The sequence below is a fragment of the Streptomyces sp. NPDC046727 genome, from assembly GCF_040645635.1.
Lineage (GTDB): Bacteria > Actinomycetota > Actinomycetes > Streptomycetales > Streptomycetaceae > Streptomyces.
Map to the genome: position 1 here is coordinate 222,309 of NZ_JBEYYR010000007.1, position 82,403 is coordinate 304,711.

Annotated in this window: 88 protein-coding genes, 1 rRNA gene and 2 pseudogenes (1 of these 91 only partly in view); 46 read left to right on the forward strand and 45 right to left on the reverse strand. The window is 71.6% G+C overall.

Annotated elements, in window-relative coordinates:
* Positions 1–40: the 5' end (the start) of a DUF2000 domain-containing protein gene (locus ABZ937_RS11540; RefSeq protein WP_361689187.1), read on the reverse strand. 437 nt of this gene lie to the left of the window's left edge; 40 of the gene's 477 nt are visible here — the first part of the coding sequence; the start codon lies at positions 38–40; its stop codon lies off the left edge, out of view.
* Between ABZ937_RS11540 and ABZ937_RS11545 the strand changes: the two genes are divergently transcribed.
* Positions 39–836, forward strand: a complete 798-nt coding sequence (locus ABZ937_RS11545) for an AraC family transcriptional regulator (RefSeq protein WP_361689190.1) — start codon at positions 39–41, stop codon at positions 834–836. The two genes, ABZ937_RS11540 and ABZ937_RS11545, sit on opposite strands and share 2 nt — an antisense overlap.
* A gap of 160 nt (positions 837–996) precedes the next feature.
* The gene (locus ABZ937_RS11550; protein ID WP_361689193.1) at positions 997–1,581 is read left to right on the forward strand and encodes a hypothetical protein; all 585 of its coding nucleotides are present in this window, start codon (positions 997–999) and stop codon (positions 1,579–1,581) included.
* 18 nt (positions 1,582–1,599) lie between these two features.
* On the opposite strand, the gene ABZ937_RS11555 is transcribed toward ABZ937_RS11550, so the two are convergent.
* Positions 1,600–2,100: a YbjN domain-containing protein gene (locus tag ABZ937_RS11555; RefSeq protein ID WP_361689196.1), complete on the reverse strand. Its 501-nt coding sequence runs from the start codon at positions 2,098–2,100 to the stop codon at positions 1,600–1,602.
* Positions 2,093–3,430, reverse strand: a complete 1,338-nt coding sequence (gene mshA / locus ABZ937_RS11560; RefSeq protein ID WP_361689199.1) for a D-inositol-3-phosphate glycosyltransferase — start codon at positions 3,428–3,430, stop codon at positions 2,093–2,095. The genes ABZ937_RS11555 and mshA overlap by 8 nt, the downstream gene beginning before the upstream one ends.
* 216 nt (positions 3,431–3,646) lie before the next feature.
* On the opposite strand from mshA, the gene ABZ937_RS11565 reads away from it, so the two are divergent.
* From ABZ937_RS11565 to ABZ937_RS11575, 3 genes are all read left to right on the forward strand, one after another.
* Complete coding sequence (locus ABZ937_RS11565; RefSeq protein ID WP_361689202.1) at positions 3,647–4,462, forward strand: class I SAM-dependent methyltransferase; 816 nt, start codon at positions 3,647–3,649, stop codon at positions 4,460–4,462.
* 187 nt (positions 4,463–4,649) lie between these two features.
* On the forward strand, positions 4,650–5,729 hold the full coding sequence (locus ABZ937_RS11570; RefSeq protein ID WP_361689206.1) for an NlpC/P60 family protein: 1,080 nt from the start codon (positions 4,650–4,652) through the stop codon (positions 5,727–5,729).
* A gap of 383 nt (positions 5,730–6,112) precedes the next feature.
* Entirely contained in the window at positions 6,113–7,411 is a 1,299-nt protein-coding gene (locus ABZ937_RS11575) for a fused response regulator/phosphatase (protein WP_361689209.1), read from the forward strand.
* Positions 7,412–7,517: 106 nt separating this feature from the next.
* Here ABZ937_RS11575 and ABZ937_RS11580 read toward each other — a convergent pair whose 3' ends face one another.
* The 3 genes from ABZ937_RS11580 to ABZ937_RS11590 all read right to left on the reverse strand — a co-directional run bounded on the left by ABZ937_RS11580 (position 7,518) and on the right by ABZ937_RS11590 (position 9,140).
* A complete protein-coding gene (locus ABZ937_RS11580; RefSeq protein ID WP_361689463.1) occupies positions 7,518–7,862 on the reverse strand; it encodes a DUF2516 family protein in 345 nt (114 codons plus the stop codon).
* Positions 7,863–7,971: 109 nt separating this feature from the next.
* The gene (locus tag ABZ937_RS11585; protein ID WP_361689212.1) at positions 7,972–8,571 is read right to left on the reverse strand and encodes a hypothetical protein; all 600 of its coding nucleotides are present in this window, start codon (positions 8,569–8,571) and stop codon (positions 7,972–7,974) included.
* Positions 8,572–8,651: 80 nt separating this feature from the next.
* Positions 8,652–9,140, reverse strand: coding sequence for a helix-turn-helix transcriptional regulator (locus tag ABZ937_RS11590; protein ID WP_361689215.1), 489 nt, complete (start codon positions 9,138–9,140; stop codon positions 8,652–8,654).
* A gap of 175 nt (positions 9,141–9,315) precedes the next feature.
* Between ABZ937_RS11590 and ABZ937_RS11595 the strand changes: the two genes are divergently transcribed.
* Positions 9,316–11,703, forward strand: coding sequence for an excinuclease ABC subunit UvrA (locus ABZ937_RS11595; RefSeq protein WP_361689218.1), 2,388 nt, complete (start codon positions 9,316–9,318; stop codon positions 11,701–11,703).
* Positions 11,704–11,778: 75 nt separating this feature from the next.
* Here the strand turns inward: ABZ937_RS11595 and ABZ937_RS11600 are convergent, their stop codons facing one another.
* From ABZ937_RS11600 to ABZ937_RS11620, 5 genes are all read right to left on the reverse strand, one after another.
* The gene (locus ABZ937_RS11600) at positions 11,779–13,809 is read right to left on the reverse strand and encodes an AAA family ATPase (RefSeq protein ID WP_361689221.1); all 2,031 of its coding nucleotides are present in this window, start codon (positions 13,807–13,809) and stop codon (positions 11,779–11,781) included.
* A 51-nt stretch (positions 13,810–13,860) separates the two neighbouring features.
* Complete coding sequence (locus ABZ937_RS11605; protein ID WP_361689224.1) at positions 13,861–14,475, reverse strand: TetR family transcriptional regulator; 615 nt, start codon at positions 14,473–14,475, stop codon at positions 13,861–13,863.
* Positions 14,476–14,484: 9 nt separating this feature from the next.
* Positions 14,485–16,710, reverse strand: a complete 2,226-nt coding sequence (locus tag ABZ937_RS11610; protein WP_361689228.1) for an aminoglycoside phosphotransferase family protein — start codon at positions 16,708–16,710, stop codon at positions 14,485–14,487.
* 173 nt (positions 16,711–16,883) lie between these two features.
* Complete coding sequence (locus ABZ937_RS11615) at positions 16,884–17,609, reverse strand: HAD-IA family hydrolase (protein WP_361689231.1); 726 nt, start codon at positions 17,607–17,609, stop codon at positions 16,884–16,886.
* Positions 17,609–18,490, reverse strand: a complete 882-nt coding sequence (locus tag ABZ937_RS11620; protein WP_361689234.1) for a GntR family transcriptional regulator — start codon at positions 18,488–18,490, stop codon at positions 17,609–17,611. Before ABZ937_RS11620 ends, ABZ937_RS11615 begins: the two co-directional genes overlap by 1 nt.
* Positions 18,491–18,619: 129 nt before the next feature.
* Here ABZ937_RS11620 and ABZ937_RS11625 point away from each other — a divergent pair, with 129 nt between their 5' ends.
* Positions 18,620–18,808 (forward strand): hypothetical protein, encoded by a 189-nt coding sequence (locus ABZ937_RS11625; RefSeq protein ID WP_361689237.1) that lies wholly within the window; start codon positions 18,620–18,622, stop codon positions 18,806–18,808.
* Here the strand turns inward: ABZ937_RS11625 and ABZ937_RS11630 are convergent.
* Positions 18,803–19,711 (reverse strand): GntR family transcriptional regulator, encoded by a 909-nt coding sequence (locus ABZ937_RS11630; RefSeq protein WP_361689240.1) that lies wholly within the window; start codon positions 19,709–19,711, stop codon positions 18,803–18,805. The genes ABZ937_RS11625 and ABZ937_RS11630 overlap by 6 nt on opposite strands.
* Positions 19,712–20,073: 362 nt before the next feature.
* A complete protein-coding gene (locus tag ABZ937_RS11635) occupies positions 20,074–20,676 on the reverse strand; it encodes an aerial mycelium formation protein (protein WP_361689243.1) in 603 nt (200 codons plus the stop codon).
* A 159-nt stretch (positions 20,677–20,835) separates the two neighbouring features.
* On the opposite strand from ABZ937_RS11635, the gene dtd reads away from it, so the two are divergent.
* Entirely contained in the window at positions 20,836–21,261 is a 426-nt protein-coding gene (gene dtd / locus ABZ937_RS11640) for a D-aminoacyl-tRNA deacylase (protein ID WP_361689246.1), read from the forward strand.
* Positions 21,262–21,275: 14 nt separating this feature from the next.
* Here dtd and ABZ937_RS11645 read toward each other — a convergent pair whose 3' ends face one another.
* The 7 genes from ABZ937_RS11645 to ABZ937_RS11675 all read right to left on the reverse strand — a co-directional run bounded on the left by ABZ937_RS11645 (position 21,276) and on the right by ABZ937_RS11675 (position 25,955).
* Positions 21,276–22,241 (reverse strand): folate-binding protein, encoded by a 966-nt coding sequence (locus ABZ937_RS11645; RefSeq protein ID WP_361689249.1) that lies wholly within the window; start codon positions 22,239–22,241, stop codon positions 21,276–21,278.
* A 9-nt stretch (positions 22,242–22,250) separates the two neighbouring features.
* A complete protein-coding gene (locus tag ABZ937_RS11650) occupies positions 22,251–22,688 on the reverse strand; it encodes a transcriptional repressor (RefSeq protein WP_361689252.1) in 438 nt (145 codons plus the stop codon).
* Between the two features lie 16 nt (positions 22,689–22,704).
* Entirely contained in the window at positions 22,705–23,280 is a 576-nt protein-coding gene (locus ABZ937_RS11655) for an FABP family protein (RefSeq protein WP_361689254.1), read from the reverse strand.
* 356 nt (positions 23,281–23,636) lie between these two features.
* Positions 23,637–23,924, reverse strand: a complete 288-nt coding sequence (locus tag ABZ937_RS11660; protein WP_010351646.1) for a DUF1416 domain-containing protein — start codon at positions 23,922–23,924, stop codon at positions 23,637–23,639.
* 36 nt (positions 23,925–23,960) lie between these two features.
* Positions 23,961–24,806: a sulfurtransferase gene (locus ABZ937_RS11665; RefSeq protein ID WP_361689257.1), complete on the reverse strand. Its 846-nt coding sequence runs from the start codon at positions 24,804–24,806 to the stop codon at positions 23,961–23,963.
* A gap of 125 nt (positions 24,807–24,931) precedes the next feature.
* Entirely contained in the window at positions 24,932–25,012 is an 81-nt protein-coding gene (locus ABZ937_RS11670; protein ID WP_350751515.1) for an Ms5788A family Cys-rich leader peptide, read from the reverse strand.
* 205 nt (positions 25,013–25,217) lie between these two features.
* Positions 25,218–25,955: a DUF2993 domain-containing protein gene (locus tag ABZ937_RS11675; RefSeq protein WP_361689260.1), complete on the reverse strand. Its 738-nt coding sequence runs from the start codon at positions 25,953–25,955 to the stop codon at positions 25,218–25,220.
* Positions 25,956–26,086: 131 nt separating this feature from the next.
* Here ABZ937_RS11675 and ABZ937_RS11680 point away from each other — a divergent pair, with 131 nt between their 5' ends.
* Entirely contained in the window at positions 26,087–26,350 is a 264-nt protein-coding gene (locus ABZ937_RS11680) for a DUF3099 domain-containing protein (RefSeq protein WP_361689263.1), read from the forward strand.
* 46 nt (positions 26,351–26,396) lie between these two features.
* On the opposite strand, the gene ABZ937_RS11685 is transcribed toward ABZ937_RS11680, so the two are convergent.
* Complete coding sequence (locus ABZ937_RS11685) at positions 26,397–26,759, reverse strand: DsrE family protein (RefSeq protein ID WP_361689266.1); 363 nt, start codon at positions 26,757–26,759, stop codon at positions 26,397–26,399.
* The gene (locus tag ABZ937_RS11690) at positions 26,756–26,989 is read right to left on the reverse strand and encodes a hypothetical protein (protein ID WP_361689269.1); all 234 of its coding nucleotides are present in this window, start codon (positions 26,987–26,989) and stop codon (positions 26,756–26,758) included. Before ABZ937_RS11690 ends, ABZ937_RS11685 begins: the two co-directional genes overlap by 4 nt.
* A gap of 591 nt (positions 26,990–27,580) precedes the next feature.
* Between ABZ937_RS11690 and ABZ937_RS11695 the strand changes: the two are divergent.
* Together ABZ937_RS11695 and ABZ937_RS11700 are read left to right on the forward strand one after the other, a co-directional pair.
* Positions 27,581–28,172, forward strand: a pseudogene (locus ABZ937_RS11695) (DUF5753 domain-containing protein); the annotation flags it as partial.
* Positions 28,169–28,330 (forward strand): annotated as a pseudogene (locus tag ABZ937_RS11700) (DUF397 domain-containing protein); the annotation flags it as partial. The pseudogenes ABZ937_RS11695 and ABZ937_RS11700, both read left to right, overlap by 4 nt.
* On the opposite strand, the gene ABZ937_RS11705 reads toward ABZ937_RS11700, so the two are convergent.
* The 4 genes from ABZ937_RS11705 to ABZ937_RS11720 all read right to left on the reverse strand — a co-directional run bounded on the left by ABZ937_RS11705 (position 28,302) and on the right by ABZ937_RS11720 (position 31,204).
* Positions 28,302–28,730 carry an SRPBCC family protein gene (locus ABZ937_RS11705; protein ID WP_361689272.1) on the reverse strand — a complete coding sequence of 143 codons (429 nt, stop codon included), beginning with the start codon at positions 28,728–28,730 and terminating at the stop codon, positions 28,302–28,304. The pseudogene ABZ937_RS11700 and the gene ABZ937_RS11705 sit on opposite strands and share 29 nt — an antisense overlap.
* 89 nt (positions 28,731–28,819) lie before the next feature.
* A complete protein-coding gene (locus ABZ937_RS11710) occupies positions 28,820–30,040 on the reverse strand; it encodes a hypothetical protein (RefSeq protein ID WP_361689275.1) in 1,221 nt (406 codons plus the stop codon).
* A gap of 3 nt (positions 30,041–30,043) precedes the next feature.
* Positions 30,044–30,298 carry a MoaD/ThiS family protein gene (locus ABZ937_RS11715; RefSeq protein WP_361689278.1) on the reverse strand — a complete coding sequence of 85 codons (255 nt, stop codon included), beginning with the start codon at positions 30,296–30,298 and terminating at the stop codon, positions 30,044–30,046.
* Between the two features lie 57 nt (positions 30,299–30,355).
* Positions 30,356–31,204, reverse strand: coding sequence for an alpha/beta fold hydrolase (locus tag ABZ937_RS11720; protein ID WP_361689281.1), 849 nt, complete (start codon positions 31,202–31,204; stop codon positions 30,356–30,358).
* A 183-nt stretch (positions 31,205–31,387) separates the two neighbouring features.
* Here ABZ937_RS11720 and ABZ937_RS11725 point away from each other — a divergent pair, with 183 nt between their 5' ends.
* The 6 genes from ABZ937_RS11725 to ABZ937_RS11750 all read left to right on the forward strand — a co-directional run bounded on the left by ABZ937_RS11725 (position 31,388) and on the right by ABZ937_RS11750 (position 36,942).
* The gene (locus tag ABZ937_RS11725) at positions 31,388–32,167 is read left to right on the forward strand and encodes a response regulator transcription factor (protein WP_361689284.1); all 780 of its coding nucleotides are present in this window, start codon (positions 31,388–31,390) and stop codon (positions 32,165–32,167) included.
* A gap of 97 nt (positions 32,168–32,264) precedes the next feature.
* Positions 32,265–33,290 (forward strand): LacI family DNA-binding transcriptional regulator, encoded by a 1,026-nt coding sequence (locus ABZ937_RS11730; RefSeq protein ID WP_361689287.1) that lies wholly within the window; start codon positions 32,265–32,267, stop codon positions 33,288–33,290.
* A gap of 96 nt (positions 33,291–33,386) precedes the next feature.
* A complete protein-coding gene (locus ABZ937_RS11735; RefSeq protein ID WP_361689290.1) occupies positions 33,387–34,397 on the forward strand; it encodes a trypsin-like peptidase domain-containing protein in 1,011 nt (336 codons plus the stop codon).
* Positions 34,398–34,443: 46 nt separating this feature from the next.
* Positions 34,444–34,662 (forward strand): hypothetical protein, encoded by a 219-nt coding sequence (locus tag ABZ937_RS11740; RefSeq protein WP_361689293.1) that lies wholly within the window; start codon positions 34,444–34,446, stop codon positions 34,660–34,662.
* A gap of 94 nt (positions 34,663–34,756) precedes the next feature.
* Positions 34,757–35,491, forward strand: a complete 735-nt coding sequence (locus tag ABZ937_RS11745; protein ID WP_361689296.1) for a response regulator transcription factor — start codon at positions 34,757–34,759, stop codon at positions 35,489–35,491.
* Complete coding sequence (locus ABZ937_RS11750; protein WP_361689299.1) at positions 35,488–36,942, forward strand: HAMP domain-containing sensor histidine kinase; 1,455 nt, start codon at positions 35,488–35,490, stop codon at positions 36,940–36,942. Before ABZ937_RS11745 ends, ABZ937_RS11750 begins: the two co-directional genes overlap by 4 nt.
* Positions 36,943–36,952: 10 nt before the next feature.
* Here ABZ937_RS11750 and ABZ937_RS11755 read toward each other — a convergent pair whose 3' ends face one another.
* Positions 36,953–37,432, reverse strand: coding sequence for a MarR family transcriptional regulator (locus tag ABZ937_RS11755; RefSeq protein WP_361689302.1), 480 nt, complete (start codon positions 37,430–37,432; stop codon positions 36,953–36,955).
* Between the two features lie 110 nt (positions 37,433–37,542).
* Here ABZ937_RS11755 and ABZ937_RS11760 point away from each other — a divergent pair, with 110 nt between their 5' ends.
* Together ABZ937_RS11760 and ABZ937_RS11765 are read left to right on the forward strand one after the other, a co-directional pair.
* Positions 37,543–38,415 (forward strand): NmrA/HSCARG family protein, encoded by an 873-nt coding sequence (locus tag ABZ937_RS11760; protein ID WP_361689305.1) that lies wholly within the window; start codon positions 37,543–37,545, stop codon positions 38,413–38,415.
* Positions 38,416–38,507: 92 nt separating this feature from the next.
* Positions 38,508–39,020, forward strand: a complete 513-nt coding sequence (locus tag ABZ937_RS11765) for a hypothetical protein (protein WP_361689308.1) — start codon at positions 38,508–38,510, stop codon at positions 39,018–39,020.
* A gap of 70 nt (positions 39,021–39,090) precedes the next feature.
* Here the strand turns inward: ABZ937_RS11765 and ABZ937_RS11770 are convergent, their stop codons facing one another.
* Positions 39,091–41,643, reverse strand: a complete 2,553-nt coding sequence (locus ABZ937_RS11770) for a tetratricopeptide repeat protein (RefSeq protein ID WP_361689311.1) — start codon at positions 41,641–41,643, stop codon at positions 39,091–39,093.
* A 125-nt stretch (positions 41,644–41,768) separates the two neighbouring features.
* Here ABZ937_RS11770 and ABZ937_RS11775 point away from each other — a divergent pair, with 125 nt between their 5' ends.
* Positions 41,769–41,972 (forward strand): hypothetical protein, encoded by a 204-nt coding sequence (locus ABZ937_RS11775; RefSeq protein WP_361689314.1) that lies wholly within the window; start codon positions 41,769–41,771, stop codon positions 41,970–41,972.
* Between the two features lie 6 nt (positions 41,973–41,978).
* Here the strand turns inward: ABZ937_RS11775 and ABZ937_RS11780 are convergent, their stop codons facing one another.
* Positions 41,979–42,188 (reverse strand): DUF397 domain-containing protein, encoded by a 210-nt coding sequence (locus ABZ937_RS11780; protein ID WP_361689318.1) that lies wholly within the window; start codon positions 42,186–42,188, stop codon positions 41,979–41,981.
* The gene (locus ABZ937_RS11785) at positions 42,185–43,009 is read right to left on the reverse strand and encodes a helix-turn-helix transcriptional regulator (RefSeq protein ID WP_361689322.1); all 825 of its coding nucleotides are present in this window, start codon (positions 43,007–43,009) and stop codon (positions 42,185–42,187) included. Before ABZ937_RS11785 ends, ABZ937_RS11780 begins: the two co-directional genes overlap by 4 nt.
* A gap of 132 nt (positions 43,010–43,141) precedes the next feature.
* Here ABZ937_RS11785 and ABZ937_RS11790 point away from each other — a divergent pair, with 132 nt between their 5' ends.
* From ABZ937_RS11790 to ABZ937_RS11800, 3 genes are all read left to right on the forward strand, one after another.
* The gene (locus ABZ937_RS11790; RefSeq protein ID WP_361689325.1) at positions 43,142–43,369 is read left to right on the forward strand and encodes a hypothetical protein; all 228 of its coding nucleotides are present in this window, start codon (positions 43,142–43,144) and stop codon (positions 43,367–43,369) included.
* Positions 43,366–43,656, forward strand: a complete 291-nt coding sequence (locus ABZ937_RS11795) for a hypothetical protein (protein WP_361689328.1) — start codon at positions 43,366–43,368, stop codon at positions 43,654–43,656. Before ABZ937_RS11790 ends, ABZ937_RS11795 begins: the two co-directional genes overlap by 4 nt.
* An 86-nt stretch (positions 43,657–43,742) precedes the next feature.
* Entirely contained in the window at positions 43,743–44,069 is a 327-nt protein-coding gene (locus ABZ937_RS11800) for a DUF6247 family protein (protein ID WP_361689331.1), read from the forward strand.
* A gap of 268 nt (positions 44,070–44,337) precedes the next feature.
* Here ABZ937_RS11800 and ABZ937_RS11805 read toward each other — a convergent pair whose 3' ends face one another.
* Entirely contained in the window at positions 44,338–46,122 is a 1,785-nt protein-coding gene (locus ABZ937_RS11805) for a bifunctional metallophosphatase/5'-nucleotidase (protein ID WP_361689334.1), read from the reverse strand.
* Between the two features lie 159 nt (positions 46,123–46,281).
* On the opposite strand from ABZ937_RS11805, the gene mshD reads away from it, so the two are divergent.
* The 9 genes from mshD (at position 46,282) to ABZ937_RS11850 (ending at position 55,119) form a co-directional block, all read left to right on the forward strand.
* Positions 46,282–47,208 carry a mycothiol synthase gene (mshD, locus tag ABZ937_RS11810; protein ID WP_361689337.1) on the forward strand — a complete coding sequence of 309 codons (927 nt, stop codon included), beginning with the start codon at positions 46,282–46,284 and terminating at the stop codon, positions 47,206–47,208.
* Positions 47,209–47,302: 94 nt separating this feature from the next.
* Positions 47,303–47,689 carry a GntR family transcriptional regulator gene (locus ABZ937_RS11815; RefSeq protein WP_361689340.1) on the forward strand — a complete coding sequence of 129 codons (387 nt, stop codon included), beginning with the start codon at positions 47,303–47,305 and terminating at the stop codon, positions 47,687–47,689.
* Positions 47,686–48,567, forward strand: coding sequence for an ABC transporter ATP-binding protein (locus ABZ937_RS11820; RefSeq protein WP_361689343.1), 882 nt, complete (start codon positions 47,686–47,688; stop codon positions 48,565–48,567). Before ABZ937_RS11815 ends, ABZ937_RS11820 begins: the two co-directional genes overlap by 4 nt.
* A complete protein-coding gene (locus ABZ937_RS11825; RefSeq protein ID WP_361689346.1) occupies positions 48,564–49,589 on the forward strand; it encodes an ABC transporter permease in 1,026 nt (341 codons plus the stop codon). Before ABZ937_RS11820 ends, ABZ937_RS11825 begins: the two co-directional genes overlap by 4 nt.
* Complete coding sequence (locus tag ABZ937_RS11830; RefSeq protein WP_361689349.1) at positions 49,586–50,338, forward strand: hypothetical protein; 753 nt, start codon at positions 49,586–49,588, stop codon at positions 50,336–50,338. The genes ABZ937_RS11825 and ABZ937_RS11830 overlap by 4 nt, the downstream gene beginning before the upstream one ends.
* 158 nt (positions 50,339–50,496) lie before the next feature.
* Positions 50,497–52,914 (forward strand): RNA degradosome polyphosphate kinase, encoded by a 2,418-nt coding sequence (locus ABZ937_RS11835; protein ID WP_361689352.1) that lies wholly within the window; start codon positions 50,497–50,499, stop codon positions 52,912–52,914.
* Positions 52,895–54,046: a CHAD domain-containing protein gene (locus ABZ937_RS11840; RefSeq protein ID WP_361689355.1), complete on the forward strand. Its 1,152-nt coding sequence runs from the start codon at positions 52,895–52,897 to the stop codon at positions 54,044–54,046. The genes ABZ937_RS11835 and ABZ937_RS11840 overlap by 20 nt, the downstream gene beginning before the upstream one ends.
* Positions 54,047–54,065: 19 nt before the next feature.
* Positions 54,066–54,488, forward strand: a complete 423-nt coding sequence (locus ABZ937_RS11845) for an NUDIX hydrolase (protein ID WP_361689358.1) — start codon at positions 54,066–54,068, stop codon at positions 54,486–54,488.
* A 97-nt stretch (positions 54,489–54,585) separates the two neighbouring features.
* The gene (locus ABZ937_RS11850) at positions 54,586–55,119 is read left to right on the forward strand and encodes a hypothetical protein (protein ID WP_361689361.1); all 534 of its coding nucleotides are present in this window, start codon (positions 54,586–54,588) and stop codon (positions 55,117–55,119) included.
* A 3-nt stretch (positions 55,120–55,122) separates the two neighbouring features.
* Here ABZ937_RS11850 and ABZ937_RS11855 read toward each other — a convergent pair whose 3' ends face one another.
* Entirely contained in the window at positions 55,123–55,305 is a 183-nt protein-coding gene (locus tag ABZ937_RS11855; protein ID WP_361689364.1) for a hypothetical protein, read from the reverse strand.
* Positions 55,306–55,444: 139 nt separating this feature from the next.
* Here ABZ937_RS11855 and ABZ937_RS11860 point away from each other — a divergent pair, with 139 nt between their 5' ends.
* Together ABZ937_RS11860 and ABZ937_RS11865 are read left to right on the forward strand one after the other, a co-directional pair.
* Positions 55,445–56,305 carry a hypothetical protein gene (locus tag ABZ937_RS11860; RefSeq protein WP_361689367.1) on the forward strand — a complete coding sequence of 287 codons (861 nt, stop codon included), beginning with the start codon at positions 55,445–55,447 and terminating at the stop codon, positions 56,303–56,305.
* 118 nt (positions 56,306–56,423) lie between these two features.
* On the forward strand, positions 56,424–56,585 hold the full coding sequence (locus ABZ937_RS11865) for a hypothetical protein (protein ID WP_189752189.1): 162 nt from the start codon (positions 56,424–56,426) through the stop codon (positions 56,583–56,585).
* Positions 56,586–56,589: 4 nt separating this feature from the next.
* Here the strand turns inward: ABZ937_RS11865 and ABZ937_RS11870 are convergent, their stop codons facing one another.
* Positions 56,590–56,898, reverse strand: a complete 309-nt coding sequence (locus ABZ937_RS11870; protein WP_181795224.1) for a metal-sensitive transcriptional regulator — start codon at positions 56,896–56,898, stop codon at positions 56,590–56,592.
* Between the two features lie 218 nt (positions 56,899–57,116).
* Between ABZ937_RS11870 and ABZ937_RS11875 the strand changes: the two genes are divergently transcribed.
* The 3 genes from ABZ937_RS11875 (at position 57,117) to ABZ937_RS11885 (ending at position 59,951) form a co-directional block, all read left to right on the forward strand.
* A complete protein-coding gene (locus ABZ937_RS11875; RefSeq protein ID WP_336114163.1) occupies positions 57,117–57,737 on the forward strand; it encodes a DUF47 family protein in 621 nt (206 codons plus the stop codon).
* A gap of 7 nt (positions 57,738–57,744) precedes the next feature.
* On the forward strand, positions 57,745–58,743 hold the full coding sequence (locus tag ABZ937_RS11880) for an inorganic phosphate transporter (RefSeq protein WP_361689371.1): 999 nt from the start codon (positions 57,745–57,747) through the stop codon (positions 58,741–58,743).
* A 185-nt stretch (positions 58,744–58,928) separates the two neighbouring features.
* Entirely contained in the window at positions 58,929–59,951 is a 1,023-nt protein-coding gene (locus ABZ937_RS11885) for a hypothetical protein (RefSeq protein ID WP_361689374.1), read from the forward strand.
* Positions 59,952–60,072: 121 nt separating this feature from the next.
* Here the strand turns inward: ABZ937_RS11885 and pstB are convergent, their stop codons facing one another.
* From pstB to pstS, 4 genes are all read right to left on the reverse strand, one after another.
* Positions 60,073–60,849, reverse strand: coding sequence for a phosphate ABC transporter ATP-binding protein PstB (pstB, locus tag ABZ937_RS11890; protein WP_361689377.1), 777 nt, complete (start codon positions 60,847–60,849; stop codon positions 60,073–60,075).
* 49 nt (positions 60,850–60,898) lie between these two features.
* On the reverse strand, positions 60,899–61,960 hold the full coding sequence (gene pstA / locus ABZ937_RS11895) for a phosphate ABC transporter permease PstA (RefSeq protein WP_361689380.1): 1,062 nt from the start codon (positions 61,958–61,960) through the stop codon (positions 60,899–60,901).
* Positions 61,957–62,961 carry a phosphate ABC transporter permease subunit PstC gene (gene pstC, locus ABZ937_RS11900; protein WP_361689383.1) on the reverse strand — a complete coding sequence of 335 codons (1,005 nt, stop codon included), beginning with the start codon at positions 62,959–62,961 and terminating at the stop codon, positions 61,957–61,959. Before pstC ends, pstA begins: the two co-directional genes overlap by 4 nt.
* Positions 62,962–63,075: 114 nt before the next feature.
* Positions 63,076–64,206 (reverse strand): phosphate ABC transporter substrate-binding protein PstS, encoded by a 1,131-nt coding sequence (pstS, locus tag ABZ937_RS11905; RefSeq protein WP_361689386.1) that lies wholly within the window; start codon positions 64,204–64,206, stop codon positions 63,076–63,078.
* Positions 64,207–64,531: 325 nt separating this feature from the next.
* Here pstS and ABZ937_RS11910 point away from each other — a divergent pair, with 325 nt between their 5' ends.
* Positions 64,532–66,103 carry an FAD-binding oxidoreductase gene (locus tag ABZ937_RS11910; protein ID WP_361689389.1) on the forward strand — a complete coding sequence of 524 codons (1,572 nt, stop codon included), beginning with the start codon at positions 64,532–64,534 and terminating at the stop codon, positions 66,101–66,103.
* Positions 66,104–66,106: 3 nt separating this feature from the next.
* Here the strand turns inward: ABZ937_RS11910 and ABZ937_RS11915 are convergent, their stop codons facing one another.
* The 6 genes from ABZ937_RS11915 to ABZ937_RS11940 form a co-directional block, all read right to left on the reverse strand.
* Complete coding sequence (locus ABZ937_RS11915) at positions 66,107–66,835, reverse strand: hypothetical protein (protein ID WP_361689392.1); 729 nt, start codon at positions 66,833–66,835, stop codon at positions 66,107–66,109.
* Positions 66,836–66,851: 16 nt separating this feature from the next.
* Entirely contained in the window at positions 66,852–67,556 is a 705-nt protein-coding gene (locus tag ABZ937_RS11920) for a phosphatase PAP2 family protein (RefSeq protein ID WP_361689395.1), read from the reverse strand.
* A gap of 230 nt (positions 67,557–67,786) precedes the next feature.
* On the reverse strand, positions 67,787–68,788 hold the full coding sequence (locus tag ABZ937_RS11925) for a bifunctional lytic transglycosylase/C40 family peptidase (protein WP_361689398.1): 1,002 nt from the start codon (positions 68,786–68,788) through the stop codon (positions 67,787–67,789).
* A 91-nt stretch (positions 68,789–68,879) separates the two neighbouring features.
* Entirely contained in the window at positions 68,880–69,647 is a 768-nt protein-coding gene (locus ABZ937_RS11930) for a trypsin-like peptidase domain-containing protein (RefSeq protein ID WP_361689401.1), read from the reverse strand.
* Between the two features lie 126 nt (positions 69,648–69,773).
* A complete protein-coding gene (locus ABZ937_RS11935) occupies positions 69,774–70,538 on the reverse strand; it encodes an SDR family oxidoreductase (protein WP_361689404.1) in 765 nt (254 codons plus the stop codon).
* 47 nt (positions 70,539–70,585) lie between these two features.
* Entirely contained in the window at positions 70,586–71,512 is a 927-nt protein-coding gene (locus tag ABZ937_RS11940; RefSeq protein WP_361689407.1) for an oxidoreductase, read from the reverse strand.
* An 89-nt stretch (positions 71,513–71,601) separates the two neighbouring features.
* Here ABZ937_RS11940 and ABZ937_RS11945 point away from each other — a divergent pair, with 89 nt between their 5' ends.
* The 8 genes from ABZ937_RS11945 to ABZ937_RS11980 all read left to right on the forward strand — a co-directional run bounded on the left by ABZ937_RS11945 (position 71,602) and on the right by ABZ937_RS11980 (position 81,552).
* The gene (locus ABZ937_RS11945) at positions 71,602–72,207 is read left to right on the forward strand and encodes a TetR/AcrR family transcriptional regulator (protein ID WP_361689410.1); all 606 of its coding nucleotides are present in this window, start codon (positions 71,602–71,604) and stop codon (positions 72,205–72,207) included.
* Between the two features lie 254 nt (positions 72,208–72,461).
* Positions 72,462–73,793: a S53 family peptidase gene (locus ABZ937_RS11950; RefSeq protein ID WP_361689412.1), complete on the forward strand. Its 1,332-nt coding sequence runs from the start codon at positions 72,462–72,464 to the stop codon at positions 73,791–73,793.
* A 419-nt stretch (positions 73,794–74,212) separates the two neighbouring features.
* The gene (locus ABZ937_RS11955) at positions 74,213–74,521 is read left to right on the forward strand and encodes a hypothetical protein (RefSeq protein ID WP_014673544.1); all 309 of its coding nucleotides are present in this window, start codon (positions 74,213–74,215) and stop codon (positions 74,519–74,521) included.
* A gap of 144 nt (positions 74,522–74,665) precedes the next feature.
* Positions 74,666–75,496 carry a hypothetical protein gene (locus tag ABZ937_RS11960; RefSeq protein ID WP_361689415.1) on the forward strand — a complete coding sequence of 277 codons (831 nt, stop codon included), beginning with the start codon at positions 74,666–74,668 and terminating at the stop codon, positions 75,494–75,496.
* Positions 75,486–76,814 (forward strand): hypothetical protein, encoded by a 1,329-nt coding sequence (locus tag ABZ937_RS11965; RefSeq protein WP_361689418.1) that lies wholly within the window; start codon positions 75,486–75,488, stop codon positions 76,812–76,814. Before ABZ937_RS11960 ends, ABZ937_RS11965 begins: the two co-directional genes overlap by 11 nt.
* Positions 76,811–78,367, forward strand: a complete 1,557-nt coding sequence (locus ABZ937_RS11970; RefSeq protein ID WP_361689421.1) for an SCO6880 family protein — start codon at positions 76,811–76,813, stop codon at positions 78,365–78,367. Before ABZ937_RS11965 ends, ABZ937_RS11970 begins: the two co-directional genes overlap by 4 nt.
* Before the next feature lie 14 nt (positions 78,368–78,381).
* On the forward strand, positions 78,382–79,794 hold the full coding sequence (locus ABZ937_RS11975; RefSeq protein ID WP_361689424.1) for an ATP-binding protein: 1,413 nt from the start codon (positions 78,382–78,384) through the stop codon (positions 79,792–79,794).
* Positions 79,795–79,824: 30 nt separating this feature from the next.
* Positions 79,825–81,552, forward strand: a complete 1,728-nt coding sequence (locus ABZ937_RS11980) for a type IV secretory system conjugative DNA transfer family protein (RefSeq protein WP_361689427.1) — start codon at positions 79,825–79,827, stop codon at positions 81,550–81,552.
* Here the strand turns inward: ABZ937_RS11980 and ABZ937_RS11985 are convergent.
* Both ABZ937_RS11985 and rrf read right to left on the reverse strand, forming a co-directional pair.
* On the reverse strand, positions 81,549–82,115 hold the full coding sequence (locus ABZ937_RS11985) for a GNAT family N-acetyltransferase (protein ID WP_361689430.1): 567 nt from the start codon (positions 82,113–82,115) through the stop codon (positions 81,549–81,551). The two genes, ABZ937_RS11980 and ABZ937_RS11985, sit on opposite strands and share 4 nt — an antisense overlap.
* A 183-nt stretch (positions 82,116–82,298) precedes the next feature.
* Positions 82,299–82,403, reverse strand: a 5S ribosomal RNA gene (rrf, locus tag ABZ937_RS11990); the annotation flags it as partial.

Genomic DNA, 82,403 nt, shown 5'->3' on the forward strand with positions numbered 1-82,403 from the left:
GCCGGTCCGCCCGACGCCTGGTCTTGTACGTTTTTTGCATGGCCGGCGAGAGGGAAGTCACCGCGTGGCGTCCCCGCGTTCCGGGCGTCGCCGAGGTGTTCCACGCCCGTTTCACCGAGTACGCCTATCCGATGCACGTCCACGAGGCCTGGACGCTGCTCATCGTGGACGCCGGGGCCGTACGGTACGACCTGGACCGGCATGAGCACGGCACCCCGCACGACACCGTGTCGCTGCTGCCGCCGCACGTGCCGCACAACGGCTCCCCCGCGACCCCGGACGGCTTCCGCAAACGGGTGCTCTACCTGGACGGCAGCCGGCTCGGGGACGAGTTGATCGGCCCCGCCGTGGACACGCCCGACCTGCGGGACCCGGTGCTCCGGCTGCGCGTCGGGCAGCTGCACTCCGCCCTCGCCCGGCCCGGTGACGAGCTGGAGGCGGAGAGCAGGCTGACCCTGGTCGCCGGGATGTTGCGCCACCATCTGGGGCACCGGGCGGCCGAGCCGTACGAGCGCCGCGACCCGGTACTCGCCCGTGAGCTGCGGGAGTTGCTGGACGCCCGCGTGCTCGACGGCATCTCGCTGGAGGAGGCCGGCCGGCTGCTGCACGCCCATCCGGCGCATCTGGTACGGGCGTTCAGCGGCGCGTACGGCATCGCCCCGCACCAGTACCTCATGTCACGGCGGGTCGGACGCGCCCGGGGGCTGCTGCTGGACGGGCTGGCGCCGGGCGCGGTGGCGTCGGCGACCGGGTTCTACGACCAGGCCCATCTCACCCGGCACTTCAAGAAGCTCGTCGGGGTCACCCCGGGGCGCTACCGGAGCAGGGCGCGCTGAGCGTCGGACTCTCGGACCTCGTTCAGGCCCCCGTCGCGGAGTACGGGGCCAGCCCGTCGATCCGCATCAGCCCCGCCCGGCCGTTGGCGGGCGACCCGGATGTTCCAGGAGATCGACGGAAGCCACCCGTCCGCCGATCACCGACGGTTAGCCTCCGCCCATGGATGACACACAAGAAGCACAGGAACCACAGACTCCTCGCGATGCATCCACGCACACCCGTCCGCTGCCGCTCAGACGGCTCTCGGTCGCCGTCGCGGGGGCCGCGGCCCTGGTGGCCCTCGGCGTCGGCGTGGCGCTCGCGGCACCGTCGGACGACCACGCCCGCCCCGGGCACGGCGTCGCGGCGGACACGGACACGGGGGGCTCCGGGGGCACCAGGGACGGTGACGGGACCGCCGGGGGCTCGTCCACCGGAGGCACCGGCGACGGTGACGGCACCGCCGGGGGCACGGTCGGCGGCGGCACGGACGGCGGCTCCGTCGCGGGCTCCGGCAGCACCGGCGGCCTCGTCGACGGAGGCACCTCCGCGGGTGGCGACGGCGGCACCGATCCGAGCCCCGACCCCACGGCCGAGCCCACCGGATCCGTCGACCTCGGCGAGCTGAACCGGCGCATCACGGAGCTGGACAGGAAGGTCGACCAGCTGCCGACCAAGAAGGAACTGGCCGACGCCCTGCGCGCCTTCGCCGACGAACTCGACCACAGCGGCGGGCACGGAACCCCGGCGCCGGACCCTTCCTGAGTCCCCGGCCGGCTCCGGTCAGTCGGCCGGACGCTCGATCAGATGCCTGAACGCGTCCAGGTTGCGCGTGGACTCGCCGCGCGCAACCCGCCAGGCGTACTCCTTGCGGATCGAGGAGGCGAAGCCCAGCTCCAGCAGGGTGTTGAAGGCGCCGTCGGCCGCTTCCAGGACCTGGCCGAGAAGGCGGTCGATCTCGTCCGGGGTGACGGAGGCGAGGGGCAGGCGGGCGGTGACGTAGATGTCGCCGAGGCGGTCGACGGCGTAACTCACGCCGTACAGCTTGAGGTTGCGTTCCAGCAGCCAGCGGTGGACGGCCGGCTCGTTCTCGTCGGGATGGCGGATGACGAAGGCGTTCAACGACAGGGAGTGGCGGCCGACGAGGAAGGAGACCGTCGTGGACAGCTTGCGCGTACCCGGCAGCTTGACCACGTAGGTCCCGGGCTCGGGGCTCTCCCACTCCAGTTCGGCGTCCTTGAGGGCACCCTCCAGGACCTGCCCGGTCTTCTCCGTGTCACCCATGGTGGGAGCGTACGCGACGGCGGTGGGACTGGGTCGCGGCCGTGTAGACGTCGGCGGTGGCGGCGGCGGCCGTGTCCCAGCCGAAGGACTGGGCGTGCCGGGCCGCGGCCTCCCCCATGCGGGCATGCAGGTCGGGCTCGTCGGCGAAGCGGCGCAGCACGCGCGCGTACTCGGCGGGGTCGTGGCCGTGCACCAGGAAGCCGGTCTCGCCGTCGCGCACGGCCACCGGCAGACCGCCGACCGAGGCCGCGAGGACCGGGGTCCCGGCCGCCTGCGCCTCCACGGCGACCAGGCCGAAGGACTCGCTGTACGACGGCATGACGAGGACGGACGCGGCCCGGAACCAGTCCGCCAGCTGCTCCTGCCCGACCGGCGGCCGGAACCGCACCACGTCCGATATGCCCAGCCGGGCCGCGAGCTTCTGCAGCCCCTCCGGCTTGGCGAGCCCGCTGCCGCTGGGGCCGCCGACCACCGGCACGACGATCCGGGAGCGCAGCTCGGGATGCTCGTCCAGCAGGACGGCCACGGCGCGCAGGAGGACGTCCGGCGCCTTCAGGGGCTGGATGCGGCCCGCGAAGAGCGGGACCAGGGCGTCCTGCGGGAGCCCGAGGCGGGCGCGGGCGGCGGCCCGGCCGTCGGCGACGCGGAACCGCTCCAGGTTCACCCCGGGGTGGACGACGGCGACCTTGGCGGGGTCGGCCGCGTAGTGCCGGACCAGCTCGCCGGCCTCCTCGGTGGTGTTGGCGATGAGCCGGTCGGCGGCGGCCACGATCTGGGTCTCGCCGATGACCCGGGCGGCGGGCTCGGGGGTGTCGCCGTCGGCCAGACTGGCGTTCTTGACCTTGGCCATGGTGTGCATGGCGTGCACCAGGGGGACGCCCCAGCGCTGGGCGGCGAGCCAGCCGACATGGCCGGAGAGCCAGTAGTGGGAGTGGACGAGGTCGTAGTGGCCGGGGCGGTGGCCGGCCCAGGCCTGCATGACGCCATGCGTGAAGGCGCACAGCTGGGCCGGGAGGTCCTCCTTGGCGAGGCCTTCGTAGGGGCCCGCGTCGACGTGCCGGACGAGGACGCCGGGGGCCAGCTCGACGGAGGGGGGCAGGCCGCCGGCCGTGGCCCGGGTGAAGATCTCGACCTCGATGTTGATCGCGGCCAGCCGCTGGGCCAGCTCCACGATGTAGACGTTCATGCCGCCCGCGTCGCCGGTGCCGGGCTGGTGGAGCGGGGAGGTGTGCACGGAGAGCATCGCGACCCGGCGGGGCCTGCGGGACAGCCTGAGCCGCGGGGTGACCGACGCAGAGCGGCGCCCGAGCCTGCTGACGTACTGGCTCACCTGGCGTTCCTCCTTGATGCGGGCATGCCTCCAGGAGGACCGACCTCGCCCTCCAAGGGAGTGCAACAGCGAGGGGTATGCGGCCATTTCCCGAACAAGCGGCTTTACCGAATCATTACCCGATATCGATCAACCGTTCGATACCGGTGCGCGTCGGCGGAGGCGCCGTCCCCGGTCGTCGGAAGCATCCCTCCCCGCCCGCTTACCCTCGTATCCATGAATGCCCGCGCAGCGACCTCCCGCCCTGTGGGAACGGTCACGCGCGGGACGACGAACCCCAACCGCCTCCGCCGCATGGACCGCTGGATCGCGGCCGTGCACGGCGCCGAGCTGCGGCGCGCCGCCGACCCGGTGGCCATCGACCTCGGCTACGGCGCCGCGCCCTGGACCGCCGTCGAGCTGCTCGGCCGGCTGCGCACCGCCGCGCCCCGCGCGCGCGTGGTCGGCATCGAGATCGAGCCGGAGCGGGTGGCGGCGGCCCGGCCGTACGAACGCGACGGGCTCGCCTTCCGGCACGGCGGCTTCGAGCTCCCGGTGCCCGGGCGCCCGGTGCTCGTCCGGGCCGCCAACGTGCTGCGCCAGTACGACGAGGCCCAGGTCGCCGCGGTGTGGGAGCGGCTGTGCGCGCGGCTCGCCCCGGCGGGCGGCGGCTCGCGCGGCGGGCTGCTGGTGGAGGGCACCTGTGACGAGATCGGCCGCCGGCACGTGTGGGTGGCGCTCGGCCCCGAAGGCCCCCGCACGGTCACCTTCGCCACCCGGCTGGGCTCCCTGGACCGCCCCTCCGACCTCGCCGAGCGCCTCCCCAAGGCGCTGATCCACCGCAATGTCCCGGGTGAGCCGGTGCACGCCTTCCTCCGGGACTTCGACCGCGCCTGGGCCGCTGCCGCCCCCTACGCCTCCTACGGCGCCCGGCAGCGCTGGATCCGCGCGGTACGGGACCTGACGGCCGACTGGCCGGTGACGGACTCCCCGGCCCGCTGGCGGCAGGGCGAAGTGACCGTGGCCTGGGGAGCCTTGGCGCCGGTGCGCTGAGCGCCCGCCGGCGGTCGGGGGAACGCTCCGCGAGCATTGTTCGTCACATCGGCGAGGAGATCGTCGTACCCGGCGGTCGGCGGGGGCATCCGGTTTCCGACGACCTCTGTCACTTTGCGCTCGACCGTGGCACGATCCCTCAGGCGACCGTAAGTTACTGACGGTAAATCAGTTTGGGGGAAGAGGTATGGGTTCGGGCAAGCGCGGCCTGCTCACGGCCGCCCTGACCGTGGTCTGCGCGGTGACCGCTCTCGCGGTGCCGGGCACGGCGTTCGCGGCCCCCGCGCCCACGCCCTCACCGACGACGACTCCCGCGCCGACTCCCCGGCCAGGCAAGGACCTTGAAGAGGTCCGCGAGAAGCTCGACAGGCTCTACCACGACGCGGCCGTGGCCACCGACGCCTACAACGCGGCCGAGGAGAAGACGAAGAAGCAGTCCGCCGAGATCGTGGCGCTGGCGAAGAAGATCGACCAGGGGCAGCAGAAGCTGGACCGGCTCAAGGACCGGGCGGGCGCCGCGGCCCGGGACCAGTACCGCACCGGCGGCCTGTCCGCCACCGCCCAGTTCCTGCTCAGCGACGACCCGGGCCAGTTCCTGGACGGCGCCGGCCGGGTGCTCCAGGGCCAGCAGGCGGCGACGAAGCTGATGTCCGAAATGAGCCGCACCCAGAAGGAGTTGCGTCAGTACGCCGACGACGCCTCCGACCAGTGGAAGAAGCTGGACGCCCACCGCAAGGACAAGGCCGCCGCCAAGAAGAAGATCGAGAAGCAGATCGACGCGGCGGAGAAGCTCCAGTCCCGGCTGGAGAAGAAGGAGAAGGAGCGGCTCGCCCAGCTGGAGCAGGAGGCCGCGAACAAGGCGCAGACCGCCTGGCTGGACACCGGCGTCCTCAAGGACGTCGACACCAAGGCCACCGCACAGGGCAAGAAGGCCGTGAAGTACGCCTCCGAGCAGCTCGGCAAGCCCTATGTGTGGGGCGCCGAGGGCCCCGACTCCTTCGACTGCTCGGGCCTGACCTCCCAGGCCTGGGCGACGGCCGGGCACGCCGTCCCGCGCACCTCGCAGGAGCAGTGGAAGCAGCTGAAGCACGTCGACATCAAGGACATGCGCCCCGGCGACCTCATCATCTACTTCGACGACGCCAGCCATGTCGCGATGTACATCGGCGACGGCGCGATCATCCACGCCCCGCGCCCCGGGCGCACGGTGACGGTCGCGGGCGCCGGTTCGATGCCCATACTGGGCGTCGTACGACCGGACGCGTAGGCCTCACGGCCGGGCGCGCGGGGTGGCGGTGCGGCGCCATGGAGCCGCGGTCGTCCCGCGCCCCTCGGGGAAATCCTGGTGACGCACGCCATATGCGCCCTCCCGGTGCACGCCGCCGACACCCCCGTGGCCCACGCCATGTGACCCACCGCACCGCCAACCCCCGCCCAAACCCGCCCAAGACGTGAGCTTCGTCATCCCGGCCGGGCCGTCATCGTGTCCAACTGCGGTACGGAACGCGGCATATGACAGCGGCGGGCGCCGGAGCGACGCGGCTCACACCATTCCATCGGGGCGGCCCGAGCCGCTATGGTCCCGGTCGGTGGGTCGAGACCCCTCGACGCCGCCCCGTGCCCTCGGGGGGAGGGAAGGAACCCAAGACGATGCCCGTACCCGTACCGCGGCAGAGAGCGATCCCGGCCGTGGAGAGTGGTCAGGCGCAGGCCGCCCGCACCGGCGGCCCCCTCAAGGAAGAGGCCCACCGCGACGCCACGGCCGTGAACGGCACCGGCGCCACTCTCACCCTGCTGCTGATCGAGGACGATCCGGCCGGTTCGCCGATCGTGCCCGACCTGCTGGACCCGGCCGGCAAGCCGATCCGCGTCCGCACCGCCCGCAACCTCACCGAGGCCGAGCGGCTGCTCACCGACGACGTCCACTGCATCCTGCTGGACCTGGCGCTCCCGGCGCCGGGCGGCAGCGACGCGGAGGACGAGCTGGCCGTGCTCAAGCACGTCCTCCAGCTCGCACCCCGGCACGCCGTGCTCGCGCTGACCGCCTCCGGCGACGCCGAGCGCGGCGCCGAGGCCGTGCGCGTGGGCGCCCAGGACTATCTCTTCCGGGACGAGCTGGACGGCCGGCTGCTCAGCCGCGCCATCCGCTACGCGGTGGAGCGGAAGCGTTCCGACACGGCCGAGCGGCGGCTCGCCGAGGGCAAGCTGCGCGCACAGGAGAACCGCCGGCTGGAGCGCGGGCTGCTGCCCACGCCGCTGCTCGACGGCTCCGCGCTGCGCTTCGCCGCCCGCTACCGCCCGGGCCGCTCCCGGGCCCTGCTCGGCGGCGACTTCTACGACGCCGTCCGCACCCCCGACGGCACCGTGCACGCCATGATCGGCGACGTCTGCGGGCACGGCCCGGACGAGGCCGCGCTCGGCGTGGAGCTGCGCATCGCCTGGCGGGCGCTGACCCTGGCCGGGCTGTGCGGGGACGAGCTGCTGAACACCATGCAGCAGGTGCTGGAGCACGAGCGCGCCGACGAGGAGATCTTCGCGACGCTGTGCACGGTGGACATCGCGCCTGACGGCCGGCGCGCGGGTCTGTGCCTGGCCGGCCATCCGGCCCCGCTGATCGCCCGGCCCGGCCGGCCGGCGCGGCTGCTGCCCTACGACAACAACGGCCCCGCCCTCGGCCTGCTGCCGGGCGCCCGCTGGCCGCGGATGCAGGTGGAGCTGGGCGCCGAGTGGAGCCTGATGCTCTACACCGACGGGCTGATCGAGGGCCGGGTCGGGGCGGACGGGGAGCGGCTGGGGCAGGACGGCATGGTGGCGATGATCCGCCGGCAGCTCTCCGAGGGGCTGCGCGGGGAGGAGCTGCTGCGGGCGGCCGTGCACGAGGTGCGCGAGCTGAACGGTGGCGAGCTGACCGACGACGTCGCGGTCGTCCTGCTGGACCGGGCGGCGTAGGGGTCTCGCCGTAGCGGGACGCGCCGTCGCCGGGTGCGGGTCCCTTGTGGCTGATCGCGCGGTTCCCCGCGCCCCTTGAGGGGCGCGGGGAACCGCGTGGGTCCGGCTAGCGACCGCCGTTCCACGGCCCGTAGGGGCCATCGCTGCTGCTGCCCCTGCGGCGGCCGAAGCCCCGGCCGCCGCCCGCCTGCTGGAGAGCGGGGCGCACGTCCACGATGTACACGATGCTCGCCACCGCGCCGGCGATCGGCAGGATGGACAGGAGCGAGAACAGGTAGCTGACCACGAGCGCGATGCCGAGGATGATCAGCCAGAAGACCTTGTTCTGCTTGTCGGCCGCGCGGAAGGCGTCCTCGCGCCGGAAGGCGGCGTCGAACAGCCCGAACGCGGCCAGGGCCATCAGGATGATCTTCAAGATCCCCATGAACCCCGCGAAGCCCAACATCAGCATGCTGCCCACCGCCCGTTGAATCCCGATCCTGCTACGCCGCCACCGTACCCAGTAGAACGGGCCGGACACCCCAAAGGTGCCCGGCCCGCGTCCGGCTCGCCGGTCACCTTCAGTTGGCCGGCGGGGTGGTCTTCTTCGCGCTGGTGCTCTTGCGGGGCGCCGGAGTCTTCTTCGCCGCGGGCTTCTTCTCCGCGGCCGGCTCCGCCTTCGCCTCGGCCGGCTTCGGCTCGTCGTCCTTGACCCCGACCGGCTCGGGCCGCCCCTCGACGGCGATGGCCAGCTCCTCGATGTCCTCGGCGGCCTCGCCGCGCCAGGTCTTCACGGCCTGCTCGCCGTGCTCGGCGACCTTCTCGTAGGTCTCGCGGGCCTTGACGGCGTACTCGGCGGCGACGCCGACCCCGCGCAGGGCGAGGTCCTGGGCGGTCTCGCCGAGCTTCTTCAGGTCGCCGTCCAGGGTGCCGATCAGTTCGTTGACCTTGGCCTGAAGGGTCTCCTGCGCCTCCTTGGCGCGGGCGGCGGCCTTCTCCTGCACGGCCTTCGGGTCGGTGTTGCGCACGGCCTCGATGCGGGCCGGGGCCTCGGCGCGCAGCTGCTCGACCAGGGCCGGCACCTTCTTGGCCTGCTGGAACGCCAGGTCGGCGGTGCCGGCGGCGAAGTAGAGCGGGGTCGGGTCGCTGAGGGTCTTGCGCAGGTCGTCGGTGATGGCCATGGTGAGGGTCCTCCCGGATCGGATTCGCGTTCGGCTGGGTTGGTGTGGTCCGCGGCGGGCGTCCGGAGCCCTGGTCCGGCTTATCCGGCCGTCCGCCGCGGACCGGCGTCCGTGTCACTTCCGGCGGCATCGCGCGCGCCGGCCGTACGGTCGGCGCCGCCGGTCCCCTGGTCCACGGTGCCGTACCCGTCCGCCTCTGCCCCGGCGGGCTCGCCGATCCCGAATCCGTTCTCTTTCCGGAAGGACTCGTAGATCTGGAGCAGCACCTGCTTCTGCCGCTCGTTGAGCGAGGGATCGGCGAGGATGACGGCGCGCGTCTCCACCTCGTCGCGACCCCGTTCGGCGTCGAGGATGCCGGCGCGGACGTACAGCGTCTCGGCGGAGATGCGCAGGGCCTTGGCGACCTGCTGGAGCACCTCCGCGCTGGGCTTGCGCAGCCCGCGCTCGATCTGGCTCAGGTACGGATTGGACACCCCGGCGGCGTCGGCGAGCTGCCGCAGCGACAGCTGGGCGTTCCGCCGCTGCTCGCGCAGGTACTCACCGAGATTGCCGACGTTCAGCGATGCCATGCCTCCACCTTGCCCCAACCGCGCTAACAATTGCAAGCACCCGCTTGCAATAGTGTGTCGGCGAGGCGCCCGCGGAGCGGCTCGGAACCGGTCAGGAATCGAGAAGCGGTGTGCGGACGGTCCCGGCTAGCGTGGCGGAGGCGGCCCCACGGACGGAGAGACGACGACGATGAGCATGACCACGAGGACCGACGCAGCGGCGAGCGCGCACCCATCCCGGCCCGCCGACAGCCATGAACTGATCCGCGTGCACGGCGCGCGCGAGAACAACCTCCGGAACGTCAGCGTCGAGATCCCCAAGCGCCGACTGACGGTGTTCACCGGCGTCTCCGGCTCGGGCAAGAGTTCGCTGGTCTTCGACACCGTCGCCGCGGAGTCGCAGCGGCTGATCAACGAGACGTACAGCGCGTTCGTCCAGGGCTTCATGCCCACGCTGGCCCGGCCCGACGTCGACGTGCTCGACGGGCTGACCACCGCGATCATCGTCGACCAGCAGCGGATGGGCGCCGACCCGCGCTCCACGGTCGGCACCGCCACCGACGCCCACGCCATGCTGCGCATCCTCTTCAGCCGGCTCGGCACCCCGCACATCGGCTCGCCCAAGGCGTTCTCCTTCAACGTCGCCTCGATCAGCGGCGCCGGCGCGGTCACCGTGGAGCGCGGCGGGAAGACGGTGAAGGAGCGCCGCGAGTTCAGCATCACCGGCGGCATGTGCCCGCGCTGCGAGGGCCGCGGCACGGTCACCGACATCGACCTCACCCAGCTCTACGACGCGGACAAGTCGCTGAGCGAGGGCGCGCTCACCATCCCCGGCTACAAGCCCGGCGGCTGGAACTACCGCCTCTACACCGAGTCCGGCTTCTTCGACCCGGACCGGCCGATCCGCACGTTCACCAAGCGCCAGCTGGACGACTTCCTGTACCGCGAGGCGACCCGGATGAAGATCGCGGGCATCAACATGACCTACGAGGGTCTGGTCCCGCGGATCCAGAAGTCGATGCTCGCCAAGGACCGGGAGGCGATGCAGCCGCACATCCGGGAGTTCGTGGACCGCGCCGTCACCTTCACCACCTGCCCCGACTGCGACGGCACCCGGCTCAGCGCGGCGGCCCGGTCCTCGAAGATCAAGGGGATCAGCATCGCGGACGCCTGCGCCCTGCAGATCAGCGACCTGGCCGAGTGGGTGCGCGAGCTGGACGAGCCGTCGGTGGCGCCGCTGCTCGCCTCGCTGGGCGGGACCCTCGACTCGTTCGTGGAGATCGGCCTCGGCTATCTCTCCCTCGACCGGCCCGCGGGCACGCTGTCGGGCGGCGAGGCCCAGCGCACGAAGATGATCCGCCATCTCGGCTCCTCGCTGACCGATGTCACGTACGTCTTCGACGAGCCGACCACCGGCCTGCACCCGCACGACATCCGGCGGATGAACGACCTGCTGCTGCGGCTGCGGGACAAGGGCAACACGGTGCTCGTCGTGGAGCACAAGCCGGAGGTCATCGCGATCGCCGACCATGTGGTGGACCTCGGCCCGGGCGCCGGTACGGCGGGCGGCACCGTCTGCTTCGAGGGCAGCGTCGCCGGACTGCGGGCGAGCGGCACGCTCACCGGGCGGCACCTGGACGACCGGGCCAAGCTGAAGGAGACCGTACGCAAGCCCACCGGGGCCCTGGAGATCCGCGGCGCCACGACCCACAACCTGCGGGGCGTGGACGTCGACATCCCGCTCGGCGTGCTGGTGGTCGTCACCGGTGTCGCCGGCTCCGGCAAGAGTTCGCTGGTGCACGGGTCGATCCCGGCCCGCGCGGGCGTGGTGTCGGTCGACCAGGCGCCGATCCGCGGCTCACGGCGGAGCAACCCGGCGACGTACACCGGTCTGCTGGAGCCGATCCGCAAGGCGTTCGCCAAGGCCAACGGCGTGAAGCCGGCGCTGTTCAGCGCGAACTCCGAGGGCGCCTGCCCCGCCTGCAACGGCGCCGGGGTCGTCTACACCGACCTGGCGATGATGGCCGGGGTCGCCACGACCTGCGAGGAGTGCGAGGGCAAGCGGTTCGACGCCTCGGTGCTGGAGTACCACCTCGGCGGGCGGGACATCAGCGAGGTGCTGGCGATGCCGGTGGCCGAGGCCGAGGAGTTCTTCGGCGACGGGGAGGCCCGCACCCCGGCCGCCCACCGCATCCTGCGGAACATGGCCGACGTCGGCCTCGGCTACCTCACCCTCGGCCAGCCGCTCACCACGCTGTCCGGCGGCGAGCGGCAGCGGCTGAAGCTGGCCACGCACATGGCCGACAAGGGCGGCGTCTACGTCCTGGACGAGCCGACCACCGGCCTCCACCTCGCCGATGTGGAGCAGCTGCTCGGCCTGCTCGACCGGCTGGTCGACGCCGGCAAGTCGGTGATCGTCATCGAGCACCACCAGGCGGTCATGGCGCACGCGGACTGGATCATCGACCTCGGCCCGGGCGCGGGCCACGACGGCGGCCGCGTCGTCTTCGAGGGCACGCCGGCCGACCTGGTCGCAGGTCGCTCCACCCTGACCGGCGAACACCTGGCGGAGTACATCGGCTGAGGTCCGCCCGTGGGGTGCCGCCTGCGCCCACCCAGCGCGGGCAAGCGACCCCACCCCGGCCCCGCCCCTCCAACCTCAGAACGGCAACGGCCTCGCGTGTACGACGTCCAGCCGGGACACCGCCCGCGTCAGCACCACGTACAGCCGGTGCGCGCCACGGGGCTCCGCCTCCGCCACCGCGGCCGGTTCGACCGCGATGACGTGGTCGTACTCCAGGCCCTTGACCACGCTCGCGGGGACGACGGTCAGTCGGGCGCCGAGCGTGTCGGGACCGGCCGTGTCGATGCCGGCCCGGGTGAGCGCCTCCCGCACCCGGGCCGTGTCCGCGTCCGCCGTGACCACCCCGACCGAGCCCTCCCTCGCCAGGGCGTCCCGTACGGCGGTCACGGTCGTCCCCAGCAGATCCTCGGTCGGCCGGAGCGTCAGCTCCCCGTCCGTGCGCAGCGAGGTGGCGGCGGGTACGGCGACGTCGAGGCGGGCGAGCAGCCGGTTGGCCAGGTCGACGACCGCCGCCGGCACCCGGAACCCGGTGGTCAGCGGCACCACGGCCGCGTCGGCCCGGCCGAGGTGGCGCAGTTGGACGGACCAGTCCCGGGCCGCCCACGGGGTGGTGCCCTGGGCGAGGTCGCCGAGGACGGTCAGTGAGCCGAAGACGGCCCGGCGGGCGATGGCCCGGCACTCCATCGGCGAGAGGTCCTGCGCCTCGTCCACGACGATGTGGCCGTACCCCTCGGGGTGTTCGATCAGCCCGGACAGTTCGTCCAGCAGCACCAGGTCGGCGGGCGACCAGCGGGCCGACTTGTACGAGCGCGGCGGGCGGGGCCAGCCCAGGGCCGTCTGCTCGTCGGGATCCAGGAGGCCGTCGGCGGCGCGGGCCAGCACCGAGCCGTCGGTGAGGAGTTCGGCCAGGATCTCCTCGGGGCGGGCCTTCGGCCAGACCGCGTCGAGGTGTGCGGTGAGCGGCCGGCACCGCTCGACGCGGCGCACCCAGGAGGCGGGCAGGACCCCGGAGCGCCGTTCGGCCTGCTCGCGCAGCCGCCGTACCACGCGGGTGTGCACCCGCTCCCGGCCGACGGCGTACGGCGGTTCCTCGGTGCGGACCTCCGCCACGATCGCCGCGAGTTCGGCGGCGGGGACGCGCCACCGGTAGGAGCCGTCGGGTACGGCGAGGTCGGCCACGCCCTCGGTGGTCACGCGCGCGTACAGCGCCCGGCGCAGTACCTCGGCCATCCGGGCGTCGTGCTTGACCTGCGCCGTGTCCGCCGGGTCCGTGCCGGTGGCCGGGTGGCGGGCGAGCTCGTCCAGCAGGGTGGACTGGCGGATGCCGGTCTCGCCGAGGGCGGGCAGCACCTCGGAGATGTACGACAGGAACGTGCGGTTGGGGCCGAGGATCAGCAGGCCGGAGCGCTGGAGCCGCTTGGGGTGGGTGTACAGGAGGTACGCGGCGCGGTGCAGGCCGACGGCGGTCTTGCCGGTGCCGGGGGCGCCCTGCACGCACACGGACTCGGTGAGCGCGGCGCGGACGAGGTCGTCCTGCTCGGGCTGGATGGTGGCGGCGATGTCCCGCATGGGCCCGACGCGGGGCCGTTCGATCTCGCGGGCCACGATGTCGCTGGTCCGGGACTCGCCCCGGCCCAGGTGCTCGTCCTCCAGGCCGGTGAGGTCGGTGGAGTCGCCCCGGCTGCCGGGCGCCCAGCCGAACCGGCGCCGTACCGCCACGCCCTGCGGGTCGCGGGCGCTCGCCTGGTAGAAGGCGCGGGAGACGGGGGCCCGCCAGTCGACCACGAGGGGCGGGGCGGCGGGGTCCTCGGTGATCCGCAGCCGGCCGACGTGGTAGTGCTGCCCGCCGTGCTCGGGGTCGCTGCCGGCGAAGTCGAGGCGGCCGAAGAACAGCGGGCCCGGCGGGAGTTCACGCATGGCCTTGGCCTGGCTGCGCAGCCGGTAGCCGAGGACCTCGGCGTCGGCGCCGGAGGCGGAGACGTCCTCGCCGATGACGACCTGTTCGGCGGCGCCTTCCACCATCGCGGCGAGGGCGGCGCGGCAGGTGTCGTGGTGGGCGCGCTCGGTGTGGAGGGTGTCCGTGAGGGCGGGGTCGAGTGGCGTCATGGCGTCCAGCGTAGCGCCATAACGTTACCAAGTTACATTTTTAACCCAGTTTCATTCGCTGGGCTTCAGCTGCGGCAGCCCCTCCCGCAGCCGCCGGAACGCCCGCTCGGCCGCCCGGACCGCGTCCGGCGCCACCTCCTCGACCGGCTCCCCCGCCGCGATCCGCCGCCAGTTGTCCAGGGCGAGGATGCGCTGCACGGCGATGATCTGCCCCGCGGCCAGCCGAGCCTCCAGTCCGCCCCCGAGCGCCTCGGCGAGCGCCGCCTCCGACCGCTCCAGATGGCCGTACGCCCGCGCCACCAGGGCCGGAGTGCCGTAGAGCAGACGGTGGAAGGCGAGCACGCCGGGGTGGTCGTTCAGGCCGGTGACCGGGTCGCGCCGGTCCAGGCCGGCGAGGAAGTTCCGGCGCAGCGCGTCGACCGGGTCGGCCGCCCCGGCGACCACCCGCGCGGCCTCCGTCTCGTGGTCCGCGATCCGGTGCAGGACCAGGTCCTCCTTGGCCGGGAAGTACCGGAAGAGGGTCGGCTTGGAGATGCCGGCCGCGGCGGCGACCTCCGCCACGGACACCGCGTCGAAGCCCCGCTCCAGGAACAGCCGTACGGCGATGTCCGACACGTCCTGGTACATCCGCTGCTTCTTGCGCTCGCGCAGGCCCATCTCACCCATGGGGTGAGCCTACGCAGGGCCGCCCGGCACCGGCGGCCAGGCCAGGAGCGGGCTGCCGTGCCGCCGGGCCGACAGGCCCAGGGAGGCGGTGGCCGCGGCCAGGGTCATGGCGTACGAGTCCACGGCGCGGCGCACGTTGGGCGCGTCCAGGCCGGCCCCGGTGACCAGGCGGTCGAGGTCGACGTAGGCCGAGCGGACGATCTCGATCCAGCGGTACACCCGCCAGTCCTCCTGCCAGCCCTTGGTGAAACGTGCGGCCAGCCGGGCCTCCCAGCGGCGGAACATGCGGTCGCGGATCTCCGGGCGGGTCGGGGTGAGGTGCATGTGGCGGACCAGGTCGTACAGCGGGTCGCCGATCAGCGCCATCTCCCAGTCGATCAGGGTGAGCGGCGGACCGTCGTCGCGGCGCACCAGGTTCCAGGGGTTGAGGTCGCCGTGCAGCAGGGCGGGGTCGCGGTCGGTGACGCGGTGCCGGGCGAGGATCTCGCGCAGCCGGGGCGCGTCGGGCAGGCCGAGGAAGCGGGCCAGTTGCCGGCACTCCTTCGGCAGTCCGGCGACCAGCGCCACCAGCTGGTCGCTGAGCCACGCGTAGAAGCCGGGCGGCCCGCCGAGCGGGTCGAGCGGGGCGTGGTCGACCTGGGTCAGCGCGGCCAGCTGGTCGACCAGGCAGTCGGCCTCGGGCGGGCGGAGTCCGTGCACCGGGTGCTCGGGGCGGCGGCCGAGGCCGCGGGCGCCCTCGTAGGTGTGGACGGTGAAGCGGTCCCCGCGGTACCGCAGGCCGGGGTCCGTCGCATGGCTCTTGCCGAGCGCCAGCACCCGGGGCGCGGCCACCGGCACCCCGGACCGCTCGATCGCCCGGAGTACGGCGTGCTCGCTGAGGAAGCCGGTCTCGCGCCGCAGGACGACGGCCGCCTCGCGGCGGACGACGACCGGGAACGGCGTTCCGGGCACCCGGAGCACCGTGTTCAGGTGCGTGGCCCCCTTGAAGACCCGGCCGGCCGGGGCGGCGCCCTCCAGGAACAGCGCGTCGGCGACCGCGGAGCGGGGGAAGTCGGGGTGCTCGGGGACCCGCCGGTCCGGTGTCCAGCCGATGAGCCGGGCGGTCGGGTCCCGTCGCGGCACGGCGCCGGACGCCCCCCGCCGGAACAGGATCCGTTCGATCTCCGCCGTCTCGGGCACCCGGCCCAGCCGCAGCGGCCCGGCGGCGGCGCGCAGGGCGCTGCGGACGGTGGCCGTCGCCTCGTCCAGGCGCTCCTGGCCGAAGGACTCCTCCAGCGAGCGCGCGGCCCCGATGACGTCGGCGTAGAGGGACCGGGCGTACTCGAAGGCGAGGTAGTGCCGCAGGTCCCGGGACAGGCCGGCGGTGGCGGCGGGGCGCACCCGGTGCACGGCCTCGGCCCAGGCGCCCGCGGCCTCGCGCCGCTGGTGCTCGGGGTAGCGCATCCGCACCAGATGGACGGCGAGATCGTGCAACGGGTCGCCGTACCCGGCCAGTTCCCAGTCCAGGCAGTGCGGCGGCACGCCACCGGCGCGCGGCAGGACCAGGTTGCCGCGGTGCAGGTCGCCGTGGAGCAGGCCGTACGGCCGCCGGGCCAGCGCCGGGACCCGGTCGGCGAACCGCGCCAGGGCGTCCTCGGGCACGCCGAGGGCCGTGAACAGGCCCCCGTAACGGCGCAGGTCGGGCCGCTGGAGCTGCTGGTCGGCGAGGTGGGCCAGGGTGCGCAGGAAGCCCTGGGAGTCGGTGTGGTTGCGCGGCCAGTGGGCCGGCCGGGGCGGCAGGGCGCCGGCGCGCACCTGGACGACGGCGGCGAACAGCTCCCCCAGGTCCGTCAGCAGCGGCCCGTCGACCGGCTTGCCGGGGCCGCAGACCTCGGCGAGCACGACTCCGTCCACATGGCTGTGGACGGCGTACCCCTCCCCCGCCGCCAGGCACTCCGGCACGGGCAGCAGTCCGCGCAGCGCGCGCAGGATCTCCGGCTCGCTCCGCCAGGTCCGGATCACCATCGGCACGGTGTCGGGACGCGGCACGCGCACGGTCACCAGGGTGCCCGGCGCCCGGCCCAGCAGCCCGGCCAGCGGCTCGGTGAGCGGGACGACGCGGTGGCGCGGAGTGAGGCCGCCGCCCGCCCGGCCCGCCGCCACGGCGCGGGCCACGAAGTCCCGGACGACGGCATCCGTCCGGACTCTGCCGACGTGCCCCCCGGCCGCGGCACGGGGGACAGGCGGTGCGCCCACTGGCCGCTCCGGGGTCGATCGCACGAAAGGGAAGGGTCGAAAGGCCAGTCGAGCAGCCGGGCGGGTGGTCCGCCACTCGTCTGTGCCGGGCGGCGGCCGAGGACCGGCGCGTCGCCGCTCCTTGCGCACGAGTACGCAGGTGTGTCCGCGCGGTGGCCCGGACCAGTCGCATGCTAGCCGAACGGGCGCCCCCTCCGGAGCAACCGCAGCAACGGCTCCAGCGTGCGGACGACGTGGCGGGCGCCGGCCGCGCGCAGATGCTTCTCCTTGGCCTCCGCACGCGCGTAGCCCAGGAACGGAACGCCGGCCTCGCGGGCCGCGGTCAGGTCCGAGAGGGAGTCGCCGATCATCAGGGCGGCGACGGGGGCGGCGCCCATCGCGCTCAGGGCGCGGTTGAGGCAGTGCGGATGCGGCTTGAGATGGTGCAGCTGGTCGGTGCGGCCGTACAGGTGAGGGGCGAAGCAGCCGGTCAGGCCCCGGGATTCGAGGTAGGTGCGGGCGGCCCGGGGCGAGTTGTTGGTGGTGACCGCCAGCCGGGCGCCGACGGCCGTCCAGGTGCGGATCACCGGGTCGGCGTAGGCGGTCGGCAGCGCTGAGGCGGCGGCCCGCAGCTCCTCCTGGGTGAGCCGTTCCTCCAGCCCGGCGACGAGGTCGCTGCCCGGCCGGCGGCGGCCCACGGCGCGCAGGACGACCTGCGGGTCCAGGGTCTCCCGTTCGGTCTCGGTGAGCAGCCCGTGCAGGCCCTGCCGCTCCAGCCAGTCCACCAGGTCGGCGGCCACCCGCTCGGCCCGGTGCCGGGCGAACAGCCGGCAGATCGGACCGTCGAAGTCCCACAGCACGAACCGGGCGGGTGTGATCAGTTCCCGAAGCTTCTCGATCTCGGTCGCATCAGAAGTCACTAGGAGAGTGTCAGGTCCGTGGTGATGGTTTCCCAGAGGGCGTCGAACCACTTCTGTGACTGCTCCACGAACGCCGCGTCCCGCTGCCCGGCCCGCTTCTCGAAGGAGAAGAGGAGGGACTCGGAGCCGAGGGTGTCGTACATCTCCAGCGTCCGGCCGCTCTCGGTGGGCTCCTCGCGGCGCGTGACCATGTAGTACGCGTGCAGCGCCTCCGCGCCGTTGAGCAGGTACAGCTTCGCCGGCGGGGTGAACGGCAGCGCCCGGAAGGTGACGTGGACGTCGATGTCGTGGGTGCCGCGCAGGGCCTGGAGGTTGTACTGCAGCACCTGCCCCTGGGCGTTGCGCATCGCCAGCCAGCGCTGGTGCACGGCGTCGTCGTCGCTGCCGGCGTCGACCGAGACCGGGAAGGCGAGGTTGATGTCCCGGGACGGCAGCAGGATGCGCGCGTCGATCCGCTCGGGCCGCAGCCGGCCGTCGTGGATCAGGCGCAGCGGCTCGCCGAGGGCGGGGATCAGGCTCTGCGCGGTCAGGCAGACGGCGTCGATGCGCACGTGCGGCGCGGAGAACGCCTCGGTCAGCCGGGGGGCGAGGGCCACCATGGTCGGCTGCGGCTCCTCGTGCGCGGGGGCCGGCACGGCGACCCGGGGCGGGCTTCCCTTGCTGACGTCGCTGAGCAGACCGTCCTCGTGCAGCGCCCGCAGGGCCTGGCGCACGGCGCCGCGCTCCACGCCGAACTCCTCGGCCAGCTCGGCCTGGGTGGGCAGCCGCTCGCCGGGGCGGAGGGCACCGGTCCGGATGCGTACGCGCAGGGCGCCGGCGATCTCCTGGGGGGTGAGCCTTCTGCTGCCGTTCACTGCCACGTTCTCCTCGGTCACGACCAAACGCTACAACCCCCGCCCATCTACCGGGAGTTGTCCTGGAGTTGTTTGTAATGCTCGGCCAAGTGGGGACAACTTAAACATAGTTGGTTGCCAACTTGGTCGAGTTGGCAGACGAAAGGGGGAACGTCCATGCCTGTCCTCGCGCTCCTCTCCGCCCTCTTCGTGGTCGGCTTCGAGCAGCTCGTCCAGTGGCGGTTCGGCGCCGCCGGCATCGTCGGCGTGCTGCTGCTCACCATCGGCGTCAAGGCCAAGAGCCCGGCCGTCAGCTCCGCCGGCGCGGTCCTGCTGGCGGTGCTCCTGGCCGGTCCCGCGCTATGACGTCAGCACCAGCTCCGAGCTGATCGTCTCCCACAGCGCGTCGAACCACAGGCGCGACTGCTCCACGAACGCCGCGTCCCGCTGCCCGGCCCGCCGCTCGAAGGCGAACAGCATGGACCGGGTGCCGTCGGCGTCGTACAGCTCCACGTGCTCGTGCTCGATCTCCCGCTCCCGGCGCCCCAGCGTGTAGTACGCGAACAGCGCCTCGGAGCTGTTGAGCAGGTACAGCTTCACCGGCGGGGTGAACGGCAGCGCCCGGAAGGAGATCCGGACGTCGACGCCGTGCGTGGTGCACAGTGCCAGCAGGTTCTGCCGCAGCACCAGGCCCTGGGCGTTGCGCTGGGCCAGCCAGCGCCGGTGCAGCAGCCCCCCGTCGTCGGCCTCCACCGGGGTCGGGAAGGCGAGGTCGATGTTCCGGCTGGGCAGCAGCAGCCGGACGTCGATCTTGGCCGGTTTCAGGCGTCCCGCGTGGATCTGCCGCAGCGGCTCGCCGATCGCCAGCGTGAGCGAGACCGAGGTCAGGCAGAGCGCGTCGATCCGCACGTGCGGGGCGGCGAAGGCGGCGGCGACGCGCGGGGTGAGGCCCACCATGGTGGGCTGCGGCGGCGCGGCCGGACCGGCCGGGGGGCGCGCGGGCGCCGGGACCAGCGCCACGGTGGCGGGGCTGCCTTTGGAAACGTTGGTGAGCAGGTGCTCCGACTGCAGGATGCGCAACGCCTGCCGTACGGCGCCGCGTTCGACGCCGAACTCGTCGGCCAGCTTGGCCTGCGTGGGCATGCGCTGACCCGGCCGCAGCTCACCGGACCGGATCCGGCTGCGCAGTTCGTCGGCGATCTCGCGGTGGGACGAGCGGGGCCGCTGTGGCCTCGTCCGTCCACTGGCGGAGGCGTGCTCCGGGTCCACGAAGAAACCCTACAACTTCCCGCCAACTTCCGGCAGTTCGGCAACAGGTGGTTATGAGACGCGTCCTGGCGGAGATAAGTACAGTGAAGTTGGCTACCAACTTGAATGACATGGTCGAGCTTCCCAGTGGTTGGCCGAACGGGCTCCCTTCCGGAGGGGAGCCGGGAGCCCGGGCAGGGGGGCGGCCACCGGAACGCACAGTCACAACTGAACACCGACAGCTGAATACGGACAGGGCACAGCCACAACTGAACAGCTCGCTACGGATGCACAGCCGACGTGTCACCAGCCAGGAGGGAACCACCGGAAGACAGGGCGTCGCCCCCACCGGGGACGGCGCCCTCTCGTTCGCCTCCCGCTTCTCACATCAGCAGATCGTCCACCTGCGCCTCGCCCACCCGGTACCGGCGCGCGATCTCCCCGCTGCAGTCGTCGGCCGTACGCTGCAGCCGCTGCCGCCGCCGCGAGACCTCCTGCTCGTACCGCACCAACCGCCCCATGGCGGCGGTCAGTTCCAGATCGGTCCGCGCCGTCAGGTCGGACAGCTCGACCTCGCCGAGCATCTCCGTGGCCAGCCGCCGGTACTCCTCGTTGTGCGGGGTGCCGAGCGTGACATGGCGGGCCGAGGAGCGGTGCCGGGCCGGGGCGTCCTTGAGGATCTCCGGGAGCCGGTCGACGACGGAGCCGTCCGCCGGCGCGGGCACGGACACCCGGCCGCGCCGGGCCAACTCCGCGCGCAGGATGTCGATCCGGCCCTGCAGCAGCCGCCGCACATAGCTGAGGTCCGCCTCGTCGCGCTGCGCGTCACGGCGCACGGTGCGCAGCTCGGGCAGGCTCAGCCGGGCCAGATCGTGCTCGGGAGGCTCGGCGGGCAGCGCCGGGCCCGGGGTGCCGTCGGCGCGCTGCGCGGGCGGCCGGCACGTCCCCTGCGTCTCCAACCGCCCGCTGGTGCTCGGTGTGCTCATGTGCTTGTGACCGTCCCCTCGACCGGCGTGTGAAAGCATCGTGCCACCCCAACTGGCCACAATGTGACCCAGTGCCCCCGAACGGCCCCAGATGGGCGGTAAGAGATCCATATTGGGCCCCCTGCGGCCCCGCGCACGGCACCCGGCATGATGGTCCGCATGCGTGCGGTGGTGCAGAGGGTGGACGGCGCGAGCGTCGTCGTGGACGGCGAGACGGTGGGCGCGATCGAGGGCGAGGGCCTGTGCGTCCTGGTCGGGGTGACCCATGAGGACACCAAGGAGAAGGCGGCCCAGCTCGCCCGCAAGCTGTGGACGATCCGCATGCTGCACGACGAGAGGTCGTGCAGCGACATCGCCGCCCCGCTCCTCGTGATCAGCCAGTTCACCCTCTACGGCGACGCCCGCAAGGGCCGCCGCCCCACCTGGAACGCGGCGGCCCCGGGCGAGGTCGCCGAGCCCCTGGTCGACGAGGTCGTGGCCCAGCTGCGCGCCCTGGGCGCGACGGTGGCGACGGGCCGCTTCGGCGCGCAGATGAGGGTCTCCCTGACGAACGACGGCCCGTTCACGGTGCTGCTGGAGATCTAGGCCCTCGTCAGGAGCTAGGGCTCGACCACGACCTCCTGCGCGGCCGCCGTCTCCCCGGCCAGGAGCCGCGCGTCGACCGGCACGTTCCGCTTCACCAGCGCCAGTGCCACCGGTCCCAGCTCGTGGTGCCGTACGGACGTCGTCACGAAACCGATCCTGCGGCCCTCGGGGCCCTCGTCCGCGACGCGGATCTCCGTGCCCGGCACCGGCAGGTGGACGTCGCTGCCGTCCAGGTGGAGGAAGACCAGCCGGCGCGGCGGCTTGCCCAGGTTCTGGACGCGGGCGACCGTCTCCTGGCCGCGGTAGCAGCCCTTCTGCAGATGCACGGCCGTGCCGATCCAGCCCAGCTCGTGCGGGATGGTCCGGTGGTCGGTCTCGAAGCCGAGGCGGGGCCGGTGGTGCTCGACGCGCAGCGCCTCGTGGGCGAGGAGGCCGGCGGCCGGACCGTGCCCGGCGGCGAAGGACTCCAGGTCGGCGCGCGGCAGGAAGAGATCACGGCCGTACGCCGTCTCGCGTACGACGACGCCCTCCGGCACCTCGGCGATGGAGCCGGCGGGCAGGTGGACGACCGCGATGTCGGCGGTCCGGTCGGCGACCTCCACCCGGTAGAAGAACTTCATGGACTCCAGGTAGGCGATCAACGGCTCCTGGGTCCCGGGCTCCACGTGCGCCCAGACGGTCGTCCCGTCGTCCACCAGGTACAGCGCGTGCTCGATGTGCCCGTGCGCGGAGAGGATCAGGGCCTCGGTGGCCTGGCCCGGCGGGAGGTCACTGACGTGCTGGGTGAGCAGAAGGTGCAGCCAGCTCAGCCGGTCCTCGCCGCTGACGGTGATGACACCGCGGTGCGAGAGGTCGACGAAACCGGCGCCGTCGGCGAGGGCGCGCTGCTCGCGGAACAGGTCGCCGTAGTGGGCGGCGACGCCTTCGTCCACACCCTCGGCGGGGACGGCGCCGGGAAGGGACAGCAGGGGGCTCTTCATACGGCAAGCCTACGACGTGGTACTTGAACCCTTCAGGGAACAGTCCTGGCAGCGGCCGAAGATCGCGAAGTGCTTCATGTCGGTGTCGAACCCGAACTGCTGCCGCAGCTTGGCCGTGAACTCGGCGGCCACGTCCACGTCCGCCTCGATGACGTTCTCGCAGTCCCGGCACACGAGGTGCAGATGGTGGTGCCGGTCGGCGAGGTGGTAGGTGGGCGCCCCGTGCCCGAGGTGGGCGTGGCTGACCAGGCCCAGCTCCTCCAGGAGCTCCAGCGTCCGGTAGACGGTGGAAATGTTGACCCCCGACGCCGTCTTCCTCACTTCCACGAGGATGTCGTCGGGGGTCGCGTGCTCAAGGGTGTCCACGGCTTCGAGGACAAGCTGCCGCTGCGGCGTCAGCCGGTAGCCGCGCTGCCTGAGGTCGCTCTTCCAGTCGGTGCTCACCACACCGACGAGTCTAGAGCTATCTGAAGAAGGCGATCCCGTCGTCCGGCATGTCGTCCGGCAGGGCCTTGGCCCAGCGCTCGACGTCCTCCGGGGTGACGACCTTCTTCAGCTGGGCCGACATGTAGGGGCGCAGCGGGACCTCGGGGGTCTGCTTCTCGCCGACCCACATGAGGTCGCTCTTCACGTAGCCGTACAGCCGCTTGCCGCCGCTGTAGGGCTGGGAGGCGGCCGTGCGGGCGACGGCGTCGGTGGCCAGGTCGATCTGCGGCTTCTTGTCGGCCATCTCGCCGTACCAGATCTCGATGACACCGTCGTCGCGGGTCATCGTGACCTCGACCTTGCGGTCGGCGCCGATCCGCCAGTAGCCGGACTCGGACTCCAGCGGGCGGACCTTGTTGCCGTCCTTGTCCAGCACCCAGGTGTGCGAGTGGTACTCCAGGAAGTCCCGGCCGTCGTGGCTGAAGCTGACCTCCTGCCCGAAGTTGCACTTCTCCGAGCCGGGGAAGTCGTGCACGCCCGCGCCGGCCCAGTTGCCGAGCAGGAAGGCGAGCGGGACGAGGTCCTTGTGCAGGTCGGACGGGATCTCGATCATGAGCGGATTGCTTCCTAGATGTGGGTCAGCGCTGGCCCTGGTACAGCTTCTTCACGGTCAGACCGGCGAAGGCGAGCACGCCGACGCAGACCAGGACCAGCAGGGTTTCGAAGAAGATCTCCACGGGTGCTCCTTGAGCGAGGGTGGGCATACGACAGAGCCGCTGCCCAGCTTACGCGGCCTGGACGCGGCCTTCCCCGCGAGGTATACCGACCGCCGCCGCTGGGCTGGGCGGGGCCGGGCCGGGCCGGCGAAGCCGAAGGGCCGCACCCCCACTGGCGTCCAACCCAGGGGATGCGGCCCTCAGCCGTCACTGAGCCCGTCACTGAGCCCGTTCGAACCCGTCAGGGCCCCGCTCAGACCGCGATGGCGACCTCGGCCAGGCCGCCCTGCTGGGCGACGACCGTGCGGTCCGCGGTGGCGCCCGGAACCAGCGCGCGCACCGTCCATGTGCCCTCGGCCGCGTAGAAGCGGAACTGACCGGTCGCGGAGGTGGGCACCTCCGCGGTGAACTCGCCGGTCGAGTCGAGGAGACGGACGTAGCCCGTCACCGGCTCGCCGTCGCGGGTCACCTGGCCCTGGATCGTGGTCTCACCGGGCTTGATCGTCGAGGCGTCCGGGCCGCCGGCCTTCGCTCCGCACATGTTGAAACTCCTTGAGGGGTAAAGGTCGGGGAGGTCTTACTTGTTGGCGCCGAGCTCGATCGGCACGCCGACGAGGGAGCCGTACTCGGTCCAGGAGCCGTCGTAGTTCTTGACGTTCTCCACACCGAGCAGCTCGTGCAGCACGAACCAGGTCAGGGCCGAGCGCTCACCGATGCGGCAGTAGGCGATCGTGTCCTTGGCGAGGTCGACGCTCTCCTCGGCGTAGAGGGCCTTGAGGTCCTCGTCCGACTTGAAGGTGCCGTCGTCGTTGGCGTTCTTCGACCACGGGATGTTGCGCGCGGTCGGGACGTGGCCCGGACGCTGCGACTGCTCCTGCGGCAGGTGGGCCGGGGCGAGCAGCTTGCCGGAGAACTCGTCGGGCGAGCGGACGTCGACCAGGTTCTGGGAGCCGATCGCGGCGACCACGTCGTCACGGAAGGCGCGGATCGAGGTGTCCTGGGCCTTGGCCTTGTAGTCGGTCGCGGCGCGCTCGGGCACGTCGGAGCCGTCGACCAGCTCGCGGGCGTCCAGCTCCCACTTCTTGCGGCCGCCGTCGAGGAGCTTGACGCTCTCGTGGCCGTACAGCTTGAAGTACCAGTAGGCGTACGACGCGAACCAGTTGTTGTTGCCGCCGTAGAGGATCACCAGCGTGTCGTTGGCGATGCCCTTCTTCGACAGGAGCTTCTCGAAGCCCTCCTGGTCGATGAAGTCACGGCGGACCGGGTCCTGGAGGTCCTTGGTCCAGTCGATGCGGATCGCGTTCTTGATGTGGTTCTTCTCGTAGGCGGACGTGTCCTCGTCCACCTCGACGATCGCGATGGTCGGGTCGTCCAGGTGCTCCTGGAGCCAGTCGGCGTCGACCAGGACGTCGCTGCGGCTCATGCTCTTTCTCCTCCGGGGCAGTTGCGGCGGGGTGTGCGAGTAGAGGGGGGCGCGCTCGACGGGCGAGCGGCGCACGGGTGCCCTGGGAGCAGGGCGGGGTGAGATGCGGGAGTCGGAGCTTCCGCTCAGAAGGGGCGACAGAGCATGGCGGCAACGCGGCACAGGTCCACTGCCCGCCGCTTCGTGAGATCCGCCTGTCGCTTCATGGGTGCGATCGTAGGGACGTACGGGCGGGCATGTCACCGGTGTGTCATATGTCGAGACACGATCGTCCGAATGGCGGGATGAAAAGAGCGCCCGGACGGGCCTCGCGGGGCCTCCGGGCGCTCGGACAGGTCAGGGGATCTACGCTGCGGACGGGACCGTCTCGCCAGTCGGACACTCGGTGTCCATGCCGGCGTCTCCCGGTCCCTACCCCGCCAGCTTGACGTCCGAACCCTTCACGCTGATCTGCACGCCGTCCGGCGCAGCCTCCACCTTGTCCAGCTTGATCCCGCCGGGCAGCTGGTCGATGGCCTGCTGGAAGTCGGTGATCGTACGGATGCGGTCCTCGGCGATCGCGGCGGCGCCCAGCTTGGGCAGGGAGTCCGCGTGGACCTCGACCTTGTCGTTCACCACGCTCACCGAGCTGAGCACGGACACCGTCTGCTTGATCCCGAGGGACGAGACGGTGCCCTCCACCGCGACCTTGATCTTCCCGTTGCCGCCGTCGGACAGGCCCACGACCCGGGCGGTGACGCCGGGGGCGACCTCGGTCGGCTCGGACTTCGCGGTCTTCAGCAGCTCGGCGTAGGAGACCGTCGCGGTGCCGGTCGCGGTGGCCGCGGTCGCGGAGCTGTAGTCACCGGAGAACTCGACGCCCTTCATGTCGGCCTTCAGGTCGTCGACGCGGATGGTCTGGCCGGGCTTGCCGGTGGCCGCCTCGTAGTCCTTGATGCCGACCTCGACGTCGTCCAGGGAGCCGCCCGCGACCTGGGTGAGGAAGGGGAAGCCCTTGATGTTCACGTCCGGGGTCGAGGCCAGGTTCTCGGTCGACTTCAGCTTGTCCGCGGCCTCGCCCTCGGCGAAGTGCACGGCGACCCGGTCCACGATCACGAACAGTGCGCCCAGGATCACGACGATGATCAGGAGTATTCGCAGGGCTCGCATGTGGTGGTTCCCCCGGGTCGGTGACGGCGTTCGGAATGCGGTGTGTCTACGCCACGGTAACCCTGCCGGGCCGGGCCGGACGGGAATTGTGGATCAGTTGTGACAGGGCTCGCCGGACCTACCCTGTACGTATGTACGCCCGGCGACGGCACCTCTACTTCGCCATGATGGGGACGTGTATCGGCCTCTTCGTCCTGGCCTGGTCGGTCGTGCGCATCTGGTCCGTCCCGGCCGCCGTCGGCCTGTGCATCGTGGCCATGGTCATCCCGCCGGTCGCCGCGATGGTCGCCAACCGCCGGGGCCCGGACGACCGCTGGTGGGACGACCCCTCCGGCGACCCGCAGTCGGACGAGTGGTGGGACGAACTGGACGGGAAGAAGCGCCCCCGGCCGTAGGTGCCCGGCGGGCGGATCCGCCCGGGTTGCACCGGCGTGCCGCCGGCTAGTAGACGAGCGCCTGGGTGTCGTCCCCCAGGGTCTCCTGCACGAAGACCTGCGCGCCCGCGATCCGTACGCCCTCGATGACGTCCTTCTCCGTGATCTCCCGGCGGGCGGCGCACTGCGTGCACAGCGTGATGCGCCCGGCCGCCAGGACCGACTCGATCAGATCCGGAAGCGGCGCGGCATGCGGCAGCTCGAACTCGGCGGCCCGCCCCGGCAGCGCGAACCAGGACGACTCCCCGGTCAGCCACAGCGAGACCTCGACCCCACTGGCCACGGCCACCGCCGCCACCGTGAACGCCTGCGAACAGCGCTCGGGGGCATCCGACCCGGCCGTCACCTTGATCACGAGCTTCTTGTTCATGCCGGAAGCGTAGCCGCGAGGACGGCGGTCGCGATCAGCGTGACGACACAGAGGGCGGTGAGGGCACCGCTCACGAAGGCGCCGTCGCCCCGGCGCCGCCTGCGCCGGGTACCCGGGTGGAACGGCGGGATCGCGTAAGCGGGGTAGAGGGGCGTCCGGTCGTGCGGCACCAGCCCCTGCTCCTGCCGCCGCTTGCACTCCTCGTACGGAAGTCCCTGGTCGGCCATCATGCGCGGTGCTCCTTCCTCTGGTGCTGGCGCAGCAAGACGTTCACGTCGGTCTCGGCGCTCCGGTCGTACACCGCCCGCGCGGCCTCCCGTCGCTCCGCCAGCTCCAGGCAGACGGCACAACCCGGGACGGGACGCGGCGGCCGGCCTCGTCCAGCGGCGGGGGCAGTGACGGCTGTGTTCTCGTCCGGTGATTGACGGCCCGGACACTCGCGCCGAGCCGCTCCCGGTCCGTGGCCGGCCGCAGCGTCTCCGGCACGGCCTGCCACTCCAGCCCCCCGCCGACGGGACGGAGCATCACGTAGGGGCCGGCGCGGTCGCGTACTCGCCGACCTTGTCGATGGCGGGGTCGTAGAGAAGGCGTCCGGGCTCGTGGGGCTCCGACGTCGTGGTCACCATGGCCAACTCCTTTCCATGAACGCCTGAACGCAGCGCAAGGATGCAGCTACGCTGCGTGTTCGGCGGTGCTTAAGAGCATGGCGCACGGGGAGGGTGTTTGGGCTGTTGAGCGGCCCAAATTCAACGCGGGGCCTGCCAGATTCAACAAATTCAACAGGAGCGCGATGCCGCAGCGACTGACGATCATGGAAGCGGTCGCAGTTCAGCAAGATGGAGAGCGGGCAAACACTGGGCGGGCCGGAGGTCGTGCAGGCTCTGGACCAGTACTACGGGACGTCTCCGCTGCTGCTGACGCTGTGGGAGCTGGCGATGGCGGATCCGACGCAGTTCAAGGAGCAGTACCGGCGGTACATGCTGCTGGAGGCCGAGGCGGTCAGCCTGTGGCACTACGGAGGTGGCGCCTTACACGGATTGCTTCAGACCCCGGAGTACGCCCGTGAGTTGCTCGCCGCGGGCGGCATCAAGGGCAAGCTGCTGGAGCACCATCCTCTCCGAGGCAGCCCTCCGCACGTCACTGCGCGACGCACGGGCGTGGCGGGAGCAGCTGGAGTATCTGGCGGAGGTGGCGGAGCGCCCCAACGTCACCTTCCACGTCGTGCCCTTCGGCACGGGACTCCACGGCCTGATGAGCACCGAGGTGACCTACCTGCGGCTGCTGGACGGCCGAACCGTGGCCTACACCGAGAACGACGTACATGGTGAACTGGTCGAGGAAACCAGCAAGGTTGAGCGTTTGCAGCGTACGTATGATGCGGTGCGCGACCTGGCGCTGCCCCCGGCCGAGACGGCGGCGCCTGCCTCGAAGTCGCCGACAACATCCCCTCCCTCGTCCCCGTCCGCGACAGCAAGGCCCCCGCCCGCGGAGCGCTCTGCTTCCAGGCCGGGGCCTGGGCGGCCTTCGTGGACGGAGTCAAGTTCAGCGGCCTTGTTCCGCGTACTCCTTGAAGTGGTCCAGGTCGCTGCGGACGACGCGTTCGATCGCGGTCACCTGGGCGAATCCCTTGGGGCCGCCGAACTCCGCCCTGACCGTGTCGGGGTCGTACTCGAGGCGTGCCTGGATCCGGGTGTGGTTCTTGTCGAGGGAACGTAGGGAGAAGGAGCCCTTCAGCGAAGGGGTGCCCGTGGTCCGCCACTCCATCACGCGTTCGTCCTCGCGGTCCGAGACCACGGCCTCGAGCTCCCGGGAACGGCCGCCGGCCTCGACGTCCAGACGGGCGCGGCCTCCGGTCTCCCGGGCGCCGCGTATGCCGTCCACGAAGCGCGGATAGTTCTCCAGCCGGTGCAGGCTGTCCCATGCCTTGTCGATCGAGATGTCGACGTCGACGTGTTCTTCGAGGGTGCTCATGGCTACCTCCGGGATCGGCCAGGATCGCTCCCTTCCAGTGTGCGCCCGGCATCCGCCGGGCGCCGGAGGGGCCGGAGGAGCCGGAGGGCCTAGCCGAGCGCGCGGCCCAGCAGCCAGACGACCGGCGCCGCCGCCGACAACGGCAGCGCCACCCCGGCCGTGAAGTGGACGAAACGGGACGGGTAGTCGTAGCTCGCGACCCGGTGGCCGATCAGCGCGCACACCGCGGCGGCGCCGCCCAGCAGCGCGCCCTTCGCGTCGAAGCCGGTCATGCCGCCCACCGCGATCCCCGCGCCCGCCGCCGCCAGCAGCGAGACGACGACCGATGCCGGGGTGGGCAGGGGCAGGGCGCGGGCCAGGGCGGCCACCGCGACCGCCGCCGCGCCGACGGACACCGCGTGCGGGTCGGCGGCCAGGTAGCCCGTCGCCAGGACCGCGAGTGCCGCCGAGGCGACCGTCGCCATCAGGCCGTACATCCGCTCGTCCGGCGAGGCGTGCGAGCGGAGCTGGAGGACGAGGGAGAGCAGGACCCAGAGGCCGAGCGTGCCGAGGATGGCCACCAGGGCGTGGTCGCGGCCGGCCGCCAGGACCGCCACGTCGGCCGTCAGCGCGCCCAGGAACGCGAGCGCGATGCCCTGCCGCGCCGGCCACATGCCGTTCAGCCGGAACCAGCCCGCGGCCGTGACCGCCTGGAGCAGCACCAGGGGGACGGCGAGGGCGTACGAGGCGACCGGGGCCGCCGCGGCCAGGAGCAGGCCCAGCGCGGCGGTGAGCAGCGCCGGCTGCATGCCGGGCTCGATGATCGGGGAGCGGCCCTCCAGGCGGGCCCGCTGGGCGTCGGTGATCCGCGCGTTTCCGGCGAGGGTGGCGGGGCCGTAGCCCGGGGAAGCCTCGGGATCGGTCACCGGATCGGCCGGCTCAGCCGGGGCGGGCGTCGGTTCGGGGGCCGCGTGTCTGGGTTCCGGCGGCGGAGCGGGGGCGTACGTCTCCGCGTACTGCTGGGGCTGCTGGTACTGCTGCGGCTGCTGGTACTGGTACTGCTGCTCCTGATGGGGGAGCTGCTGGTACGCCTGCTGCTGGTACGCCTGCTGCTGGTACTGCGGCTGCTGCTCCTGCCGGGGCAGGTACGCCGTCTCCGCCGCCTGCACGGGCGCGTGCGTCTGCGTCTCCCAGGTCTGGCCCTGCCACTGCTGGGTCAGCTCGGAGTCCTGGCCGGGCTGCTGCCCGTACTGCTGTTCGTGACCGGCCCACTGCTGCTGGTAGGGGTCGTAGCCCTCGTAGGGGCCGCCCTGGTACGGCTGATCGGTCATCGCTCACCCTCCTGCGAACGGCGGGAGCACCTCGACCGTGCCGCCCTCGGCCAGCCGTACCGTCTCATGCGCGCGGGTCCCGACGGGGTCGCCGTCGATGAGGAAGGAGCATCGCTGCAGCACGCGCGTGAGTTCACCGGGGTGTCGCGCACGGACGGCGGCCAGCGCGTCGGCCAGCGTGTCCGCCTCGTACGGCTCCTCGGCGACCTGGGCCGCGGCCTTCGCGGCGGCCCAGTAGCGCACCGTGACCTTGGGCATCTGATTCCTCAATCGACGGCAAGAAACAAGAAAAGACTAAAGACAGTGTGAGTCAGGCTAGCCCGCCGCCGACACCGCCCAGTCCCCGATGCGGGCCACCAGGGCGTCGTCCGCCGCGTGCTCCGCGTGGCCCATGCCCGCTTCGACCCAGAGTTCGCCGTGCTCGCCGGCCGCCTCGGCGAGCATCCGGGGGTGGTCGAGCGGGAAGTAGCCGTCCCGGTCGCCGTGCACGACGAGCAGCGGGGCCGGGGCGATCCGCGGGACCGCCTGGACCGGGGAGAGCGGGACCGGGTCCCAGTCGCGGTGGTGGATGCGCGTGCGCAGGCCGTAGCGGCCGACCAGGCGGCCCTCGGGGCGGGTGACCAGCCAGTGCAGGCGGCGCATGGGGGCCGTGCCCCGGTAGTACCAGCGGGCCGGGGCGCTGACGGAGACGACGGCGTCCGTGCCGCCGTACAGCGCCGCGTGCCGCAGCACCACCGAGCCGCCCATGGAGAAGCCGACGGTCACCACGCGCGCGTGCCCGAGGCCGCGGGCCCACTCCACGGCGGCGGCGAGGTCCAGCACCTCCTTGTCGCCGACCGTGGACCGGCCGCCGGAGCGTCCGTGGCCGCGGAAGGAGAAGGTGACGACCGCGCCGTAGTCGCGCAGCACGCCCGCCACCCTTCGTACATGTGGCCGGTCCACATCCCCGGTGAAGCCGTGCGCGATGACGAACACCAGGTCGCCGCGGGGTGTCCCAGAGGCATCCGGAATTGCTTCGTATACGACCGCGCCCGGATCGTATACGGAATCGATCGGAATTCCGTCGGGCGTGCGCAGAAACGTCCGGATAGGGGCCCGTCTGCCTGTCTCGGGATTCGGACGAACGGTGGAATGCGCCACTTGACCTGCCCGGCGGTTGCTCATGTGGGCTATTCTGCTGGGCAGAGGACTCGGGCAGCGTAGCCCCCGGGTCCTTTTGTGCTTTCGGAAGCGTTGTATACGAAGCGGGAAACCACAGGTGACCGCGGGTGTACGGGGCCTTCGGGATCGCAGAGCAGTGCCGTACCGCACAGACGTCCTCGCAGGGACCGAGGAGGAACCAGACGTATGAGTTCTCTGCTGCTCCTGACCAACGCCCTCCAGCCGTCGACGGAGGTGCTTCCGGCCCTCGGCCTGCTCCTGCACAACGTGCGGGTCGCCCCGGCGGAGGGGCCCGCCCTGGTCGACACGCCGGGCGCCGACGTCATCCTCGTCGACGGCCGCCGCGACCTGCCCCAGGTGCGCAGCCTGTGCCAGCTGCTGCGCTCCACCGGGCCCGGCTGTCCGCTGCTCCTCGTCGTCACCGAGGGCGGCCTCGCCGCCGTCACCGCCGACTGGGGCATCGACGACGTGCTCCTCGACACCGCCGGTCCCGCGGAGGTGGAGGCCCGGCTGCGGCTCGCCATGGGCCGCCAGCAGATCGTCAACGACGACTCCCCCATGGAGATCCGCAACGGCGATCTCTCCGTGGACGAGGCGACGTACAGCGCGAAACTCAAGGGGCGGGTCCTCGACCTCACCTTCAAGGAGTTCGAGCTGCTCAAATACCTCGCCCAGCACCCGGGCCGGGTCTTCACCCGCGCCCAGCTGCTGCAGGAGGTGTGGGGCTACGACTACTTCGGCGGCACCCGGACCGTCGACGTGCACGTACGGCGGCTGCGCGCCAAGCTCGGCCCGGAGCACGAGTCGCTGATCGGCACCGTCCGGAACGTCGGTTATCGATTCGTTACGCCCGAGAAGGGCGACCGGTCCGCCGACGAGGCCAAGGCCAAGGCCGGCCGGGCAAAGCAGGAAGATGCGGACGCAACCGCCGTCCGGGACGACGCCGAGGTCCACGCCGAGGCGTAGCCGCCGCAGGAGAGGCACCCAGCCGGGGCACGGCCCTCCCACAGCCGGCCTGTGATACGCCCTGCCCAGGGTGGGTCAATCCGCGTAGACTCCGCGCGTGGCCAAGGTGACTCGGGATGACGTGGCACGGCTGGCTGGAACCTCCACCGCCGTCGTCAGTTATGTCATCAACAACGGACCCCGGCCGGTCGCCCCGGCCACGCGCGAGCGTGTCCTCGCCGCGATCAAGGAACTGGGGTACCGCCCCGACCGGGTCGCCCAGGCGATGGCCTCCCGGCGCACCGACCTCATAGGCCTGATCATCCCGGACGCCCGTCAGCCCTTCTTCGGCGAGATGGCGCACGCGGTCGAGCAGGCCGCCTCCGAGCGCGGAAAGATGGTCCTGGTCGGCAACACCGACTACATCGGCGAGCGCGAGGTCCACTATCTGCGCGCCTTCCTCGGCATGCGCGTCTCGGGCCTGATCCTCGTCTCCCACGCCCTGAACGACCTCGCCGCCGCGGAGATCGACGCCTGGGACGCCCGGGTGGTCCTGCTGCACGAGCGTCCGGAGGCCATCGACGACGTGGCCGTGGTGACGGACGACCTGGGCGGCGCCCAGCTCGCCGTACGCCACCTGCTGGAGCACGGCTACGAGTACGTCGCCTGTATGGGCGGTACGGCGCAGACCCCGGCCGTCGGCGACCCGGTCTCCGACCACGTGGAGGGCTGGAAGCGGGCCATGGCCGAGGCGGGCCTGCCCATCGAGGGCCGGCTGTTCGAGGCGCCGTACAACCGGTACGACGCCTACCGCGTGGCCCTGGAGATCCTCGCGGGCCCGAACCGGCCGCCCGCGATCTTCTGCTCCACCGACGACCAGGCCATCGGTCTGCTGCGGGCCGCGCGCGAGCTGCGCATCGACGTGCCCGGGGAGCTGGCGGTGGCCGGCTTCGACGACATCAAGGAGGCCGCGCTCGCCGACCCGCCGCTGACCACGGTCGCCTCGGACCGCTCGGCGATGGCGCGGGCGGCGGTCGACCTGGTCCTGGACGACGGCCTGCGGATCGCCGGGTCCCGGCGCGAACGGCTGAAGACGTTCCCGTCGCGCCTGTTGGTGCGGACGAGCTGCGGCTGCGGCAGCTGACCCACGGACCCGTCTTTATATCGGGCAAACGAGGTTCTGCCGGGCTTCTCAGGGAGCACTCAGGAAGCTCTCATGGTCACGGGGGAATCTTTCCTCATGACCGAGAGCCAGGGCACATACGAGCAGCCGCACTCCTACTCCGCTCCCGTGAACCCCGAGTGGCCGCCCCCGCCGCCGTACCAGCCGGGCACGGCGACGGCCCCGCAGGAGCCGGCTCCGCGCAGGAAGAAGCGCACCCGGGGCCCCGTCGCCCTGCTCGCGGCGGTCGCGATCGTCGCGGCGGCGGTCGGCGGCGGCACGGCGTTCGTCTTCCAGGAGCTGGCCGGCAAGGACACCGTCGCCACCGCCGGCAGCAGCACCCCCGTGGTGCCGACCGGCAAGAAGGGCGACGTCGCCGCGATCGCCGCCGCGGTCAGCCCGAGCGTGGTCGAGATCAACGCGACGCTCACGGGCGGCTCCTCCACCGGCTCCGGCGTGATCATCACGTCGAACGGCGAGATCGTCACCAACAACCACGTCGTCTCCGGCGCCACCTCGATCAAGGTGCGCACCAGCGACGGCAAGAGCTACACCGCCGAGGTCGTCGGCACCGACAGCTCCAAGGACCTCGCGCTGATCAAGCTGAACGGCGCCTCCGGGCTGAAGGCGGCGGCGCTCGGTGACTCCAGCGGCGTCCAGGTCGGCGACACCGTCGTCGCGATCGGCTCCCCCGAGGGGCTGACCGGCACGGTCACCAGCGGCATCGTCTCCGCCCTGAACCGGGACGTCACCGTCTCCACCGACGAGAACCAGGGTCAGGGCCAGGGCCGGGGCGGCGACGGACAGTGGCCGTTCCAGTTCGGCGGCCGTGAGTTCAACGGCGACACCGGCTCGTCCACCACCACCTACAAGGCCATCCAGACCGACGCGTCCCTGAACCCCGGCAACTCCGGCGGTGCCCTGATCGACGCGGGCGGCCGGGTCATCGGCATCAACTCCGCGATGTACTCGTCGAGTTCGCAGGCGTCCTCGTCCTCGGACGCGGGCAGCGTCGGCCTCGGCTTCGCCATCCCCGTCGACACCGTCAAGTCCGACCTCGCCAAGCTGCGGGCGGGCTCCGACGGCTAGCGACTCGGCAAGCAGCACACAGCAAGCAGCAGGCAAGGAGCAGGTCATGATCAAGCACGTACCCCACCGAATGGCCGAACGCGGCCCGGCCGGCATCACCCTGGCCCTGTCCATCGTGTCCCAGCTGCACGTGCCCGTTCCGGCGCCCCGCGCCCCGGAGGTGGCCGTGAACCCGGTCCCCCAGCTGATGGGCCTGCGCACCTCCGCCGCCCGCCCGCACCGCCGCAAGGTGCCGCTGCACCGCCTGAACGCGGTCCGGGCCTGACCGGCCCGCGTGTCCCTCACCGGCCCGCCCGGCGTGGCACGCTGAGAGACACCCCGACCACCCGTCCCCACCGCACCCCTAGGAATCACGAGCGATGAGCCCCGCCGAAGGCGACCGTGACCCCCAGCGCATCCTGATCGTCGACGACGAGCCGGCCGTGCGCGAGGCGCTGCAGCGCAGCCTCGCCTTCGAGGGGTACGACACCGAGGTCGCCGTCGACGGCGCGGACGCCCTGGAGAAGGCCGCGGACTACCGGCCGGACCTGGTCGTGCTGGACATCCAGATGCCCCGTATGGACGGTCTGACGGCGGCCCGCCGGATCCGCGGCGCGGGCGACACGACCCCGATCCTGATGCTCACCGCCCGCGACACGGTCGGCGACCGGGTCACCGGCCTGGACGCGGGCGCCGACGACTACCTCGTCAAACCCTTCGAACTGGACGAACTCTTCGCCCGCATCCGCGCGCTGCTGCGCCGCAGCACGTACGCGACGGCGGTGTCCGCCGAGGCCCAGGAGGACGAGGCGCTCACCTTCGCCGACCTGCGGATGGACCTCGCGACCCGGGAGGTCACGCGCGGCGGACGGCAGGTCGGACTGACCCGCACGGAGTTCACCCTGCTGGAGATGTTCATGGCCCACCCGCGGCAGGTGCTCACCCGGGAGCAGATCCTGAAGGCGGTGTGGGGCTTCGACTTCGAACCGTCCTCCAACTCGCTCGACGTCTATGTGATGTACCTGCGCCGCAAGACCGAGGCCGGCGGCGAACCGCGCCTGGTGCACACCGTGCGCGGCGTCGGGTACGTCCTGCGTCAGGGCGGCGCCGAGTGAACCAGCTGGCGCGCCGGTACCGGGCGCTGCCGATCCGGGCGCGACTGGCGATGCTGGTCGCGGCGGCGGTGGCGTTCGCGGTGGCGGCGGTCTCGGTGACGTGCTGGTTCATCGTGGAGCGCAAGCTCTACGACCAGCTCGACGAGGATCTGCAGAAGTCCCTGCGGAGCACGACCCAGATGGACCAGCTGCAGTTCACCCTCGACCACTGCACCGACACCCCGCAGTCCACGGGCTTCCTCCTGCGGGACAGGTACTCCCAGCTGGTCACGGACGACGGCAAGGTCTGTCTGTTCGGGGGCGCCTCGGGCAAGATCAGGGTCACCCAGACCGACAAGTCGGAGATCGAGGACCTGGCCCCCAGGACCATCTACTTCCGCAACGGGAGCGACGACCAGGGCAACGAACTGCGCGTGCTCACCAAGCCCGTCGGCCCCACCGCCACCCCGGCCGGCGAACCCGGGCCCAACGTCGGCGTGCTCATCGCCCTGCCGCTCAAGAGCACCCAGAAGACCCTCAACGACCTCGCCCTGGTCCTGCTGCTGGTGTCCGCGATCGGGGTCGTCGGCGCCGGTGCCGCGGGTCTCGCCGTCGCCCGGGCGGGGCTGCGGCCCGTCGACAAGCTCACCGAGGCCGTCGAGCACGTGGCCCGGACCGAGGACCTGACCATCCGCATCCCCGTGGAGGACGTCAGCGAGGACGAGGTCGCCCGGCTGTCCCGGTCGTTCAACTCGATGACCGCCTCGCTGGCCAGCTCCCGCGAACTCCAGCAGCAGCTGATCGCGGACGCCGGCCATGAACTGCGGACGCCCCTGACCTCGTTGCGGACCAACATCGAACTGCTCACCCGCAGCGAGGAGACCGGCCGGCCGCTCCCGCCGGAGGACCGCAAGGCGCTGCTCGCCTCGGTGAAGGCGCAGATGACGGAACTGGGCGCGCTCATCGGTGACCTGCAGGAGCTGTCCCGCTCGGAGGGGCAGCGCGGCGAGCGGGTCCAGGTGGTCGCCCTCCAGGACACCGTGGAGGCGGCGCTGCGCCGGGCCCGGCTGCGCGGTCCCGAGCTGTCGATCACCGCGGACCTGGAGCCCTGGTTCGTCCGGGCGGAGCCCTCCGCGCTGGAGCGGGCGATCGTCAACGTCCTGGACAACGCGGTGAAGTTCAGCCCCGACGGCGGCACGATCGACGTACGGCTGGCCAAGGGTGTACTCACCGTCCGGGACCACGGCCCCGGCATCCCCGAGGACGAACTCCCGCACGTCTTCGACCGCTTCTGGCGCTCCCCCGGCGCGAGGGCCCTGCCGGGCTCCGGCCTCGGCCTGTCCATCGTCGCCCGTACGGTGCAGCAGGCGGGCGGCGAGGTCACCCTGGCCCCGGCGGAGGGCGGTGGCACGGTGGCGACGGTACGGCTGCCGGGGGCACCGACGCCGCCGCCCCAGGCGCCGGCCGGCTGAACCGGCGGGCTCAGTCCGGCTTGGGCATGGCGCGCACGCGCTGGATCTGGGTGTGGCTGAAGTCGCTCGCGCGGCGCATGTGCCGGGTGATCGTCCTCAGCTCGGCGTCGGTGTGGTCGTCGAAGACGGTCCCCCAGGTCTCCCCCAGCTCCTCCCACAGCGCGGTGACGCGGGCGACGCGCTCCGGGACCGGGGCGACCAGCACGCGGCGGCGGTCCTGCCGGTCGGGTGTGCGGGTGACGTAGCCCGCGCGTTCCAGCCGGTCGACGAGGCGGGTGGCGGAGCCCGTGGTGAGACCGGTCAGCTCCGCGATCTGCTTGACGGTGATCGGTTCCGGCTCGGCCGTCAGCAGGCTGAGGCACTGCACGTCGGTGGGGTGCATGCCGAGGTGATCGGCGACGGCCTGGTTGAACAGCACGTAGGCGGCCAGGTAGCGGCGGGACTCCACGGCCAGTTCCTCGTACAGCCGGGCACGGCTCGGATCCGCCACGGGACACCCCTCTCTCGATAATCGCTGCGCGGCGCAGCGATCTCCGGCTATTCTGCTGCGCGACGCAGCTAATGCGTCACACAGCAATGTTATTCCACTGGGGGAGAACCATGCTCACCATCGCCGTCACCGGCGCCACCGGCGCCCAGGGCGGAGCCACCGCCCGCGCCCTGCTGACCGCCGGGCACCACGTCCGCGCCCTCACCCGCCGCCCCGGCTCATCCGCCGCCGAGGCGCTGCGCCTGCGGGGCGCCGAGGTCCGGTACGCCGACTTCGACGACCGCGCCTCGCTCGACGCGGCCCTCGCCGGCGCCGACGCGCTGTTCGCGGTCACCACGCCGTTCGGCACCGACACCGACACGGAGATCCGGCAGGGCAACGCCCTGGTGGACGCCGCGGCCGGGGCCCGCCTCGGCCATGTCGTCCTCACCTCCGCCGCACACGCCGACCGGGGCACCGGCATCCCGCACTACGAGAGCAAGCGGGCGGTCGAGCAGCACCTGCGCGCGTCCGGCCTGCCCTGGACCGTGATCGCCCCGGCGGCGTTCATGGACAACTTCGCCGGCGGCTGGAGCCTCGACGGACTGCGCGCCGGCAGCTTCGCCTGGCCCATGCCGGCCGACCGGCCGCTCACGCTGATCCCCGCCGCGGACATCGGCGCGTTCGCCGCGCTGGCCCTCCGGCGCCGGGACGACTTCGCCGGCCACCGCATCGACATCGCCTCCGACGAACGCACCCCCGCGCAGCTCGCGACCGCCCTCACCACCGCCCTGGGCCGCCCGGTCGCCCACCAGGAGGTCCCCCTCGCCCAGGTCCGCGCCCACTCCGCCGACCTGGCGGCGATGTTCGCCTACTTCGACGGCACCGGCCTCGACGTCGACGTCCCCGGGCTGCGCCGCGCGTACCCGGAGATCGCCTGGCAGTCCTTCACCGACTGGGCGTCCGGCCAGAACTGGGAGACGCTGCTGGACCGGCAGCGGTAGGAGCGGTCCTTCGCGGCCGGACAACCGACTGGAGTCACCCATGAGTTCCCGCGATCGCCAACCTGTCGGGCGACCGGGCCCTCGCCGACCAGATGGACCAAGCCGTCCTCCGGCTCGATCCGAACCACCCGCAGGCCCTGGCCCAGCGCACCGAGCGGGCCGCCGCCGCGCCGGGCGTCAAGGCCGCCGAGGCCGCCACACTCTACGCCGACGCCCTCGCCGCCGCCCCGGACTCGGAGCGGATGCGGCAGGGCCTGGACGACGCCTCGTACCGGCTGCTGCGCGGGGTGCGCTGGCTCGCCCTGCTGTGCGTTGCGCTCGCCGGGGCGATGCTCGACCTCTTCGCCACCGACGGCCCCACTCAGCGCAGCCTGCCGGTCCCGGTCGACCAACGGCTGTGGACCCTCGTGCCGTTCGCCGCCCTGTGGGCCGTGGGCGCCCTGCTGCGCTACCGCTGGTTGCCCAAGGGCGTCCAGTACAACCTCCGCGCCCTGCTCCTCACCCAGGTCCCGTGGACCGGGCGGACCGTGCCGCAGCTCGTCTTCTGGGCGGGGCTGGCCCCGACGGCGGCGACGATCTGGTTCGACCGAAGGAAGAACACCTGATCGAATGACCCGACGAGGTATCGCCCACTGCCCGCGGCTCCGGCTCGCACGGGCAGGGTGCGGTCGGTCGTCACCACCATGGGTCCGCGATGCTGCCGTCGGGCTCAAGTCCGTACTGGAGCATCCGTCGGTGGCGCGGGTCGTCGGGTCGGTTCAGCATCCGGAGCGCTGCGGAATCACCCGCGGCGACCGCCCGGAACACAAGACGGTCGGCCTCGGCATGCTCACCCGCCTCGTCCAGGAGCCTGGCGAGGCGGGCGGCGGCATCGGTGTGACCGGCTTCCATCAGCTGTTCGAACAGCGTGCGAAGGCGGTCCGTCCGCCCGGTGTCGCGGTACGTCAGGTCCAGATCGTTCAGGAGCAGACTGCCGCCCGTCTCGGCGATGTCACGCAACGCGTACTGCTCGGCTCCGTCCCAGTCCTCGGCGTCCAGGCACAGGCTGCCCAGGTTGTACAACCCCGCGGGGTCCCCGGCGTCGACCGAGGCACGGAAGAGTCGTTCGGCGCCGGTGCGGTCCCCTGCTTCGAGGAGCCGGACAGCTCTGATCCACAGGGCGGCGGCGCTGTCTCCCTCTCGCTCGTCGATGATGCGAAAGAGGCGCTCGGCCTCCGGCGGGTTCTCCTTCTCCAGTGACAGGGCCAGTTCCCCCAGCGACAACGGTGTGCTGAGGTCGATCACCTCGTCGTACAGACGGTCGGCTCGGGCCTCGTCTCCGGCCGACCGCCAAGCGTCGACCAGGCTGAGCAGCGCGCTGTCGTCACCCCTGCGGGCCGCTTCCCGCGCGTATGGTTCGGCGCCTTCCCGGTCTCCTGCGCGCAGGCGCAGGCTCGCTGCGTAGAACCACAGCCATTGGTGGTCACCGCCCAGAGCGATCAAGGCGCGGCACAACTCCTCCGCTCCCTCGGAGTCTCCTGCATTGGCGAGGGGATCAGCCAGGGACACCACGAGGAGGTCAGCTTCGGAGGGATTCGCGGCGGTCGCCGCGATCCGTGCCGCGGTCTGGCAGAGGCGCAACGCCGCGGAACTGTCCCCGGCCTTCCTGCGCACATGGGCCAGCGCCAGGTGACCGTGGAACTCCCCGCAATCGGCCGCCGTCCGGAAGAAGCGTGCGGCGCCCTCGGAGTCGCCGGCCTGCTCGTGCAGTTCACCGAGTCGAAGCCAGCCGCGCGGCCGTCCTGCTTCCGCGGCGGCACGGTAGAGCCCCGCCGACTGGCGCAGCAGGAGCCTGGCCTTGCCGGAACCGGCGAGTGCGAGGAGATCGGACGGGTCGGTCACGGCGCGTTCAGCGGCGGCCCAGAAGCCGGCCGGCGGCACGTCGTGGCGGAAGGTGTCCCGGCCGTACTGCTCCAGATAGTCGGCGAGCCGGTAGACCGGAGCCGACGGCGTCGCCTCACCGGGGCGGGGTCGATGAGGCGTGAGGGGACCGGGGACTCCCTTGCACTCCTTTCCGGCATACCGGAGGGCTTCCTCGAACCACTTCTCTCCCAGTAACTGCCACTGCTGATCGGTGAGATAGCCGGGAGCGGCAGCGCGCAGGAACGCGTCGCCGATGAGCAGGCCATGCCCGAGGCGCCGTGCGTCGATGGCCGCGCGGATCACCGCCTTGGCCCCTGTCGGTGCGGTCTCGAAACGCCGTACGAGTTCCTGGGCGCCGGCCAGGAACTGGGGGATCTGTCGTCCTCCGCACTCCATGGCGAGGGTCAGGCGCCGGTCCTGTTGGGCGAGCCGGGCGAGTTCCGCCATGTCGTCGTCGTCGAACGTCCCGGGCACCTCTCGGCAGCGGCCGTCCAGCAGCCTGCGCGCCTGCGCGTGGGGATCAGGCCCGTTGCGCTCCGGCCGTACCGTCAGGGTGGCGTGGTTCTCGCGCCACAGGCTCCCGAGGACAAGGACGGGCCCGACTGCCTGGTCAGCCAGTAGGCCGAGCAGCGCACGGGCGGTCTCCTCTCCGCGAGGGCCGTCCAGATAGCGCTGGGACTCGTTCATCCACAGCACGGTGCGTGGCCCGATCTCGCCCCGGTTGTACGCCGTGAGGAATCCCTCCGAGTCGTAGGGCTGCCACAGGCGCCACTCGGCGAACTGGTTGAGCAGCAACAGGGCGTGCAGGGCCCGGGTCTTGCCCGTCGATGAGTCTCCGATCAGCACCGCCATCCGGCTTGAGGTCTGCGCCTCGCGGGCGATGCCCGCAAGCCAGACGTCATGCCCACGGTGGATGTATGGGGTGAGCCTGCTCAGAGTCGGCGGACCCGGGTCGATGCTGCGGTGGACCTCCAGGTGCTCCAGCGCGTAGGCGTCGTCCAGTTCCGCGATGGGCAGGCCGAGCGGTGCGGGTGCTTCGGCAGTCGGGTTTCTGGAGCTCGGGGCTTCGGCAGCAGTGTGCAGACCCAGCAAGTGGTCCTTCTTGTCCTGGAGCTTGAGGGCCTTGATCAGCCTTGTGACCGTCCTTCGGGACGGGGACTTGTCTACCTTCGAGCTGAGGGCTTGGTTGACTGTTGTCCGCTTGAGTCCGGCAAAGTCCCCGAGCGCCGCCTGCGTCCAACCGGTCCGGTCGAGCGCGTCCCTCAACTCCCTGCGCAGTTCCTCAAGGACATCGGCAGGGCTCAGGGCCGCTCCCTCTCGAGTCATCTCACCCCCCTGTGCCTGGCCTGTGTTCACCAGAGTTTGTTTCTGTTCACGCGAACCACAGTGGACAGCGGTTCCGAGAGATTCGGCACGACGACATCACCTGCTGTTTCCAAGGAGCTCGTTACGTGTCCGACCACACTGCTGTGATCCTGCTCGGCTTTACCCTGTCCGTCTTCGCCGCCGTCCTCGTCGCAGCCGGCGCCGGCTACCTCGCACGCCGCGAACGGTGCTCCTACCCGGCCGCCGCCACCCGCGCGGCAGCCGCGTTCGCCGCCACCCTCACACTGATCGCCGTGGTGACCGCCACGCTCGTAGCCCTGAGCGGGTGAAGAAATTCAGTGCCCTGCCTCGTCCTTGACCTGCGTCACGAACGCCGACCAGGAAGCGGCGGAGAAGACCAGCGGACGCGCCATCGGGGCTTTGCTGTCCCGGACGGGGACGACACCGGGGTAACCGTCGGCGACCTCGACGCAGTTGTTGGCTCCCCCATCGCTGTAGCTCGACTTGCGCCAGGCGGCGGTGCTGAGGTCGGGGGTGTGGTTCATGATCTGTGCTCCTCCAGTGCGTCCCGGACGAACGCGAGCGAGTCCGACGGGGACAACGCCATGTCCCGGAGCCGATCGTAGGACAGTCGGTGCCGCAGGAGGCCGTCCGGTTCCTCGGTCAACTCGCCCCGGGTGTCGCCTTCCACGTAGGCGACACCGCTCGCGTCCTTCTGCCACAGCAGCGTCAGTGACGCGTGCATGTGGTGGTGGACCCCGGCGGCGAAGGGCAGCACCTGAAGCGTCACATTCGGCAGCATCGCGACGGCCTCGATGCGGAGCAGCTGCTCCTCCCAGGTCTGCCGGACGGCTGCGGGGCGGCGGAACGCGTACTCGTCCATGATGATGCGCACGCTGGGCTCGGGCTTCTGCCGCAGCAGGTACTGCCGCCCGATGCGGGCCGCCACCTGCTCCTCTACCCAGTCGTCACCCTCCAGCGTTGTCTGGGGCCCAGACAACACCTCCCGGGCGAAGTCCTCGGTCTGCAGGAGCCCCGGCACACCCGGCGTGAACATCCACAAGATCCGAGCCGTCGCCTCCAGCTTCATGAACTCCTTGTACCGGTCCCGGAACGCGTCCAGCCGAGCCGCCTTCCAGTGGCTTAACAGCAGGTCACCGGTGCCGTAATACGCGTCCAGGTCCTCCATGACCGTCGCCTTGGACAGCCGTTCCCCGGACTCCAACCGGCTCAGATAGCTCTTGTCGTACCCCGTCTCGTCGGCCAACCGACCCAGCGACTTGCCCGCCTTCTCACGCAGCACCCTCAGCGTCTGGCCCATCATGACCCGCCCGGAAACCGGCTCCGCGTCAACGTTCTCGCCCACGTCACCCCTCCCCGTTGCCTGGCGCCCCGGGCAACACCGAACCTCTTCCGCAGCGTACGCCGAAGCTGTGACGATCGAGACACGAACGGTAATCACCGCTCGTCAAGCCCCCTGCCCCCACGGAGTGCCGACGTGCGCGCATGTATCCCCGGACTCATCGAATCGCTGCTGCTCCTGCTCATCCGGGCCCTGCTCCCCGCCCGTGGCCGCCGCCGCGCGAGTCCGCCCCGACTGCCGGACACCGGGCCGCCGTTGCCCCTGCACCGCCGCCGCCCGCACGACGGCCTCGAAGCACACCTCTTCCTTTACGACACCCCTCTCGTGCGCCCGTACCTCCACGACGTGGAGGTGTCCGTGTGAGTGACGGACTCCGGCTCCTGCCCTGGACCACTCCAGAAGGCAAACCGTGCTACCTCAGCACCGACAACGACCACAGCCGCCTCTCCCTCCTCGCCGACGACGTCGAGGCCGCCCAGCTAGTCTCGGCCGAGCGGGTTCTGGCCGGCGCGAAGGCCGTACTCGGAGACACCGACGCGGGCGAACAGGCCATGCGCTTCGCGCTCACCAGGGCGCTGGAGTCCCTGCGGGAGGTGCTCCGCATCGCGATCAGCAGAGGCTCGCGGATCCCCCGCACGAGCGCTGAGTGACGCGTCCGCCCGCGCCTGTGTCCCGCCACCCTCTACGGTGGATCCCAGGTACCCCAGCCACCCCAGCCGGAGAAGAGAGCCCGATCATGGCCCACGAGGTGGATCCGAACGCGTGCGAGAGAACTCCGGAGGCGATCCGTGCGGCTCTGCAGCGGCGCCCCGACTGGTTGCAGGCGTTCGAGCAGGATTGGCTGAGCGCAGCCGCGGACTTCGATCATTCTGAGCTGGACGGCGTGATCGACAAGTGGCTGCCCTTCGCCTGTGCCTGTGCGACACCGGGCTACCTCGATGAGGTGGAACAGACCGTCAAGCGCATGACGGAGGGCGACACGGAGGGCATGGTCTTCCACGACACGGACGGCGACGTCTACGACGCCGACAACCACCCCATCGACGCCAGCAGGTGTAGGTGAGCTCGTACTCGATCAGGTACGTGGACCGAGCGGCTCAGCGCAAAGCCGCGCTGGCGGGTCCGCAACGCACGTCGCTTGAGACGCTCGAGAAGCGGCTCAGCCTCAATCCGTTCGGCCCTCACAGGTGGCTTCATTACGTACGTGGTCTCGAACCGGCATGTCGTGATCAATGTCATCGACCTGGTGGCGCTCTGACCCTCTTCTCCGCACGCCGAAGGGAAAGGCCCCTGCGGATGGTCCCAGGGGCCTTTCGGAGCGGTTCAGGGTCCTACTGCACGACGGTGATCCGGTCGGCCTTCGGCGGGGCGATCGGGTTCGCCGCCGACGAGTGCGCCGTCAGGTACTTCTCCAGGGCGCTCAGGTCGTCCGAGCCGACCAGGTCGTTCGTGCCCTGGCCCAGGGTCGGGAAGCCGTCGCCGCCGCCCGCGAGGAAGCTGTTCGTGGCCACGCGGTAGGTGGCCGCCGGGTCGATCGGGGCGCCGTTCAGGCGGATGGAGTCGGTGACCACACGGTCCGCGCCCGACTTGGACATGTCCAGGGTGTAGGTGAGCCCGGCGGACGGCTGGAGGATCTTCGGGGCCGCCGCGTTGACGCCGCTGACCTGCTCCTTCAGCACCTGGACCAGCTGGGCGCCGGTGAAGTCCTGGAGGTTCACGGTGTTGGAGAACGGCTGGACCGTGAAGCCCTCCGCGTAGGTGACGACCCCGTCGCCCTCGGCACCCTTGGCCTTGTAGGTCAGGCCCGCGCGCACACCGCCCGGGTTCATCAGGGCGAGGCTGGTCCTCGGGTCCAGCTCCCGGCCGTGGGCGAGCTGCGCGTCGGCGATCAGGTCGCCCATCGGGGACTCGGTGCCGGTGTTGTCGACGTCGGCGGAGATGTAGCCGATGGCGCGGTTGCCGATGGGGGCCGCCAGGGTGTTCCAGCGGGAGATCAGGTCCGTCATGTCCGCGGCCTTGGGGACGTCCCGGGTGACCACGTGGTTCGCGGACTTCACCGCCGTACGCGCGATGTCACCGGTGTAGCGGTCGTACGTCAGCGTGGTGTCGGTGTAGAGGCGGCCGAAGGAGGCCGCCGAGGTCACCATGCGGGGGCGGCCCGACGGGTCCGGGACGGTGCACACGTACGCCTGGTGGGTGTGGCCGGTGACCAGGGCGTCCACCGCCGGGGTCACGTTCTTGGCGATGTCCACGATCGGGCCGGAGATGCCGCTGCCGGCGCCCGGGGAGTCGCAGTCGTAGTTGTAGGCGCCGGAGGCCGGGTAGCCGCCCTCGTGGATCAGGGCCACGATCGACTGCACGCCCTGGCGCTGGAGCACCCTGGCGTACTTGTTGATCGTCTCGACCTCGTCCTTGAAGCTCAGGCCCTTGACGCCGTCGGCGGAGACGATGCCCGGGGTGCCCTCCAGGGTGACTCCGATGAAGCCGATCCTGACGTCCTTCTTCTGCCAGACCCAGTACGGCTTGAGGATCGGCCTGCCGGTCTTCTCGTCCTGCACGTTCGCCGCCAGGTACGGGAAGTCCGCGCCCTGGAACTCCGTGTCCGTGTAGCAGCCGTCCGTGGGGTGGCAGCCGCCGTTCTGCAGGCGGGCCAGCTCCCGCGCGCCCTCGTCGAACTCGTGGTTGCCGACCGAGGTGACGTCCAGGTCCAGCTTGTTGAGCGCCTCGACGGTGGGCTCGTCGTGGAACAGGCCCGACAGCAGCGGGGAGGCGCCGACCATGTCGCCGCCGGCCGCGGTGATCGAGTACGGGTGGCCCTCGCGGGCCTGGCGGAGGTGGGTCGCGAGGTACTCGACGCCGCCCGCGTCGATCGTCTTCGTCGTGCCGTCCGGCTGGAGTTCGGTGACCCGGCCGGAGGAGCCGGACGGCGGCTCCAGGTTGCCGTGCAGGTCGTTGAAGGAGAGCAGCTGGACGTCCTGGTAGCGGCCCGGACGGTGGTGGCTCTCGTGCGCGTCCGCCGGGAGGGCGGCGGTCAGCGCCGCCGCCGTGGCGAGCGTGGCCGCGCTCGCGAGAAGGGCGTACGTACGACGTCTGGTGCGCCGGGGCACGGCTGTCATGGGACCCCCCTGTGGGTCGGCTGTGGTGGCTCGGCGCAGCCTAGGGTCAACGCGCGTAGCGCGACAGGGGGTTCAGGGTTACATCCTGGTTTCCCTTCGCCGGCCTTTTGCGGCCGGTGTGCCGGGACTTCGCCCCGGGCGCGCCGTACCCTCGTACGCATGAGCAGCGACGACACCGTACGGGGCTTCCCCGCCCGCTCCATCGAGACCTACTCCGCGCTCACCCCGGACCGCGCCGAGGCCGTGCTGGCCCTGCTCGGCGAGGCCGCCCGGGTCGACGGGCAGCAGCCGGTGTCCGAGCAGGGCCGGCTGCAGCTGCGCGGCGGCACCCGCGCGGGCGTCTCGCATCTGCTGCTGTCCGTCGACGGCGAACTCGTCGGCTACGCCCAGCTGGAGGACACCGACCCGGTCGAGGCGCCGGCCGCCGAACTGGTCGTGCACCCCGGGCACCGCGGGCACGGGCACGGCCGGGCGCTCGGCGCCGCCCTGCTCGCCGTCTCCGGCAAGCGGCTGCGGGTGTGGGCGCACGGCGGACACCCCGCCGCCCGGCACCTCGCCCAGGTCCTCGGCCTGACCCTGTTCCGCGAACTGCGCCAGATGCGGCGGTCGTTGACCGACCTGGAGCTGTCCGATCCGGTGCTGCCGGAGGGCGTGACCGTGCGCGCCTTCGTGCCCGGCAAGGACGACGCGGCCTGGCTCGCGGTGAACGCCGCCGCCTTCGCCCACCACCCGGAGCAGGGAGCGCTGACCCAGCGGGACCTGGACGACCGCAAGGCCGAGGCGTGGTTCGACCCGGCCGGGTTCTTCCTCGCCGAGCGGCGCGGGGAGCTGATCGGCTTCCACTGGACCAAGGTGCACGCCGAGGAGGGGCTCGGCGAGGTGTACGTGCTCGGGGTGCGGCCCGGCGAGCAGGGCGGCGGGCTCGGCAAGGCGCTCACCATGATCGGGCTGCGCCATCTGGCCGCCCAGCAGCTGCCGACCGCGATGCTCTACGTCGACGCCGACAACAAGGCGGCGGTGTCGGTGTACGAGCGGCTGGGGTTCACGGTCCATGAGACGGACCTGATGTACCGCACCGAAACCTGATATTCCGGCACGCCAGGGGCGGTCGCCTTGACGGCCGCCCCTCTCTTGCACCACCCTTTCACTACTCAATTAGTGAAAGGGTGGTTGTGTACCGATGGTCGAGTACCGCATCGACCGGCACAGCGGCGTGGCCACCTATGTGCAGATCGTCCAGCAGACCAAACAGGCCCTGCGCCTCGGCCTGCTGGAGCCGGGCGACCGGCTGCCCACGGCACGCGAAGTGGTGGAGGCCACCGCCATCAACCCCAACACCGTGCTGAAGGCGTACCGCGAGCTGGAGCGCGAGGGCCTGGTGGAGGCGCGCCGCGGGCTCGGCACCTTCGTCCGGCGGTCCCTGGGCGCCGCCCCCGCCGACTCCCCGCTGCGCGCCGAGCTGGAGGAGTGGGCGGACCGGGCCCGCGCCGCCGGCCTGGAGCGGGACGACGTGGCCGCACTCTTCACTGCCGTACTCGACAAGCACTTCCAGGGAGACCCGTCATGAGCAGCGACACGGCGTTGAGCGCCGACGCTCTGGGGAAACGGTTCGGCCGCCGTGGGGGCTGGGCCCTGCGGGACTGCTCGTTCCGGCTGCCCACCGGGCGCGTGTGCGCGGTCGTCGGCCCCAACGGCGCCGGCAAGTCCACCCTGCTGGCCCTGGCCGCCGGGCTCACCGCGCCCACCGAGGGCAGCGTGACCGTCCTCGGCACCACGCCCGCCGCGGCCCGTCCCCGGCTCGGCTTCGTCGCCCAGGACAAGCCGCTGTACCCGCAGCTCACCATCGCCGAGACGCTGCTCATGGGCGCCGACCTCAACCCCGGCCACTGGGACGCGGACCTCGCCGCGCAGGTCGTCGCGGGCGGTGACCTGGACCCCAAGGCCCGCGTGCGCTCCCTCTCCGGCGGCCAGCGCACCCGCGTCGCGCTCGCTCTCGCCCTCGGCAAGCGGCCCGAACTGCTGCTCCTGGACGAGCCGATGGCCGACCTCGACCCGCTGGCCCGGCACGAGCTGATGGGCACCCTGATGGCGCAGGCCGCCCAGTACGGCACCACCATCGTGATGTCCTCGCACGTCGTCGCCGAGCTGGAGGACTCCTGCGACCATCTGCTGCTGGTCGGCGGGGGCCGGATCCGGCTGGCCGGGGAGATCGACGACCTGCTCGCCGCCCACCTGCGGATCTCCGGCGTCGCCGAGGCCACCCGGCTGGACGCCCACACCGTGGTCGAGTCCCGGGTCACCGGCCGCCAGCTCACCGCCCTGATCCGCCCGGCCGCACCGGTCCCCGGCGACTGGCGCACCTCGGCGCCCTCGCTGGAGGAACTGGTCCTCGCCCACCTGCGCAACCCCGGCGCGCCGGACCTGTCCGAAGGGAGTGCCGCATGACCGCCGTCCCGACCGCCCCGGCCACCGGCCGGCCCCGCACGGTCCGCTGGCTGCTGCGCGTGCACCGCCCCGCGCTGTACGCCTGGACCGTCCTCGTCGTCGGCGTGGCCGGCGCGCTGCTGTGGCTGTGGGGCCCGCTCACGGACGCCGCGGCGGCGGCCTGGCACGAGTACGACGCCGGCTGCACCCGGAGCGGCCCCTGCCGGTACGACCAGGACGCGATCCTGCGCTACAAGGACGTGTACCAGTACACGACCGCCGCCGTCCTCGCGGTGCCGTTCCTGGCCGCCGCCTGGGCGGGCGCCGCCCTGACCGGCCGCGAACTGGAGACCGGCACGGCACGGCTCGCCTGGACCCAGGGCGTCTCGCCGCTGCGCTGGCTCACCTCGCGGCTCGCGGTCCCGGCCGTCCTCGTCACCGCCGGCGCCGGCCTGCTGGGGATGCTGCACCAGGCGGCCTGGTCGGCGGGGGACGGCCGGATCGACACCGCCAAGCCGTGGGAGGACGTGCCCACCTTCTACGCCGGCGGCCCGCTGATCGCCGGTCTCGCCCTGACCGGCCTCGTCCTCGGCGCCCTCGTCGGACTGCTGCTGGGCCGCTCGCTGCTCGCGCTGTGCGCCTCCGCGCTCGCCATGGCGGCGCTGTGGACGGGCGTCCACATGACCCTGCCGCACCTGTGGCCGGTCTCCACCAGCGTCAGCGGCCTCCGGGGCTTTCCGTCGTACTCGGGCATCAAGATCGAGGAGGGCGTCGTCACCTCCTCCGGTGCCCATCTGCCCGCCTCCTCCTGCCTCTCCGACTCCAACCCGGCCTGCCGGGCCCTCAACGACCAGCGCGACGCCGTCGGCTTCTACATCGACTACCACCCCTACTCCCACCGCTGGCCCCTCCAGCTGGCCTCGACCGGTGCCCTGCTCGCCCTCACCGCCGTACTGGCCGCGCTCGCCTTCTGGCTGGTGCGGCGCCGGACCACCGGCGCGCCGGTCCGCGGGAAGGCCGCCGCCGTGGGAGCCGCCGTATGACCGCCCTCGCCCCCGCCCGCCCGGTCACCCGCCGCACCCTGCTGCGGCTGCACCGCCCGGCCCTGCTCGTCTGGACCGCCTTCGTGCTCCTCGCGGCCGGCGAACTGCTCTGGGTCCACTACTCCGGAGCGCCCCGGGACCGGTCCTGCCACCAGGCCGGCGCCTGGTGCTCCTACACCGTGCTCACCGACACCGACGCCGTCATGAGACTCCTCGGCGAGGCCCTCTGCCACGCCCCCGCCGCGGTGGCCGCCTGGGCCGGTGCCGCGCTGATCGGCCGCGAGCTGGAGTCCGGCACCGCCCGGCTGGCCTGGACCCAGACCGTCACCCCGGCCCGCTGGCTGACCGCGAAGCTGACGGCGGCCGCGCTGCCGCTGCTCGCCGGCACCGCGGTGCTCGCCCTGGTCTTCGGCTCGGTGTGGAGCGCCGACAAGGACGTCCTGGTCACCCACTGGACGTGGGACCGCGTCTTCGTCCCGCGCGGCCCGCTGCTGCCCGCGCTCGTGCTGTTCGGGCTGGCCGCGGGCGCCCTGGCCGGCCTGGCCCTGCGCCGCGCGCTCCCCGCCCTGGCCGTCGCCGGCGCGGCCGGCGTGGCCCTGCGGCTGTACCTGCACGACCTGTGGCAGCCGCTGCGCGGCACGCTGACCGGCTTCTGGCCCCTGCACCTGGCCGCCACCGGCGTGGTCCTCGCCCTCACCGTGGCCGCCACGGCCGCCGCGTACGCCGTCCTGCGCCACCGGGCCGCCTGAGGCCCGGACCCGCGCCGGTCCGGTACGTCCTGCCATGGGGGGCAGGACGTACCGGACCGGCGTTTTCGCATCCGGGAACCCCTTCGGGCCGCTCCCCGCTATCCCGCACGTCATGTCGCCGTAACCATTGATTCAGCCAGGCTTGCGACGCTCGGCCAATGACGCCCGCCGTGCCAGAGCCTTCGCCGCCCCCCGAGGGGCCGGCCGCGGGGAACGGGGCCCTGAGGCTGCCGCCCGCACGTTCCGACGCGCCCGTGTCGCCGGTAGCGCGGAAGAATGGGTTCATGAGTCAGCAAGACACCCAGGCCGAGGCCCAGCCGTCGCCCGCCACCGCCCTCGGCGGAGCCCCCGCGGGCCGCAGCGAGTACCCGAACCCGCAGCCCCCCGTGGGCTCCATCGCCGCGCACCGCCCGACCACCGTGGCCCCCGCGGTCTCCGACCTGGAGCACGAGATCGACGCGGACCTCGACGCCTACGAGGAGTCCCAGGCCGACGGCACCCCCCTGCCCCAGGGCCGTTTCCTCGACCGTGAGCGCAGCTGGCTCGCCTTCAACGAGCGCGTCCTGGAGCTGGCCGAGGACCCGAACACCCCGCTCCTGGAGCGCGCGAACTTCCTCGCGATCTTCGCCAGCAACCTGGACGAGTTCTTCATGGTCCGGGTCGCCGGTCTGAAGCGCCGTATCGCCACCGGCGTCGCCACCCGCTCCGCCTCCGGCCTCCAGCCCCGCGAGGTGCTGGAGATGATCTGGGCGCGCTCCCGCGAGCTGATGGCCCGGCACGCCGCCTGCTACCACGAGGACGTCGCCCCCGCGCTCGCGGAGGAGGGCATCCACCTGGTCCGCTGGACCGAGCTGACCGACAAGGAGCAGGCCCGCCTCTTCACGCTCTTCCGGCACCAGATCTTCCCGGTCCTCACCCCGCTGGCCGTCGACCCCGCGCACCCCTTCCCGTACATCTCCGGCCTCTCCCTGAACCTGGCCGTCGTCGTACGCAACCCGGTCAGCGGCCACAGGCACTTCGCGCGCGTAAAGGTGCCGCCGCTGCTGTCCCGCTTCCTGGAGGCCTCCCCGGGCCGCTTCGTCCCCATCGAGGACGTCATCGCGGCCCCCAACCACCTGGAAGAGCTGTTCCCGGGCATGGAGATCCTGGAGCACCACGCCTTCCGGATCACGCGCAACGAGGACCTGGAGGTCGAGGAGGACGACGCCGAGAACCTCCTCCAGGCCCTGGAGAAGGAACTCATGCGGCGCCGCTTCGGCCCGCCGGTGCGCCTGGAGGTCGAGGAGTCCATCGACCGCGAGGTGCTCGACCTGCTGGTCCGCGAGCTGAAGATCTCCGAGGCCGAGGTCTACCCGCTGCCCGGCCCGCTCGACCTCACCGGCCTGTTCCGCATCCACGGCCTGGACCGGCCGGAGCTGAAGTACCCGAAGTTCGTCGCCGGCACCCACCGCGACCTCGCCGAGGTCGAGTCGGCGTCCGCGCCCGACATCTTCGCGGCCCTGCGCGCCCGGGACGTGCTCCTGCACCACCCGTACGACAGCTTCTCCACCTCCGTGCAGGCGTTCCTGGAGCAGGCGGCGGCCGACCCCGACGTCCTCGCGATCAAGCAGACCCTGTACCGCACCTCCGGCGACTCCCCCATAGTCGACGCGCTCATCGACGCCGCCGAGTCCGGCAAGCAGGTCCTCGTCCTGGTCGAGATCAAGGCCCGCTTCGACGAGCACGCCAACATCAAGTGGGCGCGCAAGCTGGAGGAGGCCGGCTGCCACGTCGTCTACGGCCTGGTCGGCCTGAAGACGCACTGCAAGCTGTCCCTGGTGGTCCGCCAGGAGGGCGAGACCCTGCGCCGCTACAGCCACGTCGGCACGGGCAACTACCACCCGAAGACGGCCCGGCTGTACGAGGACCTCGGCCTGCTCACCGCCGACCCGCAGGTCGGCGCGGACCTCTCCGACCTCTTCAACCGGCTGTCCGGCTACTCGCGCCGCGAGACCTACCGCCGCCTGCTGGTGGCCCCCAAGTCCCTGCGCGACGGCCTGGTCTCCCGGATCCACAAGGAGATCCAGCACCACCGCGCGGGCCGTCCCGCCTTCGTCCGCATCAAGGTCAACTCCATGGTGGACGAGGCGGTCATCGACGCCCTCTACCGCGCCTCCCAGGCAGGAGTGCCGGTGGACATATGGGTGCGCGGCATCTGCGCGATCCGCCCCGGCGTCACGGGCCTCTCGGAGAACATCCGGGTCCGCTCGATCCTCGGCCGCTTCCTCGAACACTCCCGGGTGTTCGGCTTCGGCAACGGCGGCGAGCCGGAGGTGTGGATCGGCAGCGCCGACATGATGCACCGCAATCTCGACCGCCGGATAGAGGCCCTGGTCCGGGTCGTCGACCCCGGCCACCGCGCAGCCCTCAACCGGCTGCTGGACACCGGCATGTCCGACAGCACCGCCTCCTGGCACCTCGGCCCGGACGGCGAGTGGACGCGGCACGCGACCGACGCGGACGGCCAACCCCTGCGCAACGTCCAGGAGATGCTCATAGACGCCCGGAGGCGCCGGCGTGGCACAGCAACACCTTGACCCGACGGACCCCACGGCCGAGGCGGTGGTGACCGGGGACGCCCTCGCGGGCTACCTGCGCGCCCAGGCCACGGAGTTCCTCCGCGCCCTGCGCCTGCACCGGGAGACCGGCGGCAACGGCGGGGGCGCCGCCGCACGCGGGTACGCGGCCGCGGGGAACGGCGGCGCGGCGGAGTCCGTCGACGCGGCGCGCGCGCTGCGCCGCTCGGCCCGCCGCATCAGCGGCAGCCTGCACACGTTCCGTCCGCTCCTCGACCCCGACTGGTCCGAGGAGATGCGCCCCGAACTGGCCTGGCTGTCCGGCACCCTGGCCCTTGAGCACGCGTACGAGGCGCGTCTGGAACGGCTGTTGCTGGCGCTGCACCGGCTGTCCGGGGCCTCGGTGCTCCCCGCCCAGCAGGTCGACGCCGTGGCCGCGGGCAGCCGCTCCGCCAAAGCGGCACGCGTGGGCGCGGCCACGCTGGAGAGCACCGGCGGCCCGGCCGGCCCGGCGCCCGCGCCGGAGCGCGGCAACCTCACCGTGGGCGCGGCGAAGGCGGGCGCCCTGCTGGAACGCCAGCTGACCCTGGCCCGGACCCGGGCCCACTCCACCGCGCTCCAGGCCCTGGGCTCCTCCCGCTTCCACGCCGTCGCGGACAAGGTCGCCGTACTCGCCAGCGAGGTCCCCCTCACCCCCACCGCCCCCGGCACCGACCTGCACCCCCTCGCCGGCGCGGCCGAGGAACGCCTCACCGACGCCGTCACCGCGCTCCCCCTGGTCGTCGCCGGGCACCCCTACAACGCGGAGGCGCTGGTCCACGGACTGTCCCCGGACCCGGCCCCGCACCCCCAGGACGGCCCCTGGCACCAGGTACGGCTGCTGCTGCGCCTGCACCGGTACGCCCGCGAGGTGCTCCACGGCGGCAACGCACCCGTGGACGTACGCCTGCTGGCGGCGGGTCAGGCGCTGAACCGGCACCGGGACGCCTCGGAGGCGGCGGGGGCGGCGGCCCAGGCGGCCCGCACCCCCCGGATCACCCCGGCGACGGCGTACGCGCTCGGCGTCCTCCACGCCGACCAGCGGCACGAGGTGGAGGCGGCCCGGTTCGCGTTCCAGCAGGCCTGGCAGAAGCAGACCGTCAACGCTCCCTGACCCCCCGCGAGGAGGCAGTGTGAACGACACCGTGGTCCGGGCGTCCGGCTGCGTGCTGTGGCGCCGCTCCGCCTCGGGCGGCGTCGAGCTGGCCCTGGTCTTCAGGCCCAAGTGGTCCGACTGGTCCTGGCCCAAAGGGAAGCTGAAGAAGGGCGAGACGGCCCGCGCGGCCGCCCTGCGGGAGGTCCGGGAAGAGACCGGCCATACCTGCCGGCTGGGACCGGCCCTGCCGACCGCCCGCTACACCGACCACGCGGGCCGGGACAAGGAAGTCCGGTACTGGGTCGCGGAGTCGACCGGCGGAGCCTTCGCCGCCAACGACGAGGTCAGCGACCTGGTGTGGCTGCCCCCGGCCGAAGCGCGCGAACGCCTGACCTATGAACACGACAAGGAACTGATCCCTCCGACCCTCACGGCGATCGGCGTCACCCAGCACAGCTGAACTCCCGGTAGGTCCTCCGGGTGGACGCGCGGGTCCGAACAGGCGACGGGCACGGACGGCGCCGTATCCGTGCCACAGAGGCTTCGTTGCGTCGAACATGAACCTCAAGCGGCACTCCCTCATCAGCACCGTCATCGGCGCGGCCCTGCTGTTCGGCGGAACGGCCACCGCCCAGGCCCAGGACGAATCCCTGCTCTCGGTACTGGACGACACGACGGTCTCCGGGCTGCTCAACCCCGCTGTCACCCTCGCCTGCTTCCCCTCCGGCCAAGTGGGCAGCGGGAACACCTTCACCGGTACACAGAACGTCAACTGCAGCCAGAGCGCCACGGCCACCACCCCGGGCACGAGCACCGACACCGGGTACGTCCTGCTCACCGAGCGGCACCACTGCGAGGCCGGGGCCACCTGCGTCGCCACCCTGCAGTGCCCGGAGGGCAAGCAGGCGACCGGCGGAGGCGTCACGTACGACAACATCTCGGACCTGCGGCCCTACATCTCCTCAAGCGGGCCCTCCCCGCAGGGCACGGACAGCGGCCGCGTGTGGCGGATCGTCATCGTCAATCCCGGAACCGGCGCCATCGACTGGTGGGCCACCGTCACCTGCGTCAACGCCCCCGAGGGCACCTGACGGCTAAAGGTCCGCCGTATGCCCCTCCGCGTCCGTGCGGGCCTGGCTGCGGGCGCGGCGGGCGGGGCCGCGCCAGCCGCAGCTGCAGCGGGCCACGCAGAAGCGCCCCTGCTCGGTCGTCGTCGTGAGGTGTTCCTGCCCGGACCGGGCGCGATCCGGCCCGTCCTGCGCGGAGGTGACTGCCACCCCGACAACGTTACCCAGCGCGCCGGAAAGGGTTCCCGCGGGCTCCCCCCGCCGCGGCGGCGCGTGACGGCACCCCCCACCCGTCGTTATCCGGACGACGGAGGCCCGTGACGGACACACCGCTGGGGGTAGGCAGGCGATGGATCGGCGGCAGCACAGGCGCACGGGCAGGACGGTCGGCGCGGTGGGCATCCTCCTCGGCCTCGGGGCGGGCGCCACGGGCTGCGCCGGCAGCGGGGCCGCCGCCGAGGACGTCAAGGGCCCGGGCGACCCCGTCACCGCCCTGCACCGGGCCGCGGACGCGCTGCGGGAGGCGGGCAGTTCCAAGGCCGGCACCTCGATGGAGATGGCCACCGGCGGCACCCGGGTCACCATCCGCGGCAGGGGCGTCTACGACTACCGGCGCCGCCTCGGCCGGCTCACCGTGATGCTGCCCGAGGACCCCACGGGCGCCGCCCCGCACCGGCCCATCACCGAACTCCTCGCGCCGGGCGCCCTGTACATGAAGAACCGGGGCGCGGGCGTGCCCGCCGACAAGTGGGTGCGGGTGGAGACCGCGACGCTGTCCGACGGCAATCTGGTCACCGGCGGCGCGACCGATCCGTACGCGGCGGCCGAGCTGCTGCGCGGGACGCGCGAGGCGATCCTCGTCGGCCGGACCGAGGTGGCCGGGACGCCCGTACGGCACTACCGGGGCACCGCCGACCTGGGCCGCGCGGCCCGGTACGCCTCCGCAGGTCACCGGGCCTCTCTGGCGGCGGCGGCGAAAGGGTTCGCCACGGCCGAGGTTCCGTTCGACGCCTACCTGGACGACCAGGGCCGCATCCGCAAGCTCCGGCAGCGCTTCAGCTTCGCCAACGGCCGCCAGAAGGACACCGTGGCGGTCGCCTCGACGCTGCTGCTGTACGACTTCGGCGCCCCCGTCGACGTCCGGCTGCCGGACGCGGCGGACATCTACGCGGGCCGGATCGCCGAGGGCGACAGCAGTGGCAGCGGCTGAATCCGGCCAGGCACTAGTCCGGGACGCCCTCCCGTAAGTAGCCCGTCCGTGCCATGCGCGGTGTGTAGACCGCTCCCTACTCTAGGAAGTCGGTGACGGCAGAGAAGAGGTGAGGCGGGTGGCTCCGGTCGGCGGCACGGCGGTTCAGGACCACGTGGCCCTCGCCGAGATCGAGCTGTGCGGAGAGCTGATCATCGCGGCCTCGGCCGCCGAGGACCGGCTCAGCCTGGAGAGCATCGACGAGGTGCTGCGCGTGGCCGAGGAGCGAGATCCGGCCTGACGGCTCAGGTGCGCAGCAGGCGGCCGATCGCCTTCGTCGCCTCGTCCACCTTCGCGTCGATCTCGTCGCCGCCCTTGAGGGCCGCGTCCGCGACACAGTGCCGCAGGTGCTCCTCCAGCAGCTGCAGCGCGAAGGACTGCAGGGCCTTGGTGGAGGCGGAGACCTGCGTGAGTATGTCGATGCAGTAGGTGTCCTCGTCCACCATCCGCTGCAGGCCGCGGATCTGCCCCTCGATACGGCGCAGCCGCTTGAGGTGCTCGTCCTTCTGCTTGTGGTAGCCGTGCGTGGCGCCGGCCTCGGTCGTCGTCGTCATCGCTGGCCTCCGTCTCGGAACGAGCTGCGGACACAAAACGGGATACATACCCCTAGTGGGTATATGGTACCGAACTTTGCGGGGTAAGGGGCCCTTGGTCCGCCCCCGTGCTGATCACTGTGCCCGATGGGCGACACTGGGATGCGGCCCATTAGCCGTGGCCGGATGATGCGCCTAGCATCAGCCTGACCGAAACCGAAGCACCCCGAGGACCCCACGTGCGCTTTCGTCTGACCCCCAGGGAGACGAGCTTCTACGACATGTTCGCCGCATCCGCGGACAACATCGTCACCGGCTCGAAACTCCTGATGGAACTGCTCGGGGCGGACGCGTCTGCCCGGGCCGAGATCGCAGAGCGTATGCGGGCCGCGGAACACGCAGGTGACGACGCCACGCACGCGATCTTCCACCAGCTGAACTCCTCGTTCATCACGCCGTTCGACCGGGAGGACATCTACGCCCTCGCCGGTTCGCTGGACGACATCATGGACTTCATGGAGGAAGCCGTCGACCTGGTCGTCCTCTACAACATCGAGGAACTGCCCAAGGGCGTCGAGCAGCAGATCGAGGTGCTGGCGCGCGCGGCCGAGCTGACGGCCGAGGCGATGCCCAACCTGCGCACCATGGACAACCTCACCGAGTACTGGATCGAGGTCAACCGGCTGGAGAACCAGGCCGACCAGATCCACCGCAAGCTGCTCGCCCACCTCTTCAACGGCAAGTACGACGCGATCGAGGTGCTGAAGCTCAAGCAGATCGTGGACGTCCTGGAAGAGGCGGCGGACGCTTTCGAGCACGTGGCGAACACGGTGGAGACCATCGCCGTCAAGGAGTCCTGAGGCGTCGATGGACACCTTCGCCCTGGTCGTGACCATCGCGGTCGCGCTCTTCTTCACGTACACGAACGGTTTCCACGACTCGGCGAACGCGATCGCGACGTCGGTGTCGACGCGGGCGCTGACCCCGCGGGCGGCCCTCGCCATGGCCGCGGTGATGAACCTGGCCGGTGCCTTCCTGGGCTCCGGGGTCGCCAAGACGGTCAGCGAGGGTCTGATCGAGACGCCGCAGGGCTCGACGGGGATGGGCATCCTCTTCGCCGGCCTGCTCGGCGCGATCGTCTGGAACCTGGTCACCTGGTACTACGGCCTGCCGTCCTCGTCCTCCCACGCGCTGTTCGGCGGCCTGGTGGGCGCGGCGCTGGCGGGTGGCACGAACGTGCTCTGGGACGGCGTGATCGACAAGGTCATCATCCCGATGTTCCTGTCCCCGATCGTGGGCCTGATCGCCGGCTACCTGGTCATGACGGCCATCCTGTGGATCTTCCGCCGGGCCAACCCGCACAAGGCCAAGCGCGGCTTCCGCATCGCCCAGACCGTCTCGGCGGCCGGCATGGCCCTGGGCCACGGCCTCCAGGACGCCCAGAAGACGATGGGTGTCGTCGTCATGGCACTGGTGATTTCCGGCCATGAGACGTACGGCGACCCGATCCCGGTCTGGGTGAAGATCGTCTGCGCGGTGATGCTGTCCCTCGGCACCTACGCCGGCGGCTGGCGCATCATGCGCACCCTGGGCCGCAAGATCATCGAGCTGGACCCCCCGCAGGGCTTCGCCGCCGAGACGACCGGCGCGTCGATCATGTTCACCACGGCGTTCCTCTTCAAGGCGCCGATCTCCACGACCCACGTGATCACCTCGGCGATCATGGGCGTGGGCGCGACCAAGCGCGTCAACGCGGTCCGCTGGGGCGTGGCCAAGAACATCGTCCTGGGCTGGTTCATCACGATGCCGGCCGCCGCCCTGGTCGCCGCGCTCTCCTTCGGCATCGTCAAGCTGGTGGCCCTGTAGGCCCGGGTTCCCGCCCTCACCCGCTACCGGCCTTTCGGTGCACACCGGCTGGTCATTCGAGGGATCCTTACGGACTGCCGCCCGTCGTTCCGATCACTTCTGTCCATATATGACTTCTATGGCCCGCTCCTGACCTTTTGAGGAGCGGGTCGGTCGTGAGGTCAGGCAACGACAGGAGAAGAAGCATGTTCATGCTCACAGGCCGCCCGAGACGGTTGATGGCCGTCGCGGCGACAGCGGGGACGGGACTGGGGCTGCTCGGCGCGGCCCCGGCCCACGCCGCGGACCCCCACGGGGACCGCGCCGTGGTCAACTGCCCCGCCGAGAACCTCCAGACCGCGATCAACAACGCGCCGGCGGGCTCCACCCTGCGAGTGTCCGGACACTGCGTCGGCCCGTTCACCATCAACAAGAACCTGACCCTGACCGGCGTGGACTCCGCGGTGCTGGACGGCAACCACGCCGGCAGCACGGTGACCATCACCGGGGCGGTGACGGTGAAGCTGAACAGACTGAGAATCATCGGCGGCCGGGCCAACCCCACCGGCGGCGGCATCCGGAACATCGGCGCCACGGTGACGGTGTCCCACTCCGAGATCAGCGAGAACACCGCCGCCGGCTCGGGTGGCGGCATCCGTAACGAAGGCACGCTGACGCTCGACGACAGCATCGTGCGCCACAACATCGCCGGCACCCTCGGCGGCGGCATCGACAATCTCGGCCCGAACGGCCGGCTGATCGTGACCGACTCCAGTATCCAGGACAACACCGCCACCACCGTCAACGGCGGTGGTCTCTTCAACGACGGCACGGCGTCCCTGACCCGCTCCGTGGTGGAGCACAACTCCGCCGTCACCGGGGGCGGCATCCGCAACACCGGCGGCGGCACCCTGACGCTCTCGCACACCGAGGTGCGCTTCAACCTGGCGACGGACCAGGGCGGCGGCCTCGCCAACGCCGCGAACTCCACGGCGACCCTGCGCGACTCCAAGGTGCACGACAACACGGCCCAGGGCGGCCCCGGAAGCGGTGGCGGCATCCGCAACGACGGAACGGTGACGCTGATCCGCACCACCGTGAGGAACAACTTCCCGGAGAACTGCGCCCCGCCCGGATCCGTCCCCGGCTGCACCAACTCGACCACCGCCACGACAGCGGCGGCCGTGGCGCCCCCGCAGACCCTGACCGACAGCGAAGGACGGGGCTGATCCACCGCCGTAGGCACCGGCGGACGAAGTAGGGCCCGGCTCCCCCACTCAGGGGGAGCCGGGCCCTTCGCCTTGCGGTGGCACCGCCATGCAGCACCGCAGGACGTCTATCGGGTCCGGCTCAGCCGAAGCGGCCGGAGATGTAGTCCTCCGTGGCCTGGACGGACGGGTTGGAGAAGATCCGCTCGGTGTCGTCGATCTCGATCAGACGGCCCGGCTGGCCCACCGCGGCCAGGTTGAAGAACGCCGTACGGTCCGAGACACGCGCCGCCTGCTGCATGTTGTGCGTCACGATGACGATCGTGAAGCGCTCCTTCAGCTCACCGATCAGGTCCTCGATGGCGAGGGTGGAGATCGGGTCCAGGGCCGAGCAGGGCTCGTCCATGAGCAGGACCTTCGGCTCGACCGCAATGGCACGGGCGATGCACAGACGCTGCTGCTGGCCGCCGGACAGACCGGAGCCCGGCTTGCTCAGGCGGTCCTTCACCTCGTTCCAGAGGTTCGCGCCCTTGAGCGACTTCTCGACGATGTCGTTCAGCTCGCTCTTCTTGTAGTTGCCGTTCAGGCGCAGGCCCGCCGCCACGTTCTCGAAGATCGACATCGTGGGGAACGGGTTCGGCCGCTGGAAGACCATGCCCACCTCGCGGCGGACGGACACCGGGTCGACCCCGGCGCCGTACAGGTCCTCGTCGTCCAGGAGCACCTTGCCCTCGACCCGGCCACCGGGCGTGACCTCGTGCATACGGTTCAGCGTGCGCAGGAACGTCGACTTGCCGCAGCCGGAGGGGCCGATGAACGCCGTCACCGAGCGCGGCTCCACGGTCATCGAGATGTCTTCGATCGCCTTGTGGGAGCCGTAGTAGGCGGTGAGTCCGCTGACGTCGATTCGCTTGGCCATGTCTACTTCACTTCCAGATAAGTCTTGGTCAGTCGCCGATTAGGCCGCGTCAGCGACCGGCCTTGGGGGCCTTCCAGCGGGCGATGCCGCGTGCCACCAGGTTGAGGATCATCACGAAGGCGATCAGCGTGAGCGACGCCGCCCACGCGCGGTCGTACGCCGCGTTGGCACCCGCGCTCTGCGCGTACTGCTGGTAGATGTACAGCGGCAGCGACGCCTGCGCACCCTCGAACGGGTTGTTGTTGATGAACGGGTTGCCGAACACCAGCAGCAGCACCGGCGCGGTCTCACCCGCGATACGGGCGACGGCGAGCATGATGCCGGTGGTGATACCGCCGATGGAGGTCGGCAGGACCACCTTCAGGATGGTCCGCCACTTCGGCACACCGAGCGCCAGCGAGGCCTCGCGCAGCTCGTTCGGGACGAGCTTGAGCATCTCCTCGGTGGAGCGGACGACGACCGGCATCATCAGGATGGCCAGGGCCAGCGAACCCGCGAAGCCGAACGGCTGCATCTTGAAGATGAGCATCAGGCTGAGGATGAACAGACCCGCGACGATCGACGGGATGCCCGTCATGACGTCGACGAAGAAGGTGACCGCCTGGGCGAGGCGACCGCGCCCGTACTCGACCAGGTAGATCGCGGTCATCACGCCGATCGGGGCGCCGATGGCGGTGGCGAGGCCGACCTGCTCCAGGCTGCCGATGATGGCGTGGTAGATGCCGCCGCCGGGCTCGGAGTCGGCGACGACACCCATGGAGTGGGTGAGGAAGTAGACGTCGAGGACCTTCACGCCGCGCGAGACGGTCGTCCAGACCAGGGAGACCAGCGGGATGACGGCGACCAGGAACGCGACCCAGACGAAGGAGGTGGCGACCCGGTCCTTGGCCTGCCGGCGGCCCTCCACGCGGGCGGAGATGCCGTAGGTGCCGAGGACGAAGAGGATCGCGGCGATCAGAGCCCACTGGATCTTGCTGTGCAGATCGGCGGCGAAGCTGATCCCGAGCCCGAGGGCGACGGAGCCCACGGCGATCGCCGGCGCCGTCCACTTCGGGAGGCTCGCGGCGCGCAGCGTGCTGGGCCGCTTGTCGGTGACGGCTGCGGTGCTCATGCGTTGGCCCCCGAGTACTCCTTGCGGCGGGCGATGATCGCACGGGCCGCGCCGTTGACCAGCAGGGTGATGACGAAGAGGACCAGGCCGGAAGCGATCAGCGCGTCCCGGCCCTGCTCGGTGGCCTCACCGAACTTGCTGGCGATGTTCTGGGCGAAGGTGCCGCCGCCCGGGTCGAGCAGGCTGGCCTGGATGTCGTAGCTCGGGGAGAGCACGGTGGCCACGGCCATGGTCTCGCCGAGGGCGCGGCCGAGACCGAGCATCGAGGCGGAGATCACGCCGGAGCGGCCGAAGGGCAGGACGGCCATGCGGACGACCTCCCAGCGGGTGGCGCCGAGGGCCAGGGCGGCCTCCTCGTGCATCCGCGGGACCTGCCGGAACACCTCACGGCTGACGTTGGTGATGATCGGCAGGATCATGATCGCCAGCAGGATGCCGACGGTGAGCATGGCGCGGGGGGCGCCGCCCTCCCACGAGAAGATGCCGGTCCAGCCGAGGTAGTCGTTCAGCCAGCCGTACAGGCCCTGCATGTGCGGGACGAGGATCAGGGCGCCCCAGAGGCCGTACACGATGGACGGCACCGCGGCGAGCAGGTCGATCACGTAGGCGATCGGGCCGCTCAGCTTGCGCGGGGCGTAGTGGGTGAGGAACAGCGCGATGGCGACGGCGATCGGGACCGCGATGGCCATGGCGACGATCGAGGAGACGACCGTGCCGAAGGCGAGGACCGCGATGCCGAAGACCGGCGGGTTGAGGTTGGTGTTCCACTCGAAGGTGGTCAGGAAGTTCCCGTGGTCCTTGCTGATCGCGAGGGAGGCGCGGTAGGTGAGGAAGACCGCGATCGCGGCCATGATCACCAGCAGCAGGATGCCGGAGCCGCGGGACAGGCCCAGGAAGATGCGGTCACCGGGACGGGTGGCGCCACGGGCCGCGCGCTTCCGCTCGCCGACCGTGGGTTGGGGCGTGGGGGGAGGAACGTCAGTCGTCGTCGATATGTCCATCGGGTTCTCCGGTCTGCGGAGCCGCGCGCCCGCTGGGGCGGCGGCTCATGGCGGCGGTGCACCGGACGGTGCGGCCCGGCCCTGCGAGGAGCCGGGCCGCACTCACGGATCAGGTCAGCTCAGGCCGTCGATGGTGGTGCGGACCTTGGCGATGATCTCGTCGGGGATCGGGGCGTAGTCGTTCTGCGACAGGACCTTCTGGCCGTCCTCGCTGGCGATGTACTTCAGGAAGGCCTTGGTGGCGGGCAGGGTGTCCGCCTTGTTGCCCTTGTCGCAGACGATCTCGTAGGTGACCAGGGTGATCGGGTAGGCGCCCTCGGCCTTGGTCTTGTAGTCGAGCTGCAGGGCCAGGTCCTTGCCGGTGCCGACGACCTTGGCCGCGGCGATGTCCGCGGTGGCGGAGTCGGTGGAGGGCTTCACCGGGGCCTTGGCGCCGGTGTCGATGGAGACGGTGCTCATGTCCTTGGCGTAGGACAGCTCGAAGTAGCCGATCGCGCCGGAGTTCTGCTTGACGCCCTGGGCCACACCGGCGGAACCGGAGGCCGCCTGGCCGCCCTGCGCCTGCCACGCCTTGCCGCCGGAGTACTTCCAGTTGTCCGGGGCGGTGGCGATCAGGTACTTGGTGAAGTTGTCCGTGGTACCGGAGTCCTCGGAGCGGTGGAAGGCCTGGATCTTCAGGTCGGGAAGCTTCGCGTCGGGGTTCAGCTTCTGGATCGCCTTGTCGTTCCAGTTCTTGATCTTGCTGTCGAAGATCTTGGCGATCGTCGGGGCGTCCAGGACCAGGTTGTCGACACCCGGGACGTTGTAGCCGAGGGCGATCGGGCCGCCGACCATCGGCAGGTCGATGCCCTGGCCGCCCTTGCAGACCTGCTTGGAGGCGGTGACCTCTTCGGGCTTCAGCGCGGAGTCCGAACCGGCGAACGCGATCTGACCCTGGTTGAAGGAGGTCACACCGGCGCCGGAACCGGCACCCTTGTAGTTGATCTGCACGCCGCAGGCCTGCGAGAAGGCCTTGACCCAGGCGTCGATCGCGTTCTTCTGCGCGGAGGAGCCGTCTGCGAGCAGCTGACCCTTGGCGTCGTCGCACTTGACCGAGCCGGCGCCGGCGGACGCGGACGAACCGCCCGACGCCTTGCCACCGTCGCCGTTGTCGTCGGAGCCGCACGCCGTCAGGGCCAGGGCGCCGGTGACGGCGACAGCACCGAGGGAGAGGGCGCGCAGCCGGTTCTTGCGCTGAAGCATCACTTTCGGGAGTTCCTTCCAGGAGCCGCCGCTGTCGGCGGCGCGCGAGGATCGGTGAGTGCGTGAGCGCGCCTCTTTGGCCGCACTCAGCACCGGGTACGGCCGAAATTAGGCAGATCAGGTGAAGCCACCGATGGCCAGAAGTAAACGGAGGGTGAACCCCTGCCGTCGGCCTGGTTAGGTCACGGAACGCTTACGGGGAGGGCACATGGAGGTTCCGACGAGTGGGGTTACCCGGAGTCACCTCCGGCCTTCTTCACCCGATCGGCGGAACCTCGCCGTGCGGGACGTCGTCTCGTTCCAGGAGAGCCGAGGAAAGGCGACGGACATGGAACGGCGTACGTTCATCTCGGGCGGCGCGGTCGCCCTGGCGACGACCGCACTGACCGCTTGCGGTGCGGGCGGAGGCTCCTCCGCTCCCGCGGCGGCGCGCACCGGCACGCCGTCGCGGCCATCCTCCCTTACGTCCCTGAAGACCACCAGCGCGAGCGCCGCCGCGAACTGGGCGGCCCTCGCCCGTGACCTGGACGGCAGCCTTCTCCGGCCCGGCGACGCCTCCTGGCGGACGGCCCGCCAGCTGTACAACACCCGCTTCGACGGCCTGAAGCCCGCCGCGGTGGCCTACGTGGCGCACGCCGCCGACATCCGGACCACCCTGGCGTACGCGCACGCGCACGACGTCAAGGTGTCGATACGCAACGGCGGCCACTCCTACGCCGGCTACTCCTCCGGTGACAACCGGCTGATCGTCGACGTGTCCCGGCTGAACCGGATCCGGGTCGGCGGCGGCCAGGCGGTCGTCGGCGCCGGCTCCAAGCTGATCGACGTCTACCGGGCGCTGGCCGCCAAGGGCGTGACCATCCCCGCCGGCTCCTGCCCCACCGTCGGCGTCTCCGGCCTGGTGCTCGGCGGCGGCCACGGCGTCGCCTCCCGCGCCTACGGCCTGACCTGCGACAGCCTCACCCAGGCCACCCTGATCACGGCCGACGGCACCCAGGTCACCGCCGACGCCACCCACCACTCCGACCTCTTCTGGGCGCTGCGCGGCGCCGGCAACGGCAACTTCGGCGTCGTCACCGAGCTGCACTTCAAGACCCACGCGGCACCGCAGGCGGTCACCGCGTACCTGACCTGGCCGTGGGCCAAGGCCGCCAAGGTCCTCAAGGCCTGGCAGGAGTGGGGCCCGTCCCAGCCCGACGAGATCTGGTCCTCCCTGCACCTGGCGTGCTCCCCGGGCCGCACCCCGACCATCTCCGTGGCCTGCTTCTCCCTCGGCACCTACGGCGAGCTGCAGAACGCCGTGGACCGCCTGGCCCACCTGGCCGGCGCGAACGCCTCCTCCGTCACGCTGCGCCGCCGCGGCTACGAGGAGGCGATGGAGATCTACGCCGGCTGCTCCTCCTTCTCCACCGACGCCCAGTGCCATCTGCCGGGCTCCACCCCGGGCCGCTCCCCGCAGGGCAGGCTGGGCCGCGAGACGTACGCGGCCCGCTCGGACTTCTTCGACCGCTCCCTGTCCCCGGCGGGCATCCAGACCGTGCTGAAGCAGATCGCCTCGGTGCGGGGCGGCGGGGGCAGCATCGCGTTCACGGCCCTGGGCGGCGCGGTCAACCGCGTCTCCCCGACCGCGACCGCGTTCGTCCACCGCCGCTCGCGGATGCTGGCCCAGTACATAGCCTCCTGGGGCGCGGGCGGCTCCGGCAGCACCGCGCAGTCCTGGCTGACCTCGGCCCACAACGCGATGAAGCCGTACGCCTCGGGTGCCGCCTACCAGAACTACACGGACGCGACGCTGAAGGACTGGAAGAAGGCGTACTACGGGGACGCTGCGACCCGCCTCGGCAAGGTGAAGAAGCAGTACGACCCGCAGCGCTTCTTCTCCTACGCGCAGGGGCTGTAGCGGTCAGCAGTGGCAGAGCACGTCGACCACGACGGTCTCCGGGTCGAGGTGCTCCAGCTGGTCGTCGGCCCACTCCCAGTAGCCGTCGCTGCCGGCGTCCCGCCAGCGGCCGTCCGGCGTGAGCAGGGCGTACCCGGGGACGGCGGTGCGCAGCGCGCTCTCCCGGACCGCCGCGTGGTCCCGGGCGAAGTGGGCGACCGGGTCGCTGGTGAGGAACGACATGCCGAAGTGCGGGTCGCCCGCGAGGGCCCGCTGGGCCACCTCCTGCACCAGGGGCTGCAGGAGGTGCTCCTCCTTCGCCCGGTCCAGCGGATAGCCGTCCGGGTCGGCCTCGTGCCGGGCGACGAACTCGGCGAGCGGGCGGGCCGGCGGGTGCACCGCGACCAGGTTGTCCCAGGCGGCCCGCTGCGCGTCGTACTCCCGTACCGCCCGCTGTCGCATGGCGGCGAAGTCGAGCAGGCCGCGGGGGCCGCCGTAGCACTCCAGGGGGCCGAGCGGATCGAGGCCGGCGTCCGTGGCGGCGGTGATGAGCCGGCGGTCGCCGTCGTGCTCGGGCCGGACGAGGTACGGGGTCTCGGGGTGGACGTGGATGAACCAGGCGTCCCACTCACCCACGGGGTTCCAGTCGTCCGTGGCGTTCATGTCGTACGGCGCCATGGCCACGGCTATGGCGTCCGGCACCCGGCGGGGCGGGGTGGGCGGCAGGCACACCGTGGCGAAGAACTTGGTCATGCGCGGGAGCGTAGAGCTACGCCGCCAGGTCGCGCTCCTCGGTTTCCAGGGACGTCCGGGCGCCGGGCAGCAGGGCGTCCCGGCCACCGCCCGCCGCCGGCCTGCGCCGCACGAGCCGGCCGGCCCGGGGCGAGCGCTCCACGGCCCGCACCAGCGGGGTGAGCAGGGCCATGGCCAGCGGGGACAGCAGCAGGACGACCGCCGTACCCAGCGCGAAGCCGCCGACGACGTCCGTCGGGTAGTGCACGCCCATGTACACCCGGCAGAAGCCCTCCAGCAGGGCCAGCCCGATACCCGCGAGGCCGAAGCGGCGGTTGGCGACGAAGAGGCCCACGCCGAGCGCCATGGTGATCGTCGCGTGGTCGCTGACGAAGGAGAAGTCGCTCTTGCCGGCGACGAGGACGTCCAGGCCCTGGTGGTCGACGAAGGGGCGGGGGCGCTCCACGAAACCGCGGATCGGGACGTTCACCAGCACCGCGAGGCCGGCCGCGAGCGGCGCCCACACCAGCGCGGCGACCGACGGCGCCGCGTCCTCGCCGCCCTTGCGGCGCACGGACCACCAGCACCACAGGATCAGCAGCACCATGGCGAGCAGCAGGCCGTACTCACCGACGAACTCCATCACCCGGTCGAACCAGCCGGGGGCGTCCTTGGCCAGGCCATTGATGTCGTAGAGCAGTTCGACGTCGGGGTTCGATCCGGATTCGGCGAGTACAGCCATGGTGCTGCGGCCCCTTCGTCGTTCGTCCGGACGCACCGGGTGTGCGTCGCTCCTGCCCCCCGTGGTTCGTAGATCCGCTTCCGCTGCACTGCCGTGGTGACGTCCGCTCGGCTACGTCAACAGGAACGCACGGCCACCATCAATACGTTCCACTCTCCACTGAATGATCACTCAGACGTTATCGAAGAGAGACTCGTCGCCGCAGCTCAGGGCGGGGCTTCACGGTCGGTTCACACGGCCGTGGGGAGCGCTTTTGCGCCATCTTCGGTGACGCGGGTCGCGCCGAAGTAGTCGGGGGTGTCGATCGGGTCGAACCGGATGACGGCCCCGGTGCGCGGTGCGTCGATCATGTACCCGCCGCCCACGTAGATCCCCACGTGCCGGATGGCCCGCGAGTCGGTGAGGTCGTCGGAGAAGAACACCAGGTCGCCGGGGAGCAGTTGGTCCCGCGCGGGGTGCGGCCCGGCGTTGTACTGGTCGTTGGCGACCCGCGGCAGGCTGATCCCGACCTTCTCGTACGCGGCCTTGGTCAGGCCCGAGCAGTCGAAGCGTCCGCCCTGGTCGGCGGTGCCGTCGCCGCCCCACAGATAGGGCGTGCCGAGCCGGCTCTGCGCGAAGGCGATGGCGCCGGCGGCCTGCCGGGTGGGGTCGATCCGGCTGACCGGCGCGGCGAAGCTCTTCTCCAGGCTGCGGATCCGCTTGACGTAGTTCTGCGTCTCGCTGATGGCCGGCACCCCGCCGGACCTGATGACGCGGTAGGCACCGGCGTTGTAGGCGGCGAGCATGTTGTCGGAGACGTCCCCCGGCACGTCCTTCACGTACTTCGCCAGCTCGCAGTCGTAGGAGGCGGCCGACGGAATCGCGTCACTGGGGTCCCAGATGTCCCGCTTCCCGTCCCGGTTGCCGTCGATGCCGTGCGTCGCCCACGTACTGGGGATGAACTGCGCGATGCCCCGCGCGTCGGCCGGACTGACGACGGTCGGGTTCCACCCGCTCTCCTGGTACAGCTGGGCGGCGAGCAGGGCGGGGCTGAGCGCCGGGCACAGGTTCCCCCACTCCTGCACGAGCGACTTGTAGGCGGCCGGCACGGCCCCCTTGGCCAGCCCCCGGCTCCCCGAGGTCACCCCGTTGACCAGGTTCCCGGCCACGATGTACACGCCGACGACGAGCAGCATGACGAACCCCGTGCCGAGCGCGACGCCCGCACCACCGATCACCCATACCTTCCGCACGGTCCAACTTTCCCCCATGCGGGCGCCGTTCAAGGCCATTTGGGCGCGAAGTGGCGCCATTTCACAGGCGGACAGCCGGAGTGACGCCCCCTCAGTCCGCTCCCGGCCCGCCCGTCGCCTCCCGGTACAGCTCGGCCGCCCGGCCCCCCAGCACCACGCTGTACGACGTGTCCGCCGTGGTGCCGCCCTGTTCGTGGCCGCCGAGTATGCCGACGATCTGCTGATCGCCGTTGACCCAGGGGCTGCCGCTGGTGCCGCCGGTGAACTCGGGGCAGTCGATGCGCTGTTGCGTACGGCCGTGCGGGGTCGGCTTGTTGGTGCAGGTGATGGGGGTCTCGCGGGAGTCGGGGTAGCCGGTGACGGTCACCGCGGTGGCGCCGGTGGCCACCCCGGTCGCGAACCGGTTGGCGCCGGCCACGTCCTCCAGCCGCTCGCCGTCCCGGTCGGCGACGGCGGCGAAGGCGAGGTCGCTGTCCTCGTCCTGGTCCCTGGCCCACCCGTCGGGCAGGAACCGCCGCGTCACCCGCCACACCCCGTCCGGCGCCCGGCCGTCGCGGTAGCCCGGCACGAACACCAGATCGCTTTCGGCGCCGGCCACGCAGTGCGCGGCGGTGACGATCAGATCGCCGTGCGGACTGTCCACCACGGAAGCGGTGCAGAAGTGGCCCCCGGGCCGGTCCGCGGCGAACAGCGCGCCCACCCGCACGCTCTGCCGGGTCGCGACGGTCTCGGCGGTGACCCCGAGGGGTCCCGGCCCGTCGTCGGCGGCGGCCACGGAGGCCGAGGTCAGCGCGAGCAGCACGACAGCCCCGAGCAACGCGGGCCGCGAGGTGCCCGGGCCGCGTGAGATGCGCTTCATCAGGCCCACTCTGGCCCACGAAGGTGAGAAACGCGCCCCGGCTTCTCTGAGATTTTCCTGTGAACGGTTCTCCTGTGAACCCCGGCCCGGCCGCCACCGCTGCGCAGGGGCCGGGCATTGCGGCGGTCAGAACGTCGTCGTCATCCCGCCGTCCACCGCGATCGTCTGTCCCGTGATGAAGGACGCCGCGTCGCTCGCCAGGAAGACGACGATGCCCGCGATCTCCTCCGGCCGGCCCCAGCGGCCCAGCGCGGTGCGGGTGCGCAGCCAGTGGGTCCACTCCGGGTCGGCGGCGAGTCCGGCGTTGACCTCGGTCGCGAAGGTGCCCGGGGCCACGGAGTTGACGGTCGTACCGCTCGGGCCGAGGTCCGCGGCCAGCGCCCGGGTCAGGCCGTCGAGGCCCGCCTTGGCGGTGGCGTAGCCGACGTCCCCGGTGCGGCCCAGCCGCCCGACCACCGAGGAGACGTTGATGATGCGGCCCGAAGCGCCCCGCTCGGCCAGCCCCAGCGCCACCAGCTGGCTCAGGGCGTAGGCCGAGGCCAGATGGGTGTCGAGCAGCTCGGCCAGCTCCTCGGGCGTCATCTCGGCCACACCCCGCCGGTCACGGTGGCCGACGTTGTTGACGAGGATGTCGACGGCGTCCAGCGCCGCCACCGCCCGCTCGGCCGCCGCCCGGTCGGTGACGTCGAACGCGGCGGCCGTGATGTCGTACCCGCCCTCGTCGCGCAGGCGCGCGGCGGTCTCCTCCAGCGTGTCCGCGTTCCGGCCGTTCACGACGACGTGCGCGCCGGCCGCGGCCAGCCCCCGCGCCATCTCCAGGCCGAGCCCCCGCACCGAGCCGGTGACCAGGGCGGTGCGGCCGGTCAGGCGGAAGTCCGCGGGGCCGGTCATGCGTCGCTCCTCCCTGGGCGCCGCCGGGGGCGGGTCCCCCGGTCCCGTCACCGTACCCGCGCCGTGAGCCCCCATTCCACGCCCGTCAGCTCCTCGGACAGCGTCCACAGCCGCCGGGCCGCCGCCGGGTCGCTCGCCGCCGCGCTGCGGCCGACCAGGGTCGGGGCGCCGCGCATCTCGGCCGGGCCGTCGGGGCCGACGTAGGCGGCGCCGGGCAGGTCCTGGGTCGCCGCGTAGAGGGTGGGCAGGGCGCCGGCCCTGTCGTCCTGGGCGAGGAACCTGTTGCCGACCGCCATGACGGCCCGGGCCAGGGGGTTGGCGTGGTGGCTCTGGAGGTTGGTGGCCGCCCAGCCGGGGTGGGCCGCGAGGGCCCGTACGGCGGACCCGGCCTCGGCCAGGCGCCGCTGGAGTTCCAGGGTGAACAGGAGGTTGGCCAGCTTGGACTGGGCGTAGGCGCGCGTGGGGCTGTAGTTCCCGCGCAGGTTCACGTCCTCGAAGTGGATCACCTTGTCGCCCATGCGGTGCGCGCCGGACGACACGGTCACCACCCGGTCGGTCACATACGGCAGCAGCAGGTTGGTCAGCGCGAAGTGCCCGAGGTGGTTGGTGCCGAACTGCGTCTCGAAGCCCTGCCGGGTGCGCTGCTCCGGCAGCATCATCACGCCCGCGTTGTTGATCAGCAGGTCCAGCGGGCGGTCCCAGCCGGCGGCGAACTCGCGCACCGAGTCGAGGTCCGCCAGGTCCAGCCGGCGCACCTCGGTGCTGCCGCCCACCCCGGCCGCGGCGGCGCCGCCCCGGGCGAGGTCCCGTACGGCGAACACCACGTGCGCCCCGGCCCCGGCGAGGGCCCGGGCGGCGGCGAGTCCGATGCCGCTGTTGGCACCGGTGACCACGGCCGCACGGCCGGTCAGGTCGGGAAGGTGGGTCGCGTTCCACTTGCCGCGCTTGCCGCGCGCTGCGGTCGTATCAGCCATGCCCTCAATGTAGGCAGCGCCAACAATGCTGTCAATGACAACAATGGTGACAGAGCCAACAAAGCTGACAGCGACAACATGGCGTTACGATGATGCGCATGCCCGCGAGCCGCCCCTACCACCACGGAGACCTGCGCGCCGCCCTGCTCCAGAGCGCCGAGCGCACGCTGCGCGAGAAGGGGACCGGCGCGCTCTCGCTGCGCGAGCTGGCCCGGGACATCGGCGTGAGCCACGCCGCCCCCGGCCGCCACTTCAAGGACAAGCAGGCCCTGCTGGACGCCCTGGCGCACGACGGGTACGAGCGCATGAACCGGACCCTGGCCGGCGCCGTCGACCGCCCCGACCGGCCCTTCGAGGAGCGGATGACGGCGCTCGCGCGCGCCTACCTCGGCTTCGCTGTCGAGAACCCCGAGCTGCTGGAGCTGATGTTCGCGCGCAAGCACCACCCCGACAGCTCCGCCCAGCTCGCGGCGGCCGTCGAGCAGTCCCTCGCCCTCTTCACCCGGCTGATCGCGGACGGCCAGGAACGCGGCGAGATCGTCCAGGGCGACCCCGAGCGCATCACCACCGCCGCCGCCGCGAGCATGCACGGCCTGGCCGCCCTCATCGCCGGCTGCGCGCTCGACGCGGAGGAGACCCTGGCGGGCCTGGACGCGCACGTCCACCTGCTGCTGCACGGCCTGCGCCCGCGCTAGCCGCCTCGGGCACGGAGGCTGTGGACCCCCTGTGCCCCCGGTCAAGCACCGCCCAGCGCAGAGCCATCCCGCCACCATCGGGCGGTAAGCCCCGAACCCGCTTCGGTAACGCCGAAGTCAGAATTCCGAAAGCCTCTTGTTGTCGCGTACTCAACAAGCGATGGTCGTCGCGGGCCGCCGCCCCCACCGGTCACCACCGGTGGTTCCCCCACACCCGCGGGCCTGACGTCCCACCCCATCCAGGAGGCTCCACCTTGCGTACCCCTCCGTCCAACTCCCCCCACACATCCGGCAGACGGCGCCGGATCGGCGCGGCAGCCGCGACCACCGCCGCGCTCCTGTTCGCCGGCCTGGGCACCGCGACCCACGCGGACGCCGCCACCCCCGCCCAGGCCACCAAGTCCGCCTCGGCCAAGGTGACCTGGACCGCCACCCCGTGTGCCACCCCCAAGCACAAGGGCGAACTCGCCTGCCACTCCTTCCGCGTCACCGGCGGCGTCACCGCCTTCGAGAAGGCCCGCGCCCAGCGGACCGGCGAGAGCGCCCGCGTCACGCCCAAGGCCGCCGCCGCCGACCCCACCGGCTACGGCCCCTCCGACCTCCAGGACGCCTACGGCCTCACCTCCGCCGCCGCGGGCGGCTCCGGCGAGACCATCGCCATCGTCGACGCCTACGACGACCCCAACGCCGCGGCCGACCTGGCCAAGTACCGCAGTCACTATGGGCTGCCCTCCTGCACCACCGCGAACGGCTGCTTCAAGAAGGTCGGCCAGACCGGCTCCACGACCTCCCTCCCCACCGCCGACAGCGGCTGGGCCGAGGAGGAGTCCCTCGACCTGGACATGGCCTCCGCCGTCTGCCCGAACTGCAACATCCTGCTCGTCGAGGCCAAGTCCGCGAGCACGGCCAACCTGGGCACCGCGGTGAACGAGGCCGTCAAACTCGGCGCGAAGTACGTCTCCAACAGCTACGGCGGCTCGGAGTCGTCCTCCGACTCGACGTACGACTCCTCGTACTTCAACCACCCCGGCGTCGCCATCACCGTCTCCGCCGGCGACGAGGGCTACGGCGCCGAGTACCCGGCCGCCTCCAAGTACGTGACGGCGGTGGGCGGCACCGCCCTGAAGACCTCCTCCACCACCCGGGGCTGGACCGAAACGGTCTGGAACACGTCCAGCACCGAGGGCACCGGCTCCGGCTGCTCCTCCTACGACGCCAAGCCGTCCTGGCAGACCGACACCGGCTGCGCCAGGCGCACCGTCGCGGACGTGTCCGCGGTGGCCGACCCGGCGACCGGCGTCTCCGTCTACGACTCCTACGGCGTCACCGCCGGCTGGTACACCTTCGGCGGCACCAGCGCCTCCGCCCCGATCATCGCCGGCGTCTACGCCCTGGCCGGCACCCCGTCAAGCGGCAGCTATCCGGCCGAGTTCCCGTACCGGGCCGCCGGCACCTCCGCCCTGAACGACGTCATCAGCGGCAGCAACGGCAGCTGCTCCACCGGCTACCTGTGCACGGCCGCCTCGGGCTACGACGGCCCGACCGGCTGGGGCACCCCCGAGGGCACGGACGCCTTCACCGGCTGAGCACCACCCGAACCACCCCGTCGGGTCACGGGGAGCCGCCGGCGGAGGGGGGCGTGGGGTCCCCTCGGCGGCAGGAAAACGGAAGACGGGCCACGGCACCCAGCCGCGGCCCGTTTTCCCGTGCCCGCCGCCGCCCGTGAGAACATCGACGCGACGCCTCACCCGACCGGCCGTCAGAAACCGCGCCAGGTCGTAAAGGAGGTCAACGACAGAACCACACGACAGGTTCCGCTCCGACCTCGTTGCCCGCGGTGACCTGCCGTGATACACAGAGTGACCGTACGTGCCATTCGTACGAAACCCGCCAGTCAATGACGTCAAGTCGACATACGTTGGCGGCGTTGTCGGCGACAATGAGGCCTGACCTCTGCACACCGCAGGGGCGCTCGCGGAACTACCCACCAGGGGCGGTGACTTACATGCTCTTTGCGGCCGACAAGGGAGACATCAACACCATCATCGGCGGGATCGCTCCGGACTGGGGCCCCTTCGGCAGCCTGGGCAACGAGGCCAAGGTGATGATCGAGGTGGTCATGGCCGTGGCCATCCTCCTCTGTCTCGGCATCGCGGTATGGGGCGCGGCGAAGCAGCGCATCGGCGCCACGGCCCTCCGGGACACCTTCAGCGCCGAACAGGGCAAGGGCCTGATCATCGCCGGCCTCACCGGAGTCTTCATCATCGGCTCCCTCGGCACCCTGTTCACCATCGTGTACGGCATGGCGGTGTAGCCGGCTCCCCCCTCCACCCCACCCACCCGTCATGCCCACCGGCTGAGGTTGCGTTTCCCTGATGTCGAGTCACCACACCGCGCCCGCGCGGGAACCAGCACGGCTACCGTCGTATGTCTACGAGGGTGAGGGAGCGCAGACGGCATGAGTCCCGGAGACGACCAGGCCTACACCGACTACCCCGAGACGGGCCACACCCGAACCCGCCTCCCCGAAACCGACCCCTACGGCGGCGCCCCCCGCCGCCCCCACCGCTCCTCCTCCAGAAGCCTGGTCACGGTGGTCGGCGTGGTAGTCCTCCTGATCGCAGCGATCGCTTTTGCCAATCGGGGTGACAGTTCCTCCGGCGACAACGCGACGCCAAAGGACGACCAGCCCCGGGCCGCCTCGACCGCGGCCAGCGGAACCAAGCCGATCGAGACGAAGACCGGCAACATCCCGACGGGGTTCGCACACACGGAGCAGGGGGCACAGAGCGCGGCGGCGAATTACGCGGTCGCCCTGGGATCGGCTGAGATGTTCAACACCGCGTGGCGGCACCAGATCGTGAGCACGGTCTATACCCCCGACGTAGCAACTGCCAAGCAGTCCGCCATGGACAACGCCTACTCCAACGAGAAGTTCCTCGCCAACATCGGCTTGGCCAAGGACGGCACCGCTCCGAAGGGCCAGACGTTCGTCTCCCGCGTTATTCCGGTCGGCACCAAAGTCACCTCCTCCGGATCGGACAGCACAACCGTCGAGGTCTGGTACACCTCACTGTTCGGCCTCTCCGGTGAAGCCTCCAAGAATCCGGTGACAGAGAGCTGGTACACCACGACGTACAGGCTGACGTGGGTGGATGGCGACTGGAAGGTCACCGACTTCCAGCAGAAGGACGGTCCGGTTCCCGTAGGCCGTGACCAGACGGCCTCCACCGCGGCCGACATGACGAAGGCCGTCGAGGAGTACGGAGGGTTCACGTATGCGCGCTAACCACCGCGTCCTCAGGATCGCGACGGTCCTCGGAACTGTGCAGACGGCCATGCTGCTACTCACGGCCCGTGCCTTCGCTGCGCCCACCCCGTCGCCCACACCCAGCCCGACGACGAGCAGCGATCCCTGTGCCCTGATCCGTGATGCCGCCAAGGAGTTCTGCGAGAAGGACAACGGCTCCAAGGGGTCATCGGGCTCCACCAACACCCCCCTCACCGACACCCTCGACCCCCTCTCCTCCCTCGCCAAGGGATGTGCCGACGCCGCCTCCTGGACCATCGGGAAGCTCAGCAAGGCCGTGAAAGAGACCGCCAGCGTCGACTTCACCAATCAGGCCTTTCTGAAGCAGTACGCCATCGTCTTCGCCGCCTCCACCATCCTGACCCTCCTCCTGTGGCTGCTGGCCGTGGCCAAGAGGGCCGTACGAGGCGTGCCGCTGACCACCGCCATCTCCGAAGCCGTCGGCTTCCTCTGGCTCACCGTGCTGGCCTCCGCCTTCACCCCTCTGATCCTGTACACCGTCGTCTCGGCGACGGACGGCGTCACGGACGTCCTCGCGAAGGCCACCGGCGACCAGGCCGACACGTTCTTCGGCACCTTCTCCGGCGCCCTGGGCAAGGGCACCGACATCGGCGGCGGCCCGATCATGCTGATCGTCGTCTCCCTGGTCAGCATCCTCGCCGCCGGCGTCCTCTGGCTGGAGCTGGTCATCCGCGCCGCCCTGCTCTACGTCGGCGCCCTCCTCGGCACCGTCGTCTACGCGGGCCTCGTCGACAAGAACCTGTGGGGACACGTCCGCCGCTGGGCGGGGATCATGATCGCCGTCATCCTGGTCAAACCCGTCATCGTCATCGTGCTCGGCCTCGCCGGCGCGCTCTCCGGCGGCAACGGCCCCGACGCCTTCTCCGCCGTCGTCTCCGGCCTCGCCATCATCCTGCTCGCCATCTTCGCCAGCGCGATGATCTACCGCTTCGTCCCCGGCTTCGGCGACGAGATCGCCGGCTCCCGCAACAACCGCATCATGCAGGGCGCCGAGAGCAAGGCCGCCGCCGTCATCAGCTCACCCGCCACCCTCGTCGCCCAGGGCATCAAGACCCACAGCACCCGCGCCGACAACAACGGCGGCCAGTCCGGCAGCACCCCCCGCCCGGCCAACCCCGCCACCGGCGGCGTCGCCGCCCACAGCAGCCGTACCCCCACCGGGGGCTCCGGCGGAGCCGTCCCCTCCGCCACGCCCGCGCCCCGCGCGTCCAGCCCGGTCAACACCCCGCACGCCAGCAACGCCCGCAACAACCGCTCGGGAGGTGAAGGGCGTTGACGACCGAGTCCCACCTGTCCCATCCGGTCACGCCCCGCCGTACGTATCTCATCGGCCGCGCCCGGCCGAACGCGATCGTCGGCCGGAACCGTGAGTCCGGCGAGATCGCGCTGATCATCGTCGGCGCGTTCCTCGGCATGATGTGCGGCCTGCTCGTCCCGGTCCTGTCCCTGCGGATCGTGCTGCTGACGGGCTTCCCGCTGCTCGCGCTCGCCGCGGTCTACGTGCCGTACAAGCGCCGCACCTTCTACAAGTGGTTCGAGATCAACCGCTCGTACAAGCGGACCCTCAAGCGCGGGGCCGTCTACCGGTCCGCCACCATGGAGGCCGGCACCCGGCTCGACGGCCGCGAGGTCGAGATCGGGCCCCCGCCCGGCATCGGCCGCATCACCTGGCTCGCCGCACCCTTCGGACCCGACGAGATCGCCGTACTCCTGCACGCCGACCGCAAGACCGTCACCGCCGCCATCGAGATCGAGGGCCCCGGCGTCGGACTGCGCGACTCCGAGGACCAGGAGGCCCTGGTCGACCGCTTCGGCACCCTGCTCAAGCACGTCGCCAACGGCGACGGCTTCGTCACCCGGCTGCAGATGCTCGCCCGCACCCTCCCCGCCGACCCGGACGCGCACGCCAAGGACGTCGTCCTGCGCGGCGACGACCGCTCCCCGGGCTGGCTCCAGCAGTCCTACGACCAGCTGCAGTCCATGGTGTCCACCAGCAGCGAGCAGCACCGCGCCTACCTCGTCGCCTGCATGCACTACAACCGCGAACTGGCCGCCGAGGCACACGCCATGGCCCGCGCCGTCCGCGCCCACGGCGGCAAGGTCGACCGGGACTCCGGGCTCGCCGTCGTCATGGCCCGCGAGCTGACCGACATCTGCTCGCGGCTCCAGGAGGCCGACATCCGCGTCCGGCAGCCGCTCGGCCAGGGTCGGCTGGCGTCCCTCATCCACTCCATGTACGACCCCGACCACCCCATCGACCACATCCAGGCGATGACCAAGCGCAACGCCTGGCCGGCCGAGCTGGACGCCATGGAGCCCACCTACCTCCAGGCCAAGACCCGCGAGTCCGGCACCCGCGCCCCCTGGTGCCACGCCACCGCCTGGGTGAAGGAGTGGCCGATGACCCCCGTGGGGGTGAACTTCCTGGCGCCCCTCCTCGTCCACACCCCGGACGTCATCCGCACGGTCGCCGTGACCATGGACCTCGAACCCACCGAGATCGCCATCGAACGCATGCTGACCGAGAAGACCAACGACGAGGCCGAGGCGTCCCGCGCCGCCAAGATGAACCGGACCGTCGACCCGCGCGACATCGCCGCGCACAACCGTCTCGACCAGCGCGGCGAAGACCTCGCCAGCGGCGCGGCGGGCGTCAACCTCGTCGGCTACATCACCGTCTCCTCCCGCTCCCCGGAGTCCCTCGCCCGCGACAAGCGCACGATAAGGGCCTCCGCCGGCAAGTCGTACCTCAAGCTGGAGTGGTGCGACCGAGAGCACCACCGCGCCTTCGTGAACACACTTCCCTTCGCCACCGGCATCCGAAGGTAGGGGCTGATTCACCGATGCGGGACCCGCTGTCCGTCCTCACCGACGCCTTCACGTCCTTTCTCTTCGGCAAGGTCGAGACGACCCGCCTGCCGGTCCGCACGTCCACGGGCCAGGCCCAGGCGGTCTACCTGCCGACCGCCGCGCCCGGCCTCGGCGACTCCGGCGTCATCATCGGCCGCGAGGTGTACTCCGGGAAGGGCTACATCTACGACCCCTTCCAGCTGTACGGCCAGCAGCTGCCGGCCCCGCACTGGCTGGTCCTGGGCGAGTCCGGCAACGGCAAGTCGGCGCTGGAGAAGACGTACGTCCTGCGCCAGCTGCGGTTCAGGGACCGCCAGGTCGTCGTCCTGGACGCGCAGGGCGAGGACGGGGTGGGCGAGTGGAACCTGATCGCGCAGGAGCTGGGGATAACACCCATCCGGCTGGACCCGACGGCCGCCCTGGACCACGGCATCCGCCTGAACCCCCTGGACCCCGCGATCACGACGACGGGCCAGCTCGCGCTGCTCCGCACGATCATCGAGGTCGCGATGGGTCACGGCCTGGACGAACGTTCCGGCTTCGCCCTCAAGGTCGCCCACTCCTACGTCAACGAGACGATCGTCGACCGCCAGCCGGTCCTGACCGACATCGTGGAGCAGCTACGGCACCCCGAGCCGGAGTCGGCGGAGGCGATGAACGTCGCCATAGACGACGTACGGGCCTGGGGCCTGGACGTCGCCCTCGTCCTGGACCGCCTGGTCGACGGTGACCTCCGCGGCATGTTCGACGGCCCGACCACGGTCGGCATCGACCTCGACGCCCCTCTCATCGTCTTCGACCTGTCCCACATCGACCGCAACTCCATCGCCATGCCGATCCTCATGGCGATCGTCGGCGTGTGGCTGGAGCACACCTGGATCCGCCCCGACCGGAAGAAGCGCATCTTCCTGGTCGAGGAGGCCTGGCACATCATCAACAGTCCGTTCGTGGCCCAGCTGTTCCAGCGCCTGCTGAAGTTCGGCCGCCGGCTCGGTCTCTCCTTCGTGGCGGTCGTCCACCACCTGTCGGACGTCGTCGACGGCGCGGCGGCAAAGGAAGCCGCGGCCATCCTGAAGATGGCGTCGACGAGGACGATCTACGCCCAGAAAGCCGACGAGGCGCGGGCGACCGGCCGCGTCCTGGGCCTCCCCCGCTGGGCGGTGGAGATCATCCCCACCCTCACCCCCGGCATCGCCGTCTGGGACGTCAACGGCAACGTCCAGGTCGTCAAACACCTGGTCACCGAGACGGAACGGCCCCTGGTCTTCACCGACCGCGCGATGACCGAGTCCTCCAGCGACCTCACGGCGGACGACCCCCTGCACGCGGCCGAACTGGAGGCCGAGCGCCGGGCCGCCGCCTTCGTGGAGCAGCACCTGGGCGACTCCGAGTCGACGGTGGCGTAAGGGGACGCGGGGCAGAACGGGGAGGACAAGGTGACACCGGACGACCGCCGCGACAACCGCCGGGAGGGCCAGGGCGGCATCCCCGACGGCCTGCTCATCGGCATGCTCGCGTTCCTCCTCGGCATGACCGTGCTGGTGTGGACGGCCACGGGCCTGGCGGCCTGGTTCGCCCAGGGCGCCTGGCCCCACGGCGTCACCTTCACGCGCACCCCCCTGGCCATGCGCCACCTCATCGCCCGACCACACGACATCACCGGCGCCTGGCCGAACACCCCACCGACCCAACTCTCCGGCTGGGGCCTGTTCTGGGGCCTGTTCATCGGCCAACTGATGATCCTCCTCGTCCTGACGCTCTTCGTGCTGGGCACGGTGGCCCGCTGGCGAGCAACCAAGGCCAGAAGGGCAGAGACGAGAGCAACGGGGCCGACGGCCACCGGGCCGACGGTCGCTGGGGCAACGGCGGGCGGGGCTGCGGGCGGCCGGCCTGCGGCGGGCGACCCTGTGACCGGTGGGCTTGCGGGTGGCGGGCCTGCGATGGGCGGGCCGGCAACGGTCGGGCCTGCGACCGGCACCTATGCGGGCGGCGGGACCGCGGTGGGCGGGCCAGTGGCTGGCGGCCCGGCAGTCATCGGGCCCATGGCCAAGAGCCCTGCACCCGAAACCGCGGCACCCGCACCCACAGCCGGAGCCGCTGCCACAGCCGGAACGCCCACAGCCGGCGGCGCCCCCGCCTCCGTCGCCGCCTCCACCCCCCACCCCGAGGTCCCCGCGCCTCGCAGTGAGCCTGTGCCGCGGGAATCGGGCGACTTCTCCGGGTGGGAAACACACCGCACCGAAGGCGCGATGCACTACGCACCCCCCGCAACCCGCCAGGTCACCGCAGCCCGGGCCATCCAAGCCGCCCCCGGCCCCACGATCATCGTCACCTCCAACCCCACCCTCTGGTCGGAGACAAAGGACGCCAGGGCCAAACTCGGCCCCACCCTCCTCTACGACCCCACCCACCTCTGCGACACCCCGGCCCGCCTCCACTGGTCCCCCACCACCGGCTGCGAGGACAGACAAACGGCCCTGCACCGGGCGACAGCCCTGCTCGCCCCCGTACGCCCCACCGCCAGGATCGACCAGGCCTTGGCGGACACCGCGACCACCCTCCTGCGGAGCTACCTGCACGCCGCCGCCCTGGAGAACCGCACCGTCCGGCACGTCCACCGCTGGTCCCAGGGCACCCAGGTGCAGGACGCCGTCCGTACCCTCCGTACCCACCCCAAGGCCGCCCCCGGCGCCGCGGGCGAGCTGGAAGCCGCCCTCACCGCGCACCCCGAACGCCGCGACATGGCGCACGAGCTGACCAGCCGCGCCCTGGCCGCGCTCTCCACGGTCAACATCCGCGAGGCCTGCACCCCAAACCGAACTGATGCGCTCGCCTTGGATTCCTTCGTAGACGAAGGGGGCACGCTTTATGTGGTCGGTGAATCCATCGAGGATCCGAGGAGCGACCCGGGCGCCATGCCGCTCCTGACGGCCCTCGTCTCCAGCGTGGTCGAGCGCGGCCGGCGCATGGCCGAACGGTCATCCTCCGGTCGGCTCGACCCACCACTCACCCTGGTCCTGGACGACATCGCGGCCGTGGCCCCGTTCCCCGAGCTACCGTCCCTGCTCGCCACCGGAGCCGACCAGGGCCTGCCGACGCTCGCCCTCCTCCGCTCCCGCGAACAGGCCCGCTCCCGCTGGCCCCACCAGGAACTCCCGGTCTAGGACTGCCGCTCCAGAACGAACTCCAACTCGTCCTCCGCCTCGTTCTTCGAGAAGGACACCGTCAGCCCGCTCGGCCCGAAGCCGATCTTCCGGTACGCCGCCTGCGCCCGCGTGTTCTCCGCGTGGACGAACAGCCGTACCCGCTCGGCCCCCCGCTCCCACGCCCACGCCACACCGGCTTCGAACAGCGCCTCGACCAGCCCGTTCCCCCGGTGCTCGGGCCGTACGAACACCCCGACCATGTGCCCTTGCCGCCGGTCGACCGGATACCCGGCCCAGTCCTGCGTCCCGGCCTCCTCGACGAGCACGGTGACCGAACCGGCCCACGTCCCGTCGGGCGCCTCGGCGATGAACTGGAGGGCCGTCGTCGATCCCTCGCCCGAGCCGACGGCCCGGTCCTGCCAGAACGCGTCCGGCCGGGCCGCCGCCTCCTCGTAGTTCTCCAGGAAGGCGAGGTGGGCGACCGGATCCCGCAGCGCGTCCAGCCGCAGCCGCTTCACCCGCTCCCAGTCGTCGGGACGTATGGCGCGAACGACGTAGTCGCTCCTGGTCAGAACGGTCATGTGGCCACCGTAGACCAGGCGTTGTCCGTGGCACGCCCTATTTTGGGGCCAGTGCCCGCGCGGCAGACGCACCGGTGATCAAGTCGGTCCTGGCCACGCACCAGCTGGGCCGGCTCGTCGTGGCGAGCGCCCTGAACGCAGAAAACCCCCGCATCTTTCGATGCGGGGGTTTTCTCAATATTTGTTCGGCGGTGTCCTACTCTCCCACAGGGTCCCCCCTGCAGTACCATCGGCGCTGTGAGGCTTAGCTTCCGGGTTCGGTATGTAACCGGGCGTTTCCCTCACGCT

Coding starts and splice junctions, on each gene's coding strand:
- ABZ937_RS11545 (WP_361689190.1), top strand. CDS start 39: ATGGCCGGCGAGAGGGAAGTCACCGCGTGGCGTCCCCGCGTTCCGGGC.
- ABZ937_RS11550 (WP_361689193.1), top strand. CDS start 997: ATGGATGACACACAAGAAGCACAGGAACCACAGACTCCTCGCGATGCA.
- ABZ937_RS11555 (WP_361689196.1), bottom strand. CDS start 2,100: ATGGGTGACACGGAGAAGACCGGGCAGGTCCTGGAGGGTGCCCTCAAG.
- ABZ937_RS11565 (WP_361689202.1), top strand. CDS start 3,647: ATGAATGCCCGCGCAGCGACCTCCCGCCCTGTGGGAACGGTCACGCGC.
- ABZ937_RS11570 (WP_361689206.1), top strand. CDS start 4,650: ATGGGTTCGGGCAAGCGCGGCCTGCTCACGGCCGCCCTGACCGTGGTC.
- ABZ937_RS11575 (WP_361689209.1), top strand. CDS start 6,113: ATGCCCGTACCCGTACCGCGGCAGAGAGCGATCCCGGCCGTGGAGAGT.
- ABZ937_RS11580 (WP_361689463.1), bottom strand. CDS start 7,862: ATGCTGATGTTGGGCTTCGCGGGGTTCATGGGGATCTTGAAGATCATC.
- ABZ937_RS11585 (WP_361689212.1), bottom strand. CDS start 8,571: ATGGCCATCACCGACGACCTGCGCAAGACCCTCAGCGACCCGACCCCG.
- ABZ937_RS11590 (WP_361689215.1), bottom strand. CDS start 9,140: ATGGCATCGCTGAACGTCGGCAATCTCGGTGAGTACCTGCGCGAGCAG.
- ABZ937_RS11595 (WP_361689218.1), top strand. CDS start 9,316: ATGACCACGAGGACCGACGCAGCGGCGAGCGCGCACCCATCCCGGCCC.
- ABZ937_RS11600 (WP_361689221.1), bottom strand. CDS start 13,809: ATGACGCCACTCGACCCCGCCCTCACGGACACCCTCCACACCGAGCGC.
- ABZ937_RS11605 (WP_361689224.1), bottom strand. CDS start 14,475: ATGGGTGAGATGGGCCTGCGCGAGCGCAAGAAGCAGCGGATGTACCAG.
- ABZ937_RS11625 (WP_361689237.1), top strand. CDS start 18,620: ATGCCTGTCCTCGCGCTCCTCTCCGCCCTCTTCGTGGTCGGCTTCGAG.
- ABZ937_RS11635 (WP_361689243.1), bottom strand. CDS start 20,676: ATGAGCACACCGAGCACCAGCGGGCGGTTGGAGACGCAGGGGACGTGC.
- dtd (WP_361689246.1), top strand. CDS start 20,836: ATGCGTGCGGTGGTGCAGAGGGTGGACGGCGCGAGCGTCGTCGTGGAC.
- ABZ937_RS11645 (WP_361689249.1), bottom strand. CDS start 22,241: ATGAAGAGCCCCCTGCTGTCCCTTCCCGGCGCCGTCCCCGCCGAGGGT.
- ABZ937_RS11655 (WP_361689254.1), bottom strand. CDS start 23,280: ATGATCGAGATCCCGTCCGACCTGCACAAGGACCTCGTCCCGCTCGCC.
- ABZ937_RS11660 (WP_010351646.1), bottom strand. CDS start 23,924: ATGTGCGGAGCGAAGGCCGGCGGCCCGGACGCCTCGACGATCAAGCCC.
- ABZ937_RS11665 (WP_361689257.1), bottom strand. CDS start 24,806: ATGAGCCGCAGCGACGTCCTGGTCGACGCCGACTGGCTCCAGGAGCAC.
- ABZ937_RS11670 (WP_350751515.1), bottom strand. CDS start 25,012: ATGAAGCGACAGGCGGATCTCACGAAGCGGCGGGCAGTGGACCTGTGC.
- ABZ937_RS11675 (WP_361689260.1), bottom strand. CDS start 25,955: ATGCGAGCCCTGCGAATACTCCTGATCATCGTCGTGATCCTGGGCGCA.
- ABZ937_RS11680 (WP_361689263.1), top strand. CDS start 26,087: ATGTACGCCCGGCGACGGCACCTCTACTTCGCCATGATGGGGACGTGT.
- ABZ937_RS11685 (WP_361689266.1), bottom strand. CDS start 26,759: ATGAACAAGAAGCTCGTGATCAAGGTGACGGCCGGGTCGGATGCCCCC.
- ABZ937_RS11690 (WP_361689269.1), bottom strand. CDS start 26,989: ATGATGGCCGACCAGGGACTTCCGTACGAGGAGTGCAAGCGGCGGCAG.
- ABZ937_RS11705 (WP_361689272.1), bottom strand. CDS start 28,730: ATGAGCACCCTCGAAGAACACGTCGACGTCGACATCTCGATCGACAAG.
- ABZ937_RS11710 (WP_361689275.1), bottom strand. CDS start 30,040: ATGACCGATCAGCCGTACCAGGGCGGCCCCTACGAGGGCTACGACCCC.
- ABZ937_RS11715 (WP_361689278.1), bottom strand. CDS start 30,298: ATGCCCAAGGTCACGGTGCGCTACTGGGCCGCCGCGAAGGCCGCGGCC.
- ABZ937_RS11720 (WP_361689281.1), bottom strand. CDS start 31,204: ATGAGCAACCGCCGGGCAGGTCAAGTGGCGCATTCCACCGTTCGTCCG.
- ABZ937_RS11725 (WP_361689284.1), top strand. CDS start 31,388: ATGAGTTCTCTGCTGCTCCTGACCAACGCCCTCCAGCCGTCGACGGAG.
- ABZ937_RS11735 (WP_361689290.1), top strand. CDS start 33,387: ATGACCGAGAGCCAGGGCACATACGAGCAGCCGCACTCCTACTCCGCT.
- ABZ937_RS11740 (WP_361689293.1), top strand. CDS start 34,444: ATGATCAAGCACGTACCCCACCGAATGGCCGAACGCGGCCCGGCCGGC.
- ABZ937_RS11745 (WP_361689296.1), top strand. CDS start 34,757: ATGAGCCCCGCCGAAGGCGACCGTGACCCCCAGCGCATCCTGATCGTC.
- ABZ937_RS11760 (WP_361689305.1), top strand. CDS start 37,543: ATGCTCACCATCGCCGTCACCGGCGCCACCGGCGCCCAGGGCGGAGCC.
- ABZ937_RS11765 (WP_361689308.1), top strand. CDS start 38,508: ATGGACCAAGCCGTCCTCCGGCTCGATCCGAACCACCCGCAGGCCCTG.
- ABZ937_RS11770 (WP_361689311.1), bottom strand. CDS start 41,643: ATGACTCGAGAGGGAGCGGCCCTGAGCCCTGCCGATGTCCTTGAGGAA.
- ABZ937_RS11780 (WP_361689318.1), bottom strand. CDS start 42,188: ATGAACCACACCCCCGACCTCAGCACCGCCGCCTGGCGCAAGTCGAGC.
- ABZ937_RS11800 (WP_361689331.1), top strand. CDS start 43,743: ATGGCCCACGAGGTGGATCCGAACGCGTGCGAGAGAACTCCGGAGGCG.
- ABZ937_RS11805 (WP_361689334.1), bottom strand. CDS start 46,122: ATGACAGCCGTGCCCCGGCGCACCAGACGTCGTACGTACGCCCTTCTC.
- mshD (WP_361689337.1), top strand. CDS start 46,282: ATGAGCAGCGACGACACCGTACGGGGCTTCCCCGCCCGCTCCATCGAG.
- ABZ937_RS11815 (WP_361689340.1), top strand. CDS start 47,303: ATGGTCGAGTACCGCATCGACCGGCACAGCGGCGTGGCCACCTATGTG.
- ABZ937_RS11820 (WP_361689343.1), top strand. CDS start 47,686: ATGAGCAGCGACACGGCGTTGAGCGCCGACGCTCTGGGGAAACGGTTC.
- ABZ937_RS11825 (WP_361689346.1), top strand. CDS start 48,564: ATGACCGCCGTCCCGACCGCCCCGGCCACCGGCCGGCCCCGCACGGTC.
- ABZ937_RS11830 (WP_361689349.1), top strand. CDS start 49,586: ATGACCGCCCTCGCCCCCGCCCGCCCGGTCACCCGCCGCACCCTGCTG.
- ABZ937_RS11835 (WP_361689352.1), top strand. CDS start 50,497: ATGACGCCCGCCGTGCCAGAGCCTTCGCCGCCCCCCGAGGGGCCGGCC.
- ABZ937_RS11850 (WP_361689361.1), top strand. CDS start 54,586: ATGAACCTCAAGCGGCACTCCCTCATCAGCACCGTCATCGGCGCGGCC.
- ABZ937_RS11860 (WP_361689367.1), top strand. CDS start 55,445: ATGGATCGGCGGCAGCACAGGCGCACGGGCAGGACGGTCGGCGCGGTG.
- ABZ937_RS11870 (WP_181795224.1), bottom strand. CDS start 56,898: ATGACGACGACGACCGAGGCCGGCGCCACGCACGGCTACCACAAGCAG.
- ABZ937_RS11880 (WP_361689371.1), top strand. CDS start 57,745: ATGGACACCTTCGCCCTGGTCGTGACCATCGCGGTCGCGCTCTTCTTC.
- ABZ937_RS11885 (WP_361689374.1), top strand. CDS start 58,929: ATGTTCATGCTCACAGGCCGCCCGAGACGGTTGATGGCCGTCGCGGCG.
- pstB (WP_361689377.1), bottom strand. CDS start 60,849: ATGGCCAAGCGAATCGACGTCAGCGGACTCACCGCCTACTACGGCTCC.
- pstA (WP_361689380.1), bottom strand. CDS start 61,960: ATGAGCACCGCAGCCGTCACCGACAAGCGGCCCAGCACGCTGCGCGCC.
- pstC (WP_361689383.1), bottom strand. CDS start 62,961: ATGGACATATCGACGACGACTGACGTTCCTCCCCCCACGCCCCAACCC.
- ABZ937_RS11910 (WP_361689389.1), top strand. CDS start 64,532: ATGGAACGGCGTACGTTCATCTCGGGCGGCGCGGTCGCCCTGGCGACG.
- ABZ937_RS11915 (WP_361689392.1), bottom strand. CDS start 66,835: ATGACCAAGTTCTTCGCCACGGTGTGCCTGCCGCCCACCCCGCCCCGC.
- ABZ937_RS11920 (WP_361689395.1), bottom strand. CDS start 67,556: ATGGCTGTACTCGCCGAATCCGGATCGAACCCCGACGTCGAACTGCTC.
- ABZ937_RS11930 (WP_361689401.1), bottom strand. CDS start 69,647: ATGAAGCGCATCTCACGCGGCCCGGGCACCTCGCGGCCCGCGTTGCTC.
- ABZ937_RS11935 (WP_361689404.1), bottom strand. CDS start 70,538: ATGACCGGCCCCGCGGACTTCCGCCTGACCGGCCGCACCGCCCTGGTC.
- ABZ937_RS11940 (WP_361689407.1), bottom strand. CDS start 71,512: ATGGCTGATACGACCGCAGCGCGCGGCAAGCGCGGCAAGTGGAACGCG.
- ABZ937_RS11945 (WP_361689410.1), top strand. CDS start 71,602: ATGATGCGCATGCCCGCGAGCCGCCCCTACCACCACGGAGACCTGCGC.
- ABZ937_RS11955 (WP_014673544.1), top strand. CDS start 74,213: ATGCTCTTTGCGGCCGACAAGGGAGACATCAACACCATCATCGGCGGG.
- ABZ937_RS11960 (WP_361689415.1), top strand. CDS start 74,666: ATGAGTCCCGGAGACGACCAGGCCTACACCGACTACCCCGAGACGGGC.
- ABZ937_RS11965 (WP_361689418.1), top strand. CDS start 75,486: ATGCGCGCTAACCACCGCGTCCTCAGGATCGCGACGGTCCTCGGAACT.
- ABZ937_RS11975 (WP_361689424.1), top strand. CDS start 78,382: ATGCGGGACCCGCTGTCCGTCCTCACCGACGCCTTCACGTCCTTTCTC.
- ABZ937_RS11985 (WP_361689430.1), bottom strand. CDS start 82,115: ATGACCGTTCTGACCAGGAGCGACTACGTCGTTCGCGCCATACGTCCC.